This window comes from Bradyrhizobium sp. Bra64, from assembly GCF_024519875.1.
GTDB lineage: Bacteria > Pseudomonadota > Alphaproteobacteria > Rhizobiales > Xanthobacteraceae > Bradyrhizobium > Bradyrhizobium japonicum_G.
In genome coordinates this window covers 206,321-316,523 of record NZ_JALJRD010000006.1, presented here as the reverse complement: position 1 = coordinate 316,523, position 110,203 = coordinate 206,321, and the positions used below count along the sequence as shown (strand labels likewise).

The following is a 110,203-nucleotide window of genomic DNA, read 5'->3' as shown; positions in this document are numbered from 1 at the left end:
CCGCGTCGACCATGGTCTTGAAGAAGTTCGGCGACGACACGATGTCCGACGGCAGTCCGCGGCTCTTCAGGAACGCAGCCAGCGCGCCTTGCGTCTTCGGTCCGTCGACGCCGTCGATCGGCGCGGCGTCGTAGCCCGCGATCACCAGCAGCCGCTGGATGCCGGCGAGGCGCGCCTGCTCGTCGTCATATTCGGAATCCTCAGCGAGATAGGCGACGAGATTGCCGTCGGCGCCCTGCGTCGGCGTGATCTGGGTGAAGGCAGCCTGGGTCTGGCCGCTGCGGCACTGCCGCGCGGCCGCGATGACGAAATTGTCCTGCGCGACGCACAGCGTGTCGCTGCCGTTCTGCGGGATCGGCGAAGCGCCGTAGACCCCGAGCGCGCGGGCGTTGAGCAGGATGCGGTCGGCGGAGAGCGTGCCCTGCACCACCACGCGGCAGGTGGCTGGATCGATCCTGAACCAGCCGCGCGTCGCGGTCGCCGCCTTGTCGTCGATGCCGATCGCGGCCTCGACGACATAGGACATGCGGTTGCAAATCTTGAGGTCGGCGAAGGCCGGCGCGGAGGAGAAGACGAACGAGACGGCTGCGGCAGGCAGCGTCATCAAAAAGCGCGCCAGGGCCGGGCGGCGGTGCCGCTGAGCTCTGCGCCCCGCCATGACGTCTTTCGTTGTCCGCTCCTGCTTTAGCTCTTGCCTCACTTGTGGATCAGCGTTCCCGTGCCCTGGTTGGTGAAGAGCTCGAGCAGCACCGCGTGCTGCATCTTGCCGTCGATGATGACGACGCCCTCGACGCCCTGCTCGAGCGCGTAGATGCAGGTCTCGACCTTCGGGATCATGCCGCCGGAAATGGTGCCGTCGGCGATCAGCTTTCGCGCGTCCTTGACCGAGAGCTGCGGGATCAGCTTCTTCGACTTGTCGAGCACGCCCGGCACGTCGGTGAGCAGCAGCAGGCGCTTTGCCTTCAGTGCGCCGGCAACCGCGCCGGCAAAAGTGTCGGCGTTGACGTTCAGCGTCTGGCCCTCTTTCGAGGTCGCAAGCGGCGCCAGCACCGGGATCAGCTCATAGCCGATCAACTGGTTGAGCAGCGTGAGGTCGACCTTCTCGGGGTCGCCGACGAAGCCGAGATCGATTGCTTTCTCGATGTTCGAACCCGGATCGATGATGGTGCGCGTCGTCTTCGACGCCTTCACCATGTTGGCGTCCTTGCCCGACAGCCCCACTGCCTTGCCGCCGGCCTCGTTGATGTAGCCGACGATCTGCTTGTTGACGGAACCGGCCAGCACCATCTCGACGATCTCGATGGTCGCGGCGTCGGTGATGCGCAGGCCGGCCGCGAATTCCGAGACGATGCCGAGGCGCTTGAGCATGGTCGCGATCTGCGGCCCGCCGCCATGCACGACCACCGGGTTGATTGCGGTCTGCTCCAGCAGCACGATGTCGCGGGCAAAGTTCTTCGCGGTCTCCTCGTCGCCCATGGCATGGCCGCCATATTTGATGACGATGGTCTCTTCGTCATACTGCTGCATGTGCGGCAGCGCTTCGGACAGGATGCGGGCCTGGTCGAGCGGGGAGATTTCGGTCATGAGGCGGATCTCGCTGGCGGGACTGACGGGCGGCGTTCTATCCGATTGGCGGCCTCGGCGCAAAGTGCTCTTCTGCGGAGGGTCACCATAGCGCGTCGAAGACGCGCGTAATCGCGCTTTGGGTGCCGCACCGCGTCCGGGACACGAACGCTACTTATTCGCCGTCACCGCCGCCAGTGTCACCGCCAGCCAGCTCCCAATCATCACCGTTCCGCCGGTCGGCGCCGCATAGGGAAACAGCGAGTGCCCCGCATATTGCCGCAAGGTGAGGTCGCCTGCGAACAGCGCGGCGCCGATCACGAAGCCGAACGCGGCGATGAGGCCAATTCCGTCGTGCAGAAGGCCGCGCGCGAGCAGGGCTATGGCGGCGAGTATGGCGGTTGCATGAAACAGCAGCATGGCGCTGGCGGAGGCAAGCCGGCTGGCGTCGCCGCCATGGGCGGAGGCCGCGGCCAGCGCCACGCCGGCACTGCCCATCAAACCGGCAAGCCCGATCAGCAGGCGAGGTGTCGCCGTCACTTGGTTCGCTCCTCCAGCAGCTTCGCCATCGCGGCGCGCAAGCTCTCCATGCCGGTCGAGCTCCGCGACGAGGTCGCGAGCACGTTCGGGAATGCGGCCGGATGCTTGGCGAGCGCAGCTTCGGTCTCGGCGATGCGCGACGGAAGCTCGGTGGCCTTCACCTGGTCGGTCTTGGTCAGCACGATCTGGTAGCTGACCGCGGAGCGATCGAGCGTCTTCAGGACCTCGAGATCGACGTCCTTGAGGCCGTGCCGCGCGTCGACCAGCACATAGACGCGCGCGAGAGAGGCGCGTCCCAGCAGGAATTTGTGGATCAGCTCGGTCCAGGATGCGACCTGGCTCTTCGGCGCCTTGGCGTAACCGTAGCCGGGCATGTCGACAAGGCGCAAATCGGTCTTGCCGGGGACCTCGAAGAAGATCAGCTCCTGGGTGCGGCCCGGCGTATGCGAGGTGCGCGCGAGCGCGTTGCGCCCCGTGAGCGCGTTGATCAGGCTGGACTTGCCGACGTTGGAGCGCCCGGCAAAGGCAATCTCCAGCCCTGCCATCGGCGGCAGCGTTTCGATCGAGGGCGAGGCCCAGATGAACTGCCAGTCGCGCGTGAACAGCTTTCGCCCGGCCTCGATCAGCTTCGCATCTTCGTCGTCGGTCATGCGAAGGCTTTCTGTTTCCTCACGTCATTGCGAGCGAAGCGAAGCAAGCCAGACTTTCCTGTGGAAACAGTCTGGATTGCTTCGGAGCTTCGCTCCTCGCAATGACGGGCGCTACGTCGCCTTCTTCGCGAACGTCGCCTTGAGATTGTCGAACAGCTCCACCTTCACGCCGTTGCGGCGCATGATGAAGCTCTGCTGCAGCACCGAGAGCGTGTTGTTCCAGGCCCAGTAGATCACGAGGCCCGCCGGGAAGCCCGCCAGCATGAAGGTGAAGATCAGCGGCATCCAGTTGAAGATCAGCTGCTGGGTCGGATCCGGCGGCGTCGGGTTCAGCTTCATCTGGAACCACATCGTGATGCCCATGATGATCGGCCAGATGCCGAGCGCGAGGTAGTGGCCGAACAGCGGCAGCGTGGTCGGATCGAACGGGATCAGCCCGAACAGGGTGAACAGGTTGGTCGGATCGGGCGCGGAGAGGTCCTTGATCCAGCCGAAGAACGGTGCGTGCCGCATCTCGATGGTGACGAACAGCACCTTGTAGAGCGAGAAGAACACCGGGATCTGGATTACCACGGGAAGACAGCCGGCGACCGGATTGATCTTCTCCTTGCGGTAGATCTCCATCATCTCCTGCTGCTGCTTCACCTTGTCGTCGGGATAGCGCTCCTTGAGCGCCTGAAGCTGCGGCTGGACCGACTTCATCTTCGCCATCGAGGCGTAGGACTTGTTCGCCAGCGGGAAGAACAACAGCTTCACGATCACGGTCACGAGCAGGATCGAGATGCCGAAATTGCCGAAGAAGCGGTAGAAGAAGTCGAGGCCGAGGAACATCGGCTTGGTGATGAAGTAGAACCAGCCCCAGTCGATCAGCAGATCGAAATGGTTGAGGCCGAGCTCCTTGTTGTAGCCGCCGAGGCCGGCGAACGGGAACACACCGACGACGCCGGCTTCCTTGGCACCGGCGAACAGCCGCGCGCTCGCGGTCGCGGAGCCGCCGATCGCGACGGTGACGGGATCGAGCAGATAGTCGGTCTGGTAGGTGTGGACGTTGCCGACCGGGTTCGACGAGAAGCGCGCCTGAAGCTGCGCACTGGTGTCCGGCAGCAGCGCCGAGGCCCAGTACTTGTCGGTCATGCCGAGCCAGCCGTTGGTGGCCTTGAAGTTCACCGTCTTGGATTCGTCGATCTTCTTGTAGGCGTATTCCTGCAGGCCATCGAGATAGCCGATCAGGCCTTCATGCAGGATGTAGTAGCCGGAGACATGCGGCGTGCCGTGACGCGAGATCAGCGCGAACGGATAGAGCGTGACCGGCGCGTTGCCGACATTGCTCACCTCGTCCTTGACGGTGAAGAGATAGTGGTCGTCGACCGCGATGGTGCGGCGGAAGCTGAGGCCCTCGCCATTGTCCCATTTCAGCACCACCGGCGTCGTCGGCGTCAGGCTGCCGCTGCCGTCCTGCTGCCAGACGGTCTGCGCGTCCGGCAGTTTCGCCGTCACGCCCGTCGCCGGCACCCAGCCGAACTCGGCGTAATAAGGCTCCGCCGTGCCCGAGGGCGAATAGAGGATGATCGGCGGCGATTTCGGGTCGACCGTTTCGCGGTACTGCACCAGCGCCAGGTCGTCGATGCGGCCGCCCTTCAGCGAGACGCTGCCGGCGAGCCGCGGCGTGTCGATCTTCACGCGGGGGCTGGCTGCAATCGCGCTGTCGCGCGCAACCACCGGCTGGGCCTGCTGGTTCGCGCTCGGCGTCGACGGCTGGGCCGTGCTGCCGGCCTGCGGGGTTGTGCCCGGCGTCGCGGAGGCCGTCGGCTGCGGCGTGGTCTTCTGCAGCTCGGCCTGCGTCTGCTGCAGGGCGCGCTGCTTCTCCATCGCCGGCACGTTGTAGAAATATTGCCAGGCGATCAGCACCAGGCCGGACAGAATGACGGCGAGGATGGTGTTGCGATTGTCGGTCATCATTCTCTCGTCATCAATCCGGTTTGCGGCCTGTCGCGGGGCCCGGCCTCTGGCCGCGCCCCTTGGCCGTATGACGCAGGGGCCGTGTGAACGCCATGCGCAGATCGTCGAGCATGGTGGCGAAGTCGCGCGAGAGCGCGTCCCTTCGGCCGACCAGCACATAATCATGATGGGGCTGTATCGATACCGGATCGAGCCGCTTCACGAGTTCGCGAAGCCGGCGCCGGATGCGGTTGCGCTCGGGGGCGTTGCCGTTCTTTTTGGTAACGGTGAAGCCGATCCGGATCGGGCCGTCGTCATCGCGGCGGCGGCTTTGCAGGACGAACGCGGCGCTATTCACCCGCGCGCCATTGGCAACGGCGAGGAAATCCGCTCGCTGCCTCAGCCGATCCATGATGAAATCCCAAAAGGGTCAGGCTCAGGCGCTCAGACGCTTGCGGCCGCGGGCGCGGCGGGCGGCGAGAACCTTGCGGCCACCGGCCGTGGCGAGACGGGCACGGAAGCCGTGGCGGCGCTTGCGCACCAGTTTGCTGGGTTGATAAGTCCGCTTCACGGGTTTTTCTCCGCTGACCGGGCAATTTGCCTGTAGAATTAAGGGTAAAGTCCGGAAGATGCGGCCCAAACGGGCCTTTTTCGGCCCCAAGAGAGCCGCTCCCGGCGTCACACCGGGTCATCGCGGACAATTTGGCCGGCTTATAAGCGAGCGCCTTCTTTTCGTCAACGCCGCACTAAGCGCGCGATTCCGGTGAATATCGCTGTTTGTGCGGGGTTTTTAACCCTTGAGGTGGCGACTCGCGATATCCGGGCTTACATCCCACCTTGGCAGATGAGCGATCTGTAATTTGACCGGGCCGGGGGTGGGCCGCATCCTCATGTCCGCCAAATCCTTGACCGGGCCAAACCCTATAAACCGGCAAAAGGCAGCGAGGGCGAATTTCGTGGCAGCGACAGACTTCCAGCCGGTCCAAGATCAGGATCAGCGGGACCCGCCCGCGGCGCGGCCGCGCGGGCCTGCCGGGCTGGGGCTGTCCGGCAAGCTGCTGCTGCTCACCGTCCCCCTGGTGATGATCGCAGCGGTCCTGCTCTACGTGCCCGCCATCGCCAATTTCTGGGTCAACCGGCTCAACGACCGGGTCGCTGCGGCCAACACTGCGGCGCTGGTGCTCGATGCCGCGCCGCTCGGCATGGTTCCCGATTCGCTGTCGCGCCAGATCCTGAAAAGCATCAATGCCCGCGCCGTCGCCATCAAGATGGGCCAGCAGCGCCGGCTGCTCGCCAGCGACAATCTTCCTGCAGCCATCGAGCATGACATCGACCTGCGCGACATGACGGCATGGGAGGCGATCACCGGATCGTTCCGGATGATGCTGGAGACCGGCAACCAGGCCATCCGCATCGTCGGCCCCGGCGTCGGCAACGCCCAGTTCATCGAGATCGTCACCGACGAGCTGCCGCTGCGGCAGTCGATGTACCGCTTCTCCCGCAACGTCGTGGTGGTCGCGCTGATCATCGCGGTGCTGACCGCGGGCCTCGTCTATCTCGCCCTGCATTATCTCTTCGTGCGCCCGATGCGGCGGCTGACCGCGAGCCTGGTCGGCTTCCACGAAAACCCCGAGAGTTCGGTGGGGATCATCGTGCCGAGCCAGCGCAGCGACGAGATCGGGGTCGCCGAGCGCGAATTGTCGGACATGCAGCGCGACCTGATGTCGATGCTGCATCAGAAGAGCCGGCTTGCGGCCCTCGGCCTCGCCGTCTCCAAGATCAACCACGATCTGCGCAATCTGCTGGCCTCGGCGCAGCTCTTGTCGGACCAGCTCGCCAGCGTGCCGGATCCGCGGGTGCAGCGCTTCGCGCCGAAGCTCGTCCGTTCGCTCGAGCGCGCCATCGCCTTCTGCCAGTCGACATTGTCTTACGGCCGCGCCCAGGAAGCCGCGCCCGACCGCCGCATGATCCTGATCGAGCCTGTCGTGCTGGAGGTCCGCGAGACCGCCGGCCTTGCCTCCGATGCGGCGATCGTCTGGGTCGCCGCGATCGAGCGCGGGCTCGCCGTCGATGCCGATCCCGACCAGCTGTTCCGTGTGCTGCTCAACCTCGTCCGCAACGCCGCCCAGGCGCTGGAGAGCCATGCGTCGGCCGAGGGCGGCGCGCAGCAAATCCGGATCACGGGAAAACGCGAGGGTGCCGTCGCCATCCTGGAGGTCTCCGACACCGGCCCCGGCGTCCCCCAGAAGACCCGGGAACATCTGTTCGAGGCGTTCCAGACCTCGGGGCGCCCCGGCGGCAGCGGGCTTGGTCTGGCCATCGCCGCCGAGCTGGTCCGCGCCCATGGCGGCGACATCCATCTGGTCGAAGGCACCATCGGCGCCACCTTCCGGATCGTCATCCCCGACCGCCCCGTGGAACTCCTCTCCATCCGCAACGAGCGGCAGAGGGCGTAGAGCATGATCCGGAAAAGTGCGAAGCGGTTTTCCGAAAAGATCATGCTCAAACAATAACCTAAAGCGCGATGACTTTTCATCCCGACCCTTCGTCGCGCTTTTGTCGGCCAGCGGCCGAGCGCGCAAACTGTCATTTCCCTGCAAAATCTCCCTCACCCGGACCTTGCCAATCGGGGCAAGAGCGGTTAGTCAGAGCGCTCTTTCGCACCCCCTCCGGCGTCGCCGGGGGCTGCCTGCGGGCCAAGCCCGCGCTGTTTGCGAAAAACGCGCCCGTAGCTCAGCTGGATAGAGCATCAGACTACGAATCTGAGGGTCGGACGTTCGAATCGTTCCGGGCGCGCCACTTCGGTACAAAACTGGGCACTCCAAAACCTGCCGTTTTTACGCTTGAGGCAGCGACGAGCGTACCCAGAAGCACGCTTTTCGATCCCATGATGCGAACTTCTTTCGCGTCCACTTCCACGCGCTGGGCCAGAGCACGGAGGTGATCGCGGCGGTAGCCGCCCGACTCGGTCCGCACGCGCCTGCGGGCCTGGCGGGCGAAGGTTTTAAGCGCCTGGGGTGTGATGCTTGGCCCGGCTCGATCAAGCGCTCCCTCGGCCCGCTCTGCGTCAGCGCGGGCCTGGTCGCGGACGGACTTCAGCTCGGCCACGCGCTCCTTGAGCATCGGGTCGGAGACGTCAGCGACTCCGTTTTCAATCGCGTCGTACAATCGCTTGAGTTTGGCTTCTGCTTCGGCTGCGCGCTTGCGCAATTCGGCGATATGCGTCGTTCGGCGCTCGGCGCGCTCTTTCCGGCGATGGAGGACGATCGAGAGGATTTGCTCGAGACGTTTGGGCTGCAACAGGCGCTGCTCGATGTGCTCGACCACTACATCGTCGAGCTTTTCCATCGGAACGGTGCGACCCTTGCAGCCGGTCTCTCCCTGCCGGGCCTTGGTTGAGCAGGTGTAATACCTGTATCTCCCACTCTTCCCGGTCCTCAGCGTCATTGCTCCGCCGCAGGCAGCGCAAAAGCAGATGCCGGTAAGGAGGGTCGGCCCGCTGACGACGCGCGGCGCACTCATTGCGGGGCTGCGCGTTTTGAGCAACGCCTGGACGGCCTCGAACTCGGCGGCCTCGATGATCGGCGGGACCGTCATCTCGACCACCTCGGCCTCTGGCTTTCGCTCGCGTGTTTTCCAATATTTGGCGTTGAAGCGATGGCGGCCGATGTACGTCGTGCGCGTGAGCACCTTGTGCACGGCATCGACGCCCCAGCGTCCGCCGTCGCGGGTTCGGATGCCGGCTTCGTTCAGATGTATGGCAATCGATTTGACGCCCATTGCGCCCGAAGAGCCGTTGCCTTCGCGCGCCAGGCGATAGATCAGCCGCACGGTCTCCGCCTGGATCGGGTCGATCTCCAGCGTCTTCTTGGTGCGATGGCCGCGCTGCTCACTGGCTTCCACGATACGGTAGCCGATCGGCGGCAGTGCGCCATTCCAGAAGCCCTGGCGCGCGTTCTCCTTCATCGCTCGCAGCGTGTGCTTGGCATTCTCCTTGGACTGGTATTCGTCGAAGAGTGCCATGATCTGGCGGATCATGTTGCTCATCGGATCATCGCCGAGATCCTGCGTGATCGACGCCAGGCGCACGCCGTTCTTGGCAAGCCGGCGGACATAGAACTCAAGCTGGAACTGGTCGCGGAAGAAGCGGCTGAAGCTGTGGACCAGGATCACATCGAACGCCGGTGGCTTGGCCGTGGCCGCGTCGATCATGCGTAAGAATTCGGGCCGCCGATCGTCCGTCGCCGATGCGCCGGGCTCGACGTACTCGGCGATGATCTCCCACCCGCGCGACGCGCAATAGCCCTTCGCCTGGCGGCGCTGGTCCGGGATGGAGAGATCACTGTCGGCTTGCCGCCCCGTCGAGACCCGCAGGTAGAGAGCCGCCCGAACCGCCGCTGCCATGGTGATGTCCCCCTTCAGCCGTCTCCAAATAGCTCGTCGAACAGGTCGCCGAACCAAGCCTCAAAGACGGCGATCTCGGCTTCAGCAACCGGCACGTCTTCCGGCCAGTCATCCGTCACCGTCCATGTCACCGAAGTGCGCTTCGCTCGTCGCCGGCCAGGACGCGCGGGCGTCACTGCATAGTCGTAGAGATCGTCGCATTGCGCGTTGGTCGACACGCGCCGCTGCGATTCTTGAGAGCGAGCCATGGCGCCATTGTGGCAAGCCTGGCCGATCCACTGAACAGCCGAAGTGCGCGCCACATCACGCTGCGGTGCTCCGACCTCGCGCTTCGTCTGCCGCGTGAGCGCAATCGCGCAGAGCAAGCCATGATCGCATGGCAGCAAAGAGCCGGGCCATCGGAGCGCAGTCAAGGCCGCAAGCCGGCGGAGCCGGTCGCGCGCAGCGCGAGCCTTGACGGCGTTCCGTTGGTCCGGCAGCGGCCTCCCATGCGATCATGGCGGGCATCCATGCCGAGCCTGCGCAAAACGACGCTACGCTGCGAACGATGGCGCTCGGAACGTTGATTTTGAATGCCTTCTCGGTTCGAACGGCACCAGGCCGCCTAACACGGTGCCGCTGCAGTGCCATCCAAAACAATGTGCAGACAAACACTTACGACCCCCGACGGCCCGGAGCGACACCGTCGCTTTTATCTAGCCGTCCTATTCGGACGAGATTTGCGCCCTAGCTCTCGGTCGGTTGATGTCGGGTATTGTCGATAGCGGACGAGAAGGCGGACTCGGCAATATCGACGCGAATGATCCGAAACGGGCATTAGCAGCGAGAGGTCAAGTGGCATTTGCAACGACTACGGCCTCACCGATGATCTTGCCTTCCCACAAATAGAAGGCACCGACAGCCCGAAACAAAGGCGCGGAGTCGGGTGAGAGGAAAACAACTCCGAGGCGGCGCGACTCGCCGGGCGACATCGACAAACCACCCAAGAGCAATCGACAATCCCTCGCGTCAAAATCATCGGGGCGAAGCTTGCAAGGGCAACCAAACCAATCACCTACTATCGGAGAACTGCGACCACCGGCAGAGGTCGCATAGAGCTTAACGTCAGCGATCAATTCAGGATGCATATATCGATCCAGTGAGGCCACTCAATTGGCTGCCTCTTCCATATCACAGCCATGTCGCTTTGTGGCCCGACTGCGAAGTTCACCTCTCCTCTGGAGGCCGGTTTGTGGGGTAGTCCGGGAGTCGCTGACCTTTGGCCCGGCCGACGCGATTGACCCGGGGCAGACTCGCGCGCTCCAGAAAGGACGACGCACTCCACGCTGGCGGTTAGCTCCACGTCTAGCCTCGCAAAGGCTGGCTAGGGGAATTGATGTAAGTTGCCCCACCCAGCCCAAACCCGGGGCTTCAGTTGTAAAGCGAAGTTATCGAGGCGCAGTGGCGGCGCGAAAGTCGCTACCAAAGCCTCTTGTTGCGCGCTTGTGATAATCCGGATTGATTCCGCGTCGCGAAGTTCGAACTTCGCCAATTCGTGGCCGTTCACTATAAATAGCGTCGTGATCTTTCCATATGACGGGACGAGGCGACAACGGATCGTGATCTCCGCTCGAACTGTCGTAAACTCAAGCGTATTGTAGACCCAAGGATCGCCGGGAGTGAGTACGGTCGGTTCACTCTCAAAAAAGGCGAGGAGTTCATGGTCTGGCGGAAATTCACGGATCACACGGGAAGCCCTTGGCGGTCTAATTGTTCTAGCCCGATCAAGTAGCACAAGGCGACCTCGTCAACCAGCAGATCGGCGTCACCGAAATGTCGCTATATGGCCCATCGCGCCGTTCCCGCGATTTGATCGAAATGGCGGCAGCCGAAGGGTGACCGGACCACCGGCGAAATCGGGCGGACAGCCGCTCATGAGGCGTAGCGCAGGATCGTGAGCCATCGCAGATTTGGCGATTGCGGCGTATCGCTGGCTCTGGAATCATAGCGCCACGGCGAAGCAGTAGTGCCCATCTTCATCGGCCGTGGCGCGCCATTTCTCCACTTTGTGCCCCTTCTTGGCTGCATCTACTGCGCTGGCCGCAATGTCGCCGAGCCGATCGAGCACATTCTCCGATCCAAATCTTTGACGGAAGGCAGAGGCCAAAGGGGCTCGCGCTGCTTTTCGACGGCCGCCGCGTATTCGCGCTTGATCCCTTGACCCGTACGTTTCGCAACGGGCGTTTTCGCCCGAAAGCTATTGTGGCTCGGTTGGCTTATCCCGCTCATGGCTTTCGGCTTCAACGGCCGCGCACGCGTCCATGCCATGGCATTTGCTTGAGTAATACCGAGCGCTCGCGACGATCGAGCAAACGATCACCACGGAAAGCAGCAGGAAGATCATCCACCGTCGATTCGACATTTCATGACCTTCTGCAGTGAGAGCCTTCTACGCCAGCGCGGCCGCTTGTCCGGCCAACCGAGGCGAAAGGAGTGGGGTGCCGAATCAAATCAGGCCTTTGGCTTCGCCTTCGGTCTAGCCTCGCGCTCAAGCCGCTCGGCTTTGAGGCGTTTGAGGTTCTCCCGAAACTCAGGAGTGGCTTGGCTGTCCGCTATGGTCTGCCTCGCCCCCGTCGGATTGAGGCTCCGTCGATCGACTTCGTCCGCAATCTGTTGCTCGGCCGACCGCGTAGGCTTGATCATTTGCTTTTTGCTTTCAGATCGATATCCACCAACGAACGTGGCGTCCATCAGTTCATTTCGATTTGGACGGGCGCGTCGGACGTTCTGGAATTCCCCGGATCCTTTGACGAGCCGCTTACGGCTGACTTGGCCGCTTGAGGTAGCTGTGGAGTCCGTCAGATCGTCTGCCTGCGAGCTCTTAACCTGCGACACTGCCGTGGGCTGAATGATTGGATGATGGGAGGCGTCGCCGGGCCCGCTTCGCCAGCTCGGCGGCAAGCTAATCGATCTCCGCCTTGGTCTTCAGTCCGGGCAGCACGGTGCGAACGTGCTCGGCCAGCGTTGTCGCCAACAAGGACGGCTTGGCCTCCGAGAATTCCAGCGCGATGCCGATCGTCGGAAGCAGAGGCAATCCGGCCGACACGACGTGAAGATCGAACGGAACGGCGGTTCGCGTCAGGACGCTGATCGCGTGACCGGACCGCGCGATCGCGATCAAGCCGGCGAGACTGTTGCTTGCGTAAGCGACCCTGTAACGTCGGTTGACCGCGTTCATCGCGGCGCAGGCTGCGCGGTAGTCCAGGCTCATCGGCGCCGCCAGGGCCAGAGGCAGGACGTCTTGCGTCAGTATTTTCGGTTCGGCCTCGTTCGCCACCCAGACGAAGCGCTCCTGGCGGATCACATCGCTCGCGCCGGCATCAGACAGCGAGACCAGCGCCATGTCGATCTGGCGCCGCGCCAGCATGGGGCGCAGCTCGGACGTCGGGGCGCAGACCATGCGCAGCTCGACATTGGGATGGAGCGCGCAGAACCCCTTCAGCAGCGCCGGCAGGAAGGCGATCGAGTAGTCCTCCGGGCAGCCCAGGCTCAACGCTCCCTTGAGGCCCTCACCGCTCATGTCGGCCAGAATCTCATCGTGCTGCGCCAGCAGCGTCTCGGCGTGTGCGAGCAGTTTCTCGCCGGCCGCGGTCAACCTCATTCCTGACCCGCTGCGGTGAAACAGCGGTTGCGTGATCGTCTCTTCCAGCCGTTGCATTTGCATGCTGAGCGCGGATTGCGTCCGGCCGATCTGCAAGGCGGCCAGACTGATGGAGCCGACACGGGCCACGACGACGAAATTTCGCAGGAGTGTGAGATCCAGCATCGGTATCAGTCTGATTGATATCCAGCTTGAATAATATCAATTAGCCTGAAGTCAAATGATTGACTAGAGGTCTGACATTCCAAGCGGAGGTGGCCTGTCATGACCTTGAACGCCGATCCCGATTTCTGGGCTTCCGCCAACACGCATCTGACCCGCTACGGCCCGAGCTTCGAACCCGTCATTATCGAGCGGGCGGCCGGCAGTTTCGTGTACGACGCCGACGGACGCGCCATCCTCGATTTCACGTCGGGTCAGATGAGCGCCGTGCTGGGGCACACGCACCCCGATATCGTCGCCACCGTCGCGCGGCAAATGGGTGCGGTCGCTCATCTCTTCAGCGGCATGCTCTCGCGCCCGGTGGTGATGTTGGCCGAGCGTCTCGCCGCGCTTGCTCCCGGCCTCGACCGCGTGCAGTTGCTGACGACAGGTGCGGAAGCCAACGAAGCGGCGATCCGAATGGCGAAGCTGGTCACCGGCAGGCACGAGATCGTTGCCTTCGCGCAAAGCTGGCACGGCATGACCGGCGCTGCGGCATCGGCGACCTACAGCGCGGGCCGGCGCGGGTACGGGCCGGCTGCGGTTGGATCGTTCGTCATTCCCGCGCCGAACGCTTATCGGCCACGTTTCAAGACCGCCGATGGCAGCAACGACTGGCAGACCGAGTTGGACGATGCGTTCGCGTTGATCGACAGCCAGTCGACCGGCAATCTGGCGGCCTTCATCGCCGAGCCGATCCTGTCCAGCGGCGGCATTCTGGAACTGCCGCTCGGCTATCTCGCCGCACTGAAGCGAAAATGCGAACAGCGCGGGATGCTGCTGATCCTCGACGAGGCCCAGACCGGAATTGGCCGCACCGGGCACATGTTCGCCTTCGAGCGCGACGGCGTGGTGCCGGACATTCTCACGCTGTCGAAGACGCTCGGTGCCGGCCTGCCGCTCGCCGCCGTCATGACGACCCAGGCCATCGAGCAGGCCGCATTTGAGCGCGGCTTTCTGTTCTACACCACGCATGTCTCCGATCCGCTGCCCGCCGCGGTCGGCGTGACGGTCCTCGACGTCGTCGAGCGCGACGGGCTGGTCGCGCAGGCGACCGCCAGGGGCGACAGGCTCCGACAGGGATTGCTGTCGCTGCAACAAAGGTTCGAATGCGTCGGCGACGTCAGGGGCCGCGGGCTTCTGCTCGGTCTTGAAATCGTCGTCGACCGGCAGTCGAAGGCGCCGGGCTTCGAACTCGGCGCGCGGATCATGGAGGAAGCCATGCGTCGTGGTCTCAGCATGAATATCGTCAAGCTGCCCAGCATGGGCGGCGTCTTCCGCATCGCGCCGCCGCTCACGGTGTCCGAGGCCGAAATCGATCGCGGTCTTGAGATCATGTCGGAGGCGATCCAGGCCGCAGCGAACGGGCACTGATCGCCGGGAAGCCTGAACAGATGCAACTCGCCAGGACATATGGCCGTCCGACGCTGTTCTCGCGGCACGGCATGGTCGCTGCCGCGCATCCGCTTGCGGCGCAGGCTGGTGCACGGCTCCTGATCCAGGGCGGCAATGCTTTCGATGCGGCCGTTGCCACCGCGGCCGCCCTCAATGTGGTCGAACCGTTCATGTCCGGACTTGCCGGGTTTGGATTGGCAACGATCTGGGCGTCAGACGAGAAGCGCGTTCGCGTGCTCGACTTCACGCCGCCGATGCCCGCGAGCTTTCCGGTTGGAAGATACACCAGCCGCCTCGATCTCGAGCGCGGCCCGCAGGCGGCCTCAACGCCTGGAAATCTCGCGGGCTGGTGTGAACTGCTCTCGCGCTATGGCCGCAAATCGCTTCCCGACGTCCTGGCCCCGGCGATCACGCTGGCGCACGACGGCTTTGCTCTTTCGGATTTCGGTCGCGATGAGATCAACGAGCAAGTGCCGCTGCTCGAGCCTTGGCCGGAACTATACGGTGCGTTGGTCAAAAACTACCTGCCGTACGGCATGCCGGTGAAGCTCGGCACCATCATCCCTCAGCCTGAACTCGCGCGAACGCTTGCCGAGATCTCCGAACTGGGGCCGGAGCATCTGTATGGCGGCAAGCTCGGCCGACGGATCATAGATCATCTCGGCACGCTCGGCGGCAGCCTGACGCTGGCCGATTTCGTTTCCGTCAAGCCGCATTGGCTCGATCCCCTGACCGTGTCGTATCGAGGGCTTGAGCTTCACGTCCCGGCGTCGCAATGCGGCGGCTTCCAATTGGCCCTGACCCTCAAGATTCTTGAAGGTTACGACCTTGGGCGCCTGCCGAAGGACGGCGCGGATCATCTCGACACGGTCTATCGTGCGATCCGTCTTGCAGCCGGCGAGCGCATCACACACGGTCATATGGGGCTGGATCAATCTGACGTCTTGTCCGACGCGGTGATCGCGCGGCTCCGGCAGCGCGTCAGCGACGGCCGGCCGATCACCGGTCCGACCGAGCAGTGGATGCCGCAGGATCGTGCCGACCCCGGGCACACCACCTCGTTCTCGATCGCAGACGCCGAGGGCAATCTGATCTGCATCACGCAAAGTCTAGGCAGCCCGTTCGGCAGCGGCGTCGTGGTGCCGGGGACCGGCGTTTGCCTCAACAACCACCTCCATTGGGCCGATGTGCAGCCGGGAAGCCCCAACCTGGCCAAGCCAGGCGACGCATTGCCGGTGACCCTGGCGCCATCGCTTGCGACGCGGAGCAACCGTCCGGTGCTCGCGCTTGGTACGCCCGGCAGCTACGGCATCCCGCAAACCCAGGCTCAGGCTTTCGTGCAGTATGTCGAGTTCGGCCTTCCGCTGCAGCAGGCTATCGAGGCGCCGCGTGCGCGGCTTTGGGATGGCCGCTTGATTCAAGCAGAGAACCGCATCGCGCCGGAAACGATCGCCGACCTGAAACGCCGCGGCCACGAGATCGAGATCCTGGACACCGGGTGGACCATGCTCTGCGGCGGCATGCAGGCCATCGCGCTCGATCCGGAAACCGGAGTGATGACGGGTGCCGCCGATCCGAGGCGGGACGGGTACGTCGTCGCCCTGTGAACGGGCCGCCGACCCGCGACAACTCGGGTGGCCCCCGTCACGCGCCGCGCCGCCTCCCGGCGAGGTGGGTCGACACTCCGCCGCGCGATCCTGGTGGTTGATTTGAAACAATGATGATCGCGAGCACAAAGTGCTAGGCTCAGCACGTGTTCGAATCCGAGGACCCCATGGGACGACTGCTCAATATCGTGACGCCGCTGCATACTGCGACCAAGCGCGACTACATGGCCCGCATGAACGACGACAAGATCGCCTGCTCGCTGAAGGCGCGGGAATACGAGGCCGATTATTGGGATGGCGACCGCCGCTTCGGCTATGGCGGCTACCGCTTCATCGAAGGGCGCTGGGCGCCGGTCGCCAAGGCGCTGATCGAGACCTATGGTCTGAAGGACGGCTCCAGCGTGCTCGACGTCGGCTGCGGCAAGGGCTTCCTGCTGTACGAGATGCAGAAGATCCTGCCGGGCCTGAAGGTCGCCGGCTTCGACATCTCGAAGCACGGTCTCGAAAATGCGCACGAGCAGGTGAAGCCGTACCTCTTCAGCCATCGCGCCCAGGACGTCTATCCCTATGGCGACGACAGTTTCGACCTCGTTATCTCGCTCGGCACCCTGCACAATCTCCGGCTCTATGAGCTCGATGTGGCGGTCAAGGAGATCGAGCGGGTCGGCAAGAACAAATACATCATGGTCGAGGCCTACCGGAACGTCGCCGAATTGCACAACCTCGAATGCTGGGCGCTGACGGCGGAGTCCATCCTGCACACATCGGAATGGGTCTGGTTGTACGAAAAGCTCGGCTACACCGGCGATTACGAATTCATCTATTTCGAGTGACCGGGCGCTCTGATGGACATCAAGACTGCCAAGGCTGCGATTCTGGTCGAATCGGGCAAGCCGCTGATCGTCGACGAGTTCACCTTGCCTGATACGCTCGAGCACGGCCAGGTGCTTGCGCACGTGCACACCTCGAGCATCTGCGGGGCACAGATCAACGAGATCGACGCCGTCAAGGGCGCAGACAGGTTCCTGCCGCACCTGCTGGGGCACGAAGCGCTGGCGACCATCGTCGAAACCGGGCCCGGCGTCGTCTCCTGCAAGCAGGGCGACACCGTCGTCATGCATTGGCGGCCGGGCAAGGGCGTCCAGTCCAATACGCCGGTCTATTCCTGGCGCGGCAGACGCCTCAACGCGGGCTGGATCACCACCTTCAACGAATATGCCGTGGTGTCGGAGAATCGCGTCACGCCCGTTCCCGCCTCGATCGATCGCAGCAGCGCGCCGCTGCTCGGCTGCGCGGTGACGACCGCACTCGGTGTCGTCAACAACGACGCGCAGATCGCCATCGGCGAAGCCGTCGTCGTGTTCGGCGTCGGCGGCGTCGGGTTGAACATCGTGCAGTTTGCAGCGATGGTCGGCGCCTGTCCTGTGGTCGCGATCGACCGCCTCGACAACAAGCTCGAGATGGCGAGGCAGTTCGGCGCCACCCACACCATCAACTCCGACGCGGCAACGGATCTGGCCGCCGAGATACGCGCCATCACCGGAGCCGACGGACCCGACAAGGTGATCGAGACCACCGGCGTCAGGAATTTGATCGAGCGCGCCTACGAGGTCACCGCGAAGAAGGGCCGCTGCATCCTTGTCGGGGTTCCCCGCGAGAAGGTCGAAATCTACACGCTGCCGCTGCACTTCGAGAAAGTGCTGAAGGGCTCGGAAGGCGGGCAATGCCAGCCGGCGCGCGATATCCCGCGTCTCGTTCGCCTCGACGAGGCCGGCAAGGTCAGTTACCGCGGGATCGTGACCGACGCGTTCGCGCTCGATGACATCAATGACGCGCTGGATTTGATGCGCAGCGGCAAATCGGGGCGGATCCTTCTGAACATCAGCTGACCGCTCACGGCTGGCGGCGCCGCACGCAAGTTCAGCTGTAATCTGCTTCACACGCAAAACGCGCCCGATAAGGCTAGATGAAACAGGCCGTGCCTCCGCGCGGCCCGTTCGGAGCTGGCGATGATGGCTGCACTGGCAAAGGCAATATCCCGCGCGACGAGAACCAGCGTTGATGTCGAAACCCTGAAAGTCCTCGTGATCTTCTCGGGCGCGGGCTTGCTGCTCTCTCTCGTGGCCGCAATGATCTACGGACAGGCTGTCAACGCCGCCTTGTTTTGAGCGCGCGGTAGACCGCGTCGGCGCCGGGCGGGCCGGGAATCATCGAAGATGAACCCGCGCGCGGCGGGTGCTCCCCCGTCCTCCGCCTGCCCTCGCTCGCTTCCAGCGTTCGGGGGAACTCTCACCCCCCATTGGGCGCATGGCGAGGCTGCGAGCCATGACGGTTCTCGGCGGCCGTAACCGGCGGTTAACCATGGATATTTACGGTGTAGCAAGCCTCTGAGCTTGTGGCGGTCAGTTGATTTCGAGTCCAACCCTATGGCGTTCGGTAGAAGCGCATCTCCGCGAAGCATCGCCCCGACGGAGCCTGCGGCTTCGTGGGAAGCTCCGCGGGCTGCGACGGGCAAGCCCGACAGCGATGGTCCTGCGCTGATCAGGGGATCGCTGACCGTCTCCGGGGCGCTCTCCTTCCTGCGCGAGAATGTCCGCCGCATCCTGACGCTGGCGCTGGCGCTGTTCGCCCTGGGCGTGCTCGTTCTGATGGTTGTTCCGGTTCGATATGCCGCGACGGCGCTGGTCGTGGTCGATCCCCGCGAGCTGCGCGTGACCTCGGATCAGGACGTGCTGCCGGGTATCGGCCAGGATGCGGCGGCGCTTCAGAGCCAGATCGAGATCGCCAAATCGGACGGCTTTCTCCGGCCCCTGATCGAGAAGCTCAAGATCGCGGACGACGAGGACATCGCGGGCGGTCATACCGACATGACCCGTCTGCTCGAAAAATTCCGCAGCCGCCTCGAGATATCCCGCCGCGGGCTCACTTATGTCATCGCCATCTCCTTCACCTCGAACAGTGCGGATCGGGCGGCGTATTACGCCAATGCCATCGCCGATGCGTTCGCCGCGAGCCAGGGTCGCGTCCGCACCGATGCCACGGACGAGGCGGCCGACTGGCTCAAGGACCGGCTGAAGGCGCTGAACGAGCGCCTGCGCGCATCGGAAGACGCGGTCGCGGCCTTCCGCCTCGAGCACAAGATCCTCAATGCCGGCAAGGATTCCACCACCCAGCAATTGCGGGTGACGGATATCAATCAGCAGGTCTCCGCCGCCCGCGCGCGCACCGAGGAAGCCAAGGCGCGTTACGAGCAGGTGCAGCGCGATCTCAAGGCCAATGTCGAAGGTCCCGTGAAGCAGGACCTTCTGAGCATGCTGCGCGCGCAGCGCTCGACCCTGAACGACCAGATTGCGCAGAAGAAAGCGGTCTACGGCGACCGCCACCCCGATCTTGCGATCTCCTACAGCCAGCTTGCCGACATCAACCGGCAGATCGAGGTCGAGCGGAAGAAGAACATCGACACGGCGAAGTCCGAATACGAGTCGCAGCTCGAGCAGCAGAACGCGCTGGAAAAGCAGCTCAAGGCGGTCGAGACCCAGATGCTGGTCGACGGCCAGGCGCTGGTGAAGCTGCAGGAGTTGCAGCGCGACGCCGATGCCAACAAGAACATCTACGAGCAGTTCCTGTCGCGGTTCAAGACCACCAACGAGCAGCGTCAGCTGCAGAGCTCGCAGACCAAGGTCGCGTCGCCCGCGATTCCGCCGCTGCGCTCGACGCGTCCACCGCTCGCTTTGCTGCTCGCCGCCCTCGCGATCGGCTCGCTCCTGACCTCGACCGCCGCCGTTGCGGCGATGGGAAGCATGCCTGACCGGGCCGCGCCTGCGGAGGCTCCTGTTCAAAGGCCTGTGGGCGCGGAAGCGATCAACGTGCCCCATCGGCAAGCTCCGCCTGCGGCACCGGTCACGCGCCAGCCCGAGGCGATGCCGAATCTCCCGGTCTGGGCGCGCATTCCCGATCTGGCGTCTGGCGCCGCTCCCAATACCGTCTGGCAAAGACCCGTCGCGGCCACGGCCGAGCTCGATCTCGGCGCTTATCTGCGTCCGCTTCTTGAGAGAATCGATCGCACGCCGGTGCGCGGCTGCAAGGTCGCCCTCGTGCTGTCGGTCGGCAAGAGCGCCGGCGGCAACACCGTTGCGCGCTCGCTGAACCGCGCGGCCGTCAATCGCGGCATGATGAGCGTGCTGATCCGGCTGCAGCCGGAATTCGCCGGCGCCCAGCCTCCCGTCACCGAATGGCAGGATGGATCCACCACCGCGGGACTTCAGTCGATCGACGAGCTCTTGAGTGCCGGCCGCAAGGCCGATGCGAGGCCGGAGGACGACATTCGCTCGGAATTCGATCTCATCATCGTCCATGCGGGCAATCTCGCCTTGCAGCCGGACGCCATCGCGCTGGCCGCGCATGCCGATCTGATCATCCCGGTGGTTCGCGCCGGCGAGCTCGGTTCGGCGGCGATGCGGCGGGTGACCGCGGCGCTGTCGAGATACAACAATGTGCCGACCGGTCTCGTCGTCAATCATGCGCCCGCGGGCACGGCGGCGCCTTATCCCGAGGGCGGCGCATTGAGCCGGGCGGTGTGACGGTGACGCCGCCGCGCCGTCGCCTGTTCGTCGCCGCGATCTTGCTGTCGATCTCGCCAGGCCCACCGGCGCTGGCTGACAATTGTGTGCCTGTGCCGCAGACGGTCGCGCCGGACAGGCTTGCCGCACTGTCGCGCGGTTTCAATGCCGACGGCTGGATCAACGGGCCGGGATCCGCAGCCCCCAGCCGCGAGTTGCTGCTGCAGCTTCGCAAGGCGGGAATGAGCCATGTCCGGCTGCCGGTGTCCGCCGAGCGCGTGATGCTTCGCTTCGCATCGAAGGCGGAACGCGACGAGACGCTGCGGGCGCTCGACGGCGCATTGAAGCAGCTCATGGCGCTCGGCTATTCCACCTCCGTCGATCTCCATCCCGGCGACCGCTTCAATCGCCTGCACAAGGACGATCCGGACGCGGCGTTGCGCGAGATGGAGGAGGCATGGAGCGGTCTGGCCGAGATCATTCGCGCCTATCCGGCCGATCGCGTCTTCGCCGAGTTGCTCAATGAGCCCGATGTCGAAGCCGACCGGTGGCAAAAGGAGGTCGAAGCGCTCGCCGCCTTCGTGCGCCGATTGCTCCCTGCCACCACACTGGTTGTCGGTCCGGTCAACTGGCAGCGCGCGGACTCGCTTCCGCAATTCCGCCCGTTGCCGGATCCGAACGTCGTCTACGCCATCCACTTCTATGATCCCATGGTGTTCACCCATCAGGGTCACTGGGATGCACAGGATCCACTGCACGACATCATCGATCTGCCTTATCCGATCAACGCCGGTGATCCCAAAGTCCAGGCACTCCGCCGGGATTTGCAGGACAGGGGCGCGACCAAGGCGCTCGGCATGCTCGACACCGCGATTGCGGTTGCCAGGGACAAGCCTGATGTCGATCGCTGGCTCGCGCCTGCCGTCGCGTGGCAGCAGCAGTTTTCGCGGCCGATCATCGTCAACGAGTTCGGCGTGCTGAAAGCAGGCGCCCCGCGGGACAGCCGGGTGCGCTGGCTGGCGGCGGTGACCGCCTATGCCAGGGAGCACTGCTGGGGCTGGACGCATTGGGAGCTGCAACAGGGATTCGGCCTCGTCGACAACAGCACGGGCAGGCCCGATCCCGGCGTGATGCGCGCGTTGCTGGGCGCGACCAGACCGGCCAGGCGCTGACCCTTATCGTTAACGAATCCTTACACATCCCGCCGCTATCGTGGCCCCGCGCTACGCCAAAGGACGACGCCATGGTTGGCGGGACCTCACCGCAATATCAGACCGTGCAGGCTGGCTCTGCCGAGCCTTCGCCGCTGCGCGAGTTGATCCCGACGTTCTGCATCGCCGTGGCGGCGATCGGCTTTGTTCCGATACTGCACGTCGCGAGCCCTGTGCTGTCCCTGACCGTCGAAATCCTCGTCGCGATCGCCATCGTCCTTGCGGTTCCGACCTACGCGCCGGCCGTCGCGATCTTCGTCCTGTTCTTCCAGAACCTGTTCGTCTCGATCCTGTCGCCGCTGGTGTCGATCCCGTCCGAGCTCGACTTCATCAAGGGCTATAATTTCCTCGTCTGTTCCGTGATGTGGCTGACGACGTTCGGCCTCTATGTGTTCGGCCGGAGGAACCAGTCGGTCGAGACCAACCGGATCATGCTCTGGGGTGTCGTCACCCTCGCGGTGGTGGCGCTGTATTTCGCGATCGGCTTCGTCCAAGACGGGCAACCGGCGTCGGTCTATTTGCGCAACATCGTGCTGCCGCTGTTCCTGTTTCAGCTCTCATTGCTGACGGCGTCGACCTTCGAGGTCCGCGCCACGCCGTTCCTTGTGACGCTCGCGGTCATTCTCATCATCTGTGGCTATGTCGAGTTTGCGTTCCGCGATTTCTGGCTGGTCGTCACCAATGGCTACACGTTCTGGGGCTTCGACGAGCTCAAGGCGACCCATTCGGGCGTCTGGGAAGCGCAGATGCGCGCCACCGGAAACGTGCCCGTCGACCTCAAGGATCGCTTCAGCTTCGATTTCCTGAACACGCCGCTGCTCGAAGGCTTCGGCCTGTCCAAGATCCTGCGCATCCACGGGCCGAACATGAGCGCGATCAGCTTCGGCTACGGCATCGCCTTTTTCGCGCTGTTCCTGTTCTCGGTGGGGCGTCCGTTCCTGGCCCTCGCTGCGTTGCCTCTCCTGATCGTCTGCAGCGTCAAGGGCGCGCTCATCACGCTGGTGTTCGTGATCGCGGCCTGGATCTCGACCCGTCTGCTCGGTGCGGTGGTGACGCTGGTGCTCGGCTTGCTCGGCCTGATGGTGTTCGCGCTCGTCGCGATCCGTGTCGGCTTGCAGATCGGCGACTACCACGTCATCGGCCTCATGGGCGGCCTCAACGGATTTCTCGCGAAGCCGTTTGGCCGCGGTCTCGGCATCGGCGGCAACCTGTCGGACAGCTATTTCTCGATCGACTGGAGCGCCGCGCAGGCTGCCGGGACGATCGACGGCGCGGTCGAGAGCGCGATCGGCGTGCTGATCTACCAGATGGGCATTGCCGCGCTGGTGCCGCTCGGCTTCTATTTCGCCATGGCGCTCAAGGCGTGGCGCCTCTACGCCTCCTCAGGATATCTGACGCAGGGCCTCGCCGGCTTCGGCGTCATGGTCGTGCTGCTCAACGGCCTGTTCCAGGAAGAGGCCCTGTTCGCGCCGCCGGCGCTGGGCCTCATGCTCTCGCTCACCGGACTCGTGATCGGAAGCCAGATCAGGATGCGGGCGGCCGCCGGACAGGATGCCGAGTCTTCGTCGGATCGCTCCATTCCGCGTCCCGTCACCGCCACCCCAGCGCGGGCGCGACATGCGTGAGGATCGCCTCGATCGCATGCGCGCAGTAGTCCACGCCTAGCTGGTTCGGGATCGTCAGCAGCAGCGTATCGGCCTCGGCGATTGCCTCGTCCTGCCGCAACTGCTCGATCAGCGCATCCGGCTCCGCGGCATAGGAGCGGCCGAAGATCGCGCGCGTGCGCGGGTCGATGAAGCCGATCTGGTCCTCGCCGCCGCGCTCCCCGCCGAAATAGGCGCGGTCGCGATCGTTCATCAGCGCGAAGATGCTGCGGCTGACGGATACGCGCGGCTCGCGGCTATGGCCGGCCTCCTTCCACGCGGCGCGATAGGCGCGGATCTGGGCGGCCTGCTGCAGGTGAAATGCCTCGCCGGTCTCGTCGTTCTTCAGCGTCGAGCTCTGCAAATTCATGCCGTGCTGCGCGGCCCACACCGCTGTCGCGTTCGAGCCGGCGCCCCACCAGATTCGGTCGCGCAGGCCTTGCGCATGCGGCTCGAGGCGCAGCAGCCCCGGCGGGTTCGGAAACATCGGCTGCGGATTGGGTTTTGCAAAACCCTCGCCGCGCAGGATGTCGAGAAAGACCTCGGCGTGGCGCCGGCCCATGTCGGCGTCGCTCTCGCCCTCGGCCGGCTGGTAACCGAAATAGCGCCAGCCATCGATCACCTGCTCGGGCGAGCCGCGGCTGATGCCGAGCTGCAGCCGCCCGCCGGCGATGAGATCGGCGGAGCCTGCATCCTCCGCCATGTAGAGCGGGTTCTCGTAGCGCATGTCGATCACGGCGGTGCCGATCTCGATCGTGCTGGTTTTCGCGCCGACGGCCGCGAGCAGAGGAAAGGGCGAGGCCAGCTGGCGCGCGAAATGATGCACGCGGAAATAGGCGCCGTCGGCGCCGAGCTGTTCGGCTGCGACGGCAAGCTCGATCGATTGCAGCAGCGTGTCCCCGGCCGAGCGGGTCTGCGACTGCGGCGAGGGCGTCCAGTGTCCGAAGGACAGGAATCCGATCTTCTTCATGGAGGTAATCTATGAATGATGAGGAGGCGGGCGTCTTCTGACATTCGGTTGAAACCGAAGGTGTGGTCAGGAAAATCCACAGGCGCCCGATGATGCCATCCTGCCCCTGTTTTGCCCGACGGGTCAACCGCTCCACAACAGCGCCTAAGCTATTGATCCCGCTCATGCCGGCTACTGTGCATGGGGTTGTTTTCGATGTTTTTATTGTGCGGGCCGCGAACGCCAGGGGCGCCATGATGATTTGTCACGGTGACGACGCAGCCCGCGAGGGCAACAATCGGCCGGGGCGGCCGTTTGGGCATTTCGCCCGAGACCTTGAGCGGCGCTCGCTTATTCCCAGCCCATTTTCAGGAGGCGCACATGCAGGTTTATAATGTGGTCAGGTTCAAGGTGAAGCTTGGCGAGGAAACCGCCTTCCTCGACGCGCATCGGAACGGCAAGGCCAAATGGCCAGGCCTCGAGCACGGAATCATCATCAAGACCGGCGAGCAGACCTTCTGCCTCATCGGCACATGGTCCAGTCAGGACGCGCTGGTCGAGGCGCGGTCCGCGATGATCAAGACCCTCGACAGTTTCAGGTCCGTGCTCGAGGACCAGGGCAACGGACGCGGTGTAACGGATGCCGTGTCGGGGCCGGTCGTGCTCGATCTCTAGAAGGTGATGCGGCGCGCGGTCACTTCATCACCCGCAGGCCCTTGGTCGTGAACCGCTGCGTCTTGCCGCCGGGGCGGACGGGCCGCCTCGTGCCGGCGGCCTTGCCGGTGCCGGGCGGCTGGTGCGCGGGAACGAGCTGGTCGGGGCGGGAGCCGATCAGATCGGCGCGGCCCATCTCCTTCAGCGCCTCGCGCAGCACCGGCCAATTGTCGGGGTCGTGATAGCGCAGGAAGGCCTTGTGCAGGCGGCGCTGGCGCAGGCCCTTGATCGCCTCGACCTTGTCGCTGCCGCCGCGCCGCACGCCGCGCAGCGGATTGACGCCGGTGTGGTACATCGCGGTTGCGGTCGCCATCGGCGAGGGCAGGAAGGTCTGCACCTGATCGGCGCGATAGCGGTTCTTCTTGAGCCACAGCGCGAGGTTCATCATGTCCTCGTCGGTCGTGCCCGGATGCGCCGCGATGAAATAGGGGATCAGGTAGTATTTCTTGCCGGCCTGCTCGGCGGCGGCATCGAACATCCGCTTGAACTGGTTGTAGGCGCCGATGCCCGGCTTCATCATCTTGTCGAGCGGGCCGCGCTCGGTATGCTCCGGCGCGATCTTCAGATAACCGCCGACGTGATGGGTGACGAGCTCCTTGATGTATTCGGGGCTCTCGACCGCGAGGTCGTAGCGCACGCCGGAGGCGACCATCACCTTCTTGATGCCCTTGGTCTCGCGCACCTTGCGATAGAGCCGGATCAGATCGTCATGCGAGGTGTTGAGGTTCGGACAGATCTCCGGGAAGACGCAGGACGGCCGCCGGCACGCCGCCTCGACCCTCGGATCCTTGCACGCCATCCGGTACATGTTGGCGGTGGGACCGCCGATGTCGGAGATCACGCCGGTGAAGCCCGGCGTCTTGTCGCGGATCAGTTCGATCTCGCGCAGGATCGAGCCTTCCGAGCGGTTCTGGATGATGCGGCCCTCATGCTCGGTGATCGAGCAGAAGGTGCAGCCGCCAAAGCAGCCGCGCATGATCGTCACCGAGAACTTGATCATGTCCCAGGCGGGGATTTTTGCCTCGCCATAGGACGGATGCGGCGCGCGCGCATAGGGGAGGTCGTAGACCGCGTCCATCTCGTCGCTGGTGAGCGGGATCGGCGGCGGGTTCAGCCAGAGATCGCGGTCGCCGTGACGCTGCACCAGCGGCCGCGCATTGCCGGGATTGCTCTCCCGGTGCAGCACGCGCGAGGCGCGCGCATAGGCTTCCTTGTCCTGCTCGACCTGCTCCAGCGCCGGCAGCCGGATCACGGTCAAGCCTTTCGTCCGCGATGCGCCCTCGTCGGCGGAATCGAGATCGTCGGCGTGCAGCTCCGCATAATCCTCGGGCACGCGGCGGAACAGCGCGACGCCCCTGATGTCGTCGAGCGCGCGCGGCGCTTCGCCGGCGGCAAGCCGCTGCGCCACCTCGACCACGGCACGCTCGGCATTGCCGTAGAGCAGGAGGTCGGCCTTGGCGTCGGCCAGCACCGAGCGGCGCACCTTGTCCGACCAGTAGTCGTAATGCGCGATCCGGCGCAGCGAGGCCTCGATGCCGCCGAGCACGATCGGCACGTCCTTGAACGCCTCGCGGCAGCGCTGGGCGTAGACAACGGTGCAGCGGTCCGGCCGCTTGCCGCCTTCGCCGCCGGCCGTATAGGCATCATCGCTGCGTATGCGGCGGTCCGCGGTGTAGCGGTTCACCATGGAATCCATGTTGCCGCCGGTGACGCCGAAGAACACCTTTGGCTTGCCGAGCACCTTGAACGGTTCGGCCGAATGCCAGTCGGGCTGGGAGATGATGCCGACCCGAAAGCCCTGTGCCTCCAGCAGACGGCCGATGATGGCCATGCCGAAGCTCGGATGGTCGACGTAGGCGTCCCCGGTCACCAGCACGATGTCGCAGGCATCCCAGCCGAGCGCATCCATCTCGGCGCGGCTCATCGGCAGGAACGGCGCCGGCTTGCGCGGGCGCGCCTGCGCCATCAGGGGCTTTTCGGCGGTCATGATCTGGGTGTCCATGCGCTTACGCATAGGACTCCGGCGCCGCGAATACAACCGATCGATGGGCTGTCTTCGCCGATTCCGGTTCCCGCGTGGCGCGCAATTCGGCAACGCCAACCGCGCGCGGGAGCGGCGTTGCCGGACTGTGACACGGTCCACATACGGCCGATACGCGTCGCGTCATCCTCCCCTCAGTTTCGAGGGAGAGATCCATGCTTTTTCTGGTCGACGCACTGCTGATCCTGGCGATGATGTTTTTCCTGCTACTGCCGATCACCGATCGCAGGACGGTGCGGATGAGGCTCTGCATGGTCTGCGCGCTGCTGGCGGTGTTCTCGGTCTCCGTCACCCGCACGCCAATTGTGCCGGCGTTGCTCGCGAGCATTGTCTCGCCGCCCGGAGCACTGCGAGCGCCGCATATGCAGCCCTCATGGGATATGCGCGTGCTCCATGGGCAGGGGAACAGCTGAAGGCGGTCATGAGCCCCGCTGCTGGTTCCGCCGGAAGCATCGTGGTTCAATCGCAGGAACCAACCGTCTCCGCGAACATTCTGATGGAGGGTTTGCGCCGGGCCGGCCTGCGCGCGCTCGCGTCCGGGCCGGGATTCCTCGATGTTCGCCCTCTGGCGATGGGGGAGCTGTGAGCACAGTCATAGAGAACTTGCTGTTGCGAAAGCAGAAACTCGTGGAGCAGCTCGCGAAGGCGCCGTCGGTCGAGGATCGCGACAAGATCGAGCACCAGCTCGAACAGATCAACACCGCGCTGGATTTTCTGGACAGGCCGGGCTCGAAGGAGCCGCGCTAGAGCACGATCCGGAAAGGTGCGAAGCGGTTTTCCGAAAAGATCATGCTCAAACAAGAACCTAGAGCGCGTTGACGATTCATCCAATCTCATCGTGCTTTAGAAGCGTTCAATCGACCTGCAGCGCCTTTGCATAGACCACGCCCGAATTGGTGATGTGCGTGGTCATCAGCGCTGCGAAGGCGCCGAACTCGCCGCGCGCGAACAGATCGAGCAGCCTTCGATGCTCGTCGAAGGACGTGCGCGTGCGCACGTCGATCGGCGAAGTCAGGTTGGTGCGAAGCGCGGCGACACGGCTGGAGGCAAGCTGATAGGATTCGGCGAGATAGCGGTTGCCGCAATGGGCGAACAGTGCCTCGTGAAAGGCGGCATCGGCGCGGCCGTAGGCGATGTTGTCCCTGGCCGCAATCGCCGGCTCCATCGATGCGATCGCCTCGCTCATCGTCGTGATCGCGCCGTCACGGTCGTGGCGGAAGGCGAGCTCGGCGGCCTTGGGCTCCAGCGCGATGCGGAAGGTGCAGAGCGCGGTGATGTCCTCGGCGCTCGGCGTGAACACGAAGCTGCCGACCTGCGGCCGGATCACGACGAGGCCCTGCGCCTGCAGCTGGCCCATCGCCTCGCGCACCGGGGTGCGGCTGACCCCGAAGGAATTTGCCACCATCTCCTCGGAGATCGCGGCGCCGAGCGCGAGCTCGCCGTCGATGATGGCCTGGCGCAGCCGCTGCATCACCCGCTGCGACAGCGATTTCGGCACATCGAGCTTCAGCGATCGCATCGGCTTTCTCAGATCACCTTGCCGGGATTGAGCAGATGATCCGGATCGAGCGCGGCCTTCAGCGTCCGCATCAGCGCGATCTCGGCATCGCTGCGGGCATGACCCAGCCACTTCTTCTTCAGCGTGCCGATGCCGTGCTCGGCGGAAACGCTGCCGCCAAGCTCGCGCACGAGATCGTAGATGATCGCGTCCATCTCCTCCTTCGGCTGCTGCTCGACGGCAAGGCCGGTCACCCAGGAGACGAGATGCAGATTGCCGTCGCCGATATGGCCGTAATAGACGCTCTCGCAGCCCTTGATGCCTTTCGCGAGCGCGGCCTTGCAACGCGTCACGAACTCGTCCATCCGCGCCACCGCAAGGCCGATGTCGTAGGAGATGTGCGGGCCCAGCACCTGGCCGAATTCGGCGCAGATGTCGCGCACGCGCCAGAAGCTTTGCGTCTGCGCCAGCGATTGGGCCACGGCGGCATCGGCGAGCAGCCCGCGCTCCATCAGCTCTTCGAGCCAGGCCTGGAAACGCGGCGCATCCAGGCTTTCGTCGGTGCCCTGCGCTTCGACCAGCACGTAGAGGCCATGCCCTGCGGCGACCGGCGGCTTGACGCCGGCGCGATTCGTGATCACGTCCCAGTAATCCGGCCACATCACCTCGAACGCCGACAGCAGCGGGCCGAGCCCGCTTCGCGCGGCGCCGAGCAGCGCGATCACCGCGGCATAGTCCTTCAGCGCGCACAGCGCGGCCATGGTCGAGCGCGGTTTCGGGAACAGCCGCAGCACCACGCGGGTGATGATGCCGAGTGTGCCTTCCGAGCCGATGAACAGATGCTTCAAATCGTAGCCGGCATTGTTCTTCATCAGCTTGTTGAGGCTGGTGATGATGGTGCCGTCAGGCAGCACCACTTCGAGTCCGAGCACCAGCTCACGCGTCATGCCGTATCGGATCACGCGATTGCCGCCGGCATTGGTCGAGAGATTGCCGCCGATCGCGCAGGAGCCGCGCGAACCGAGGTCGAGCGGAAAGAAGAAGCCGGCCTCGTCGGCCGCCTGCTGAATCGTCTGAAGCGGCGTGCCGGCTTTCACCGTCATCGTCGCCGACGCCTGATCGATCTCCTCGATGCCGCTCATGCGCTCCAGCGAGATCGCGACCCAGCCTGCTTCCGGCGAGGCACCGCGGCACAGCCCGGTCAATCCGCCCTGCGGCACGAACGGCAGCTGCGCCTTCCGGCAGGTCGCAATCGCGTCGGCAACGCCTTGGGCGTCGACCGGGCGGATCACCGCGAGCGGGGTTTGCGGCAGGCTCGCGCTCCAGTCGTTGCAATTGCGCGCGGGCACGTCGGCGCCGACAAGCACGGCAGCCGCGCCGAGCCTGTCGCGCAAGGCGCCAAGCAATTGGTCGGGACGCTCGATCGGGGTCACCATGTTCATGTGAGACCTCCCCTTGGAATTGGTCGCGTCCAGGGCGCGCCGCGACAGCGGAAAAGGATTTGCGTCTTCCTTGTATGTAAGGTACAAGATGGAAAGTAAAGCAAAATCAAGACTCGGGAAGCTTCCGAAGATCGTTGGCGATCAGAGGCTTGGTCCGGGGCGCAGCAAAAGGCAGTGAGATGGCGGCGGAGGCAATTCGCGGGTTCTGGGTGGCGTCGGCGACGCCGCTGGCGACGGACGGCAGCGTGGACTCCGCCAAGCTCGCGGCCCACGCCAAGCAACTCTTCGGCAAGGGCGTCGACGGTGTCGTGCTGTTCGGCACGACCGGCGAGGGCACCTCGTTCAATGTCGCCGAGCGCGTCGCGACCATCGAAGCCGTGCTCAAGGCCGGCGTCGCGCCTGACCGCATCGGCATCGGCGGCGGATTTCCCGCCATCACCGACAGCATCGCGCTGACGCGTGCCGTGCTCGGCCTCGGCCTGCGTCACGTGCTGTATCTGCCGCCTTATTTCGACCGCAGCGTCACGCCCGAGGGCATCGAGGATGCCTTTGCAGCGATCCTCGACGGCGTCGCCGACGATCGCCTGCGCGCCTTGCTCTATCATATCCCGCAGGTCTCGGGCGTTGCGATCCCGACCAGCGTGGCTGCCAGTCTGCGCAGGCGCTACGGCAAGGTCGTTGCGGGTCTGAAGGACTCAAGCGGCGACTTCAAGCAATTCCAGGCGTTCCGCGCCGCCGCGCCGGAGCTCGCCATTACCGTCGGCAACGAAGCCGACATTGCCCGCGCGATCGCTGCCGGCGGCGCCGGCACCATCTGCGGCATGGCCAATGTCGCGCCGGAGCTGGTCAAGGGCATGGTCGACGGCAAGGATGTCGAAGCGCGGATGCAGGCTGCGGTCGACGTCGTGCTGAAGACGCCGTCGTTCCTCGTGACGCTGAAGGCCATCCTGGCGGCACAGACCGGTGATGCTGCGTGGTTGCGCGTGCGCCCGCCGCTCCGTGCCTTGTCCGACGGAACCGCGTTCAAGCGGCAGCTCGACGAGCTGATCACTCCCGCCATCGTGTGAGATCGCGCAACACCGCAACACCGCAACACCGTGACACGTTGCCACGAATTCGCGTGCAGCGTGTCGCGGTCGCGACAGCGTCAATCAGTGAGTGACGTTCGGCGCTGCTCTACGCTTAGAACGATTCAACACTAGAGCTATTCAAGCCCGACTACGGTTCTCTTTGATCGCCGCGACTGTTAGACGCGCCAGCTTCTGCGTCTGACTTGGAAGTGAATCGAAAGTGCGTGTCTCTGTGGATGGCCAGCGCGTCAGCGGCCGTCGTCATCGTGCCGGCGAGAGCCGCGCGGGTCTTCTCATCGGCGCAGCCGTGCTGCTCGCCGAATTTCCCTCCGGCACGGCGACCGCGCAGGCGCAATCGGCACTGCCGCCGGTGACGGTGGAAGCGCCGGCGCCGCGGCCGAAAGCGGCGCGCCCATCGGACCAGTCTCCGCGCCGCGCTCAAAGCGTCGCGCGCCAGCGGAGCCGGAACGCCGCTACACCCGCAGCGCCGACGCTCTCGGAGCGCGCCGCCGCCGAGGCCGCCACGCAACAGGCCGCCAAGGTTGGTTATCGCGCGATGCCGAGTTCGACGACGCTGCGCAGCGGCGCCTCGCCGCTCGACACCTCGCAGACCGTCAACGTCGTGCCTGCGCAAGTGCTGAAGGACCAGTTGCCGCGCAACATCGACGATGCGCTGGTCAATATCAGCGGCATCGCCCAGACCAATACGCTCGCCGGCACCCAGGACGCGGTGATCCGCCGTGGCTTCGGCGACAATCGCGACGGCTCGATCATGCGCAACGGCATGCCGCTGGTGCAGGGGCGCAGCCTCAATGCCGCGGTCGAGAGCGTGGAAGTGCTGAAGGGACCGGCTTCGCTGCTCTACGGCATCATGGATCCCGGCGGTATCGTCAACACCATCAGCAAGCGTCCGGAGCTCTACCAGCACGGCTCGGTCACATTGCTCGGCTCGACCTTCGCGAACAACCGCAGCGGCGCCGACGGCACGCTCGACATTACCGGTCCGATCGGCGACGGCGGTCTCGCCTATCGCTTCATCGGCTACGGCGTCAGCGAAGACTATTGGCGCAACTTCGGCCGCCACAGGGAAATGCTGGTGAACCCGTCGCTGGCCTGGTACGGCGACACCACGACGGTCCAGCTCACCTATGAGCACCGCGAATTCATCTATCCATTCGATCGCGGCACTGCCTTCGTCAAGGGCGCTCCGCTGGCGATCCCGAAGACGCGCCGGCTCGACGAACCCTTCAACAACATGTGGGGCACTTCCGACCTGGTGCAGGCCTCGGTCGAGCAGAAGCTGGACGACAATTGGAAGGTCACGGCGGCCTACAGCTACAACACCGAGACCTTCAGCGCCAACCAGCTTCGTATCACCGGCGTCAACGCCACCACCGGCGTCGAGACCCGCAGCAATGACGGTACGCGCAATTCGCTGAGCAACGCCAGCTACGGCACCTCCTATCTTCAGGGCGACGTCTGGATGGGCGGCTTCCGCAACGAGATCCTGTTCGGGGGCGAGGCGCTGTATCGCACGATCGATCGCCACGATTTGATCCGGCAAGCGACCCCGAGCTTCAATTTCTACAACCCGGTCTACGGGCTGATCGTGCCGGGCACGACCGTTTCGGCAACCGATAGCGAACAGACCGACAAGCTCGGCACCCGCGGCTTCTTCGCCCAGGACACGTTCCATCTGACCAACTGGCTCTCCGTGGTCGGAGGTGTGCGCTGGATGGAATACGAGCAGCTCGCAGGGAAAGGCCGGCCTCTCTTCGTCACGAACACTAATCTGGCGGGCGACAAGGTACTGCCGCTCGGCGGCGTCGTCTTCAAGCTGAACGATCAGCTTTCGTATTACGTGAGTTATACGCAGTCGTTGAAGCCGACATCGGTCATCGCGGCGTTCACCACCGGCTTTGTCGTCGATTCCACCATCGCGCCAGAAGAGGGCACGCAGTGGGAGACTGGTTTGAAGTTCGACGTCAGCAAGCGGCTGTCTGGCACATTGGCGTTCTACGATATCCAGAAGAAGAACGTGCTGGTGCTGGACGATATCGGCAACGGCAAATCGGCGGCGCGCACATCCGGCGCAGCCAGGTCGCGCGGCATCGAACTGGACGTGACCGGCAAGTTGAGCGATCAATGGAGTCTGATCGGAAGCTACGGCTATACCGACGCACGCTTGATCAACGATCCCGTCGTCGGCAATGCGAAGCTGTTCAACGCCGCAATGAACACGGCTTCGCTCTATCTCGTCTACGATTTCGGCGACGCGCTCCCCGGCCGTCTGCGGCTCGGCGGCGGTGCGCATTATGTCGGCGACAGGCCGGGCGATTCCGCCAACACGTTCGTCATGCCGGCCTATACCGTCGCGGACGTCTTTGCGACCTACGACACCAAGATCGACAAGCTGCCGGTGACCTATCAGTTCAACGTCAAGAACCTGTTCGACAAGCTCTATTATACGTCCAGCACCGGGAACGCCCTGAACGTTGCAGTCGGCGATGCCCGCCGCTTCTCGCTGTCGGCGACGGTGAAGTTTTAGGGATGGTCGCGCGGTGCGCCCATGCCGATTTGTGGATCGTGCCGATCATGGAGATCGGGAGCGATGCGTAGGATGGGGCGCGCGATCAAGGCCGGTCTGCTCCAGGTCCATTCCATCGCGGGTCTCGTGCTCGCGCTGCTGCTGGCCGTGATCGCGCTGACCGGCGCGATCATGAGTTTTGAGGACGAGATCGGCGACTATCTGAACGGCGGCATCATGCAGGTCGCGCCGCGTCAGGCGCCGCCGCTGATGCCCGACGAACTGGTGGCGCGGCTTAAGGCCGGGCAGGATGCCGGCAAGGTGGCAGCCGTCACGCTGTCGAGCGATCCGTCGGCCGCGGTGCATGTTCGCTTCGGCCGCGACGTGCAGGGCGTGCGGCCGGCCTCACTGTATGTCGATCCGTATGACGCTCGCGTGCTGGGATCGCCGCGCGGTGAGGAGTTTTTCGCGACCGTCCGCCGGCTGCATCGCTGGCTCCTGATTCCCGGCGATGCCAAGGGGTGGGGGCGTCAGACCACCGGCATCGCCGCGCTCGGCCTGATCGTCATGCTCATCTCTGGTCTCGTGCTGCGCTGGCCGCGTCACGTCGGCAGCGTGAAGACGTGGTTGAAGCCGAATCTCGGGCTCAGCGGGCGCGGACTGCACCGGTCGCTGCATGCGGTGATCGGCACCTGGGGTTTGCCGATCTATCTCGTGATGACGCTTACCGGCCTGTGGTACTCGTTCGACTGGTACAAGGATGGCGTCGTCCGGCTGCTGTCGCGTCCGCAAGTCGCTGCGGCGAAGATGCAGCCGAAGCAGCCGCGCGCACCCGGCCATCCCGAGCCGGCTCAGGCGGTGGGCTTCGATCGTGCGTGGACGACGTTCCAGCGCGAAGAGGGCGACCATTTCTCCAGGGCGTTGCTGACGCTTCCCGCCGGTCCGGGCACGGCGATACGGATCCGCTCCTGGGGTAAGGACTCCACCCTCGACACCACCCGTGACGAATTCCGCGTCGATGCAGCCACCGGCCAATTCGTTTCCGCGGAGCGTTACGCCGACAAGACCCTCGGCGAGAAGACCATCGCAAATCTGCTCGACATCCACCGCGGCGCAATTCTGGGTTGGCCCGGCAAGCTGGCGTTCATGATCGCGGCAGCGCTGATGCCGCTGTTCGCGGTCACCGGCGTGCTGCTTTATCTGTCGCGCCGCAGGCTGCGGCGCCCGGCGCAGCCCCCGCTCGGGCGGCTGGTTTCGGGCGAGTGAACCGGCGCGAAGGCTAGCCAAGCGCGCGACGATCGTTCAAAACCCGTGGCCTGTCCTCGCCAAGGTCTTTGCCATGAAGCTCACCAACGTCACTCCCGCCGACATCCGCCGCGCGTTGCTGCTCCGCGAGGAGATCGCGTTGCTCGATCTCAGATACGAGGCCGCCTTTGCGACCGGTCATCCGCTGTTTGCCGCCAACATGGCTGCGGACAGGATCGCGGTCGAAGCCGAGGTGAGGCTGCCGCGCAAAGATGTGCCGATCGTGCTCTATGACGACGGCGAGAGACTGGTCGCGCCCGGCGCTGAACGGCTTGCCGCACTCGGTTATACCAACCTCAGCGCGCTCGACGGCGGGCTGAAGGCCTGGCGCGCGGCCGGCTATCAAATGTTCGAGGACGTCAATTCCTATTCCAAGGCCTTTGGCGAGCTGGTCGAGTCGCGCAGGCACACCCCCTCGTTCAGTGCCGACGAGGTGGCAAAACTGATTGCGGACAAGGCCAATATCGCCATCCTCGACGTCCGCCGCTTCGACGAATATGCGACGATGAACATTCCGGGCTCGGTCAGCGTACCCGGCGCGGAGCTGGTGTTGCGGGCAGGCCAGGCGGCGCCCGATCCCGACACCACCATCATCGTCAATTGCGCCGGCCGCACCCGCTCGATCATCGGCACCCAGTCGCTGATCAATGCCGGCGTGCCCAACAAGGTGCGGGCGCTGCGCAACGGCACCATCGGCTGGACGCTGGCGCGGCATACGCTCAACCATGGCGCCGACCGGCGCGGGGCGATCGGACCCTTCGAGGGCGGTCCGGCCAATGCGCGCGACGTCGCCTATCGCGCCGGTGTTCGCCATGTCGGCGCGGGCGAGGCGGGGGCGCTCGCGGCGCAGACGGAGCGCACGCTCTATCGCTTCGACGTGCGCGACGCGGAAGAATATGCGGCCGGCCATCTCCCCGGCTTCCGCCATTATCCTGGCGGGCAGCTGGTCCAGGAGACCGACATGGCCGCGCCTGTGCGCGGCGCGCGTATCCTGCTGAGCGACGACAAGGGCGTCCGGGCCGACATGACGGCATCCTGGCTGGCGCAGATGGGCTGGGAGGTTTACGTGCTCGAGGGCGGCTATGACGGCGCGCTCGAGGTCGGTCCGCCGCGGGTGTTGCCGAAGCCCGACCCGGCCCACCGCTACCGCCGCCCCTATGAGGGCACCGATGTCGCCGAGCGCGCGATGCAGGCCTATCTCGACTGGGAGTACGGTTTGGTCGAACAGCTCCGCCGCGACGGCACGCATGGATTCTACGTCATCTGACTACCGTCCGGTCATCTTGTTCCCATCTCCAAACCCTATTGTGCTGAGTCTGCCCTGCGGTCTATGAGCTGCGGCAAAGTCTACCCATGGAGATTCTATGCCAGCCCCAGGCCAAAGCCCTGAGCGGAACGCGAAGGCGCTGCTGCTCGAAGGCGTCAACGACAGCGCCGTGGACCTGTTCAGAAGCGCGGGCTTCGCCAATGTCGAGCGGCTGACCAAGGCACTGGACGGCGAGGATCTGCGGCGGGCGCTCAAGGGCGTGTCGCTGCTCGGCATCCGCTCGCGCACCCAGATCACCGACGACGTGCTCGCGGCGGCCGACCAGCTTCTCGCAGTCGGCTGCTTCAGCGTCGGCACCAACCAGGTCGATCTCATGGCGGCGCGCAAGCGCGGCATTCCGGTGTTCAACGCGCCGTTCTCCAACACGCGCAGCGTCGCCGAGCTCGTGATCGGCGAGATCGTGATGCTGCTGCGGCGCATCTTCCCTCGCTCGGTGTCGGCTCATGACGGCGGCTGGGACAAATCGGCGACCGGCAGCCGCGAGGTGCGCGGCCGCACGCTCGGCATCGTCGGCTACGGCAATATCGGCTCGCAGCTATCGACGCTGGCCGAGGCCATCGGTATGCGGGTGATCTACTATGATCGCACCGATAAGCTCCGCCACGGCAACACCGAGCCGGTCGAGAAACTGGAAGAGCTGCTGGCGCAGAGCGACGTGGTCAGCCTGCACGTGCCGGAGACGCCCGAGACCGCCGGCATGATCGGCGAGAAGGAGCTGCGCACGATGAAGCCCGGCTCGTTCCTGATCAACAACAGCCGCGGCACCGTGGTCGATCTCGATGCGCTCGCTGCAGCATTGCGCGACGGCCATCTCGCCGGCGCCGCCATCGACGTGTTTCCGGTCGAGCCCTCGTCGAATTCCGATCGCTTCAAGAGCCCGATGCAGGGGCTCGAGAACGTCATCCTCACGCCGCATATCGGCGGCTCGACCGAGGAGGCGCAGGAGCGCATCGGCGGCGAGGTCGCGCGCAAGCTCGTCGACTATTTCATCACCGGCTCGACCATGGGGGCGGTGAATTTCCCGGAGGTGCAGCTGCATCTGCGCCCCGCCGGCGCGCGCTTCAGCCACGTCCATCGCAACGTGCCCGGCATGCTGCGCCGTCTGAACGAGGTCTTCCTCCAGCGCGACATCAACATCGTCGCACAATATCTGGAGACCGCCGGCGACCTCGGCTACGTCGTGCTCGACGCCGACCTCGGCGGCGAGGATTCAGCCGCGCTGCTTGCGCAGATCCGCAGCCTCGAAGGCACGGTCGGCGCGCGGCTGGTGTTCGAGCACTAGCACTGCATTGACGACCGGCCGGAGGTGGCCTTGAATGAGGCCTCCTGATGGAACGAACGAAAACAACAAAGCAGGGGGAAATGATGGCGCGGATGCGTGTGAAGGTCTGTGCGTTGCTTGTGGGGACGGCGGCCGCGCTGGGCGCCGGCGCCGCGTCGGCGGCGACGCTCGCCGAGGATGCGGACACGGTCTGCAAGGGCCTCGCCGGCAGCGCGGACGCCGTGACGATTGATTCCGCGACCTTCCTGGCGCCGTCGCAGATCGCCGTCGCCGAACGCGGGCCGACGCCATCGGGGCGCATCATTCCGGCCAATCCCGGCTTCTGCAAGGTGCTCGGCCATATCGATCCCACCGACCCCAAGGCGCCGCCGATCAGGTTTCAGGTCAATCTTCCCGTCGAATGGAACGGTCGCTCGCTGCAATATGGCGGCGGCGGCTTCAACGGCGTGCTCATCACCGGCCTTGCGCTGCCGCCGGCCTATCCGTTCGACAAGCCGTCGCCGCTCGCGCGCGGCTTCGTCACCTACGGGACCGATTCCGGCCATGAGTCAAAGCCGGGTGAGCCGCCGCAGCTGTTCGCGCTCAACGACGAAGCGTTCGAGAATTTCGCCCATCGCGCCTACAAGAAGGTGCGCGATGCCGCCGTCGGGCTGATGCAGCGCGCCTACGGCAAGAGGCCGGAGAAAATGTACTTCATGGGCTCGTCCGAAGGCGGCCGCGAAGGCCTCACCATGGCGCAGCGCTACCCTGACGATTTCGACGGCATCTTCGCCCGCGTGCCTGTCATCAACTGGGTCGGCCTGCAGCATGCCGGCACGCGCTCGGGTCTCGTGACGATGGGTGACGGCTGGATCAATCCGGCGCAGGTGAAGCTCGTGGGCGATGCTGTGCGCACAGCTTGCGACAAGGCCGACGGCTCCGACGACGCGCTGGTGCAGGATCCCGTGGCGTGCAAGGCCGCGTTCAAGGTCGAGGCGCTGCGCTGCGCGCCTGGTCAGAGTGGCGACCAGTGCCTCACCGATGCGCAGATCGACGCGGTGAACACGCTGCACGCGACCTACAAATTCCCGTTCGCACTTGCCAATGGTCTCGACGACTATCCGGGCTGGGGCGTCTCGGGTGAGGACACGCCGGCCGTCGGCCCAACCGGCGGCTGGATCGCGTGGTGGCTCGGCACCGCGCCGCCCGCGCAGCCGCCCGCGCCCAAGAATGGCATCGCCTGGATCTACGGCGCCGGCGGCATCCAATACGTGTTCGCACGCGACCCCAAGCTTGACGTCACCACCTACAAGGTCGAGGACCACAAGGCGCGGCTGCTCGAGGTATCGAGCCTGATGGATTCGACCGATCCCGATCTCAGCCGTTTTCGCGCCCGTGGCGGCCGGCTGATCATGCTCGAGCACATGGCGGACTACGCGCAGAGCCCCTATGCCGGCATCCGCTATTTCGAGAGCGTCGAGCGCAAGCTGGGCAAGGCGGAGACGGCGGAGTTCGCGCGGCTCTACACCGCGCCCGGTGTCGATCACGTCGGCTCCGGCGCACCGGCCAATGTCGACATGCTGAGCGTGCTGGTCGACTGGGTCGAGAAGGGCAAGGCGCCCGGCGACCTGGAGGTTGCCGAGCAGAAGGTCGAGGCGCCGTCGTTTGCGACGTTGCGCGCGATGCCGCTATGCCGCTGGCCGGGCTGGCCGCACTACAAGTCGGGTGCGGTGACGGAGGCGTCGAGTTTCACCTGCGCGCCGTGAGACGAATCTGAGCGAACCGCCATGGTGGCGGGTGTCATCCCGCCGCCATCGCCTGCGCGCCACCGAGCAGTTGCGCATTCAGCCGTCCGCCGGAGAACAGCATGTCGTCGAGCGCCTCGTCGATCTCGGCGGAAACGACGGAGTTGCCGCCGTCACGCGCGAGGCTGGCCTGCGCCAAGCGCCGCATCAGCTCCTTGATGAAGGCACAACTCGTGCCCTCGCTACGCCGGGCGGCCTCGGCGACGACGGCCTCATCGAGCGGCAGCCCTTTGCCGTAGAGTCGGACCAGCTTGCTGCGGCCGGTCTCGTCAGGAAGAGGCACCTCGATGGCCTGATCGATACGGCCGGGGCGGCCGGCGAGCGCGCTCTCAAGCTGCTGGGGACGGTTGGTGGTCAGCACGAACAAGATGTCAGCGTCCTGCTTCAAGCCGTCCATTTCGTTGAGGAGCCGGTTGAGCAGCGGTTCCTCGCAGCCGCGAAATTTCAATCGATGGGTGAGGTCCTAATGTGCCGGTCCGCCCGCCGCCTTCACGCGCCGCGTCAGCAGGACCGCGATGGCGGCGATCACGAGCACGATTCCGATCACGGCAAAGGCGTCCGAATAGCCCATCACCAGGGCCTGGCGCTTCACGGTCTTGCCGAGCGCGATGATGGCCTGCTCGCGTGCGGCGTTGGGGTCGGGCACGCCGTGGGCCATGAAGTAGTTCGTCATCTGTGCGATGCGGGCGCGGACCTCCTCGCGGCCGAGCGTGACCGACTGGCCGATGATGTTGGAGTGGAATTGTTCGCGCTTGGTGATGATGGTCGCGAGCGTCGCCGTGCCGATCGCGCCGCCGAGGTTGCGGAACATGTTGCTGATGCCGGAGGCCGCGGCCGCGTCCTGCGGAGCGATGCCGCCCGTCAGCACCGAGGTCAGCGGCGTCAGCACCATGGCCTGCCCCACCGCGCGCACGATGTTCGGGATCCAGAGCTGGTCTCCGGCATAGTCCGGCGACATCGCGGTGTTCATGAAGCAGCTATAGGCGAAGATCAGCAAGCCGGTGATGGCGATGTAGCGCGTGTCGAAGCGCTGCATCAGCTTCGGGATCAGCGGAATCAGCACGAGCTGCGGCAGGCCGGTCCAGGCCAGCACATTGCCGATCTGCTCGGCATTGTAGCCCTGGGCCTGGCCGAGATAGGCAGGCAGGATGTAGACCGAGCCGAACAGCGCGAATCCGACCATGGTCATCGCGACGGTGCCGAAGCCGAAATTGCGTTGCGTGAGCAGGCGCAGCCGGATCAGCGGCTTCTCGATCGTGAGCTCGATCGCGACGAACAGGGTCAGGCTGACGGCTGCGATCACAGCCAGCTTGACGATGAAGGGCGAGGAGAACCAGTCGTCCTTGTTGCCCTCTTCGAGCACGGCCTGCAGCGCCGACAGTCCGATCGCCATGGTGACGATGCCGGCCCAGTCACCTTCTTTCAGCAGGCCAAGCTGCATCTTCTGCCGCTCCAGCGTCAGATAGAGCGCGGCCACCATCACCGCCGTCGGGATCACGTTGACGAAGAAGATGGTGCGCCAGCCGTAGTTCTCGGTGAGATAACCGCCGATGGTCGGGCCGATCGCGGGAGCAAAGGTGACTGACAGCGCGAAGATCGCGAGGCCGACCGGCTGTTGCGGCTTGGGCAGCTTGGTCAGCACCAGCGTGAATGCCATCGGGATCAGCACGCCGCCGGCAAAGCCCTGCAGGCCGCGCATCGCGATCATCGACGGCAAATCATGGGTGAAGGCGCAGGCGACGGAGAAGGCGGCGAACAGCGTCGCGCTCGCCAGCATGTAGCGGCGGAACGAGAACACGCGGCTCATATAATCGGTCAGCGGGATCACGATGATCTCGCCGATCAGATACGACGTCGAGATCCATGAGCCGTTCTCGGCGCCGGTGCCGATGCCGCCTTCGATGTTGAGCAGCGAGGCGTTGGTGATCTGGATGTTCAGGATCGCCATGAACGAGCCGATCATGGCGGCGAGCACGGCGATCCAGGTCGCGGCGCTCGCGCGGTTGGGGTCGCTCGCCGTGCGATCAGGCGTCGCGGCCGGTGTGGCTTGCGTCGAAATTGAGAGGCTGTTTGACATGGCACGACCCTCCAGAAACGAGCTTGGCTTTGGGCGTCTTTGCCGCATTTGCGGTCGGCGCGGCCGAACGTGTTGCAATGGTCGGTATCACCGACATGCCGGGACGGAGCGCAATTGCGGGTCCACGCCCGGCATCGAGCGCGATCCTGACCGGGATGCGCTGCACGACCTTGGTGAAATTGCCGGTCGCGTTGTCCGGCGGCAGCAGCGCGAATTCCTGGCCGCTGGCCGGCGCGATCGAATCGACGTGGCCGTGCATGACCTGGCCCGGGAACGTGTCGACTTCGATATCGACGCTCTGGCCCGGCTGCACATGCGTGAGCTGCGTCTCCTTGAAATTGGCGACGACGTAGGCGCCTTCGGCCGGCACGATCGCCATCAACTGCGTGCCCGCCTGCACGAACTGGCCGACGCGCAAGGAGCGGTTGCCGACCACGCCGTCGATCGGGGAGACGATCGTGGTGTAGCCGAGATTGAGCTCGGCCTGACGCTGGAGCGCGGCTGCGCGGGCGGCCGCGGCCCTGGCCTGCAGGATCTCGGCTTTCAGGAGGTCGACCTGCTTGAGTGCGGAGGTGAGATTGGCGATATCGCGCTGGATCGCCGCGTCGGCGCCGGCATCGCGCGCCTGCGCCTGCTGCGCGTTCTGCACGCTGCCAAAGCCCGTTGCGGCAAGATCGGTGTAGCGCTTGTTCTCCTGCCTGGCGAAAAGCTTCGCGGCATTGTCGACATCGATGGTCGCTCTCGCCGCTGCGATCACGGCTTCCTGAACGTCGAGCTGCGCTTCCTTGCTCGTCACCGTCGCGTTCGCGGCGGCGACGTCGGCCTTGGCCTGGTCGAGTGCGACCCGGAAGTCGCGGTCGTCGATTCTGGCCAGCACCTGGCCGGCTTTCACATGCTCGTTATCGCCGACCAGGACACGGTCGAGATAGCCGCTGACCTTCGGCGCGATGGTGGTGTTGTCGGCCTTCACATAGGCGTCATCGGTGGAGACGAGGCACTGACCGACGGTCCAGTAGTCGTAGCCGTACCAGCTCGCGCCGGTCACCGCGACGATCGCCGCACCCATCAGCAACAGTTTGCGAATGTTGGGCGTTTGCCGGCGGACGACACTCGGCGCGGCGGGCAGGACGCCTTCCGGCGCGGTCGCGGGAATGGCGGTTTGGGCGGCAGCAGAGGGGGTGGTGTGGACGGTCATGGCCGGCTCCCCGGAATTAGGAAACTTGATAATTTCCAAAATGAGACTAGCTTCGGAATTGTCAATGGAATGACAGGCATCATTTAAAGACATGGCTCAGGCAAAATCGGAAAGCGCAAGATCTTCGGGCGAAAGCCGCCCGCGCGGACGGCCGCCGGTGCGCTGCGACGAGGAGACGAAGCGGATCGTCCTCGAGGCCGCGCGGCACGCGTTCGCCGTTGAAGGCTATGCGGCGACCAGCACCGAGGAACTGGCGCGCCACGCCGGCATCTCGACCAGGACGCTGTATCGTCTGTTTCCCAGCAAGGCCGCGCTGTTCGAGGCGATGTGCGCCGACCGGCTCGAGCGGCTGCTCTCCGCCGTCGATCTGCAGGCCAGCGACGAGGTCGATATCGAAACCGGCTTGCGCGCCGCGTTGCTCGCCTGCGCCGATCTCGCGCTCGATCCGGAGGTCGTGGCGTTGCAGCGCATGGTGCTGCAGGAATCCGCCGCATTCCCCGAGCTTGCCCTGAATTTCTACAAAAACGGCATTTCCCGCACCGTCAGGGCGCTGGCCGGCTGGCTGCGCGTCCAGGTCAAGCGCAAGCGTATCGCCATCGACGATGCGGAGGAGGTGGCCGGCATGCTGATCGGCATGGTCGCATCGGCGCCGCAGCGCGCTGCGATTTACGGCAGCATGCCTCTGCCGTCGCGCCAGCAGATCGAGCGGCGCGTGCGACGCTGCGCGGCGCTGTTCCTGGATGGCTGTCGCGCCGCGCGGGGCCTAGCAATGCGCTTTTGACAATCCGATCCGCCTGGGCTATGTATTTCGCATGCGAAATAATGAGGCCGGCGCGAAGCATCATCGGCTGATCTACCTGTTGAGCGTTGCGCAGCGGCGCTTGCAGCGCTGGATGGCGGCGCAGCCCGAGACTGATGTGACACCCGCGCAGGCGGGGCTGTTGTTCATCCTCGGCAAGCAGGACGGCGTCCTGATGGGCGAGGCGGGCGCGGCGCTCGATCTGGGGCCGGCCGGGATTTCCGGCCTCGTCGATCGCACGGCGGCCGCCAGACTGGTCGAGCGGCGCGCGGACCACGAGGACGGACGCGCCTGGCGCATCTGGCTGACGCCGAAAGGCCGCACGGCTCTGGCGCAGGCGAAAGCCGGCGCTGCCGAAGTCAATGCGGCGTTGACGGAAGGATTTACCAGCGCGGAGATCGACATCGTCGCGCGCTGGCTGACGAGCATCCAGGATAAATTCCCAAGAGGAGCAAACGAATGACTGACCAGGTCCGGATCGAGAACAACGGTGGAATCCTCACGCTCACGCTGGCGCGTCCCGACAAGAAGAACGCGCTGACCGATGCGATGTACGGCAAGCTCGCCGACACCATCGAGTCCGCCGAGTCCGCCGAGTCCGACCCGGCGACCCGCGTGATCCTGATCCGCGGCGAGGGCGACATGTTCACCGCCGGCAACGACGTCGGAGAATTCGCCGCCGTCGCCGCGGGCAAGTCCGAAGGTAGCCGCAACGTCGTGCGCTTCATCCAGTCGCTGGCGCGCTGCACCCGGCCGATGGTCGCCGCCGTGCAAGGCCGCGCCGTCGGCGTCGGCACCACGATGCTCCTGCATTGCGATCTCGTCGTGCTCGCCGACAATGCGCAATTGTCGACGCCCTTCGTCAGCCTGGCGCTGGTGCCGGAGGCCGCTTCCAGCCTGCTGATGCCGGCGCGCATCGGCTACGCGCGCGCCTACGAGATGTTCGCGCTCGGCGAGACGGTGCCGGCCAGATCCGCGCTGGAATGGGGGCTCGCCAACCGCGTGGTGCCGCTGGGCCAGCTCGACGCCGAGGCGCTCGCGCTGGCGCAGCGCCTAGCCCGTCAGCCGGCCGGCGCGCTCATCGCCACAAAGAAGCTGATGCGCAACGGCGAGGCGCTCGTCGCGCAGATGAACGCCGAGGGCGAGCAGTTCGGACAGCGTCTGCGCACCGCCGAGGCGCGCGAGGCCTTCACCGCTTTCGCCGAGCGGCGCCCGCCGGATTTCACCAAACTCGCGTGACATCGGGCGCTGCGTGGAGGGTCTGTCAGGGCTGAAATTCACGGCAATTCGATTAAAAGCTTAACGAAACATTGGCATGTCCCGGGGCAAGGTGGCGCTCGAAAAAGTAGGCCCCCGGCTCATGACAATGTTTAAGAAATCGGTAAGTTCGCTCCTCCTGACCTTGATGGCCCTGCTCGCCGCCGGTGCGCTGATCTCTACGGCGCTCCAGATGGTCGGGGCGTTCGGCCGCTACAGCGACAGTCTCGAAACCGCGCGGCTCGCCGCCGCCGACAAGGCGATCTTCCACGGCGTTCTGTCGCTGCGAAACAATCGCGGCGATGCCCAGAGCGCAATCCTCGGCGACGACGATCCGCGCACCAAACTCGAAGCAGCGGAGAAGGCCGAGCAGGGCGGCTATGACGCCATTGGCGCTGCGCTCGCAACGATCGAGTTCGCCCGCCGTGACGAGCTCGCCGGCACGCTGAAGCAGCGTTGGGGCGAAGCCGCTCCGCAATTCCAGCTGTTCTACGACGAAGCCAAGCGTCCGCGCGCCGAACGCAAGATCGAGCGGACCAACTCCTGGTACGATGCCGTCACCAAGGTGATCGACACGGCCAACCTCGCCTCCACCGCGGTGTCGAACCGTGCCTGGATGAACGACCCCTTCATCGCCCGCATGATCCAGGTCCGGCGCTTTGCCTGGCAGGTGCGCGACCGTTATGGAATCCATTGTTCGTCCCTTCGCTCGAACGTCAACAGCAGCAAGCCGCTCGACGACAACCAGAAACGGTCGCTGGCGCAATGGGACGGCACCATCGCCTCCGGCTGGGCGGGCATGGCCGAATTGCTGGCTGCGCCCGACGTGGCGGCGGAGCTCGTCACCGCAGCGACGGACGCCAAGGCCAAGACCGATGGTGTCATGAAGCAGATCGGCGAGATCACCAAGAATTTCGACGGCAGCGGCAAGCCCGCGCTTCCCGCCTCGGAGTGGAACACGCTGTGCCAGTCGCCATTCCCGCTCATCGTCGGGGTCGCGAACAAAGCGCTGGATCAGTCGATCGCGCGCGCCGAGACCGTTCAGGCCAAGGCGCTCTCCAATCTCGTCGTGCAGTCGCTCGCGTTCCTGCTCGCATTGGCCGTTACCCTGGCCGGCGTGTTCGTGGTGCGCAATCGCCTCATGCGCCCGGTGCGCGCCATCCTCGACGCCATCGCCAAGATCAGCGCCCGCGACTACGCAACGCCCGTTCCGCAATCCAGATATCCCGACGAGTTCGGCACCATGGCGGCCGCGCTCGAAAGCCTGCGCGAGAGTGCGGCGACCGCGGAACGGCTGGGCCAGGAACGCGAATCGCAGCAGGCGCTCCAGCTCGCCCGCTCCGGCACAGTCGATGCAGCGTGTCGCAGCTTCGACGACACCGTGCAGGCCGTCATCCAGAGCGTCGCTGCGTCGGCCAGGGAACTCGATGCGACCGCGACCGACGTGCGCTCGCTGGTCTCGGAATCGAGCAGCCAGACCGCGGCGGTCTCCTCCTCCGCCGAGCAGGCCACGAACAATCTCGAGACCATCGCGGCCGCGACCGAGGAACTCTCCGCATCCGTCGGCGAGATTTCCGCCCAGGTGCAGGCCAGCGCGCGTGAGGCGCGCGAGGCCGTGGCGCAGGCCGAGCAGACCAACGCGACGGTCGAGATCCTCGACCAGACGGCAAGCCGCATCGGTGAGGTCGTGAAGATGATCAACGCCATCGCCGGTCAGACCAATCTCCTGGCGCTGAACGCGACCATCGAAGCCGCGCGGGCCGGCGAAGCGGGCCGCGGCTTTGCCGTGGTTGCCGGCGAGGTCAAGAACCTCGCCGCCCAGACCGCAACGGCCACGGAAGAGATCTCGCGCCAGGTCGAGGAGATTCAGGGCGCCACGGGCCAGGCCGTCGCTGCCATCCGGTCGATCGGCGGCGCCATCGGCGGGATCGACGAGAAGATGACGGCGATTGCGGCCGCCGTCGAGGAGCAGCGCGCGGCCACCACCGAGATCTCGCGCAACTTCCAGCAGGCCGCGCAGGGAACCCGCGAGGTCACCGACACCATCGGCAGCGTCGCCAGGCTCAACGAGGAGACCGGCAACGCCGGCACGGTGCTGTTCGAGTCCGTGAAGAAGATGTCGGCCGATTCCGATCGTCTCCGCGTCGCGGTCGAAGGCTTCCTCGGCGCCGTGAAGACGGCATAATTTCGATATCTCTGCATCCCAACGACGTGCGGATCGGCATTGCCGCCGATCGGCGCGCCGGGTACATCTGTCGTGCTGCACGAGCGCAGCAACTGACGTAATAGCCGATCAGGGATGGAGAGTTCGATGCCGGTTACGCCACACCACAAGGCCCAGCGCCCCTATCGCGGCGTGTTCCCGGTCGCGCCCACCATCTTCGACGAGCGCGGCGAGCTCGACCTCGAGGGCCAGCGCCGCTGCATCGATTTCATGATCGATGCCGGCTCAAACGGTCTCTGCATCCTCGCCAATTTCTCCGAGCAGTTCGTGCTCACCGATGCCGAGCGCGAGACCGTGATGCATGCGGTGCTGGAGCATGTCGCAGGCCGGGTTCCCGTGATCGTCACCACCACCCATTTCAGCTCGGCCGTCTGCGCCGCGCGCAGCCAGCAGGCCGAGGCCGCCGGTGCCGCGATGGTGATGGTCATGCCGCCTTATCACGGCGCGACCTTCCGCGTGCCGGAGAAAGGCGTGGTCGAATTCTTCAAGGTGCTCTCGGGCGCGATCAACATTCCGATCATGATCCAGGACGCGCCGGTGGCGGGCACGCCGCTCTCGGTCGAGCTGCTCGCCTGGCTCGCGCGCGACTTCTCCAACATCCGCTATTTCAAGATCGAGGTGCCGGGCGCGGCCGCAAAGCTGCGCAGCCTGATCGAGGCTGGCGGCAAGGACATCGAGGGTCCCTGGGACGGCGAGGAGGCGATCACGCTCATGGCCGATCTCGATGCCGGCGCCACCGGCGCCATGACCGGCGGCGGCTATCCCGACGGCATCCGGCAGATCATCGATCCCTATTTCGCGGGCAGGCGCGAAGAGGCGAAAGCCGCCTATGAGCGCTGGCTGCCGCTGATCAACTACGAAAACCGCCAATGCGGCCTGATCGCCTGCAAGGCGATGATGCAGGCGGGCGGCGTGATCAAGTCGGATGCGGTGCGCCATCCGCTCCAGCCGCTGCACCCGGCGACGCGGGCAGGGTTGCTGGAACTCGCGAAGGAGCGCGATGCGCTGGCGCTGCGGTGGGGGAAGTAGTGTTGCACCCATTCGGTTGTCGCTAGGTCTCTCGGCAACACCGCCTTTGCGCGGGCGAAGCCGAGTGTGAGGTGCGCGCTTGGCCTGTTCCCACCGGCTTCCATGTGATTGAAAGCGTCGAATCAGCGCGGTTCGGGCTGTTTCCCGCAGGCCGACGATGACGTATTATACGCCCGCCAACCAGGTCCGCGGAGCTTCTCAAGACGCCGCCTAGCGGCTCTCCAATATGCCGCTATTCCGGGCCAGGTTGGAGCAAGCCGACGAAACAGGGAGGCAGTGCCATGACGATGAGGCCGGATCCCACCTTTCACGCATCGCCCAAGCTGGCGATGGAAGCGCCTGCGGAGAACTTTGCCTACACGTTGCTGCTCAGTCCGGACTTCTCAAAACCCGATGCTCTCGCGGTCATCGACGTCAAGCCGGGATCGCAGACCTACAGCCAAATCGTCCACACGGTGACGATGCCCAACAAGGGCGATGAGTTTCATCACTTTGGCTGGAATGCCTGCTCGTCCGCCTTGTCGCCGCTCGCCGGACATGCCTTCATCGAGCGACGCTATCTCATCATCCCCGGGATACGCTCGTCCCGGATCTACATCATCGATACCAAGCCCGATCCGACCAAAGCCAAAATCCACAAGATCATCGAGCCCGAAGAAGTCTTCAAAAAGACCGGCTATTCGCGGCCGCATACCATCCATTGCGGGCCGGACGGCATCTATGTGAGCACGCTGGGCGGCGGCGGCAAGGACGGCACCAACGGGCCTCCAGGCGTCTTCATCATGGATTGCGAGACGTTCGAGATCCTTGGACGATGGGAGATCGACCGCGGTCCACAGACGCTGCACTATGATTTCTGGTGGAACCTGCCGCGCGACTACATGGTGACGAGCGAATGGGCGTTGCCGCCGCAGTTTGAGAACGGGATCGTCCCGGAAGACCTGCTGGCGAACAAGTATGGCCATCGTCTCCACTTCTGGGATCTCCGCGCCCGTCGCAACGTGCAGACCATCGACCTTGGCGCCAATCATCAGATGGCGCTGGAAGTACGGCCGGCGCACGATCCGGTTCGCGAATACGGCTTCGTAGGCGTTGTGGTCGACACCACGAATCTCGAAGCATCGATCTGGACCTGGTGGCGCGAAGGCGGAAGTTTCCATGCGGAGAAGACAGCGACGATCCCGCCCGAGCCCGCGCCAAAGGAGAAGCTCCCGCCGCTGCTCCAGGGCTTTGGTGCCGTGCCACCGCTGGTGACCGATATCGACCTGTCGATGGATGACCGGTTTCTCTATGTCTCGTGCTGGGGCACGGGTGAAATGCGCCAGTACGACGTGAGTGATCCGCGAAAGCCGAAGCTTGCGGGCTCGGTTCACATCGGCGGCATCGCGCGCCGCACCCCCCATCCGAACGGCAAGGCATTTGCGGCCGGTCCGCAGATGGTGGAGATTAGCCGCGACGGCAGGCGCGTGTACTGGACCAATTCGCTCTATTCCACCTGGGATGACCAGTTCTATCCCGACGGCGTTCCGGGTGTGGAGGTCATGGCCAATGTCGGTCGCAATGGCGGCCTCGAGCTCGACAAGAACTACTTCGTGAGCTTCCCCGACGGATATCGTGCGCACCAGATCAGGCTGGAAGGCGGCGATTGTTCGACGGACTCCTTTTGCTACCCGTCGGCCTAGATTGGGCACACGCGAGCCTCGGCTGGCTGTGGCTCGCCCTCGTTGCGAGCGGCCTCTATCACGGGGTCAATCCGGGAATGGGCTGGCCGCTCGCCGTTTCGGCCGGGCTCATGGACAGGAGCCCGCGCGCGCTCTTTCGTGCGTTGTGGGCTCTGGCGGCCGGACATCTCCTGGCAACACTTCTCGTGCTGCTGCCATTCGCGTTCCTGCTCGTGCTGGCCAAGTGGCAGCATTCGATCCAGCTCGGCGCGAGCCTTCTCGTCATCGGCTTCGGCGTCTATCGGCTGGTCGAGCGGCGCCATCCGCGCACGCTGGCACGAATTCCGCCAACGCAATTGGCGCTCTGGTCATTTGCCGTTGCCATTGCTCACGGCGCCGCCTTGATGCTCGTGCCGATCTATCTCGGGCTGTGCCAGGCCTTCGAACTTGATGCCGGCCATGAGGCTGCCGGCGCGCTGATGAAGGCAAGTCTCGGGATGGCGGTGCTGGTGTCTTTGGTGCACGTGGCCGCCATGGTCAGCGCCGGCGGATGTCTGGCGTGGCTGGTCTATCGTCATCTGGGATTAAGGTTCGTCTCGCGAAGCTGGTTCAATCTGGATGTCATCTGGGCGACCAGCCTCGTTCTGGTTGGCGTTGTGGCGCTCGTCTTCAATCTCGCGAGCTGGCACTGACGCCTATCGCGTCAAAGCCCACTCGCCGATGATGCGAAACCTCGCCTTGGCATCGTCCTGCCTGAACAGTGCGATGCGATCGATCGCCAGCGTGTCGAGACCGAGCGTCGCAAACCTCGCCCGCAGCATGTCCAGAATCGGCCCGCGCCGCTCCGCGTCCAGCCGCCCCGTCAGCGTCATGTGGAAGCGGAATTCCTCCATCACGTAAGGGTAGCCCCAGCGATCGAGATTGTCGCGCTGCCGTTCGCTGAGCTTCTCGGGCTTGCGCCGCGCGCGGTCCTCACTGGTGAGAGCGACGCGGAAGGAATCGAAATCGCGAACGCAGTCTGCGGCGAGCTCTTGAAGCGCGTCGACCGGAACGGCCGGGATGACGGCGATGAAGCCGCTGATGGAATCGACGACCGGGCGGATCACGGGAATAGGCCGCGCCTTGCCTGCGAACGCGGCACAGGCCGCCATGAGATCGGCCTCGCTCTTGTCGGGCGCGAGCGCCATCGGCGCCTTCAGCGTGCCGTGAAAGCCGTATTTGCGCGGATCGGCGGTGATGTCGCGCCAGTCCGGCGCGAGATGCGATGCGTCGGCGGGAAAAGGCAGCTCGTCGCCGGTGGTGGCGTCATAACCGAGCAGCTCGGCGCCGAAGCGGGAGAGGGCGCTGTCGGCGTCTGCGGCAAAATAGATCGCGTAGCGGGGAAAACCTGTCATTGCCTCAGCATAACGAATTTAGGCCGCGACGACAGCCTCGCGCGGCGTTGCCACTGCTGCGAGCAGCCGCGTCGCATCGGTAAGATGGACGAGCTTGCCGCCTGATATCACCGCGATCAGACGCGGCCGCAGCAGCACGCTGTCGTCGACCAGCAGAATGTCCGCGCGCCGTCCTTCCGCGAGCACACCGCGATCGGCAAGGCCGATCGCGCGCGCGGGCGCGGCGGAAACCAGGTCCCAGGCTTGCGTCAGCGGCAGCACGCCGTCGGCGGCTAGACGGAACGCGGCGAGCAGCTGCGCGGGATAGTAATAGTCCGACGCCAGCACCGAGCAGAGGCCCTTGCCGATCATGTCGGATGCCTTGGTCCAGCCGGTGTGGCTGCCGCCGCGCACGACGTTCGGCGCCCCGTAGACGATGGCGTCGCCGTGGCTTGCGGCCTCCCGCGCCGTCTCCTCGTTGATCGGAAACTCCGCGATACCCACCCCCATGGCGCGAAATTCCTGCCGCATCGCCGGCGTCGCATCGTCGTGCGAGAGCATGCGCACCTCCGCTGCCCGGGCCGCGGCGGCGAGCCGGGTGATCGAAGCGGGAACGTCGGCGGCGCGCGAAACGATGTGCGCGACCAGGGTGTCGAAATCCTCGCTCGACAATCCCGTGCGCTCCACCATGCGGTTGCGCTTGCGCGGGTTGGAGATGTCGGCAACGACCCCGTCCATGTGGTCGTTGAAGGCGAACAGGTCGACGCGGCCCTCGGCGAGCCACTGGCTGATCTCGGCTTCGGCCTCGAGATTGTAGGTCTCGTGCCGCAGGTGGAAGCGGGTGTCGGCAGCGAACTGCGGGCGCTGCCGCTCGATCGCCTCCATCAAGCCACGCGCATTTCCGGCGCTGCGCAGGCCCGGCTCCCACGAACAGGTCGTGGCGTGAAACACCGTGGTGATGCCGTTGCTGATCGCCTGGCGGTCGCTGTCGGCGAGCGCCACGTCGATCGGGAAGTCGACGCCGGCGCGCGGCATCATCTGGCGCTCGAAGGCATCGCCATGCAGATCGACGATGCCCGGCAGCACCAGCAGGTTGCCCGCATCGAGCGCCAGCCGTGCACGGTCGCGCGAGGCATCGACCTGCGCAATGTCCGTTCCGGACACGAGAATCGAAGTCTCGACGAGTTCGGAGCCGATCAGGGCGCGGCCGCCTTCGAGAAAGATGTCTGTCACGCGACCGCGCTTCGCTTGCTGCTGCGGGAGGAGCTTGCCCGTGCTTCGTATGTCGAAAGAAAATCTTCAATCCCGAGCTTGCGGAAATCGGGCAGTGCTTCACGCAATTTGTCGTGATCCAAATCCCACCAGGAGAGCCTGGCAAGCCGCCCTGCGACCTCTTCCGAAAATCGACGCCGCATGATGCGGGCCGGATTGCCGGCGACGATGGCGTAGGCCGGCACGTCCTTGGTGACGATGGCGCCGGCGGCGATCACCGCGCCGGTGCCGATGTTGCGGCCCGGCAGCACGATGGCGCCGTGGCCGATCCAGACGTCATGGCCGATATGGACGTGGTGCTGCCGCCGCCAGCCGAAGAACTCGGTGTCGTCACTCTCGCCGGGGAAGTAGGCGCTGGAGCGATAGGTGAAATGCGCCTGGGTCGCGCGATGCATCGGATGATTGCCGGGGTTGATGCGCGTCATCGCCGCGATCGAGCAGAATTTTCCGATGGTGGCGTAGGTGATCTGCGCGTCGTTCACAACATAGGAGTAGTTGCCCATCGTGACTTCATTCAGGATCGTGCGCGCGCCGACTTCGGTATAGGTGCCGAGCCTGGTCTCATGGAGCTTCGCCGTGGAATCGATGGTCGGTTCGACCGAGAGCGCTTTACCGGCCATGCGGCATCCATAAGATCGAGGGCGGGCGTACCTCTTCGAGCGGCTTGATGACAACGTCATGACGATGTGATGACAGGGGAAGGTGTGCATGATCGTCGCACCGCAGCGCGCGTGTCACACAAGTGTCAAGCACCAGCGATAGCGGTTGGTCCCAGCATACTCTGGAGCCCTGCATGCTGGTGGTGGAAGGTCTGACGTGTCGCTTCGGCGTGAAAGCCGCGGTGGACGACGCTTCATTTCAAGTTTCCCCCGGCGGCTTCGTCGGTGTGATCGGGCGCTCCGGCGCTGGCAAGTCGACCATGCTGCGCATGATCAATCGCCTCGCGACGCCGACGCAGGGCCGCATCCTGTTCGACGGCCTCGACGTCACCGCGCTGCGCGGCAAGGAGTTGCGGCAGTGGCGGGCGCGCTCGGCGATGATCTTCCAGCAGTTCAACCTGGTCGGGCGGCTCGATGTTCTCACCAACGTCCTGATGGGGCGCCTCGCGACGATGCCGGCCTGGCGCTCGCTGACGCAGACCTGGCCCGAGACTGACAAGGCGCTGGCGATGTCGGCGCTCGAACAGTTCGACATCGCCTCGCTCGCCGCCCAGCGCGCCGACCAGCTTTCCGGTGGCCAGCAGCAGCGCGTCGCGATCGCCCGCGCGCTGGTGCAGCAACCCGACATCATCCTCGCCGACGAGCCGATCGCCTCGCTCGACCCGCGCAACACCAAGATCGTCATGGATGCGCTGCTGCGCATCAACAAGCACTTCGGCATCACCGTGCTCTGCAACCTGCATTCGCTCGACCTGGCGCGCAGCTATTGCGACCGCCTGATCGGCATGGCGCAGGGCCGCGTGGTGTTCGACGGCGCGCCGGCCGAGCTGACCGACCATGTCGCGCGCGAGCTTTACGATCTCGAAGCCACGGACGTCATGGGCGGCACGCCTGTACCGGCGCCCGAGGGCATTCCAGCGCTTGGAACGGCGGCCGCCGCCTGAGCGGCGCCTCATCTGCTTAGTTGCCAGTTTTGCGTCAACCGACCCCAACCGATGGAGAGGGTACCATGATCACTCGCAGACTAGTTCTTGCCGGCACTGCCGCGCTCGCCTTTGCCGGATCTGCTTCCGCCGAAGACTGGAAGACGAAATATCCGGAGATCACCTTCGCCGTGATCCCGGCCGAGAACGGCTCCGGCGTCACCGAGCGCTACGGGCCTTTCGTCAACTATCTGTCGAAGGAGCTCGGCATCAAAGTGACCCTGCGTGTCGCCAACGACTACGCGGCCGTCATCGAAGGCCAGCGTGCCGGCAACATCCATATCGGCTATTACGGCCCTGCCTCGTTCGCGCGCGCCCGCCTGACCGGCGTCAAGACCGACGCCTTCGTGATCGACGTCAACGCCGACGGCTCGAAGGGCTACTACTCGGTGTTCTACGTGCTGGCGAAGTCGCCGTACCAGAAGGTCGAAGAGCTCAAGGGCAAGAATCTCGGCCTGGTCGATCCGAACTCGACCTCAGGCAACAACATGCCGCGTTTCAAGCTGAACCAGATGGGCATCGATCCCGACGCCTATTTCTCCAAGGTCATCTTCACCGGCAGCCATGAGAACGCCGTGCTGGCCCTGGCTCAGGGCACGGTCGACGTCGCCGCCAACTGGTGGAATGCCGACGACGATTCCAACCTGACCCGCATGCTCAACAAAGGCATGGTGAAGTCGGCTGACGGCACCGTGATGAAGAAGGAAGACTTCCGCATCATCGTGAAGTCCGACCTCATCATCAACTCGCCCTACGCCTATCTCAGCGACCTCCCGGACGACATGAAGGCGGCGATCAAGAAGGCCTTCCTTGAGGCGGCGCAGAAGGATCCCGAGGCGTTCAAGAAGCTCTCCGACGGCAAGAACAAGCCGTGGGAGCCGACCGTCAATGACGATTACAACAAGACCATCGAGCTGATCAAGTTCGTCGACAATCTGCGCAAGAAGGCGTCCTGATCACGTCAGGACGATGCACTGGAGCCGGGTCGATGGACCCGGCTCTTTTTCTTGATGGACCGCCCGACACATGACGCTCGCCGTTTCGATTCTCCCCGAACAGCAGCTCGCGGTGCTGAATGTGGCCTACCGCAAGGCGGTTGCCCGCAAGCGCCTGCGGCTTATGGCAGGTGCAGGGCTGTTTGTTGCTGCGCTGATCGTGGCCTCGATCGGCGCCGAAGTTAACCTGCGCACCTTCTTCACCTATTTCGGCAATTTCATCAGCTATTTCGACCGTATTCTCACGCTCGACAACGGCCAGCGGGTCTGGACCAATTTTGGCGAGTGGTTCTGGGGGTGGCGCAATTGGCTGAAGCTGCTCGCCGAGACCCTGCTGATCAGCTATGTCGGCACGCTGATCGGAGCGGTGTTCGCGTTCGCGCTCAATTTCTTCGCGGCCGAGAATACTTCGCCGGGACCCTGGCTGCGCTTCGTGGTGCGGCGGCTGCTCGAGTTCGCCCGTACCGTGCCGGGCATCGTATTCGCGCTGATCTTCGTGATCGCCTTTGGTCTCGGCCCGATGGCTGGCGTGCTCGCGATTGCGATCCACTCCACAGGCGCGCTCGGAAAGCTGTTTTCCGAGATCGTCGAGAATGCCGACATGAAGCCGGTCGAAGGCATCCGATCGACTGGCGCGAGCTGGCTGTCCTGCATGCGCTTTGCGATCCTGCCCCAGGTCTCGGCCGGCTACGCGAGCTACGCGCTGCTGCGTTTCGAGATCAATGTGCGCGAGGCCTCGGTGATGGGTTTCGTCGGTGCCGGCGGCATCGGACAGGAGCTCATCGTCGCGATCCGCAAGTTCTACTACTCCGATGCCAGTGCCATTCTCGTGACGATCATCGTCACGGTCTTCCTGATCGACATCACGACCGGCTGGGTGCGCGGCCGACTGTTCGGCAAGGAGGCGCGGACGTGAGCAAGCGGCCCGAAGTCGATGCCGCGCAGATGCGCGCGCGCTATCCCGATGTGTTCGGGCGGCCGGCCGCGGCGCGGCTCGCGACGCCGACGATGATCGTCGCGGCGTTCGCGATTTTCGTCTATGGCCTCGTCGACCTCGATTTCTCTCCGTCGCGGCTCTTCAACGGCCTCAGCCAGCTCGGCTGGATCAGCATGATGATGATCCCGCCCGATCCCGGCTCGTCGCTGCCGCTATATCTGAAGGCGATGGGCGAGACGCTCTCGATTGCGCTGCTCGGCACCACGCTGGCTGCGCTGTTCGCGCTTCCGGTCAGCCTGTTTGCCGCGCGCAACGTGGTTCCGTCGAAAATCCTGCGCTTTCCGATCCGCCGTTTCCTCGATTCGATCCGCGGCGTCGACACGCTGATCTGGGCGCTGGTGTGGATCAACGTCGTCGGGCTCGGCCCGTTCGCCGGCGTGCTCGCCATCGCCGTGTCGGATTTCGGCGCCTTCGGCAAGCTGTTCTCCGAGGCGATCGAGGGCGCCGACCAGAAGCAGGTCGAAGGCATCCGCGCCTCCGGCGGCAGCGCGCTGCACGAGATCCGCTTCGGGCTGCTGCCGCAGGTCCTGCCCGTGATCGCCGGCCAGGTGCTCTATTTCATCGAATCCAACACGCGCTCGGCCACCATCATCGGCATCGTCGGCGCCGGCGGCATCGGCCTCCAACTCGCCGAACAGATTCGCGTGCTGGAGTGGCAGAAGGTGTCGTTCCTGATCCTGATGATCCTTGTCGCAGTCGCCGCGATCGATTTCATCTCGAGCAAGCTGCGTTTTGCCATCATCGGGCGGCGGGCGGTGGCCTGATCATCAATGCGCCTTTGCCCGCCCTACGATTCCGGTTTCGCGGAGAGAGGGGAAGAGCCTACGACTCCACCAGAAACTCCACCCGCTCCGCCGCAAACCGCGAATGCTTCGTAACCAGCGGCTTGTCGTCGAGATCGTGGTCGGTCGCGTCGACCACCAGGATCGGCCGTCCGAGCGGCAGATCAAGCCGTGCGGCGTCCGTCGCGTCGACGATGCCGGCGGTGATGCGGGTCGCGCCGCGGCGGTAGTCGCGGACGCCGTAATGCTCGAGCAGCTTGGTCATGGAGCGCGTCGCCGCGAATACGACTCCCGCATTCGGGAACAGCTCGGCCGACAGCCAGGTCGTGGAGACACAGATCGGCGTCCGGTCGGCGAGGCGGATCGCCTCGATCCGCACCAGCGGCGCACCGACTTTCAAGCCAAGCTCACGCGCGACCTCGCGGGTTGCGACATCATCGGACGCTTCGATCAGGCGGCCGTGCGGTTCGCGGCCCTCGGCGCCGACGATCTCGGAGAAGCGGGTCCGCGAGCGCAGCGGATAGGCGAGCTTCTGCGCCTCGACATAGGTTCCGCTGCCGCGCTCGGCGCGCACGATGCCGCGTTCGGCAAGCGCCGCCAGCGCCCGCCGCACGGTGTGGCGGTTCACGCGATAGGTTTCGGCAATCTCCATCTCGCCCGGCAGCTTGTCGCCGGTCGCAAAGCGGCCGTCGGCGATGCCGCGCTCGATGCCGTCGGCAACGAGGCGCCACAGCGCGACGCCCGAAGAGGCTGTGTCCTGCATGCTCATATTGCCGGCAAGCTACTCCAGAAATCACATCTTTGTCACGAAACAGTCATGGCGCTCTCGTATCAAGTTGTCTAGTATCATAGACAACTTGGATTCGGCAAGTTCGGCAGAAACATTCGGTGGATTTGGTGACTCAGCACAACAATCAGCAAGCCCAGCGCAAGGCCGCGATGGCCGTGCTGGCGCACGCGGAGGCGGGCGAGATCGCCGCCCGCCTCCGCGCTCTCGCCCTGCCGGCCCATCAGGATCTGCGCGCACCGGAAAACGGCCTCGTCATGCTGCGCGGCCGGGTCGGCGGCGACGGCGCGCCGTTCAATCTCGGCGAAGCCACGGTCTCGCGCGCCGCGGTGCGGCTCGCGAGCGGCGAGGTCGGCTTCGGTTACACGCTCGGGCGCGACGGCGATAAGGCGCGGCTGATCGCGCTGTGCGATGCGCTGGTGCAGTCCAGCGATTTCGGCGCAGCGGTGGAGCGCGAAATTATCGCGCCGTTGCGTGAGCAGCTTATGGTCAGGCGCAAACAGGCGGCGGCCGAGACCGCTGCGACGAAGGTTGATTTCTACACCATGGTGCGCGGTGAGGGGTGAGATCATGACCACGATTGCGGAACTGCCCCCGGGTTTCGCCGACAAGGTGCTGTCGGCGCAATCGACCTTTCGTTCGGTCATGGACGCGATGGCGCGGCCGGGCTCGGTCCAGCGCATCGTGCCGACGGCCGGAACGGCTCATACGATGATGCGTGGTACGGCCGCGATCGCACTGACGCTGTTCGACCATGACACGCCGCTCTGGCTCGACGCGCGGATGACGGAAGCTTCCGACGTCGTGAAATGGTTGAAGTTTCATACCGGCGCGCCGGTGGTGCAGGACTCCTCGATCGCCGCATTCGCGCTGATCAGTGACGGCGGGGCGCTGCCGGCGCTGGAGTGCTTCGCGCTCGGCACGAACGAATATCCCGACCGCTCGACCACGCTGATCCTCCAGGTCGATAGCCTCGACGCGGGCCGCGGTTTCGAGCTGCGCGGCCCGGGCATCGATGGTGTCGCCACGCTTCAGGCGTCGATCAAGCCTTTCGACCTGTTCGAGCGCTTGCGTGTGAACGAGGCACTGTTTCCGCGCGGCATCGATCTGGTGCTGGTCGCCGATGATGCCGTGGTCGCGATCCCGCGCACCACGCGCGTCGTGAACAAGGGAAGCTAGTCGCATGTATGTCGCAGTCAAAGGCGGCGAACGCGCCATCGAGAATGCCCATCGCCTGCTCGCCAACGCGCGTCGAGGCGACCAGGGCGTTCCGGAACTCACGCTCGACCAGATCTCGGAACAGCTCGGCCTCGCCGTGGATCGCGTCATGAGCGAAGGCTCGCTCTATGATCGCGAGCTCGCGGCGCTGGCGATCAAGCAGGCGCGCGGCGACCTGATCGAGGCGATCTTCCTGGTCCGTGCCTTCCGCGCCACGCTGCCGCGTTTCGGCGCGAGCGAGCCGGTCGATAGCGGCGCGATGCGGGTGCAGCGGCGGGTGTCCTCGACCTTCAAGGACATTCCCGGCGGCCAGATCCTCGGGCCGACCTTCGACTACACCCATCGCCTGCTCGATCCGTCTCTTGCCGAGGGCTTTGTGCCGGAAACACCGGCAACGGCCGAAGCATCCGCGGCGCCGACGCCGCGCGTGACCGACATTCTGGGCCGCGACGGGCTGATCGAATCCTCGCCGCAAGCCGAGGACGGTGCGGGCGTCGGCGATCTCACCCGCGAGCCGCTGAACTTTCCGGCGGATCGCGACCTGCGTTTGCAAAATCTCGCGCGCGGCGACGAAGGCTTTCTGCTGGCGATGGGCTATTCCACCCAGCGCGGCTATGGCCGCAACCATCCTTTCGCCGGCGAGATCCGCTTTGGCGAGGTCGAGGTCGAATTCGCAGCCGAGGACGTCGGCTTCGCCGTGCCGCTCGGCTCCATCGAGCTCACCGAGTGCCAGATGGTCAACCAGTTCAAGGGCTCCGCGACGGAAGCCCCGTGCTTCACCCGCGGCTATGGCCTCGCCTTCGGCCAGAGCGAGCGCAAGACGATGTCGATGGCGCTGGTCGACCGCGCGCTGCGTGCCCGCGAACTGGGCGAGGAGGCATTGGCCCCGGCGCAAGATGAAGAATTCGTGATGTCGCATTCGGACAACGTCCAGGCGACCGGCTTCGTCGAGCATCTGAAGCTGCCGCACTACGTCGACTTCCAGTCCGAGCTCGGCCTGCTCCGCAAGCTGCGCCAAGAATTTTCTGAAGCGTTTGCGAAGGCCAATGCGCCCGATGCCATGAAGGAGGCCGCGGAATGAACGCGCCCGCCTACAATTTCGCCTATCTCGACGAACAGACCAAGCGGATGATCCGTCGCGCGATCCTCAAGGCGATCGCGATCCCGGGCTATCAGGTGCCGTTCGCCAGCCGCGAAATGCCGATGCCCTATGGCTGGGGCACCGGCGGCGTGCAGGTCACCGCGGCGATCCTCGGGCCCCAGGACGTGCTGAAGGTGATCGACCAGGGCTCCGACGACACCACCAACGCGATCTCGATCCGAAAATTCTTCGCCAAGACGGCCGGCGTCGCGACGACGACGGCAACGATTGATGCGACCGTGATCCAGACTCGTCACCGCATCCCGGAGACGGCGCTGCACGAGAATCAGGTGCTGGTCTACCAGGTGCCGATCCCCGAGCCCTTGCGCTTCCTCGAGCCGCGCGAGACCGAGACGCGGCGCATGCACGCGCTGGCCGAATACGGCCTGATGCACGTCAAGCTCTACGAGGACATCGCCCGCTTCGGCCACATCGCGACGGCCTACGCCTATCCGGTGAAGGTGAACGCGCGCTACGTGATGGATCCGTCGCCGACGCCGAAATTCGACAATCCCAAGATGGACAATTGCCCGGCGCTGCAATTGTTCGGCGCCGGCCGCGAGAAGCGCATCTACGCCATTCCGCCCTATACGCAGGTCGTGTCGCTCGATTTCGAGGATCACCCGTTCGAGCCGTATCGCTTCAACGCGCCCTGCGCGCTGTGCGGCACCGAGAATTCCTATCTCGATGAGATCGTGACCGACGACCAGGGCAGCCGCATGTTCGTCTGCTCGGACACTGATTATTGCGAGGGCCGCCAGGCCGTCGGCCATCACGGCAGCCTCAGCGCCGCGCCGTACAAGGACAAGGCTGGCCCACATGGCTGATCTCGACGTGCTCGAAAACGACCAGCCGCTGCTGGTCGCCGAATCCCTCAGCAAGTCCTATGGCCGCATCGCCGCGTGCCGCGACGTCTCGTTCGCGCTCTATCCCGGCGAGGTGCTGGCGATCGTCGGCGAGTCCGGCTCGGGCAAGTCGACCTTGCTGCAGATGTTGTCAGGACAGCTCACGCCGAGCGCCGGCCAGGTCTCGTACCGGATGCGCGACGGCGTCACCCGCGATCTCACGAGCCTCGGCGAAGCCGAGCGGCGCTTTCTGTTCCGCACCGACTGGGGCTTTGTCCACCAGGATCCGGCGCAGGGCCTGCGCATGGCGGTTTCGGCCGGCGCCAATGTCGGCGAGCGGCTGATGGCGGTCGGCTGGAATCACTACGGCCGCATCCGTGATACCGCCTCCGACTGGCTGAGCCGCGTCGAGATCGACATCACCCGCATCGACGATGCGCCGCGCACCTATTCCGGTGGCATGCGCCAGCGTCTCCAGATCGCGCGCAACCTCGTCACCGAGCCCCGGCTGGTGTTCATGGACGAGCCGACCGGCGGCCTCGACGTCTCGGTGCAGGCCCGCCTGCTCGACCTCGTGCGCAGCCTCGTTGCCGAGTTGCACCTCGCCGTCATCATCGTCACCCACGATCTTGCGGTCGCGCGCCTGCTGTCGCACCGCGTGATGGTGATGAAGGGCGGCCGCGTCATCGAGACCGGTCTCACCGACCAGGTGCTCGACGATCCCCGCGAGCCCTATACCCAACTCCTCGTCTCCTCGATTCTGCCGCCATGAGCCTTCCAGTATGAGCCTCCCAATATGAGCCCTGCAATGACCGCCATGATCGACGTCGCCGACGCCAACAAGACGTTCACGATGCACCTGCAGGGCGGCATCGAATTGCCCGTCGTCAGCGGCGTGACGTTTCGCGTCGACCCTGGCGAGTGCGTCGTGCTGTCGGGCCCGTCCGGCGCCGGCAAATCGTCGATCCTGAAGATGATCTTCGGCAACTATCGCTGCGACTCCGGGCGGATCGGCATCCGCCATCGCGGCGCGCTGATCGATCTTGCCACCGCCGAGCCGCGACAGATCCTCAACGTCCGCCGCGCCACCATCGGCTATGTCAGCCAGTTCCTGCGCGCGGTGCCGCGGGTCGCGACCATCGACGTCGTCGCCGAGCCGCTGATCGCAGGCGGCCTTGCACGTGCGGAGGCGCAAGTCCGCGCCGGCGAATTGCTGCATCGTCTCAACATCCCCGAGCGGCTCTGGCAGCTCCCGCCCGCGACCTTCTCCGGCGGCGAGCAGCAGCGCGTCAACATCGCGCGCGGCTTCATCTCGGAGCTGCCGATCCTTCTACTGGACGAGCCCACCGCTTCGCTGGATGCCGCCAACCGTGCCGTCGTCGTCGAACTGATCGCCGGAAAGAAGCGCCAGGGCGTCGCCATGGTCGCCATTGTCCACGACGACGAAATCCGTCATCTGATTGCCGACCGCATCGTCGACGTCACCAGCTTCGCCGCTGCGGCCTGAAGGGAATGGACATGAACGCCAAGCCGAAGGACACATTGATCGCCAACGCCAGGATCGTGCTGGCCGACCGGGTGATCGAGCAGGGCTGGCTCGCTCTGGCCGACGGACGCATCGCCGAGATCGGCGAGGGCAGGGCGCCTTCGGGCGCTGATGATGCCGGCGGCGACCTGATCATGCCCGGCCTGATCGAGCTCCACACCGACCATCTCGAAGCGCACTACGTGCCGCGGCCAAAAGTGTTCTGGAATCCGGTCGCCGCCGTCGTCTCCTATGACGGCCAGCTCGCCACCTCGGGCATTACCACCGTGTTCGACTCGCTGCGGGTCTGGCGCGAGGACGGCGCCGAGGAAGTCGACGGCCGGGCCGGCACGCTCGCCGCCGCGATCACGACCGCGCGCGACGCTGATTTGTTGCGCGCCGATCACTTCTTGCACCTGCGCTGCGAAATCCCGATGCCGAGCGTGGTCGAGGAGGCCAGGGAGCTGATCGACCGCCCCGACGTCCGCTTGATGTCGCTGATGGACCACACCCCCGGCCAGCGCCAGTTCCGCGACGAAGGCAAGCTGCGCGACTATTACCGCGGCAAGAACGGCGGCAAGACCGATGCCCAGCTCGACGAGCTGTTCGCGCGGCGCTTCGAGTACCAGAAGGCCTATGCCGCCACCAACATGCGCCAGATCGTGGCGCTGGCGCATGAGTACAGGATTCCCCTCGCCAGCCACGACGACACCACGGAGGAGAACGTCGCGGACGCCGTACGCGATCGCGTCTCCGTGGCGGAATTCCCGACCACGCTGGAGGCTGCGCGCGGCCTGCACCAGGCCGGCATCGACATCCTGATGGGCGCGCCGAACGTGGTGCGCGGCGGCTCGCACTCCGGCAACATCGCCGCGGTCGATCTCGCCCGCGAAGGCCTGCTCGACATCCTGTCGTCGGACTACATTCCCTCGAGCCTGCTCATGGCCGCGCTGCAATTGCCCGAGCATGTGCCCGCCATCGGCCTTCCGGCGGCGATCCGCACCGTGACGAAGGCACCCGCGGAGGCGGTCGGCCTGTCCGACCGCGGTGAAATCGCCGTCGGCAAGCGCGCCGATCTGATCCGCGTGCATGTCGCAGGTCACGTCCCCGCGGTCCGCAGCGTCTGGCGCGAAGGGAGCCGTGTCGCATGAGCGAGACCGTGACCGCGGCGGACGAGAGGATCGGCGCGATCGGGCCCGGGCGGCTCGTGCTCGTGGTCGGTCCCAGCGGCGCGGGCAAGGATACGCTGATGCGCCTTGCGCAGGCGGCCTGCGTCGACGATCACGATATCGTCTTTCCGCGCCGCGTCGTGACGCGCGAGCCATCCGCCGACGAGGACAATATTGCGCTGAGCCAGGAGGAATTCGGCCGCGCGCGTGAGCATGGCGATTTCGCCGTCAATTGGCAGGCGCACGGGCATTCCTATGCCCTGCCGCTCGAAATCAACGACGATATCCGGGCGGGCCGCGCCGTCGTCGCCAATGTTTCACGCACGGTGATCGGCGCGTTGCGCCAAGCTTACGCCCATGTCGTGGTGGTCGCGATCACGGCGCCGCCGGACGTGCTGGCGCAGCGGCTTGCCGCCCGGGCGCGGCACAGCGACGGCAACATCGCGGACCGTCTCGGCCGCAGCGTTGACGACGCATCGGCCGGTGCCGATGTCACCATCCTCAATGCGGGTAGTGCGGAGCATCACGGCCGCCAGCTCGTGCGCGTGATCAGGAACGAAGGCTGGCACGAATAGCCAACAAGGAGAACGGAATGTCGGTGATTGAAACGGTCGAGCAGCTAGAGGCCATCTACGGCGCCACCAACGACGCCTCGACCGTGAAAGTCGCCGACCACGTCACGCCGCTCTACCGGGTCTTCATCGAGAAGGCGCCGTTTGCCGCGCTCGCCACCATCGGGCCCGAAGGCATCGATTGCTCGCCGCGCGGAGATGTGCCCGGCTTCGTCCGCATTCATGACCCCAAGACGCTGATGCTGCCGGATCGGCGCGGCAACAATCGTGTCGACTCCCTGCGCAACATCGTGCGCGATCCCAGGGTGTCGCTGATGTTCCTGATCCCCGGCTCGGGCAATGCGGTCCGTGCCAACGGCCGGGCTCATCTGTCGGTCGATCCGGAGCTGCTGGCGTCGTTCAAGGTCGAGGGCAAGGCGCCGCGCAGCGTGATGGTGATGAATGTGGACGAGATCTACTTCCAGTGCGCCCGCGCCATCGTCCGCTCCGACCTCTGGAATCCCGACAAGCGCGTCGATCCCAAGACGCTGCCGACGCCGGGGCAGATTCTCGCCGAGATGAGCGAGAACCGGGTCGGCGGCGCCGAATACGACCGCATCTGGCCCGAGCGTGCGGCCGCGACGATGTGGTGATCTCTTCTTCCCCTCTCCCACAAGAGGAGAAGGGAGGGCCACGGTCACCCTCCTAGTTGAACGCCATCCCGCCGCTCAGCGCGATGGTCTGTCCGGTCATGTAGGCATTGTCGACCAGCAGCATCACGGCCTTCGCCACTTCATCCGCTGTGCCGAAACGGCCGAGCGGGATGCGGCTGACGAGTTGCGGCTGCCCGCTCATCATGTCGGTCTCGATCAGCGACGGCGCCACCGCGTTGACGGTGATGCCTTCCTTGACCAGCCGCGCCGCGTAGCCGCGCGTCAGCCCCTCCATGCCCGCCTTGGACGCGTTGTAATGCGGCCCGATCGAGCCGGCGCCGCGCGCAGCGCCGGAGGAGATGTTGACGATGCGGCCCCACTTTTTCGCGCGCATCCCGGGCAGCACCGCCTGCGTGCACAGAAAGACGGATTTCAAATTGACCAGGATCGTCCGGTCGAAATCCTCTTCGGTGAGATCGTCGATGCCGCGGGTGATCGCGATGCCGGCATTGTTGACAAGGATGTCGATGGGCCCAAGTTCGGCCGCGATGCGCTCGACCATCGCGGCCACGGCGTCGCGCTGCGAGACATCGGCTGTAATTGCAACGGCGCGACCACCGCTTTTGCTGATCTCGTCCGCAAGCTGCTCGGCCTGTCCGATCTGCTCGCGGCAATTGATCGCCACGGCAGCGCCTGATGCGGCGAGTGCACGACAGATGGCTGCACCAATCCCGCGCGAGCCGCCGGTGACGAGCGCCGTGCGCCCCTTCAGATCATCCCTCATCTCCGGACCTCCCGAATTGCCTGCTTTGTGGCTGCTGGAAGCGTACCATGCCGGCCGCATGCCCGTGTTGAACTCATCGCGAGATGAATCCGTCTGTCGGTGCTTGCAGCAGGAGAAGCGCCCCGGCGCGCAGGTGCCAAATATGGAGTGCCATTTCATTGACCAATCGCGACAATCGCTCGACATTTGCAGCATCGAAACTGCTCATCGAGCTTGATAACGCGATATTGGAACCGATCACCAGCGTAACCTTGACGACATGCATGCGGGCATGACGCGGCGCTGTTTCTCGGCGGCAACGGGCGCCTGTTGTTGTTGCTGATCGCCTTCCAGTAGCAACTCACTCCACTAAAAATCCGACAGGAACGCCCTCATCGGGCGAACGAGCAGTGATGTCCCAAACCCAATACAAATCCCCGTCGAACGCCTACATCATCGAAATCCACGACCGCGCCGCCGGCATCATCACCCGCGATGAGCGCGGCTACCGCTTCTTCTCCTCGGAGCGACTGTTCGACAGCCTCGAAGGACGGAAATTCCGCTCGGTGCGCGAGGCTGAGCGCGCCGTCCGGGCGGTGCTTTCAGAGCGCCGCCATCGCGCGAATTCCCAACTCTTCGCCATCTGATCGCGAAGGCTCAGCCCCTCAGCGCCGCCAGCAATTCATCCGGGCGTTCGGCCATGATCATGTGGCCGGCGCCCGGCACCACGACGGTCTTCGCATGCGGCATCGCCGCTGCGAGCGCCTTGCCCGCCTTCGCGGGCGTCATCATGTCCCGTTCGCCGAGGATGAGGGTCGCAGGCACCTTCACGCCAGCAGCCGCGGTGAGAGCGTTCGCGTAAGCATTGCAGGCCGACAAATCCCTGAACAGCACGCCCGGCTCGCAGTGCTTCAACACGGCCTGCGCGCCGCCATGCATCCACAGGCCCGGTGCTAGGCTGCCGCCGAGTTCGGCGTTGAAGCCGAGCCCCCAGATCGACACCATGTCGTTCGCATCCTGCGAGTTGGCATCGGCGGCCTTCAGCAGATCCGGCCCAACCGTCATGGTCGCGGCGGTGCCGATCAGGCTCAATGCAGAGACCTTGTCGGGATGCCTCGCCGCCGTCTCGAGCGAGATCAGCGATCCCATGGAGTGGCCGATCAGATGCGCCTTCGCAGCTCCGGCGGCATCGATCAGCGCGGCGGTCCAGTCGGCCATGTCGGCGATGCTTGCGAGTGACGGTCCGGGCGAGCGGCCATGGCCGGGCATATCGGGCGCCAGCACGCCAAAGCCGTGATGGGCGAACCAGCGCGTATGCAGGGCCCAGGTCGAATGATCGAAGCCGGCGCCATGAATGAAGACGACCGTGGGCAGGGATTTGTCGAAGTCGCGGCCGCCGGTTGCGACAAACACCTCGGCGCCGTTGACGGAGAGCTTCATGGCCTAGACCTTTTGCGAGACGCGCAGCGCTTGCGCGAGATCGTCGATGATGTCGGAGGCGGTCTCGATGCCGACCGACAGCCGCACCAGTTCCTCGCCGATGCCGGCGGCCTTGAGCTGTTCGGCGTCCATCTGCTGATGTGTGGTCGAGGCGGGATGGATCACCAGCGTCTTGGCGTCGCCGACATTGGCGAGATGGCTGATCAGGCGCAGCGATTCAATGAACTTGCGACCCGCGGGCCGGCCGCCCCTGATGCCGAAGGAGACGATCGAGCCCGCGCCGCGCGGCAGCAATTGTTTTGCGAGCTGGTAGTCGGTGTGGTCCTCAAGCGAGGGATGCAGCACCCAGTCGACGGCCTTGTTGGCCTTCAGCGCTTCCAGCACGAGGTGCGTGTTCTGCATGTGGCGGTCCATCCGCACGCCCAGCGTCTCCACGCCCTGGAGAAGCTGGAACGCATTGGTCGGCGACAGGCAGGCACCGAAATCGCGCAGGCCTTCGGTGCGCGCGCGCATGATGAAGGCGGCCGTGCCGAACTGCTCGTCGAAGACGATGCCGTGATAGCCGCCATAGGGCTCGGTCAGCACGCCGAATTTTCCGGATGAACGCCAATCGAAGCGGCCGCCGTCGACGATCGCGCCGCCGATCGCGATACCGTGGCCGCCGATCCATTTGGTCGCCGAATGCATGACGATGTCGGCACCCAGCTCGATGGGGCGGCTGAGATAGGGCGTGGCGAAGGTGTTGTCGATCAGCAGCGGTATCTTCGCGTCATGCGCGATCGCCGCGACCTTGGGAATGTCCAGCACCTCGAGCCCAGGATTGCCGATGGTCTCGCCGATCACGAGTTTCGTGTTCGGCTTGATCGCGGTGCGGAACGCGTCGAGATCGCGCGGCTTGACGAAAGTCGTGGTGATGCCGAAGCGCGGCAGCGTATGCGCCAGCAGGTTGATGGTGCCGCCATAGAGCGAGCTCGATGCCACGATGTGGTCGCCGGCGCTCAGCAGCGTCGCGATGGCCAGATGCAGCGCGGCCATGCCGCTCGCGGTGCAGATCGCGCCGACACCGCCTTCGAGCGCTGCAAGCCGCTCTTCCAATACGCCCGTGGTCGGATTGGAGATGCGCGTATAGATGTGGCCGGCGCGCTCGAGATTGAACAGCGCGGCGGCGTGGTCGGAATCCTGGAACACGTAGGACGTGGTCTGGTAGATCGGCACCGCGCGGGCGCCGGTCGCAGGATCCGGATGCTGGCCGGCATGCAGGCTCAGGGTCTCGAAGGCAGGCGGCTTTGGCGCGGGCATGCGTGGCCTCGTTGGTCGTTCGGCGATGGCGGCTCTTGTGCCACAAAAACGCGGGGCACGTCAGCCCATTGACAGCGCCCCCTAACCGCGGATCGCCTGCTCGATCGTGCGCGCCTCCCGCAACAGGATCTCCGCGACCTCCTGCTCGCGGCGGGGGCCGAGCCTCGTCCGAACGGCGGAGACGGTCATCGCGGCGGCGGGGCGGCCGTCCGGGGTCTTGATCCAGGTGGAAATCGACTTCGTGCCCTGCACGAGACCGATCTCCCTCATGCCGTATCCCAGCCGTCTTGCCGCGGTGACCTCGCCGAGCACCGTTGCGACGTCGGTCCGGTAGGCCTCGAACCTCTTTTCATTGGCCGCGACGATTTTTCGCGCGTCCTGCGCCGGCATCGCGGCGAGGATCGCGACGCCTGCGCTGGAGACGCCGAGCGGCCGGCGCGCGCCGACTTCGATCGACAGCACCTGGAGCGGATAGATTCCGATCCTGCGATCGACGCACAGCGTGTCGTTGCCGGTCCGGACCGTCAGGAACAGCGTGTCGCCGATCTCGGTGGAGGCGCGCCGCAGCGACGGATTGGCGGCGAGCAGCAGCCGGGAGGGCCGCGGCCGCGCCAGCGCCAGCTCCGGCACCTGGTTGCCGATCGCATAGCGGCCGGTTCGCTCGTGCCGCTCGACGATGCCTTCCTCGATCAGCACGTGAACGATGCGATGCACGGTCGGACGGGTGAGGCCGGTCGCCTGCACGACCTCGGCCAGCGGCACGCCGGCTTCGCGCCCTGCGGCAAGAATGCGCAGCACCGCGAGCGCGCGCCGGATCGCCTGCGCGCCCTGTCGCGGTTCTGTCACGCGGGTGGATTTCGATGAGGCCGTCTTGTCCATAATATGGACAAGAACGCCACAATTCACTCGACAGGTAAAGCGCGCATCTGAAGATTGCGCCCCGATCGAGATGCCTTTCGAGCTGCCATCCGCTACGTCTGGGCATTCGACGTTGAATTAAAAGCGCCGCCGGGAGGTTGACATGAGATTAATCTGGATTGCCATAGCTGCCGCAGCGGCGATGTTGGCGGGACCGGCGGCAGGCCAGCAATGGCCGGCGCGCAACGTCAAGCTGATCGTCCCCTATCCCGCCGGCGGCAACGTCGACAGCGCGGCCCGCATCATCGCCGACAAGCTCCAGGAAAAGCTGGGCCAGCCCTTCATCATCGAGAACAAGGCCGGCGCCGGCGGCATGATCGCGGGCGAGGCGTTCGCGAAGTCGGCGCCCGACGGCTACACGCTGTTCGTCGGCGCCAACGGCCCGGTGCTGTTCGCGACCGAGATCAACAAGCGCGACGCCTATAACTGGAAGAAGGATTTTATGCCGATCTCGACCATCTCGATGACGCCGCTGGTGCTCGAGGTGCATCCCTCCGTGCAGGTCAATACCTTCAAGGAGTTCATCGACCTTGCCAAGCGCGAGCCCGGCAAGCTGACGATGGCCTCGCCCGGTCCGGGCACCACCAACCATCTGCTCAGCGAGCTGATGCAGTCCAACCTCGGCCTGCAATGGGTCACGGCGCACTATCGCGGCAATGCGCCTGCCGTCAACGACCTGCTCGGCGGGCAGGTGCAGTTCGCGTTCGACCAGCTCACGGTCAGCCTGCAGCACATCAAGGCCGGCCTGTTCCGCGCGCTCGCCGTCACCAGCCCGCATCGCCTGAAATCGCTGCCCGACGTGCCGACCTTCACCGAGCTCGGCTACAAGGATTTCGACGGCCAGACTTTCACCGGCCTGTTCGCGCCGGCAGGCACGCCGGCGCCTGTGGTCGAGAAGCTGCATGAGGCGCTGAACGCGATCCTGAAAGATCCCGCCGTCGTCGACCGGTTCGAGAAGCTTGGCGGCGAAGCCGTGGCGATGACGCCGGACGAGTTCAGGGCCTATCTCGAGCGCGAGGACGCCAAGTGGATTCCGGTCGTGCGCAAGGCCAACATCAAGGCGGACTGATCGATGCGGATCGACCCCGGCGAGCTCGGCGCGGAGCGCATCTACCGGCTGATGACGGGTATCGTCGTGCCGCGCCCGATCGCCTGGGTGACCAGCCTGTCGCGGAGCGGCGTGCTCAACCTCGCGCCGTTCAGCGCCTTCACCTTCGTCTCGCAGAAGCCGCCGATGCTGGCCATCAGCGTCGGCCGCAAGGGCGCCGACTACAAGGACACCGCCCACAACATCCTCGATACCGAGGAATACGTCATCCATATCGCCGATACCCCGCTGATGTCTGCGGTGCACGACAGCTCGATCGAGCATCCGCCCGAAGTCAGCGAGGTCGCGGAGCTCGGCCTCGAAACGCTGAGCTGCGAGCGCATCAAGGTGCCGCGCCTTGCCGCAGCACCGGTCGCGATGGAATGCCGCTTCCGGCAGTGCCTGGAATTCGGCGACGCGCGCAGCCGGCTCATCGTTGGCGAGGTCGTGATGTTTCACTTCCGCGACGGCCTCGTGACTGACGGCAAGGTCGAGACCAGGGCGCTCGATCCGATCGCGCGCATCGGCGGCCCGCGCTACGCCCGCCTCGGCGAGATCGTGACGCTGAACGCCGTCTTCCAGACCCCCAAATCGAAAGACTGAGCGCGGTCACCTCGCCTGCACCGCGTCAAGATCATTGGAGAGAACGACCATGCGACTCGTGAGCTATCTGTTGGACGGAGAGCCGCGCTATGGTGCTGCCGCTGATGGCGGGGTCGTCGATCTGACGAAGCGCATCGGGCACGACTTCTCCGACGTCAAGGCGCTGATCGCGGCCAACGCGCTGGCCGATGCGCAAGAGGCGGTGGCCGGGCAGCAGCCCGACTACGTGCTTGCGGATCTCGTCCTGCTTCCGCCGGTGCTGGCGCCCGAAAAGCTCTGGTGCATCGGCGTCAACTACGCCGAGCGCAATGCCGAGTACAAGGACAGTTCGGACCTGCCCAAATATCCGAGCCTGTTCGTGCGCAGCATGTCCTCGATGACGGGCTCCGGCCAGCCGATCGAGAAGCCGAAGGTTTCGGATCAGCTCGACTATGAAGGCGAGCTCGTCATCGTGATCGGGCAGGGCGGCCGCCACATCCCGCGCGAAAAGGCCTTCGCCCACATCTTCGGCATGACGCTGTGCAACGAGGGCACGATCCGCGACTGGCTGCGCCACGGCAAGTTCAACGTCACGCAAGGCAAGAACTTCGATCGCTCCGGCAGCATCGGCCCCTGGATCGTCACGGCCGACGAGCTCGACCCGCGCGGACCCCATGACATCGTCACGCGCGTCAACGGCGAGGTGCGGCAGCAGGACACCACCGAGCGGCTGATGTTCCCGTTCGATTTCCTGATCTCCTATCTCTCCACCTTTGCCACGCTGAAGCCCGGCGACATGATCGTGACCGGCACGCCGACCGGGGCCGGCGCCCGCTTCGACCCGCCGCGCTGGCTGAAGGTCGGCGACGTCGTCGAGGTCGAATCCACGCATATCGGCGTGCTGCGCAACAAAGTCGCCGCGGAGAGTTAAGCATGCTGGACGCCGCCACGATCGAACGCCTCGCTGCGCGCCTCGATGAAGCCGAGCGCACCAAGGCGCTGATCCCGATGTTCACCAAGGAATATCCCGATTTCAGCATCGAGGACGCCTATGCCGTCCAACGCGCCTGGACGAAACTCCAGATCAGCCGCGGTCGCATCATCAAGGGCCACAAGATCGGGTTGACCTCGAAGGCGATGCAGAATGCGGTTGGCATCTCCGAGCCGGATTACGGCGTGCTGTTCGCCGACATGTTCTATGCCGACGCCACGCCGATCCCGTTCGACCGCTTCCACGCGCCGCGGATCGAGGTCGAGCTCGCCTTCGTGCTGAAGGCGCCGCTGCGCGGGCCCGACTGCACCATCTTCGACGTGCTCAACGCCACCGACTACGTGACGCCCGCGCTGGAGATTCTGGAGACGCGCATGCACCGCATCGATCCCGAGACCGGCAAGACGCGAAAAGTCATGGACACGATCTCGGACAACGCGGCCAACGCCGCGCTGGTGCTGGGCGGCCGGCCGTTCCGCCCGATGGATGCGGACATGCGCTGGATCGGTGCGCTGCTGTTCCGCAACGGCGAGGTCGAGGAGACCGGGCTTGCCGCCGGCGTGCTCAATCATCCGGCGAACGGCATCGCCTGGCTCGCCAACCGCCTCGCGCCGCATGACGAGCATCTTGCGGCCGGCGAGGTGGTGCTGGCGGGCTCGTTCACGCGTCCCGTCGATATCCGCCGCGGCGACACGTTTCATGCCGACTATGGCGCCTTCGGCTCGGTGTCGTGCCAGTTCGTCTGAACCAACAAAAGAGAGGGAGCGCACCATGACGAGTCAGAAGCGGCGCAAGAGCATCCACATCGGCGGCTTCAAGCACGCCAACCCGATCCCGAACGCCTGCCGCATCGGCAATCTCGTGATGTCGGGCGTCATCCTGGGCCGGGATGCGGCCGGCGCGATGCCGGAGAGTCTCGACGCCCAATGCGCCAACATGTTCGCGCACATGAAGGCGATGGTGGAGGCCGCCGGCGGCACCACCGACGACATCATCAAGATGACGGTGTGGCTGAAGGACCGCTCGCAGCGCGGGCCGGTCAATGTCGAGTGGCTGAAGATGTTTCCGGACGAGCATTCGCGGCCGGCGCGCCACGCGCTGCCGATGGACAACATGGACGGCGGCGCGCTGGTGCAGTGCGACTTCACCGCTGTGATCGACTGAGGGAGTTTTGCGCATGCCGACCTATCTGCCGTTCGATCCCAATCCACGCCGCCCGGTCAAGGCGCCGCCGCCAAAGACCGTGGACAGCCAGTTCCACGTGCTGGGCCCCATCGACAAATATCCGGAGCGTCCCGGTGCGGCCTACCGGATGCCGACCGCCACCTGGGAAGCGGCGCTGCGCGTGCACAAGACGCTCGGCATCGAGCGCGGCATCATCGTGCAGACCACCACCTATGGCGCCGACCATTCCGTCGTGCTCGAAGGCCTCGCCGCGATGGGCCCGAACTATCGCGGCTGCGCCAACGCTCTGGTGTTCGCGGAAGCGAACGATTCCTATCTTGCCAGGCTGCACGATGCCGGCGTGCGCGGCGCCCGCTTCAGCTTCCGCCAGGAACTCGGCGCCGTGCTGTCGGACGCCGATTTCGCCCGCGCCATCGCCCGCATCCGCGAGCTCGGCTGGTACGTCAAGATCCAGCCGGAGAAGGACGGCATCGTCTCCAGCGTTGCCAAGTACGAGAATCTCGACGTGCCCGTGCTGATCGACCACATGGCGCGGCCCGATCCGGAAGCCGGCAGCAACGATCCGAATTTGCGCAAGATGCTGGAGCTGCTCGCCAAGGGCAATTTCTGGGTCATGCTGTCGCTTGGCGAGAAGACCTCGAAGCTCGGTGCTCCTTACGACGACGTGATCCCGATCGCGCGCGCCTATATTGAGGCCGCCGTCGACCGCTGCGTCTGGGCCAGCGACTGGCCGCATCCGGTCTCGGTGAAGCAGCCGCCCAACGACGCCGATCTGCTCGAGCTGATGTACCGCTACGCGCCGGACCAGGCCACGCTGGAGAAGATCCTGGTGCACAATCCGGCAAGGCTGTTCGGGTTTCCTGATTAGTCTAGAGGGCTCGAGGCTCGCCACGAGCGCGGTGCGCTCCCTCTCCCGCTTGCGGGAGAGGCGGGGTGAGGGCTCTTACCTCTCGGGGATTCTTCGTTGTTGTGACACCCTCTCCCCAACCCTCCCCCGCAAGCGGGGAGGAAGCGCACCTTCCTGGTCGCTGCCACAATCGAGCCCGATCTCATTCTGCTTCAGGAGGCGCCGCGCTCACCCAGCCAGCCGATCCCGCACGCCGGCTGCGATCTCGAACGAGTGCAGCCGCGCGGCGTGGTCGTAGATCTGGCCAGTGGTCATCAGCTCGTCCGCGCCGGTCTCGGAGATCAGCGTCTTCAGTTTCTGTTCGACCACTTCAGGCGTGCCGACCGCGGAGCAAGACAGCGACTGGCCGACCATGGCCTTCTCCGCGGGCGACCACAGTGCGTCCATGTCGTCCGTGGGCGGCGGCAGCGGGCCCGGCGTGCCGCGGCGCAAATTGATGAACTGCTGCTGCAGCGATGAGAACATGCGCTGCGCCTCCGCGTCGCTGTCGGCCGCGAACACATTGACGCCGACCACCGCGTAGGGCTTGTCGAGCTGCGCCGAGGGCTCGAAGCGCGCACGATACTCGCGCAGCGCCGGCATCATCATCTGGGGCGCGAAATGCGAGGCGAAGGCGAACGGCAGGCCGAGCATGCCTGCAAGCTGCGCGCCGAAGGTGCTAGATCCCAGGATCCACAGCGGCACCTTGGTCCCCATGCCGGGCACGGCGCGGATCGCCTGGTTCGGCTGCACGTCGCCGAGCAGCGCCTGCAATTCCAGCACGTCCTGCGGAAAATTCTCGGACGTGGTGGCAAGGTCGCGCCGCAGCGCCCGTGCCGTGAACTGGTCGGTGCCCGGCGCGCGGCCGAGCCCGAGATCGATCCGCCCGGGATAGAGCGATTCCAGCGTGCCGAACTGCTCGGCGATGACCAGCGGCGAATGGTTCGGCAGCATGATCCCGCCGGAGCCGACGCGGATCGTCTTGGTGCCGCCCGCGATATGTCCGATCACCACAGACGTCGCCGCGCTCGCGATGCCCGTCATGTTGTGGTGCTCGGCCAGCCAGAACCGCTTGTAGCCCCAGGCCTCGGCATGCCGGGCCAGATCGAGCGAATTGGCAAACGCCTGCGCCGCATCGCCACCCCTGCGGATGGGAGCGAGGTCGAGCACTGAGAAGGGGATCATGGCGGGTCCGGATGAGGGCGCGCGGGGATGCGCGCCGGGCTCTCACATGTAGTGCCGTCCGGGTCCCGATGTTAGCGCGGCACGGCCACGCAAATGCAGGCGCAAAGATGCCATTCAAAATCGCCGTGTCCGACCGGATGCGGGCCGGCGGCCAAAAGAAGCCGGGCATGTGGCGCCAGCGTTACAGCGAAGGCCGCGAAACTCAGCTAGGTTCATGAGGATTGCTTGACTTTTGATATCGAGCTGGAGAGCGGTTATGAAGCGCATCCTCAGTGGTATCGTGTGTTTGGCGTCATTGATCGCGGCCGACGCACACGCGGCTCCGCCTGCCGTCTACAATTGGAACGGCTTCTACGCCGGCCTCAATCTCGGCTATAGCTGGGGCAACTCCTCCACCACCCAATCGTTTTCTGACTCGGCAAGCGGAGCGTTGCTGAGTTCAGGCACCAGCGGTTTCGACATGACCGGTGTGATTGGCGGCGGCCAGGCCGGCTACAATTGGCAGCGGATGAACTGGGTGTTTGGCGTCGAGGCCGACTTCCAGGGATCGGGACAAAAGGGCAATAATACTGCCGTTTGCGCCGGCGGAACGCTGGCCGCGGCTCCGTTCAACGGCGCCTGCACGCCGGGCCATATCGGCGACACCGCGCCGTTCAACACCCCGGGCGTGCCGGTCGTTTTCGGTCTCAACCAGAGCCTGGAATGGTTCGGCACCATCCGCGGCCGTGTCGGCACGACTTTCACGCCTGTCATTCTGGGTTATGTGACAGGCGGTCTCGCCTATGGCGAGGTCCGCACCAGCGGCGCCGTCAGCGGCACCAATATCACCGGTCCGCAGGGCACGAACGTTGTCGTTCTGACGTCGGCCGCGACGTCGTTCGGCGATCGCAGCACGCGGGCGGGCTGGACCTTGGGCTGCGGCCTCGAAGGTCTCATCGGCGCGAATTGGTCCGCCAGGGCCGAATATCTCTACATCGACCTCGGCACGGTCTCGGGAACGGCCATCACGCCGGTCACCTCTCCCAGCGGCGCACCGGTGGCAGTGCGGTATTCGTCTCACGTCACCGACAACATCTTCCGCGTCGGCTTCAATTATCGGTTCGGCGGGCTGTGACCGCGATCTGCGGCATGAAGCTGCAGGATAGACAAGGCTCAGCGAAACCCATCCGGTCTTAGCCGTTCACAACGCTGTTATTGCAGCCTGTCGCACCCTTGGTCCCAACTGGGCGTCTTGCGCTTGTTGTTGTACGCTTGGCGGAGCAACTGCGCGCTCGCCGGGAGGAAGCATATGACCATGGTCGTACTCAGCCGCCGCAGCCTCCTAGCCGCCAGTGGCTCCGCTCTCGCAACCGGGGTCCTGGCAACCAGCGTCTCCGGCCTGCTGTTGCCTGCCCGCGCGGACGGGCTCGCACCGACCGACTCGATGTCGGGCGGGGCGAACAACTACCGCAAGGGCGCGCCGGTCGTGGAGCGGATCGGCAAGGGCGGCTTCTGGATGAGCGGCACCGTCCGCCGCGCCGGCGACGGCGCTCCGCTCGCCGGCCAACGCATCCAGATCTGGGCGCACACGGTCGAAGGGCAGGAGCACGAGCCGCAGAGTCACGGCGCCACGCTCACCGACAAGGACGGCAAGTTCCGGCTCGAGATGCCGCAGATCATTCCCATCTTCGGCCAGCCGCATGGCCACCTCGCCTATGACAGCGGCGACTTCAAAACGGTCTTCCTGCGGCCGGTGATGCGGAGCGCAAAGGAAACCAGCCTGGAAGCGCACTTCGTCCTTCAGTCGGCCTGATCGAATTGCGAACCACGCGGTGGAGACTGGCCAAGGTGATCCTGATCTGGGTCGCCCTTGCTTTGGCCGTCTGCGTTCCGATCGCCGCCGCCGCGGGGAGCGAGCAACTCGCATGGCGCGGCCCGGTCTACATCCTGGCCGGCTTCGCGGGGATCATTGCGCTCGGTCTCGTGCTCATTCAGCCCCTGCTGATCGGCGGATACTTACCGGGATTCTCGGCCTATCGCGGCCGGCGCGCCCATCACTGGATCGGCGGCGCGCTTGCTCTGGCGATCGTGATCCATGTCGCCGGCCTCTGGATCACCAGCCCTCCCGACATGATCGACGCCCTGACCTTCTCATCGCCGACGCCCTTCTCCCCCTTCGGCGTGATCGCGATGTGGGCCATCTTCACCGTCGCGCTTCTGGCGCTGCTGCGCCGGCGATTGGGACTTCGACCGCGAACCTGGCGCTTCGTTCACATACCGCTGGCGATCGTCATCGTCGCAGGCAGCGTGGTCCATTGCCTGCTGATCGAGGGGACAATGGAGACGATCTCGAAGGCGGCGCTCTGTGCGCTCATCCTTGGGGTAACCGTAAAAGCCATGGTCGACCTGCAGGTGTGGCGAAAGCGAAGGACGCTCCGTGGGGAGAGTGTTGCGCGGCAGTGAGCCGAGGCGACCAAGTCCCATCCGAGACTTCCCGATCCCATCCTTTATGTGCAGAATGGTAGGAGCCAAGGATCGTCGTCGAGCCGGGAGGATCTGGAAATGGCAGAGCAGACAATTCACTTCGACGACGGTGCCGCCTACGAACAGATGATGGGAATTTGGAGCCGGTTCGCTGGCGAGATATTCCTTGATTGGCTGGCGCCTCCCCGGGGTTTGCGGTGGATCGACATCGGTTGCGGCAACGGGGCCTTTACTGAACTGCTGGTCGAGCGATGCAGCCCCGTCGAGGTCCAGGGCATTGATCCCTCGGCAGAGCAGCTCGCTTATGCGCGTACACGGCCCGCGGCGCGCGTGGCCAGGTTTCGCCAGGGTGATGCCATGGCGCTCCCTTTCGCCGACGGCAGCTTCGATGCGGCGGTGATGGCATTGGTTCTCGTGTTCGTTCCGGATCCCGCCAAGGGCGTCAGCGAGATGGTGCGAGTCGTTGTCCCCGGCGGTGCGGTCGTGACGTACATGTGGGACATGTTGGGTGGCGGCTTTCCGCTTGATCCGATCTACGACGAGATGAAGGCAATGGGCATTGCGGCAACCCGCCCGCCGCGGATGGACGCGTCACGAACGGAAGCGCTGCGAGACCTGTGGACCGGAGCAGGTCTCGAGGATGTGCAAACGCGAGAGATTACAGTGCACCGGACGTTCTCCAGTTTCGATGATTTCTGGGCAACAAATCTGAAATCTCCTGCGGTTCGGCCTGCGGTCGCAGCGATGAAGGCGGGAGACGTTGAGATGCTCATCTCGCGGGTCCGTGCGCGCCTGCCGGCGGATGCCGATGGTCGCATCACCTACAATGCGCGCGCACACGCGATAAAGGGGCGCCGGCCCAAATAGCTTGCAGCGCGGAGGATCGCCATGGCTGTCAGTGCCCCCGATCTGAAAGCATTCCTGCTCGCGACGCCGTTCTTCGGCGGCCTCACGGACGCGAGCCTCGACCTGCTGATGTCGATGCTGGTCGAACGCAGCTTCGATGTCGGCGCGACTGTCGTGGCGGAAGGCGAGCCGGGACGCTCGCTGTTCATCGTCAAATCCGGCCGGCTGGCGGTGAGCAAGCGGACGAATTCGGGCAACGTCATCCCGATTTCCGTTTTGGAGCCCGGCGACTTCTTCGGCGAGATGACGCTGATCGAAATGCAAAATCGATCCGCCACGGTGATCGCGCTGAGTCCGACGGTGCTCTACGAACTGACCGCCCAGAAGCTCTACGCCTGCTACAAGGCCGATATCCACGCCTATGTGATCGTCCTGCAGAACATCAATCGCGAGCTATGCCGCCGGCTGCGCCGGGCGGACGATCGCTTCACCGGGCATCAGGTGGGTGAAGATGAGGCTCCTGCGAGATGAGTGCGCTGTAACTCCCGGCCAAAGCTGACCTTAGCTATTGCTCGCGCGAGGTCGCAGGTGATCCATAGCGGACCTCAGACCATCGAGCTGCCCTGATGTGGTCGACAGGCTCGTTGACATGTCGGCAAGCTCCGCCATATCGCCGTCAATGGCGCGTGATAGCATTCCGCTGAAGTCGGGCTACCGCCGGAAGGCGGTGTACACAACCGACCACGTAGCCTTTAAATCCGGGATCGCCTCTCACAACCCGTAAGCCCATTGCGCGCGCCTCATCCTTGCAGCGCTCGACTTGGGCGCCGAACGCGGGATACTTTGCTACCGCGCAGGCCAATCGCATTCGGCCGGAAAGTGCCGCGCAACCCTGTGCATCGGCCGGCTTGGCGGCCGCGGTCATGCAAAGCAACAAAAGGACTCGGAAAGAGCGATGCATCTCAATTCCCAGAACTTGATTGAGACGGCATGAACTCTAGCTAAACCTTGAGCAGCAAGCGAGTCTCGATGCGCCGACGGCAAAAAACCAGGTTCAGCGCGATCCCACCCCCAGCCGGAAAATTGCCGCTTGAGATGTCCTCCGCAATCATGAAGGGATTGGACTTTGCTGGTCCGCTTGCGCGGTGCAGCTTGAGCCGGCGGCTGCTCATTCCGCAGTCCCGCATCTGGCCCCATAGCGGAAGTCTGCTCGATGTCAGTTTGTGTCCCTTTCCTGTGGTGGGGCGATATACGAGCTTAAGCCCACGATGTGCGCCAATCTGACCCGTCGGGCAAAACACCCGCGCCACCCAAAACCCCGTCAACCCTCCCTCACAAAAATATTCCACTTTACCGAAATTCGGTTTTGCGGCATATAACCGCCATCCCGATCCAGGGAGAGGGGCGATCGTCCGTCGTAACGAAACGTGGATCGGGGTGCGGTGGACGCGGCAGTGCCGGGCACGCGAAGGCGGGACAAGGGCGAGATGAACCTCGTGAGGTCTTGGCTAGCGTGCGGACGAACGGCGCCCAAGTCCTGCGAAGCCCTTCGGGCGAAGCAGGATGAGCTGCGTACGGCAAAATCGTGTGGTCCTGGCCGTCGTTGCTACGGTCAAGCCTTGCGGAGATGGATCGGGGCTCAACCGGGTCTTTGGCCATCGCCAATTCGCAAGGCGACGGTGACAAGAAGGAACTCGTCGCCGGGGAGAGCACGGCATAAGCCGTCAACCCACTGCGCAGGGAAGGCCGAGTGTTCGGCTACACCTGTATGCTGCTGTGCGGTCTCTTTGCGCTACGTTTTCGCGCAGCGGACCGCGGGTGCCAGCCGACACCCGGTCTTCCCTGCGCCCTCTTCACTTAAGGGGGCAACGGAAACCAGCAAAACTCGGGCCTCCAATGCCGCGAGAAGGCTGCTTCATGCGTGATTCAGCTGAAGAATGGTGCTGCCAGACAGGATTGAACTGTCGACCTCTCCATTACCAATGGAGTGCTCTACCACTGAGCTACGGCAGCATGTGCTGGGATGAGAATCGGCCGCCACAGGGGCCTACCAAGCGGGCCGATATCTGCCACAAGCCCCCCTCCTGTGCAAGCTTGCCGGCCCCGCGAAATCGATAAAATCGGGCCGGTTGCGCGCCGGAATCGGCCATTTCGTCCCGAAATGACCGGTTTTCGGCGATCCGGTTCCGCAAATTCCCAACCAACTGGCCAGTTGGCCGCGGTGCCGGAATCGGCCCATTTTGAGTTTCGCACGATCGGATCGCGCTTGCCTCTTGAGCTGCCGTATTCGCTGGGCATGTTATCGCCGATCGCTGTAATGGACCGGTGATGGCTGACGAGAACGACAACAGCGCGAGGCAGGACGCAAAGCAGGACTCGCGACAGGCGCGAGCGTCCCGGGACGACCGTCTGAAATCGGCGCTGCGCGAAAACCTGAAGCGGCGGAAGCTGCAGGCGCGCGAACGCGCCGCAATCGCCGAGCCCTCGCAAAATGACGATGGTTCCCTAAATGAGGACGTCGCCGGCAAGACCGGTGGCTGAAGACTGGCAGCTAGAATCCGGCGGCTGGAATTTTTTGGAGTGCATGGAAGTGGCAATGGGGCAGGACGAATCGCAACGAACCGACGGTGACGCGCAGATGTCGCGGTTCACCCGCCCTGAGCAGACGTTTCCGGCACTGACATCGGCCGAGATCGAGCGCATGCGGCATTTCGGCGAGGTTCGCACCTACGCAGATGGAGAGCTGCTGTTCGAGACCGGCAAGCCCGGGCCGGGCATGTTCGTCGTGCTCAAGGGCCATGTCGCCATCACCCAGCGTGACGGCCTCGGCAACGTGACGCCGCTGATCGACCAGGGGCCGGGACAATTTTTGGCCGAGCTCAGCCAGTTGTCCGGCCGCCCGGCGCTGGTCGACGGCCGCGCCGAGGGCGATGTCGAGACGCTGCTGCTGCCGCCGGAGCGCCTGCGGGCGCTGCTGGTCGCCGAGGCCGACCTCGGCGAGCGCATCATGCGCGCGCTGATCCTGCGCCGGGTCAATCTGCTCCAGGCCGGCGTCGGCGGCGTGGTGCTGATCGGTCCGTCGCATTCGGCCGGCGTGGTGCGGTTGCAGGGTTTCCTCACCCGCAACGGCCAGCCGCATCATCTGCTCGATCCCGAGCGTGATCGCGACGCCGCGGAAGTGATCGCGCGCTATTCGCCCAAGCCGGAAGACTGGCCGCTGGTCGTCGCCGCCAGCGGCGAGGTGCTGCGCAACCCCGGCGAAACCGAGCTTGCCCGCGCCATCGGCATGATCGGCGGAGCAAAGGACGATCGCATCTACGACGTCGCGGTCGTCGGCTCCGGACCGGCCGGGCTCGCCACCGCGGTCTATGCCGCATCCGAAGGGCTGTCGGTCGCGGTGCTCGACACCCGCGCCTTCGGTGGCCAGGCCGGCGCCAGCGCGCGCATCGAAAACTACCTCGGCTTTCCGACCGGCATTTCCGGCCAGGCATTGACCGCGCGCGCATTCACCCAGGCCCAGAAATTCGGTGCCGAGATCATGATTCCCGTCACGGTGAAGTCGCTCGACTGCACGCGCAGGGATGGCGCATTCTCGGTGGCGCTCGACGGCTGCGACCCCCTGCGCGCGCGCGCGATCGTGGTCGCCAGCGGCGCGCGCTATCGCCGGCCGGAGATCGAGAATCTCGACAGGTTCGAGGGACGCGGTGTCTGGTACTGGGCCTCCCCGGTCGAGGCGAAGTTGTGCGCCGGCGAGGAGGTGGCTTTGGTCGGCGCCGGCAATTCGGCGGGGCAGGCCGCCGTGTTCCTGTCGGGGCACGCCAGAAAGGTGCTGATGATCATCCGCGGCGGCGGGCTGGGCGCCAGCATGTCGCGCTATCTCATCGAGCGCATCGAAGCGACCCCCAACATCGAATTGATGTTCAACACCGAGATCTCCGCGCTCGAGGGCGACGAAGCCTCGCTGCTGCGGCGCATCCGCCTGAAGAGCCGGCTGTCGAACGACGAGGAATCCGCCGACATCCGCAATCTCTTTCTGTTCGTCGGCGCCGATCCCGCCACCGGCTGGCTCGACGGTTGCGGCATCACGCTCGATCGCGGCGGCTTCGTCGTGACAGGCGCCCAGTCCGAGCAGAACCAGGGCCGCCTTGTCGCGCCGCTGGAGACCTCGGTGCCCGGTGTCTACGCCGTCGGCGACGTCCGCTCCGGCTCGGTCAAGCGCGTCGGCGGCGCCATCGGCGAGGGCGCGCAGGTTGTGGCCTCCCTGCACGGCTATCTCGGCGACGCCGCAAAACCGGCGCTTTAGAGCATGATCCGGAAAAGTGTGCAGCGGTTTTCCGAAAAGATCATGCTCAAACAATAAACCTAAGGCGCGATCACGACTGGAACCAACCACGATCGCGCCTTAGTCAAGGACAAGACGAGGGAATGGCAAGTCGATTGAGGCTTGCCATCTTGCCGTGTCATGCGGGACTATCTCCTCATCCTGAGGAGCCGCGACAGCGGCGTCTCGAAGGATGAAAGGCCCAGCCGCCAAAGCCGGGCCTTCATGGTTCAAGACGCGTGCTTCGCACGCTCCTCACCATGAGGATCTACAAACAAAACGCTTAAAGGGAGGACTCAATGGCCGAACTCGTCGTGCTCTACAAGACGCCCAAGGATGCTGCCGCCTTCGACAAGCATTATGCCGAGACCCACATTCCGCTCGCCAAGAAACTTCCCGGCCTGAAGAAATACGCAGTCAGCACGGGCCCGGTCGGCTCCCCCGCCGGACCTTCCGGAGTCCACCTCGTCGCCATTCTCAGCTTCGACAACGTAGCCGCCATCCAGGCGGCATTCGGCAGCGAAGCAGGCAAGGCGGCCGCGGGTGACGTGCCGAAATTCGCCAGTGGCGGCGCCGACCTCTTGATCTTCGACACCAAGGACGTGTGAGGCTTCGTCGTGTCGGCCCGCCGACCGCGGGCCGGCGCTGCGGCGATCGATTCAACTTTCGTCGAAAGCCTGCCGTCGTTTGCGACAACGATGCAAAAAATTCAGCCATGCGTTTTTCGATTCGCACGATGACGCATGGCTGCGCACGCATGTGTGACGCCAGCGCATGTGGCAATCTGATGAGGGCCGTAATATCAATCCCCGATCTCAATGCGGAGAGTAGGAGAGATGTCATGGTTCTTGGGTTGAGCTTGCCCGCCTTCACACTGGTCCATGTCATCATCAGCCTGATCGGCATCGCCGCCGGCCTCGTCGCGATGTTCGGCCTGCTCGGCTCCAAGCCGATGCCGGGCCTGACCGCGATCTTCCTGCTGTTCACGATTCTGACCAGCGCCACCGGCTTCCTGTTTCCGTTCAAGGAGCTGCTGCCGTCGCATATCATCGGCATCATCTCGCTGGTCCTGCTCGCGGTCGCCTGCATCGCGCTCTACGGCATGAAGCTCGCCGGCATCTGGCGTCCGGTCTACATCGTGACCGCGATGATCTCGCTCTATTTCAACGTCTTCGTGCTGGTGATCCAGTCGTTCCTGAAAGTGCCGGCGCTCGCCGCGCTCGCACCGGCCGTACCGCCAGCGCCGCCGTCGGGCCCGGTGTTCGCCGTGGTGCAGGGCATCGTGCTGGTGTTCTTCGTGCTGCTCACTATCGGTGCCTGGCGCCGCTTCAGGCCGATGGCGTTTGCCTGATCGCCCGATCTTCGCCACCGCAGGGCGGTGCGCGGCATCGACCTCGAACGCTTGCACAACCATCTCCCGCTTGCCGGCTCGCGCCTCGCGCGCGCCGCACTGAGTCTCACTGAAGGAGCCATTCATGCCCACGATCACCACCAAGGACGGCGTCGAGATCTTCTACAAGGACTGGGGTGCGGGCCAGCCGATCGTGTTCAGCCATGGCTGGCCGCTGTCGGCCGACGACTGGGACGCGCAGATGATTTTCTTCGCTAACCAAGGCTACCGCGTCATCGCCCATGACCGTCGCGGCCATGGCCGCTCCTCGCAGGTCTCCGACGGCCACGACATGGATCACTACGCCGATGATCTTGCGACTGTCACGGCGCATCTCGACTTGAAGAACGCCATCCACGTCGGCCACTCCACCGGTGGCGGCGAGGTCGTGCACTACATCGCGCGCCATGGCGAGAGCCGGGTGGCGAAGGCCGCGATCCTCTCCGCCGTCCCGCCGCTGATGGTGCAGACCGCGGCCAATCCCGGCGGCCTGCCGAAGAGCGTGTTCGACGGTCTCCAGGCTCAGCTCGCCGCCAGCCGCACCGGCTTCTACCGCGACCTCGCCGCCGGTCCATTCTATGGCTACAACCGCCCCGGCGCACAACCGTCGGAAGCGGTGATCCAGAACTGGTGGCGCCAGGGCATGATGGGCGGTGCGAAGGCGCATTACGACGGCATCGTCGCGTTCTCCCAGACAGACTTCACCGAGGATCTGAAGAAGATCACCGTGCCGGTGCTGGTGATGCACGGCGACGACGACCAGATCGTGCCTTACGCCGATTCCGCGCCGCTGTCGGCCAAGTTGCTCAGGAACGGCACGCTGAAGACCTACAAGGGTTTTCCGCACGGCATGCCGACGACGCACGCCGAGACCATCAACGTGGACCTGCTGGCGTTCTTCAAGGGGTGAGGGCGCTCACTTCAATATCGCCCTGATCGCATCGAAGGTGCGCTTCACGAAAGCTTCCGGCTTCTCCCGCGCGCCTTCGCCGATCCAGCTCTCGCCGCCGACGCGCATCGCGCCGGTGGCGATCATCGCGACGAGCCGCGCGTTCAGCTTGTCCGATTTGCTTCGGGCGCGCTGCGCGAGCCCGTCCGCCAGCGCCCGCTCGATCGTCTCGTATTTGAGCTGGTCGCGGGCCTGAAGCGCGGGATTGTCGCGCTTGAGCCGCGACATCGCCGCAGCCTCCGCCGGATCGATCCGCTTGACCGCCGCCGCGATCGCATTCTCCGCCGCGGTCAGCATGGATTCGTCCGCGGGCCGCGCCACGACCTCCGCGACCAGCGCGGCCGCGGCGCCCTCCTGCCAGGCAGTGACCACGTCCTCTTTCGAGGCGAAATAATGGAAGAAGCTGCGGCGCGACACGTCCGCCGCGGCCGCGATATCGTCGATGGTCGTGGCCTCGAAGCCGCGCTCCAGGAACAGCGCCATCGCCGCGCGGGCCAGCCGCTCGCGGGTGGCCTGCAGCTTGCGTTGGCGCAGGCCGGTACTATCAGGGGATTTGACCCGTGCCGGCAATGGCTTGGCGCGTGTCCTGACCGATTTTCTGGCGGGCTTCGAAGCCTTCAAATGATTTCACCTCTTGCAAAGTTGCACCAAGTGCACATTTAGACCGGTCGCGGGCCTCATTCCAGCCCCGAACGGAGACCGGCATGACCGACTGGACCACGGCAGACATCCCCTCTCTGGGCGGCAAGACCGCCGTCGTGACCGGAGCGACGGGCGGCCTCGGCTACGAGACGGCGATGGCGCTGGCGGGCGCCGGTGCCATTGTCATACTCACCGGGCGCAACGACGCAAAGGGCCTGCGAGCGATCGAGGGCATTTGCGAGCGCTTTCCCAACGCATTGATCGCCTACGAGCATCTCGACCTCGCCAGCCTCGCATCCGTCGCCGATTTCACGAGGCGCTTTGCCGCCAGCAACGAGCAGCTCGACCTCCTCGTCAACAATGCCGGCGTGATGGCGCTGCCGAAGCGGCAGCAGACGGAGGATGGTTTCGAGATGCAGCTCGGTACCAATTATTTCGGCCACTACGCGCTGACGGCGCGGCTGTTGCCGCAGCTTCGCCGTGCGAAGGCGTCGCGCGTCGTCAATCTGTCGAGCCTTGCGCACCGCTCCGGCGCGATCAATTTCGAGGATCTGCAAGCCAAGCATTCCTATCGTCCCTGGCGGGCCTATTGCCAGTCCAAGCTTGCGATGCTGATGTTTTCGCTGGAGTTGCAGCGCCGCAGCCTTGCGGCCGGCTGGGGCCTGACGAGCCTTGCCGCCCATCCCGGCTACGCGCGGACCGATCTCATCGCGAATGGCCCGGGCGCCAACACCCTCCAGTCGCGGGTGAGCCGCTGGCTGCAGCCTTTCATCAGCCAGTCTGCCGCAGACGGCGCGCTGCCAACCCTGTTCGCGGCGACCTCGCCGGACGCGGAGCCCGGCGGATATTACGGTCCGGACTGGTTCTACGAATTGAAGGGGCCACCCAGGCCGGCGAAGGTCATGCCGCAGGCGAAGGATCTTGCTGCCGCAGCCATGCTGTGGGATGTCTCGGCAACGTTGACCGGTGTATCCTTCGACGAAATCGCGGCCGCCGCATGAGCCGCGACCTTGGTGGAAGCGTCCCGATGCAAGTCATCGTCTTCGGCGCGACCGGCATGGTCGGGCAGGGCGTCTTGCGCGAATGCCTGATCGATCCCGGCATCGCGCGCGTGTTTGTTGTGGGACGCAGCCCGACCGGCGTGCGCAACCCCAAGCTCACCGAAATCATACACGGCGATTTCACCGACTACGCGGCGATCGAAGCGCAGCTCACGGGCTTCGACGCCTGCTTCTTCTGCCTCGGCGTCTCCTCGATCGGCATGACCGAGGAACGCTACCGCCATCTCACCTACGACCTCACGCTCGCGGCGGCGACGACGCTGGCGAGGCTCAATCCGCGAATGACGTTCGTCTATGTCACCGGCGCCGGCACCGATTCCACCGAGCAGGGATCGCGGATGTGGGCGCGGATCAAGGGCAAGACCGAGAACGATCTGCTCAAGCTGCCGTTCAGGGCCGCCTACATGTTCCGGCCCGGCGCGATCCAACCCCTGCACGGTGCCCGTTCCAAGACCGCCTGGGTGCAGGCCGTATATGCCGCGACCTGGCCACTCTGGTCGGTGCTGCGCCGGCTCTCGCCGCGGCTCGTCACCTCGACCGAGCAGGTCGGCCGCGCCATGATCCGCGTCGCCCGAGAGGGGTATCCGCGGAAGCTGCTGGAGATGGAGGATATCAATAGCCTCTAGTCCGCCGGCCCGCTAGTTTGCGCGGAAATTTCGCGGTCCGCGCGCGTTGAGCCCGGTCCGCCCTGAAGGAGAAGCACCGGCGATGTCTCCCCAGCTCAAATTGATCGCGCTCGATGCCGACGACCTCGCCGTGATCTCGGCCCATGTCCAGGACGCCCGCGTTGAGACCGGCGACATCATCTGGCGGCAAAGCGAAAAGCGGCTTGTGGTCGGGATGAGCCGGCTGGACTGGGAGCAGACGCTGGACGGCGACGCCGCGCCGCGCCGTCTGGTCGCCGCACTTCGCTTCGACCGCGTGCTCGCGTGCAAATCGCGCAACATCGACCTTGCCGCGCCGGACAACGTCCTGGACCTCGTCGGCATCGAGTTTCACCCCCAGGACGGCCGCGACGAGGAGCCAAGCGGCAGCGCCCTGCTGTTGTTCGCCCAAGGCGGCGCCATCCGTCTCGACGTCGAATGCCTGGAATGCGAGCTGACCGACCTCGGGGGCGACGAACTGGGGGCGGGGTTGGAGATCGAGGGGGAGGGGTAAGCTGGCCGGTATACCAGCCAAATTTGCTCGGGCATGGTCCGCTCCTTCGCCGGGACGACACGTCTCAAGGGTTGACGGCGGGGGGCCGCCGCGCCATTGCAGGGGGCCTTGTGACGCCAATCTGCCCCCCAAAGACCAGCCAAAAGACTGTCGCAAAATGCCCGTTCGCCTCGACCGCAGCAGCGCCGATTTTGACCAGCGATTTGCGGCCTTCCTTGCCGCCAAGCGCGAGGTGTCGGCCGACGTCGAGGCTGCCGCGCGCGCGATCGTCGACGACGTGGCGAGGCGCGGCGATGCCGCCCTGCTCGAGGCCACGGCGAAGTTCGACCGGCTGACGCTGGACGCATCCGGGCTTCGGATCACTGCCGCCGAGATCGAGGCTGCGGTCAAGGCCTGCGATGCCGCGACACTGGACGCGCTCAAGCTCGCGCGCGACCGCATCGAGACCTATCACCGCCGCCAATTGCCGAAGGACGAGCGCTTCACCGACCCGCTCGGCGTCGAGCTCGGCTGGCGCTACACCGCGATCGAATCCGCCGGGCTCTACGTGCCTGGCGGCACCGCAGCCTATCCCTCCTCGGTGCTGATGAACGCGGTGCCGGCAAAGGTCGCCGGCGTGGCGCGTCTCGTCATGGTGGTGCCATCCCCCGACGGTAAGCTCAACCCGCTGGTGCTGGCGGCGGCCTCGCTTGGCGGCGTCACCGAAATCTACCGCGTCGGCGGTGCGCAGGCCGTGGCCGCGCTCGCACACGGCACCGCGACGATCGCGCCGGTGGCCAAGATCGTCGGACCCGGCAATGCCTATGTTGCCGCCGCAAAGCGGCTGGTGTTCGGCAAGGTCGGCATCGACATGATCGCCGGTCCCTCCGAGGTGCTGGTCATCGCCGACGATACCGGCAATGCCGACTGGATCGCTGCCGATCTGTTGGCGCAGGCCGAGCACGATGCCAGCGCGCAATCGATCCTGATCACCGACTCGCCGCGCCTTGCCGCCGATGTCGAAAAGGCGTTCGAGGCGCAGTTGAAGACGCTGCCGCGGGCCGCGATCGCCGGCGCCTCGTGGGCCGATTTCGGCGCCATCATCATGGTGAAGAACCTCGACGACGCCATTCCCCTTGCCGACGCCATTGCCGCCGAGCATCTCGAGATCATGACGACGGATCCCGACGCGCTCTCCGCCAGGATACGCAATGCCGGCGCCGTGTTCCTCGGGCCGCATACGCCGGAAGCGATCGGCGACTATGTCGGCGGCTCCAATCACGTGCTGCCGACGGCGCGCTCGGCACGGTTCTCGTCGGGTCTATCGGTGCACGATTTCCTCAAGCGCACCTCTATCCTGAAATGCGGCCCGGATCAGCTTCGTGCGCTGGGCCCGGCCGCGATGACGCTCGGTAAGGCGGAGGGGCTCGACGCCCATTCGCGCTCGATTGGATTGCGCCTCAATCTGTCATGACCCAGCCGCCCGAACATGACGACTCGACCAATCGCATCGTCGCGGTCACGCTCGATGAGGAGTCGATCGGCCGTTCCGGTCCCGACATCGAGCACGAGCGCGCGATCGCGATCTACGATTTGATCGAGCAGAATTTGTTCGCGCCTGATGGTGCCGACGGGAAGGGCCCGTTCACGCTGCATATCGGCATTACCGGCAGCCGCCTGATGTTCGACATCCGCCGCGAGGACGGCACGCCCGTGGTCGCGCATCTGTTGTCGCTGACGCCGTTCCGTCGGATCGTGAAGGACTATTTCATGATCTGCGACAGCTACTACCAGGCGATCCGCACCGCGACGCCAGACAAGATCGAGGCCATCGACATGGGCCGCCGCGGCATCCATGACGAGGGATCGCGCACGCTGCAGGAGCGGTTGAAGGGCAAGGTGCGGGTCGATTTCGAGACCTCGCGCCGGCTGTTCACCCTCATTACTGTTCTGCACTGGAAGGGCTAAGCGCGATGGCGGGTCCGCCACGCGCACGCGATCCACAATCGGTGCTGTTCGCCTGCGCCATGAACAGCGTGCGCTCGCCGATGGCCGAGAGCCTGCTGCGGCACATGTTTCCTCAAGGACTCTACGTGAAGTCGGCCGGCGCGCGGCGCGGCGAGCTCGATCCGTTCGCGGTCAGCGTGATGGCCGAGCTCGGCCAGGACATCTCCAGCCACAAGCCGCAGACCTTCGAGGAGCTGGAGGATTGGGAGGGGTTGAATTTCGACCTCATCATCACGCTCTCGCCGGAGGCGCACCACAAGGCGCTGGAGCTGACCCGCACGCTCGCCGCCGACGTCGAATACTGGCCGACGCACGATCCCACCACCACCGAAGGCAGCCGCGACCAGAAGCTCGCTGCCTATCGCGAGGTCTGCGACCAGCTCCTGATGCGCATCCGCAGGCGGTTTACGAAGGTCGGCGCGGCGAGCGGCTAGCCGTAACACCCGCGTCACAGACTGAGGGCACACGCATGTCGGAAGCCACGAATCAGTAAAGTCCGGGTTCCGGGTTGTGAAATCAGCCCCCTTCCGATAGGTTCCGCGCGCAATTCACCCCCTGCTTCATCCCCCAAATCACCTGATGCTCGGCCGCCCCAAATTCGTTCTTGCCTCCGGTTCGCCGCGGCGCCTGTCGCTGCTCAACCAGGCCGGCATCGAGCCGGACGCGCTCCGGCCGGCCGACGTCGACGAGACGCCGAAGCGGGGCGAGCTGCCGCGTGCTTGCGCCAACCGCCTCGCGCGGGCCAAGGCCGATGCGGCGCTCAAATCGGTGCAGCTGGACGACGAGCTGCGCGGCGCCTTCATCCTCTCCGCCGATACGGTTGTGGCGGTCGGCCGCCGCATCCTGCCCAAGGCCAACCTCGTCGACGAGGCCGCGCAGTGCCTGCGGCTGCTGTCGGGTCGCAACCACCGGGTCTACACCGCAATCTGCCTCGTCACGCCGCGCGAGGCCTTCCGCCAGCGCCTGGTCGAGACCCGGGTCCGCTTCAAGCGCCTGTCGGAGGATGACATCCAGGCCTATATCGGCTCCGGCGAATGGCGCGGCAAAGCCGGTGGCTACGCCGTGCAGGGCATTGCCGGCTCGTTCGTGGTGAAGATGGTGGGCTCCTACACCAACGTGGTCGGCCTTCCGCTCTACGAGACCACCACGCTGCTTGGCGGCGAGGGTTTTCCGATCCGCTTCGGCTGGCTCAACGCCACCGCGGTGTGAGCGCACTGACAAAAATCTCGAAAACAACCCCATGCAAAGTAGAATGGCCCGACCGGACTCCGGCGGGGAAGCAGGCGCCGCCGCCCGTGGAACCCGTTTGCCGACAGGCTCTTAAACTTCCTCACTCCGTACAAGCTGCCGACATGATCGACGACCACGCCAAAAAGCCCGCCGCGCCCCTCAAAACCTGCCCGATCTGCGGCAAGCCGCAGTCCGAGGCAACCCGCCCGTTCTGTTCGCCGCGCTGCCGCGACGTCGACCTGAACCGCTGGCTGAAAGGCTCCTACGTCATTCCCGGCCGGGATGATGAGGCGGATGGCGAAGAATAATTGAATAATATCAATAATTTATAGTAGTCTCCGGTTTGCCGCGCGCCAGCCGCGGCAACGCCGCCGGATCTTGTGCACAGCCAGGCCGCGCCCGGCGAAGCCTTCAGGCGAAGCCGGGTGGACAGGCAGCTTCCAGCCCACTATAAACCGCCCGCTCGATGGGCCTTGACCATCTCTTTGGCCCTCATGTCGAGCATGCCCAGGTAGCTCAGTTGGTAGAGCATGCGACTGAAAATCGCAGTGTCGGTGGTTCGATTCCGCCCCTGGGCACCATTTCCTCGCTTCCCAAGCCGATGATCGGCCTCCTCCCGGCAGAGGCAGCCGCGGTTCGATGGTCGCATCAGCTTCGGCGCGCGAATACCAGCTGCCGGACATCGATCTTTCCGGCCCTGAACCCTGCCTCGCAGTAGCACAGATAATATTCCCACAGCCGCCGGAAGGGCTCGTCAAACCCGAGCGAGGTCAGGTCCGTCCATGCCTGGCCGAAGCTCGTTCGCCAGACCGCGATCGTCTTTGCATAGTCTTGCCCAAAGACCTGCTCGCGTACCAAAGGCATTTGCACGCGTTCGCCGAGCGAGCGCAGGACATTCGGCGAAGGCAGCATGCCGCCCGGAAAAATGTATCTCTGGATGAAGTCCACGCGCCGACGGTAGCTGTCGAAGAGCTCGTCCCGGACGGTGATCGCCTGGATACCGGCAAGACCACCCGGCTTGAGCCGTTGATGCAATTGATTGAAGTACGTCGGCCAGAATGGCTCGCCGACGGCCTCGATCATCTCGATCGAGGCGATACGGTCGAACTGCCCGTCCTGATCGCGATAATCCTGCAACCGGACCTCGACGTTTTCGCCGAGCCCGGCTTCGTGGATTCGTCGGCTCGCGAATGCGTGCTGCTCCTTGCTGATGGTGAGCGCCAATACCTTTGCGCCGCAAGTCCTGGCGGCATACTCGGCAAAGCCGCCCCAGCCGCAGCCGATCTCGAGTAGGGTATGGCCGGGCCGCAGCTCGATCGCCTTCGCCAGTTGGGCGTATTTGTGCCGTTGAGCGGCGAGCAGGTCGGTCGTCTCGGGCGAGAACAATGCCGACGAGTAGGTCATGCTGGGATCGAGCCAGGCCGCAAAGAACTCGTTCCCGAGATCGTAATGCGCGTGGATGTTCAGCCGCGATCCCTGCCTCGTGTTTCGGCGCAATCGATGAAGCGCCCGCCGGCAAAGCCGGACGAGCGCACTGCCGGCAAAGGCGTTGTCGACCAGGTCGTCGTTGAGACAGAACACGTAAAGAAGCTGGGATAGATCCGGCGTGCTCCAATCGCCGCGAACGTAAGCCTCGGCCATGCCGATATCGCCGCCAAGGACCAGACTTCGCGCGAAGGCGTAGCTGTTGATCTCGACGGTCGCCGACGGACCCGGATGCGTTCCTCGCAACGCGACGGTCCTGCCGTCGGGTAGGCGAACGTCCACGGTGCCAAGCTTGAGCCGCGAAGCAAGCCGCAGGGCGAGCCGCGCGAGGAAGGGAACGTCATCGAAGCGAGCAGTCTGGTGTGTGGCTGCGAGATCCATGGCTTCACATCTGGCGTTGGTTCGGACGGGGAACGTAAGGAACATTCTTCAGCCAAAGCCGGATCGCTTCCCAATGAATGGCCGCGATGACCTTGAAGGTGACAAAGGGCAGGGTGACGAGCGTCGCCAACAGCGAGCGGCTGGTCAGCGGGCGACGTTGCCCGGAGAATGCAGCCGCAAATATTGCGCCATGCTCATCGGTCTGCACGATCCTGACCTTCAATTGCCGGTCGGGCGGGGAAATGCTGAAGCGATAACGCGTTTGCATGTCCATGAATGGCGAGACGTAGAACTCCTTCGCCTGGCATTGTCGTATGGTACGGCCGGCAGCAGCGTCCTCTACCGGGAGGACGTAGGAATGGATTTCGCCAAAGGTGTTGCGCACCTCGTAGATCAGCAGCGCAAGATTACCGCAACTTCCATAGCAGAAGTAGATCGAAAGCGGATTGAACACGTAGCCGAAGACCCGCGGATAACATAAAAGGAGGATGCGCCCTCCCGACAGATCGATATCGCGTTGTTCGGCCAGGCTTCGCACATGGTCGCTCAAGGATGCGCCGTTGCGCTTCCCGTGATCGGACTCGTGAAAGCTGAAGGCTGAGGCGCGATTGACGCCGAACAGGCGAGACTGGCGATCCGCCTCATCGAGCCGGTCGAGGTCGATCAGCAGGTTCATGACGCGGTAGGTGAACCTGTGGTGCGCAGGCCGCATTCGCGCGTGCATCACCCTGCCCAGGTAGAGCGCGGCTGCAGATGACGTCGCCGTTCGTTCTGGAGCGCTCGTTTGCAACATCTTTCTACTCAGCAGCCTGCGCCAACGTGCCGGATCGTCGCCACGGCACGGCACTGCCGAGTGCCTCGGCGACGGCGATGCCGGAGCGCAAGCCGTCCTCGTGGAATCCATAGCCGGTCCAGGCGCCGCAGAACCAGGTGCGGCGGTGCCCCTGAATTTCGGGAAGACGCCTCTGCGCGGCGAACGCGCCCGCGTCAAATTGTGGATGCGCGAATGTGAACTTGCCGAAAGTGAGATGAGGCGCCGGCTCGCAAGGGGGATTGAGGCTGACGAATAGCGGCTTGCGGTCGTCGATGCCCTGCAGCCGGTTCATCCAATAGGTGACGGCGACGTCGTTCTGGGCAGGCGCTTCGCGTCGCCAGCGCAGGAAGTTCCAGGATGCCCATGCATTGCGGCGTTTCGGCATGAGGTTGAGGTCGCGGTGCAGATAGGCCGTGTTTGGCGCGTACCGGATCGCGCCGAGAATGGATCGCTCGCGCGGGTCGGCGTCCGACAGCATCGCCAGGGTCTGATCGCTGTGACAAGCCATCACGACGGCATCGTAGGCGTCCTCATTGCCGTGACTGTCGCGGATCGTCACACCGTGCTCGGTTCGATGGACCGACGTCACGGCACGGCCGAGCCGGATGCAGCCCTTGAAGCTGGCCGTGAGCTTCTCGACATAGCGCCGGCTGCCGCCCTGGACGGTACGCCAGCGCGGCCGATCCAGATGCAACAGCCGGTGATTGTCGAAAAAGGCGGTGAAGTTTTCCGCGGGAAAGGAGAGGATGTCGGCCGAGGGCGACGACCAGATGGCGGCTCCCATCGGTCCCAGATAATCGCTGAACAAGCGCGGGCTGAATGCTCCCTTGCGCAGATATTCGCCGAGGGTGAGGTTCTGGAGCCGGCCAGCTCGCAAGTCGGAAACGCTTTCCCTGTTGAAGCGGAGGACCTCGGCCAGCATGCGAAAATACGACGGGGAGAAGAGATTACGCGGCTGAGCGAACAGGCCGGAGGCGACCTGCAGGAAGGTCTCGCCGCCGCCCCGCCATTCGAATCGGCCATGGTCAGCCGACATCGCGAAGCTCATGCATGTCTCCTCGGTCTTCACGCCCAGATGCGCGAACAGAGACGTCAGTTCCGGGTAGTTTGGCTCGTTGAACACGATGAAGCCGATGTCGACGTCGATCTGTTCGCCATCGTAGTCAACGCGCACAGTATGACTGTGTCCACCCGGTCGCAATTCGCGTTCGTAGACCGTCACGGCATGACGTTCGGACAGGAGCCATGCGGCGGCGTTGCCGGCAATTCCCGTCCCGATCACCGCCAAACGCATGCTCTGTCGCCCCCACTGTAATACCACCAGCGACGGCCGGAACATCCGGTTTCGGGCCAATGTCGTCCGTCGCCCGGCTCGGGACAGCTCCGATAGCTGACCGGCCACACGCGCACTCAGGAAACGTCGGCACGGACGGCCTGGATCACCCCCTTTCGTCCGGCGCATGGCGGGATATGAAACCGGGGCCTGGGGCGGACGTAATGATCAGAGTTTCCTTGCGGTGAGGACATGGGTTTCCTGCAAATATTGACCATCGCTGGCATCGCCCTGGCCCTTTCGGTGTTGATGGGGCTGGCCTGGATCGTTCAGCAGCGAACGGGCAACTCCGGGTGGGTCGATACGATCTGGACTTACTCCGTCGGCCTCGTTGGAGCGGTTGCGGCCCTTTTGCCGCTCGCCGGGGCGCTGCCAGCGCGCCAGATGCTCGTGGGTACACTCGTGCTGCTGTGGTCGGCGAGGCTCGGGACGCACATCGCGCGCCGCGCCGCGGCGGGTATCGACGATCCGCGATATGCGAGCTATGCGCAGGAATGGGGCCCACGGGCGCCGCTTCGAATGTTCGCATTCCTGCAGTCGCAGGCGTTCGCTTCGGTGCCGCTGCCATTCGCGGTCTTCCTGGCTGCACACGCTCCACGGGCCGACCTGGGAGTTCAGGATTATGCCGGCGCGGCCATCATGCTGGCGGCGATCGCAGGCGAGGCGGTCGCCGACGAGCAATTGCGGCGCTTCAAGCGCAACAAGGCCAACGCGGGCCTCGTCTGCGATGCCGGGCTTTGGCGCTGGTCGCGTCACCCGAACTATTTCTTCGAATGGCTCGGATGGCTCGCCTATCCGATCATCGCGCTGTCGCCGGGCTACCCATGGGGCTGGGCGAGCCTGATCGCGCCGGCGATCATGTACTGGATCCTCGTGCACGTGACCGGAATACCTCCGCTCGAGGTCCAGATGCTTCGATCCCGTGGCCACCGGTATCGGGACTATCAGGCACGAACCAGTGCTTTCTTTCCACGACCGCCAGGACCAGCGCCGGAATGATCGGACTTCGCGCCATGCGATCCGGCTCGCTGGGCCCGACAGGCCGCGCGAGCCGCGCGGAACCAGTGTGCAGCGTGATCCGGCGAGGGACTTGCGTCGTTTAAGCAGGCGTTGCCTTTGTAAAACCGGTTGCGAAGCAACCGGAGGGGAGACCGGACATGAGCTTGCTTTTCACATATCTGTCGGTGGCTGTGACCTTCGTTGCGCTCGACATGATCTGGCTCAAGACCATGGTCGAGAGACTTTACCGGCCGGTGCTGGGCGACATGTTGCGGTCTGAGCCCGACCTCGCCGCCGCTGCAGTGTTTTATCTGGCCTATCCCGTCGGTTTGATCTGGTTCGCGGTGCTGCCGGCTCAGCAAGACGGCAGCGCTCTGCGCGCTTTCACGTCCGGCGTGCTGCTGGGTTGCTTTACCTATGCGACTTACGATCTGACCAACCAGGCAACGCTGCGGAATTGGTCGACGGGGCTAACTCTTGCGGACGTGTGCTGGGGATCGTTCCTCGCCGGTGTCAGTGCCTGGATCGGATTTCTTGTCGCTCAAAGGATGGCGCATTGACCATGCATGGGGCGCACAACGGGGCGCTGGGGCAAGATGGCGAGCGGAAGCGCGGCAGATGGTCCAGATGCGCCGCTTTCCTCTGTCTCGTTCCTGCCGCGGGGCTTCTGATCGGTGTGCTCAACCGTCCGGGAGCGTGGTACGCGGCACTCAACAAGCCGTCCTTCAATCCGCCCGATGCGGTGTTCGCACCCGTCTGGACGATCCTGTTCCTGCTGATCGCCGTGGCGGGATTCCGCACCTTCGAGGCGGAGCCGCGCGGAAAGTCGATGAGATTGTGGGGCCTGCAGATGATCCTGAATTTTGCATGGTCTCCCATCTTCTTTTCGCTTCATCGCATGGACGTGGCGCTCGGCGTCATTGTTGCGTTGCTGGCCGTGATCCTCGCGTTTGTCTGGCGCCGGTGGCAGACCGACCGGTTGGCAGCGATGCTTTTCATTCCCTATGCCGGCTGGGTCGGTTTTGCGACCCTGCTGAACATGTCGCTGCTCCGCCTCAATTAGGGTCGACAGCGCAGAGCTGACTTCATCGGCGTCGAGCAGGCGAGCGTGGTGCCGAATTCAAGGATCCCTCGGTGCATCGCACCCGTCAAAGGCGTCCCTGGTCTCCGCGATCTTGTCGGACAGCGACGCGAATGCGATCTGGACTCTCCGCTTTCCATCTTCGTCGAGCACGAGATGCGCGAGGTCGACCAGTCGATCGCCGAGGTGCTCCATGACGCCGAGCAAATGATCGAGGCCTTCCGCGGGCTGATCGGCTGCCAGACGGTCCACCTCTCTCACCATCTGCTCGAGCCTCGCAAGAGAGGACACAAGCGGGTCCACATGTCCACGGTTGGGGAATTCGATGATCTCTGCGGCCACGCGCGGGTTCCTCGCCTGCTTCAGGCTGCGGCCGATGCAGCAAGGCAGTCCTTGCGAACCGCCAGGAGAGTTCGGTGCAGCCAGGTCTTGATGGTGCCGACCGGCACCCCGAAGCGCCTTGACAAGCTCGCGCGGCTTTCGCCCTCGAGGTAGGCCAGAGCCACCAGCCGGCGGCGATCTTCCGGCAGACGAGCCAGCACGCCGCGCGCGATCGGTTCGGCGCGGGCGTAGTCGAAATCGTCAATCCGGGACGGATCAGCGGTGGCCGGAACCAGAAGTGCCTCGTCCAGCGCGTAAGTCGGTAGTCTCCTGGTCCGCAGATGGTCGATGGCGGTATTCCGGACGATGGCGGACATCCAGGTCATCGCTGAAGCACGGCTGCTGTCGAACCGACCCGCGTTGCGCCAGATCTTCAGATAGGTTTCCTGAAGAATGTCCTCGATGTCGTGGGGCGGAGTTCCGACGGCGAGCGCAGTCCTGCGCAGCTTGCTCCGCGTCAGCATATGCAGCTCTGCGAAGGCCCGTGCGTCGCCCGCAGAAACGCATGCCAGCAATTCGAGCAATGTTTCGCTCTGCGCCTGTCGTTCCAGGCTTAGGCCGGCCATGTCCTGTCTCCCTCGCGTTCCTTTCGAAACGCTCCGGGCTCGCCTTCGGATCACCCGGCGGAAAAGGACGCAAGCGGATCAAAGCCGCACGAATGGCCCGATCAGTCTGCCGAGCAGGCCGTTCATGCGCAGGTCGCCCGTCATTGCGACGAGGCAAACACAGGGGCCCTCGTCGCCCACGATCGGTCGATGGTCGGTCTCGTCGTCGCCATAGTCGAAATCACCCGGACCAAACCGGCCGCCTTCGTGGCTGAAGCTGCCCTCGAGCACGAGGGTCAGCTCGGTGCCGGTGTGAGTATGTTCGAGCATGCGCGTCCCCGGCGCGGACCGAAGCAGAAACGCTCGCGCCTTGCCCGAACCGGACAGCTCGATCGATCGCATGCTCAGACCCGGAGCGACGCGCCTGCGCTTGCCGATACGGTAGTTCCGCAGCGCCGCCGGAACATCCTGGTCCCTGCCACGAGCGAGATCGGCAGTCCGCGCCGCTCGTTGTTCAGGAGCGTCGTGAATTCGCGACATCACCTGCTCGAACGCATCCGATGCGACCGGCACCGGCTCGACGTCTTCGAGCGCCAAGCCGCCAAGTTGCTCGATGGCCTGCACGAACCGGCCGCACCGTGCACAACCTGCAACATGCACCCCCACCACCAATTGATGGGCCTCTTCCAACCTGCCGGCCGCAAAGTCGGCCAGAAGATCTTCCGGCGGATGATGGCTGATCGTCATGCTTCTTCGTCCAATATGTCTCTCAGGCGGTTCATCGCCAGTCTGATCCGCGATTTCACCGTTCCGAGCGGAATGCCGAGCAGGCTCGCGATTTCCGGGTGCGGCCTCTCCTCGATGAACGACAGCCGCACCACCATGGATTGCTCCGTCGAGAGCCGCTTGACGGCCGAATTGATCCGCGCGGCATCCTGCACGCGGGACATGACGGCATCCGCGGACTCGGCGGGATCCGGCGCATCGGGAAGCTCCGAAGTGCCCCGCAGTCGGTCCGCCCGCGCTCTGCTGCGGAACAAGTCGATGCGCAAGTTGCGCGCGATGGTGAATATCCATGCCGCGGCCCCTGCCGTCGCAGGATCGAACTGGCTCGCCTTCCGCCAGACGGCGATCATGGCGTTTTGAGCAATCTCCTCTGCCTCGTCGGAACTGCACCCGCCCTTCAGCATCAACCCCTTGATGCGGGGCGCGAAATGCTCGAATAGGCGCTTGAAGGCCTCCCGGTCTCCGGTCGAGGCGACGCGTCCGATCAGATCAGCCCAGTCCACCTTTGTCTTCGGCCCTTTGCTCGCGCCAGTCGACAGCCGCGCTTCAATCCTCCAGGGAAAACCAGCTTTCGCCCGGATTGGCGCATCTAAAGCTCGGATAGCAGCGATCATAGCGCCTCGACAAGCGACCTCTGGGTCTGGGAACGAACGAGGGCAGGCGCTGGATCACCGCGGAATGCTCATCGTGACATTTTCCTGAGCCTGTCGCCGGGCGGGTCCGGCCGACCGCGCCGTCATCCCCGCGCCTCACACCGGGAACGTCAGCGATTTCGCGAGCCTGACCAGGTCGACCTGGCGCCTGCAACCCGTTTTTTCGAAGACGTGAACGAGGTGGCTCTTCACGGTGCTGACGGACACGCCGAGCAATGCCGAGATCGCGTCGCGGGTGTGCCCATCGCAGATTAGCTCGAAGATGCGAATCTCGGCCGGCGTCAGGTCATAGAGTTGGTTGAGCGCATCGTGAGGCAGTCGCGGCGGGCCCGCGGCTGACGTCACGAACAGGGCGGCGGCGGCGCGCTGGACCAGACCGGATCGCATCTGGCTGCGCCGCAGCGGCAGAACGTGGACGACGAGAGGGTCGGCGCCCTGGCGAGGGATCGGAATGCCGATGCCTTTCTGGCCGAGCGTCGCCTCGTCTTTTGCGGCCTGGGCGACGGCCGACTGCAATGTGGCGGTGGTCGCCGCCGATTGAACGGCGATGCGGCCATGCCTTGCCACGATCGGATCGCCGGCCGCGAGCATCGCGGTGGCCGCGGCGTTGGCGTGAACGATGTTCGAATCCTCGTCGGCCAGGACGACGCCGACCGTCAGCGCCTCCACCGTGGCGGCGAATGTGGTGGCTTCGACCGCCTTCATGTCGAACAGGTTGCTGATCGTCACGGCACGGCGGATGTGAGGTGCGAGCAGGCGCAATCCATTGAGCTGCGCTTCGTCGATGGTGCCGGCCGATTCGTGCTGGCTGAAGATCGCATTTCCGACCATCGTCCTGTCGCGAACGAGGCCGACGGCCACGGCGTCGAACAAGCCCTTGGGCATGGCCCATTCGCGATAATAGCGGTTGCCGGCAATGATGTCCTGCCGAACGGCCTGGGATTGAACGATGGGTTCTCCGAGCGGATATTGTTGAATGCGCTCGGCGCCGCCCCAGAGCTCGATGATGTCGGCCCCATAGCCGATGCCGTTCTGTGCCATCTCGGCCAGATCGGACCCGGAGACCGCATTGACGACGGCCTTCATGTTGGTGAGGCTGGCGACCGAGAGCGCGCCGGTGGCAAAGCCGAACTCTGCGCAAATCCCGTCCAGAACTCCGGTCCAGCGTTCAGGCGCGATCACGCAATCATAGATACCGCCGATGAGGTCCGAGAACTTCTCGACCGAAGCCTGCTGCATTCCAAATTGCTCACTTCAAAGTCACTGCCGTCGCTCGACGTCCGCTCGGGCATCATCAGCGCAAGGAGGTCGTCACAATCCCATCAGCCAATGGTCTTAGCATTGCGATTCCGCGGCGCAACGGGAACGCCGAACACAAAAACTTGGGAAGCATCGGCGCCTGATTAAAACTGAGGCAGTTGTGGGCGAGGCGGCAGCGCGTAAGCTGCGATCGGGTTTGTCGGTATCAACTCGAGAAGCCCGGATGAGCGAAGCCACATCCGGGTTCTGATTCAAGGGATGCTCGCGCATGCGGCATTGCTCGTGCCGGCCGCTCGCTGATCACTTGTTCTGGATCTTGACGCCGTTGGGTCCGAGATTGATCTGGAGCCCTTCCGGCTGCTTCTTGTCCTGATAGAGGTTGTAGCCGAGGACGCCGACCACGACGACCAGCGCGCCGATAATGAGAAACAGGATGTTGCGATTGACAGGCATGATGTTTCCGTTGGGCATGGGTTATCGGCGTGCGTGCCGCGCAAGGCCTCGAACCGATGATTCCGAGTCGGCGACCGGTTTCATACGTTGTCCTGGCGGTATTCGCCAGCCGAACACCTGCCCAAAATGCCCGGTTCAGGCCAAGGGGCGTCGCCGTTGATGCCGAAGCTCTGAGATCGTGAATCAAGGACCATCTGTGCATGGCTGCAACGCCAGCCGCCGCTTGCGTGGGTCATAGGTGAAGCCATGCCGCCCATCCCCGTGATATGGCTGTTCCCGCAACTTTCCGCGAGGACCCCATGCTTCCCCTTCCCGCCGATATCTTCACCGAGCCGGAGGACGTCTCGCCCGATGGCCTGGCCAATCTCGGCCCGCTTCGCCGCCTCGCCGGCGTCTGGCAGGCCGACAAGGGCGTCGACGTCAATCCGAAGGCGGAGGGGCCGGAGCGGCGGACCTTCATCGAGCATATCCGGATGGACCCGATCGATCCGCAGGCCAACGGGCCGCAGCTGCTTTACGGGCTGCGCTATCACATCCACATCAACACGCCGGAGGAAGACATCACCTTCCACGACCAGGTCGGGTACTGGCTGTGGGAACCGGCGACCGGGCTGATCATGCAGACGCTGGCGATCCCGCGCGGGCAGGTGCTGCTGGCCTCGGGCAAGGCCGGGCCCGACGACAGGAATATCTCCGTCACGGCGAAGCGTGGCGACACCGCTTACGGAATCTGCTCGACCGACTTTCTGGAACAAGCCTTCCGCACCGATGCCTACCGCTGCGACATCACCTTCAACGACGACGGCAGCTGGACCTATCTGATCCAGACCGAGTTGTTCGTGCGCGGCGCGCCGTTCAACCATCGCGACACCAACACGCTGCAGCTCATCGCGCCGCCGAAGCTCAATCCGCTTGCGGTGATCGTGAACGATCGCTCCAAGGGCGGCGGAACGGCGGCCTGACGCGCGGCGCGGAGATTTGCATGAAGCCCTACGTCATCTGTCTGATGCACTCCAGCCTGGACGGACGCACGCATCCGAGCCGCTGGCGCCCGAAGGGCGCGGGCACGGACTGGTTCGAGAAGGTCCACGATGAGCTCGGCGGCGATGCCTGGGTGATCGGCCGCGTCACCGGTTCGGAGTTCGCCAAGGGCAAGCCCTATCTCGAGACGTCGAACGAAAAGCTCCCGCGCCAAAACTGGTTCGCGCGGCGCGATGCCGAGACCTATGGCGTCGTGCTCGACGCGCAGGGCAAGATCGGCTGGGGCCGCTCCGATATCGGCGGCGATCCGATCGTCGTGGTGCTGACCGAGAGCGTGCCGGATTCTCATCTCGTGGGCCTGCGCGGTGAGGGTGTCTCCTACATCTTCGCGGGCAAGTCCGAGATCGACCTGGCACTGGCGCTCGACATTCTCGCCCGCGAGCTCGGGGTGAAGCGTCTGCTGGTGGAAGGCGGCGGCGTCGCCAATGGCGCGTTCCTGCGCGCCGGCCTGATCGACGAGTTCAACCTGATCCTCAGTCCCGCGATCGATGGCGCCAGGGGCGCGCCCTTCGTGTTCGACTCCTCCGACTCCGACAGCGACCATCGTGCGCCGCTGACTGCGATGACGCTGGAGAGCGTGCGGGAGCTCGGCGGCGGTGTCCTGCTGCTGCGGTATCTGATCGACAACGACGCGCAAGCTGCGAGCCGGTAAGAGCGCGGCATGTTAGATACGTCAGAGCACATCGTCATCGTCGGCGCCGGCGCGGCCGGCCTGATGGCGGCGCGCGAGCTGGCGCGTGCCGGCCGCAAGGTGACGATCCTGGAGGCGCGCGAGCGTTGCGGCGGACGCATCCATCCGCTGCCGGCGTCGGAGTTCGGCTATCCCGCCGACGGCGGCGCCGAATTCGTCCATGGCGAGGCGCCGGTCACGCGCGCTTTGCTGCGCGAGGCCGGGCTGTCCCTGCAGAGGATCGACGGCGAGCAGTGGAGTTTCGACGGTGCGAACATCTTGCGCGAGGATCGCCACGATCCGCACGTGGCGGAGCTGCAAGCCGCGCTTCGGGACCTCAAGGACGACCTCACCGTCGCCGATTTCCTGCGCCGGCATTTTGCCGGAGATGATTACGCGCCGATGCGCCATTCGATCGAGCGCATGGTCGAGGGCTACGATGCGGCCGACCCCGAGCGCGCCTCGACGCTGGCGCTGCGCGAGGAATGGATGGATGGCGGGCACTCTGCGCAGGCGCGCATCGATGGCGGCTATGGTGCGCTGATCGGCTTCCTGGCGGCCGAGTGCCGCAGGCGCGGGGTTGCGATCCGGCTTGGTCGTGCGGTGTCGGCGATCGAGGAGGCGAGCGGCGCGATTGCCGTGCGCTGCGCCGGCGGCGATGTGCTTACCTGCGATCGCGTGATCCTCACCGTGCCGCTGCCGCTGCTGCGCGAGATCGCGCTGCCGGGCGGCGCGCGCGCGAAGGCGGCGGCTGCCGCCGATATCGGCTTCGGCAATGTCGTCAAGATCCTGCTGCGCTTCGGACGGCCGTGGTGGCGCGAACGCAGGCAGGAGCTCGCGGGCATGACCTTCCTGCTGTCGGACCAGACGATCCCGGTGTGGTGGACGCAATATCCGAACCAGCATCACGTGCTCACCGGCTGGTCCGGCGGCCCGGGCACGGCGACGCTGTCGCAACTCGATCCGCAAGGGCTGATCGATGCCGGGATCGATTCGCTCGCGGCCGTCTTCAAGCGGCCACGCGAGGACATCGCGGGCGATCTCGTGGCGGCCGCCGCGACCAATTGGGCGCACGATCCATTCGCCGGCGGCGCCTATTCCTGGGCAACGCCGCGGACGCGCGAGGCGCAAACGATCCTCGCGCGTGCCGACGGCGCGGTGCTGTTCTCCGGGGAGGCGCTCTATCGCGGAGCCGACATGGGCACGGTCGAGGCGGCGCTGGCGAGCGGTCTGGGGACCGCGGGGACGATCTTGCGAGGATAGTGCCTCGTGAGCGAGTATCGGAAAAAAGGCCCGCATTGCGCGGGCCTTTCATCTTACCAGCGGCTGCCGCCGAAGCCGAAACTCACGCTGGGACCGCCGCCGTAATATCCGTACGGTCCCCCGCCGTAATAGCCGTGGTGGCGCGGGTAATAGCCGTAGCTCCGGTAGTGCGGACGGTAATAGCCGTGATGATGGCGAGGACGCCAGTGATGGCGATAGCCGTGATGGTGGTGCCTGTGCTGCGCACTGATGTCGGTCGATTGGCTGGCCTGCGCGTTCTGCCTCGCGCTCGAATTATTGGCCGCGTTCGCCGCCGAACCGCCGGCAAGCGCCGCCGCACCGATGGCCATCGCGACTATGAGATACTTCATGTCATCACTCCAGTTGAATGTCGTGTGACAACACATGGGCATCCGGCGCGTTCCGGCGAGTGCGGGCGTCGAAACGACGCAGATGTCAGTTCCGATTCGCGCGTGAAGGGTGGAACGTCGCGCGATCTATCGTCGCATGGCCCGCGGTCGCCATGTAATCGCCTTGCAATCGCCTTGCTGTTACGCCGCTCCGAGCGCAGCGATGACCTCGCCCGCGGTGACGATGCGGGCGAACTCTCCGTCGAGGTTCGACAGCGTCATCGCATGGATCGCCTCGGCCGAATGCGCATCGCCATCGGGGCCGACGCGATCGAACGTCCAGGTCGCGTCGCGCACGAGCCTGGTGTCGAAGCCGAGATTGCCGGCCATGCGTGTCGTCGTCTCGACGCAATGATTGGTGGTGGCGCCGCAGATGACGACCGTCGCGATGTTGCCTGCGCGCAGGCGCTGTTCGAGGTCGGTGCCGATGAAGGCGCTGTTGACGCGCTTGACGATCACGGCTTCGCCGGGCTGTTCGCGCGCCTCGTCCTTGACGACGTAGCCGGGGTCCGTCGGCAGGAATGACGAGGACGGCTTGGTACCCTCATGGCGGATGTGGAAGACGGGCGCGCCGCTCGCCCTGAACGCCTTCAGGAGATCGGCGATGCGCGCGGCCGCGTCCGGATTGTTGCGACGCTTGCCCGCCGCCTCCCACTGGTCGAACGCGCACTGGACGTCGACGACGATGAGGGCAGGGAGGGAGCTGGTCATGGAGAGCGGATTCCGATTTGTCGCGCCGAGTATGCGAGGCGCCGGCTGGCGCAGGCAACGCCGAATTTCCCTCGTTTCGTGACGGCGCGAAACCGCTCACGGATGCGGGTGGGGGAAGCCGTGGCGCTCGGACAGCGCGGTGAGGATCGCGTCCTTGTCGGCGATGAGGGGCGCGGCCGTGATGGCTGCCGGTCTGGTTCGGCGAGGTCGCCCCCCTCGATCAGCGCGCAATGCCTGCGAGCGGCAGGCTGATATGAAAGACGGCGCCTCCTGTCGGCGCGTTCTCGGCCCAGATGCGCCCGCCATGTGCCTCGATGATCGTGCGCGTGATCGAGAGGCCGATGCCCATGCCCTGCGTCTTGGTCGTGAAAAACGGCTTGAAGATTTCGGCCACCTTTTCCGTAGAGATGCCGTCGCCGGCATCCGCGATGGAGACCATGGCCTGATTGTCGCTTGCGAGGCTGGTTCGACCGACGATGCGTCGCCGATCCTCCGGCAGGTCGGTCACCGCATCGATGGCATTCATGACCAGGTTCAGAATGGCCTGCTGCAGCTGCACCTTGTCGGCATTGACGCGGATATCCGAGGACGATGGGTCGGTCGCGAGCGCGACGTCGTAGGTCAGGGCCTGGATCGATAGGAACCGAAACACCTCGCCGACCGTCGCGTTGAGGTCGAGCTCGCGGCGTTCTGTGGGGACTCTCTTCAGAAACGAGCGCAGCCGAACCACGATCTCGCTTGCGCGCCGATCGTCGCGGCGAATATCACCCAGTATATCCCTGACGACGCCGAGGTCAGGAGCCGGCGCCTGCAACACCTGCTCGGCGGTCTCAGCATTGATCAGAATGGCGGCGAGCGGCTGGCTCAGCTCGTGCGCGATCGAGGCAGACATCTCGCCTGCGGTCGCACGGCGGTTCATGTGGGCAAGCTCCGACATGCGCTGACGTGCCTCGACCTCCGCCAGAAATCTCAGCCTGCGCTCGCGCAGGAGGATGGCGATCATCATCGTCTGCGCCAGCACCACGCCTGCGCTGATCATGACGCGCCAGTAATACTGCTCCCAGAAGCTCGGTTCCCGGAAACGCACCTGGCTACCCGGGGGCAGATGGGCTTCGTCCACATTCCAGAGCTTGAGCTGTCGCCAGTCGAAGATCGGCTTCACGTTGTCTCCGGCAACGGGCGGGATGCTCGACGGCGCTTCGCCGCCGAGAATCCGCATGGCCACTTGGCCGGCTTCCCGTCCAATGGTTTCGGGCAGCAGCAGGAAGCCGCCAACTCCCGTCCGCCCAAGAAATGTATCGGAGGTGATGATGATCGGGCGGTTCGCGTGCTCGGCGACGCGCGCAAGCGCCGCGGCCGGCAGATAGTAGGTGCCTTCGCCGTCGGAATACATCGCCGAGGTCAGGATTGCAGAGCGCGGGGGCAGGGAGCGGACCCGTTCGCGCACCTCCCGCATCACCCTGTCGGACAGATCGATAACCTCGAGATCCGGCATCGCGGCCGCGAATTCCTGCTTCCAGTGGCCGTATGTCAGCGGATTTTTCCATGCCTCGCCCACGAGGACGACGCTAGTCAGGTCGGGGACGACAGCGCGTGCCGCAGTCAGCAACTGCGTCGGTAGCACCTTGGCGAAGATCGCGGTCGTGCCGGGCAGAAACAGCGCGCGCACCTCGGGCAGATCGGGCACGAAGCCGTAAACCACGGGTGCGGCGGGCCAGATGTCGTGCTTGCGTCCCTGAAGGAATTTCGCCGATGCGACGCCGATCGAGACGATGACGTCGATCGACCGGTGCGCGTATTTGGTCTTGAGATGACCGACCAGGCTCTCCTCGTAGTCCGGTCCCGGGAAACGGGCGAGATCGAGGCTTTCGCCGTAGATCACGGTATGGATATGTCCATTGTCCTTCGCGGCGGTGCGGATACCGGCAAAAATCTCCGAATAGAACGGCGAACGAAAGTCGGCGTCTTCCAGCACCAGGATCGAGCGCTGCCCCGGACCGTCGGCTGCAGCGCATTCATGCGCCAGGCTTGCGAACAGGCAGACGATCAGGATCCGCTTGATCGCGATGATCGTTCGCATTGCTGGGTTGGCCTGTGGTTTGCTGCCGGCGCCTCCTCGAGGAGGACGCATCCGAGCATACCTGCCGGTCCCATAGTTTCAACGAAAGGATGTGATCCGGCGGTGCCGCGCAGGCGGCAGTTCGCCTCGCCCGCATGCAGAGCGGTAAGGAAGGACCGTTACTTGAACGGATCCTGGATCGACGGCGCCGATTGCCTGATACGGCGCACGCTCACCGGCGTACCGTCGGAGACGAACAGCAGTTCGTAGCGGCGGCCCTCGCTGTCGGTGGCAGAGCAGGTGACATCAGTCACCTTCCTGGCGGCAAAATTGCCGGTCTGGCGGCAGATGCCGGTGGAGGTCTGCTCCGCCGGCACCGGCAGGCCGTCGACCTTGGGGCGGTCCTTGGAATTGAGCAGCATGCGGTCGATCGGCAGCTCGTAGGAATTGTCGTCGGCGCGCTTGCCGTTCTCGCCGGAGAACGACACGACGTGATTCTCGTCTGTGGGGTCGTCGACCGCGACCGCGAAATTGACCCGCCCCCCGTCACCATGGGCGTAGGCGACCGTCTTGCAGGCGAACGTGCGCCCGGCCACCTTCAGCGTCTTGCAGTGGCCGGACATCAGCGCCAGCAGGTCGACGAAAGCGTTTGGGGCCGGAGGGTTGTTGACGGGAATCGGCAAGGAAGACTCGCCAAAACAAGGGCTTGCGAGAGCGATGAGTGTTGCAGCCAGGACCGGTCGGCGGAGGCGCATCGTCAGGCTCGTATGCCAGGGGCCACGGAAAAGGTCCGTCCAACAACCATTGAACCGCAAATTGGTTGCGATCCCGTTCGTCCGGCCATGCCTCTCTGGAATACCACCGTGCCACCCATCGGCGATCAGACCGATCGCGCCAACCCCGTCCCTAGCAGGCACTTGCCGCCAGGCCGATGTTTTTTTCGTGGCAAACTAGCCCATCGCCGCCTGCCAGCGCGTATCCCGGAGCGAGGGCCGGCGGTGCAGGCGGGCATCGAGCAGCGCGCGGGCGCGGGGCAACTCGCCGCTGCGCATGAGGGCGACGACAAAAGTGTCCTCGATCAGCTCGCGCTGGGCGTGGCTGCCGCCGATGCGCACGACGTCAGCGAGAACCGGCGTGAGCATTTGCACGCATGCCGCGTAATCCTCGTCGGCAAAGGCCGCCAGCGCGCGGCAGATCGCCGGCACCACGGGGCCGGCCGGCAGCTTGCCGTCAGCGAGCCGTTGCTCGATCACGGTGAGCCGCGCGGCGAGCGCCTCGCGGTTTTGCGTTGCCGCGGCGAACAGCGCCATCGGTGATGACGTTGAGCGGCGGCGCCTGCGTGGCGGAAGGCTGGAGCACGTCGGCATAGATCGCAAGCGCGCGGGCCGCGTCGCCATGCTCGAGCGCGCCGAGCGCCTGATGCCAGCGGATGTGGCCGTGCAGGATTCCGGCGCGGTCGTAGGAGGGGATCCATTCGTCGACGAGCCGGTCGGCCGCCTCGATCGAGCCGTCCTCGAACATCGCATGCAACACCGCGTGCGCAGCATGGGCGTTCTGACGTCGCAGGTCGAAGCCGCGCTCGGTGACGCCGCGGCCGCGGGCGACGTCGCCATTCTCGGTCATGGCCCAGCCGGACATGGTGAGGAACCACCAGTCCTCGCCGTAATGATGTGCGACGCGCTCGCACAGCTCATGCCGCGCGCGGTCGTGATCGGCCATGCCGGAGAAGGCGAACAGGCCGAACGCGCCGAGCGGCAGCGACAGCACCACGGCATCGCGCGGCCATGCCTCGACGTGTTTCAGCGTCGCCGCGATCGCCTCGGGCAGCCGGCCCTCGATCGCCAGCGCCAGGGTCTCGACATGCGAACGCTCACGCTCCGTGCCGCGCTTTGCGACCAACTCGCGCGCGCGGGCCGCCTTCTGCCGCGCGAGGTCGCCCTGCTGATAGAAGGCATGCACGCGGGCGCGGGCGATATGGGGAAGCGCAAAGTCCGGATCGGCGGCGATGGCGCGCTCCAGCGTCTCCGCCGTGCCGGTCCAGCCAGCGAGCATGTGGTCGACACCTTCGCGATAGGCGTTTGCTGCCTCATCCGAAGAGGTGGAGAGCGGCAGGCCGTAGCGGTCTTCAAGCGCCATCGTCGTCTCCGCGATTCAAGCCGTCCGTGCGCGGCGGCCCTCGATCGGATAGGCCGGGTCGTTATAGCCAGGCGTCGAGGGATGACCCGGAACGACCAGCCTGTCGATCAGCGCTTCGTCGTCCGCCGTGAAGCGATAGTCGAGCGCGCCCGTGTAGCCGTTCCATTGCTCCTCCGTGCGCGGGCCGGCGACGATCGAGGAGACAAAGGCGGAGTTCAGCACCCAGGCGACCGCGAACTGACCGGCGGTGATGCCCTTCTTCTCGGCGTGGGTCTTGATCTCCTGCGCGAGCTGGAGCGATTCCGGCCGCCATTCGGTCTGCATCATGCGGGTGTCGTTACGGCCCGCGCGCGTCTCCTTGTCCGGGACTGCATCCGGCTTGTATTTGCCGGTGAGCACGCCGCGCGCCAGCGGGCTGTAGGGCACGATGCCGAGGCCGTAATAGGAACAGGCCGGAAAGTGCTCGACCTCCGGCATGCGGTTCATCGCGTTGTAATAGGGCTGGCTCACCGCGGGTCTGTCGATGCCGAGCCGGTCACAGATGTTGCAGATCTCGGCGACGCGCCAGGCGCGGTAGTTCGAGACGCCGAAATAGCGCACCTTGCCGGCGCGGATCAAATCGCCCATCGCGCGCACCGTCTCTTCCAGCGGCGTCGCATGATCTTCCTTGTGCAGATAATAGACGTCGATGTGATCGGTGCCGAGCCGCTTCAGGCTTTCGTCGGCGGCCTGCAGCACCCAGCGCCGCGACAGGCCGGCGCGGTTGGGATCGTTGCCCGCACCATTGTTCATGGGATTGGCGAGCTTGGTGGCGAGCACCCAGGCGTGACGGTTGCCGGCGATGGCGCGTCCCACCACCTCCTCGGATCCACCTTTCG

At 65.0% G+C, this 110,203-nt stretch carries 114 protein-coding genes, 3 tRNA genes and 1 pseudogene (2 of these 118 cut by a window edge); 72 read left to right on the top strand and 46 right to left on the bottom strand.

Features of this window, described 5'->3' with window-relative positions; genetic code table 11:
• From NR187_RS20385 to rpmH, 7 genes are all read right to left on the bottom strand, one after another.
• Positions 1 to 604, bottom strand: the 5' portion of a protein-coding gene (locus NR187_RS20385) for a DUF1036 domain-containing protein (protein WP_211382369.1). Its footprint begins 383 nt before the window's first position; only the first 604 of its 987 coding nucleotides appear in the window; its start codon is at positions 602 to 604; its stop codon lies beyond the left edge, outside the window.
• Positions 605 to 696: 92 nt separating this feature from the next.
• Entirely contained in the window at positions 697 to 1,584 is an 888-nt protein-coding gene (gene argB, locus NR187_RS20380; RefSeq protein ID WP_211381056.1) for an acetylglutamate kinase, read from the bottom strand.
• A 150-nt stretch (positions 1,585 to 1,734) separates the two neighbouring features.
• Positions 1,735 to 2,061: a DUF423 domain-containing protein gene (locus tag NR187_RS20375; protein ID WP_211382370.1), complete on the bottom strand. Its 327-nt coding sequence runs from the start codon at positions 2,059 to 2,061 to the stop codon at positions 1,735 to 1,737.
• 38 nt (positions 2,062 to 2,099) lie between these two features.
• Entirely contained in the window at positions 2,100 to 2,753 is a 654-nt protein-coding gene (yihA, locus tag NR187_RS20370) for a ribosome biogenesis GTP-binding protein YihA/YsxC (RefSeq protein ID WP_211381057.1), read from the bottom strand.
• A gap of 111 nt (positions 2,754 to 2,864) precedes the next feature.
• Positions 2,865 to 4,709 carry a membrane protein insertase YidC gene (yidC, locus tag NR187_RS20365; protein ID WP_211381058.1) on the bottom strand — a complete coding sequence of 615 codons (1,845 nt, stop codon included), beginning with the start codon at positions 4,707 to 4,709 and terminating at the stop codon, positions 2,865 to 2,867.
• A 13-nt stretch (positions 4,710 to 4,722) separates the two neighbouring features.
• On the bottom strand, positions 4,723 to 5,103 hold the full coding sequence (gene rnpA / locus NR187_RS20360) for a ribonuclease P protein component (protein ID WP_211381059.1): 381 nt from the start codon (positions 5,101 to 5,103) through the stop codon (positions 4,723 to 4,725).
• 24 nt (positions 5,104 to 5,127) lie between these two features.
• On the bottom strand, positions 5,128 to 5,262 hold the full coding sequence (gene rpmH, locus NR187_RS20355) for a 50S ribosomal protein L34 (protein ID WP_008542748.1): 135 nt from the start codon (positions 5,260 to 5,262) through the stop codon (positions 5,128 to 5,130).
• A 385-nt stretch (positions 5,263 to 5,647) separates the two neighbouring features.
• Between rpmH and NR187_RS20350 the strand changes: the two genes are divergently transcribed.
• Positions 5,648 to 7,147 (top strand): HAMP domain-containing sensor histidine kinase, encoded by a 1,500-nt coding sequence (locus tag NR187_RS20350; RefSeq protein WP_211381060.1) that lies wholly within the window; start codon positions 5,648 to 5,650, stop codon positions 7,145 to 7,147.
• A gap of 266 nt (positions 7,148 to 7,413) precedes the next feature.
• Positions 7,414 to 7,490: transfer RNA gene (locus tag NR187_RS20345), tRNA-Arg, on the top strand.
• On the opposite strand, the gene NR187_RS20340 is transcribed toward NR187_RS20345, so the two are convergent.
• The 4 genes from NR187_RS20340 to NR187_RS20325 form a co-directional block, all read right to left on the bottom strand.
• Positions 7,446 to 9,095, bottom strand: a complete 1,650-nt coding sequence (locus tag NR187_RS20340) for a recombinase family protein (protein WP_256807393.1) — start codon at positions 9,093 to 9,095, stop codon at positions 7,446 to 7,448. The two genes, NR187_RS20345 and NR187_RS20340, sit on opposite strands and share 45 nt — an antisense overlap.
• 14 nt (positions 9,096 to 9,109) lie before the next feature.
• Positions 9,110 to 9,460, bottom strand: a complete 351-nt coding sequence (locus tag NR187_RS20335; protein ID WP_256807369.1) for a hypothetical protein — start codon at positions 9,458 to 9,460, stop codon at positions 9,110 to 9,112.
• A 2,125-nt stretch (positions 9,461 to 11,585) separates the two neighbouring features.
• Positions 11,586 to 11,825 (bottom strand): hypothetical protein, encoded by a 240-nt coding sequence (locus tag NR187_RS20330; protein WP_256807368.1) that lies wholly within the window; start codon positions 11,823 to 11,825, stop codon positions 11,586 to 11,588.
• Between the two features lie 211 nt (positions 11,826 to 12,036).
• Entirely contained in the window at positions 12,037 to 12,900 is an 864-nt protein-coding gene (locus NR187_RS20325) for a LysR family transcriptional regulator (protein ID WP_256807367.1), read from the bottom strand.
• A gap of 99 nt (positions 12,901 to 12,999) precedes the next feature.
• On the opposite strand from NR187_RS20325, the gene NR187_RS20320 reads away from it, so the two are divergent.
• The 8 genes from NR187_RS20320 to NR187_RS20285 all read left to right on the top strand — a co-directional run bounded on the left by NR187_RS20320 (position 13,000) and on the right by NR187_RS20285 (position 23,333).
• Positions 13,000 to 14,310, top strand: a complete 1,311-nt coding sequence (locus NR187_RS20320; RefSeq protein WP_256807366.1) for an aspartate aminotransferase family protein — start codon at positions 13,000 to 13,002, stop codon at positions 14,308 to 14,310.
• A 71-nt stretch (positions 14,311 to 14,381) separates the two neighbouring features.
• Entirely contained in the window at positions 14,382 to 15,938 is a 1,557-nt protein-coding gene (locus NR187_RS20315; RefSeq protein WP_256807365.1) for a gamma-glutamyltransferase family protein, read from the top strand.
• A gap of 167 nt (positions 15,939 to 16,105) precedes the next feature.
• Complete coding sequence (locus tag NR187_RS20310) at positions 16,106 to 16,771, top strand: class I SAM-dependent methyltransferase (protein WP_249128785.1); 666 nt, start codon at positions 16,106 to 16,108, stop codon at positions 16,769 to 16,771.
• Positions 16,772 to 16,783: 12 nt separating this feature from the next.
• Positions 16,784 to 17,827 carry a zinc-binding dehydrogenase gene (locus NR187_RS20305; RefSeq protein ID WP_256807364.1) on the top strand — a complete coding sequence of 348 codons (1,044 nt, stop codon included), beginning with the start codon at positions 16,784 to 16,786 and terminating at the stop codon, positions 17,825 to 17,827.
• Between the two features lie 120 nt (positions 17,828 to 17,947).
• Positions 17,948 to 18,106, top strand: coding sequence for a hypothetical protein (locus NR187_RS20300; RefSeq protein ID WP_211381066.1), 159 nt, complete (start codon positions 17,948 to 17,950; stop codon positions 18,104 to 18,106).
• Between the two features lie 258 nt (positions 18,107 to 18,364).
• Entirely contained in the window at positions 18,365 to 20,518 is a 2,154-nt protein-coding gene (locus tag NR187_RS20295; RefSeq protein ID WP_256807363.1) for a GumC family protein, read from the top strand.
• The gene (locus tag NR187_RS20290) at positions 20,515 to 21,669 is read left to right on the top strand and encodes a cellulase family glycosylhydrolase (protein WP_256807362.1); all 1,155 of its coding nucleotides are present in this window, start codon (positions 20,515 to 20,517) and stop codon (positions 21,667 to 21,669) included. The genes NR187_RS20295 and NR187_RS20290 overlap by 4 nt, the downstream gene beginning before the upstream one ends.
• A 71-nt stretch (positions 21,670 to 21,740) precedes the next feature.
• The gene (locus NR187_RS20285; protein WP_256807361.1) at positions 21,741 to 23,333 is read left to right on the top strand and encodes a hypothetical protein; all 1,593 of its coding nucleotides are present in this window, start codon (positions 21,741 to 21,743) and stop codon (positions 23,331 to 23,333) included.
• On the opposite strand, the gene NR187_RS20280 is transcribed toward NR187_RS20285, so the two are convergent.
• Positions 23,299 to 24,321 (bottom strand): LLM class flavin-dependent oxidoreductase, encoded by a 1,023-nt coding sequence (locus NR187_RS20280; protein WP_256807360.1) that lies wholly within the window; start codon positions 24,319 to 24,321, stop codon positions 23,299 to 23,301. The genes NR187_RS20285 and NR187_RS20280 overlap by 35 nt on opposite strands.
• Positions 24,322 to 24,681: 360 nt before the next feature.
• On the opposite strand from NR187_RS20280, the gene NR187_RS20275 reads away from it, so the two are divergent.
• A complete protein-coding gene (locus tag NR187_RS20275; RefSeq protein WP_211381068.1) occupies positions 24,682 to 24,975 on the top strand; it encodes a DUF718 domain-containing protein in 294 nt (97 codons plus the stop codon).
• A 19-nt stretch (positions 24,976 to 24,994) separates the two neighbouring features.
• Here the strand turns inward: NR187_RS20275 and NR187_RS20270 are convergent, their stop codons facing one another.
• Positions 24,995 to 27,016: a YgiQ family radical SAM protein gene (locus NR187_RS20270; protein ID WP_256807391.1), complete on the bottom strand. Its 2,022-nt coding sequence runs from the start codon at positions 27,014 to 27,016 to the stop codon at positions 24,995 to 24,997.
• 194 nt (positions 27,017 to 27,210) lie between these two features.
• Between NR187_RS20270 and NR187_RS20265 the strand changes: the two genes are divergently transcribed.
• The 3 genes from NR187_RS20265 to NR187_RS20255 are packed head-to-tail and all read left to right on the top strand — an operon-like array spanning position 27,211 to position 27,802.
• Positions 27,211 to 27,468 carry a hypothetical protein gene (locus tag NR187_RS20265; protein ID WP_211381069.1) on the top strand — a complete coding sequence of 86 codons (258 nt, stop codon included), beginning with the start codon at positions 27,211 to 27,213 and terminating at the stop codon, positions 27,466 to 27,468.
• An 8-nt stretch (positions 27,469 to 27,476) separates the two neighbouring features.
• On the top strand, positions 27,477 to 27,641 hold the full coding sequence (locus tag NR187_RS20260; RefSeq protein ID WP_211381070.1) for a hypothetical protein: 165 nt from the start codon (positions 27,477 to 27,479) through the stop codon (positions 27,639 to 27,641).
• Positions 27,642 to 27,664: 23 nt separating this feature from the next.
• A complete protein-coding gene (locus NR187_RS20255; RefSeq protein WP_256807359.1) occupies positions 27,665 to 27,802 on the top strand; it encodes a hypothetical protein in 138 nt (45 codons plus the stop codon).
• 106 nt (positions 27,803 to 27,908) lie between these two features.
• On the opposite strand, the gene NR187_RS20250 is transcribed toward NR187_RS20255, so the two are convergent.
• Positions 27,909 to 28,574, bottom strand: coding sequence for a GntR family transcriptional regulator (locus tag NR187_RS20250; RefSeq protein ID WP_256807358.1), 666 nt, complete (start codon positions 28,572 to 28,574; stop codon positions 27,909 to 27,911).
• Positions 28,575 to 28,582: 8 nt separating this feature from the next.
• A complete protein-coding gene (locus tag NR187_RS20245; RefSeq protein ID WP_256807357.1) occupies positions 28,583 to 29,995 on the bottom strand; it encodes an FAD-binding oxidoreductase in 1,413 nt (470 codons plus the stop codon).
• A 179-nt stretch (positions 29,996 to 30,174) separates the two neighbouring features.
• Here NR187_RS20245 and NR187_RS20240 point away from each other — a divergent pair, with 179 nt between their 5' ends.
• From NR187_RS20240 to NR187_RS20215, 6 genes are all read left to right on the top strand, one after another.
• Positions 30,175 to 31,062 (top strand): dihydrodipicolinate synthase family protein, encoded by an 888-nt coding sequence (locus NR187_RS20240; RefSeq protein WP_256807356.1) that lies wholly within the window; start codon positions 30,175 to 30,177, stop codon positions 31,060 to 31,062.
• A gap of 223 nt (positions 31,063 to 31,285) precedes the next feature.
• A complete protein-coding gene (locus NR187_RS20235; RefSeq protein ID WP_256807355.1) occupies positions 31,286 to 33,613 on the top strand; it encodes a TonB-dependent siderophore receptor in 2,328 nt (775 codons plus the stop codon).
• 63 nt (positions 33,614 to 33,676) lie between these two features.
• The gene (locus NR187_RS20230) at positions 33,677 to 34,858 is read left to right on the top strand and encodes a PepSY domain-containing protein (RefSeq protein ID WP_211381075.1); all 1,182 of its coding nucleotides are present in this window, start codon (positions 33,677 to 33,679) and stop codon (positions 34,856 to 34,858) included.
• A gap of 73 nt (positions 34,859 to 34,931) precedes the next feature.
• Positions 34,932 to 36,164: a rhodanese-like domain-containing protein gene (locus tag NR187_RS20225; RefSeq protein WP_256807354.1), complete on the top strand. Its 1,233-nt coding sequence runs from the start codon at positions 34,932 to 34,934 to the stop codon at positions 36,162 to 36,164.
• Between the two features lie 97 nt (positions 36,165 to 36,261).
• On the top strand, positions 36,262 to 37,506 hold the full coding sequence (gene serA / locus NR187_RS20220) for a phosphoglycerate dehydrogenase (RefSeq protein ID WP_211381077.1): 1,245 nt from the start codon (positions 36,262 to 36,264) through the stop codon (positions 37,504 to 37,506).
• An 83-nt stretch (positions 37,507 to 37,589) separates the two neighbouring features.
• Positions 37,590 to 39,251, top strand: coding sequence for a tannase/feruloyl esterase family alpha/beta hydrolase (locus tag NR187_RS20215; protein WP_256807353.1), 1,662 nt, complete (start codon positions 37,590 to 37,592; stop codon positions 39,249 to 39,251).
• Positions 39,252 to 39,285: 34 nt separating this feature from the next.
• On the opposite strand, the gene NR187_RS20210 is transcribed toward NR187_RS20215, so the two are convergent.
• Genes NR187_RS20210 through NR187_RS20200 form a run of 3 tightly spaced genes read right to left on the bottom strand, consistent with a single transcriptional unit; the run spans position 39,286 to position 42,562 of the window.
• Entirely contained in the window at positions 39,286 to 39,738 is a 453-nt protein-coding gene (locus NR187_RS20210; RefSeq protein ID WP_372703205.1) for an AAA family ATPase, read from the bottom strand.
• Positions 39,739 to 39,753: 15 nt separating this feature from the next.
• Entirely contained in the window at positions 39,754 to 41,367 is a 1,614-nt protein-coding gene (locus tag NR187_RS20205) for an MDR family MFS transporter (RefSeq protein WP_256807352.1), read from the bottom strand.
• A complete protein-coding gene (locus NR187_RS20200; protein ID WP_256807351.1) occupies positions 41,315 to 42,562 on the bottom strand; it encodes an HlyD family secretion protein in 1,248 nt (415 codons plus the stop codon). The genes NR187_RS20205 and NR187_RS20200 overlap by 53 nt, the downstream gene beginning before the upstream one ends.
• 91 nt (positions 42,563 to 42,653) lie before the next feature.
• Here NR187_RS20200 and NR187_RS20195 point away from each other — a divergent pair, with 91 nt between their 5' ends.
• From NR187_RS20195 to NR187_RS20165, 7 genes are all read left to right on the top strand, one after another.
• Positions 42,654 to 43,343 carry a TetR/AcrR family transcriptional regulator gene (locus tag NR187_RS20195; protein ID WP_211381081.1) on the top strand — a complete coding sequence of 230 codons (690 nt, stop codon included), beginning with the start codon at positions 42,654 to 42,656 and terminating at the stop codon, positions 43,341 to 43,343.
• 31 nt (positions 43,344 to 43,374) lie between these two features.
• Complete coding sequence (locus NR187_RS20190; protein WP_211381082.1) at positions 43,375 to 43,824, top strand: MarR family winged helix-turn-helix transcriptional regulator; 450 nt, start codon at positions 43,375 to 43,377, stop codon at positions 43,822 to 43,824.
• On the top strand, positions 43,821 to 44,600 hold the full coding sequence (locus tag NR187_RS20185) for an enoyl-CoA hydratase (RefSeq protein WP_256807350.1): 780 nt from the start codon (positions 43,821 to 43,823) through the stop codon (positions 44,598 to 44,600). Before NR187_RS20190 ends, NR187_RS20185 begins: the two co-directional genes overlap by 4 nt.
• A gap of 121 nt (positions 44,601 to 44,721) precedes the next feature.
• Positions 44,722 to 46,803, top strand: coding sequence for a methyl-accepting chemotaxis protein (locus NR187_RS20180; RefSeq protein ID WP_256807349.1), 2,082 nt, complete (start codon positions 44,722 to 44,724; stop codon positions 46,801 to 46,803).
• A 126-nt stretch (positions 46,804 to 46,929) separates the two neighbouring features.
• Positions 46,930 to 47,871: a dihydrodipicolinate synthase family protein gene (locus NR187_RS20175; RefSeq protein WP_256807348.1), complete on the top strand. Its 942-nt coding sequence runs from the start codon at positions 46,930 to 46,932 to the stop codon at positions 47,869 to 47,871.
• A gap of 281 nt (positions 47,872 to 48,152) precedes the next feature.
• Positions 48,153 to 49,553, top strand: coding sequence for a selenium-binding family protein (locus NR187_RS20170; RefSeq protein WP_211381086.1), 1,401 nt, complete (start codon positions 48,153 to 48,155; stop codon positions 49,551 to 49,553).
• A gap of 77 nt (positions 49,554 to 49,630) precedes the next feature.
• The gene (locus NR187_RS20165) at positions 49,631 to 50,224 is read left to right on the top strand and encodes a hypothetical protein (protein ID WP_249128846.1); all 594 of its coding nucleotides are present in this window, start codon (positions 49,631 to 49,633) and stop codon (positions 50,222 to 50,224) included.
• Positions 50,225 to 50,227: 3 nt separating this feature from the next.
• Here the strand turns inward: NR187_RS20165 and NR187_RS20160 are convergent, their stop codons facing one another.
• From NR187_RS20160 to NR187_RS20150, 3 genes are read right to left on the bottom strand one after another with little or no spacing between them, the layout of a single operon-like run.
• A complete protein-coding gene (locus tag NR187_RS20160; protein ID WP_256807347.1) occupies positions 50,228 to 50,926 on the bottom strand; it encodes a DUF1045 domain-containing protein in 699 nt (232 codons plus the stop codon).
• Positions 50,927 to 50,944: 18 nt separating this feature from the next.
• Positions 50,945 to 52,138, bottom strand: a complete 1,194-nt coding sequence (locus tag NR187_RS20155; protein WP_256807346.1) for an alpha-D-ribose 1-methylphosphonate 5-triphosphate diphosphatase — start codon at positions 52,136 to 52,138, stop codon at positions 50,945 to 50,947.
• Positions 52,135 to 52,797 carry a chloramphenicol acetyltransferase gene (locus NR187_RS20150; RefSeq protein WP_256807345.1) on the bottom strand — a complete coding sequence of 221 codons (663 nt, stop codon included), beginning with the start codon at positions 52,795 to 52,797 and terminating at the stop codon, positions 52,135 to 52,137. Before NR187_RS20150 ends, NR187_RS20155 begins: the two co-directional genes overlap by 4 nt.
• Positions 52,798 to 52,970: 173 nt before the next feature.
• On the opposite strand from NR187_RS20150, the gene phnC reads away from it, so the two are divergent.
• From phnC to phnE (NR187_RS20130), 4 genes are all read left to right on the top strand, one after another.
• Positions 52,971 to 53,780 carry a phosphonate ABC transporter ATP-binding protein gene (gene phnC, locus NR187_RS20145; RefSeq protein ID WP_211381091.1) on the top strand — a complete coding sequence of 270 codons (810 nt, stop codon included), beginning with the start codon at positions 52,971 to 52,973 and terminating at the stop codon, positions 53,778 to 53,780.
• 65 nt (positions 53,781 to 53,845) lie between these two features.
• The gene (gene phnD / locus NR187_RS20140) at positions 53,846 to 54,775 is read left to right on the top strand and encodes a phosphonate ABC transporter substrate-binding protein (RefSeq protein ID WP_211381092.1); all 930 of its coding nucleotides are present in this window, start codon (positions 53,846 to 53,848) and stop codon (positions 54,773 to 54,775) included.
• 70 nt (positions 54,776 to 54,845) lie between these two features.
• Complete coding sequence (phnE, locus tag NR187_RS20135) at positions 54,846 to 55,730, top strand: phosphonate ABC transporter, permease protein PhnE (RefSeq protein ID WP_256807344.1); 885 nt, start codon at positions 54,846 to 54,848, stop codon at positions 55,728 to 55,730.
• Between the two features lie 29 nt (positions 55,731 to 55,759).
• Positions 55,760 to 56,575: a phosphonate ABC transporter, permease protein PhnE gene (phnE, locus tag NR187_RS20130; protein ID WP_306235671.1), complete on the top strand. Its 816-nt coding sequence runs from the start codon at positions 55,760 to 55,762 to the stop codon at positions 56,573 to 56,575.
• Between the two features lie 58 nt (positions 56,576 to 56,633).
• Here the strand turns inward: phnE (NR187_RS20130) and phnF are convergent, their stop codons facing one another.
• Complete coding sequence (gene phnF, locus NR187_RS20125) at positions 56,634 to 57,362, bottom strand: phosphonate metabolism transcriptional regulator PhnF (protein ID WP_211381095.1); 729 nt, start codon at positions 57,360 to 57,362, stop codon at positions 56,634 to 56,636.
• A 119-nt stretch (positions 57,363 to 57,481) separates the two neighbouring features.
• Here phnF and phnG point away from each other — a divergent pair, with 119 nt between their 5' ends.
• Genes phnG through NR187_RS20080 form a run of 9 tightly spaced genes read left to right on the top strand, consistent with a single transcriptional unit; the run spans position 57,482 to position 64,482 of the window.
• Positions 57,482 to 57,946 carry a phosphonate C-P lyase system protein PhnG gene (phnG, locus tag NR187_RS20120; RefSeq protein ID WP_211381096.1) on the top strand — a complete coding sequence of 155 codons (465 nt, stop codon included), beginning with the start codon at positions 57,482 to 57,484 and terminating at the stop codon, positions 57,944 to 57,946.
• Between the two features lie 4 nt (positions 57,947 to 57,950).
• Entirely contained in the window at positions 57,951 to 58,559 is a 609-nt protein-coding gene (phnH, locus tag NR187_RS20115; protein ID WP_256807342.1) for a phosphonate C-P lyase system protein PhnH, read from the top strand.
• A gap of 4 nt (positions 58,560 to 58,563) precedes the next feature.
• Positions 58,564 to 59,679 (top strand): carbon-phosphorus lyase complex subunit PhnI, encoded by a 1,116-nt coding sequence (locus tag NR187_RS20110; protein ID WP_256807341.1) that lies wholly within the window; start codon positions 58,564 to 58,566, stop codon positions 59,677 to 59,679.
• Entirely contained in the window at positions 59,676 to 60,566 is an 891-nt protein-coding gene (locus tag NR187_RS20105) for an alpha-D-ribose 1-methylphosphonate 5-phosphate C-P-lyase PhnJ (protein WP_211381099.1), read from the top strand. The genes NR187_RS20110 and NR187_RS20105 overlap by 4 nt, the downstream gene beginning before the upstream one ends.
• Positions 60,559 to 61,356 carry a phosphonate C-P lyase system protein PhnK gene (gene phnK, locus NR187_RS20100; RefSeq protein WP_211381100.1) on the top strand — a complete coding sequence of 266 codons (798 nt, stop codon included), beginning with the start codon at positions 60,559 to 60,561 and terminating at the stop codon, positions 61,354 to 61,356. Before NR187_RS20105 ends, phnK begins: the two co-directional genes overlap by 8 nt.
• A gap of 36 nt (positions 61,357 to 61,392) precedes the next feature.
• Positions 61,393 to 62,091, top strand: a complete 699-nt coding sequence (phnL, locus tag NR187_RS20095) for a phosphonate C-P lyase system protein PhnL (protein WP_256807340.1) — start codon at positions 61,393 to 61,395, stop codon at positions 62,089 to 62,091.
• A gap of 11 nt (positions 62,092 to 62,102) precedes the next feature.
• On the top strand, positions 62,103 to 63,260 hold the full coding sequence (locus tag NR187_RS20090; protein WP_211381102.1) for an alpha-D-ribose 1-methylphosphonate 5-triphosphate diphosphatase: 1,158 nt from the start codon (positions 62,103 to 62,105) through the stop codon (positions 63,258 to 63,260).
• Positions 63,257 to 63,853 (top strand): phosphonate metabolism protein/1,5-bisphosphokinase (PRPP-forming) PhnN, encoded by a 597-nt coding sequence (gene phnN, locus NR187_RS20085; protein WP_256807339.1) that lies wholly within the window; start codon positions 63,257 to 63,259, stop codon positions 63,851 to 63,853. Before NR187_RS20090 ends, phnN begins: the two co-directional genes overlap by 4 nt.
• 17 nt (positions 63,854 to 63,870) lie before the next feature.
• Positions 63,871 to 64,482 carry a pyridoxamine 5'-phosphate oxidase family protein gene (locus NR187_RS20080; RefSeq protein WP_256807338.1) on the top strand — a complete coding sequence of 204 codons (612 nt, stop codon included), beginning with the start codon at positions 63,871 to 63,873 and terminating at the stop codon, positions 64,480 to 64,482.
• A gap of 52 nt (positions 64,483 to 64,534) precedes the next feature.
• Here the strand turns inward: NR187_RS20080 and NR187_RS20075 are convergent, their stop codons facing one another.
• The gene (locus NR187_RS20075) at positions 64,535 to 65,266 is read right to left on the bottom strand and encodes an SDR family NAD(P)-dependent oxidoreductase (RefSeq protein WP_256807337.1); all 732 of its coding nucleotides are present in this window, start codon (positions 65,264 to 65,266) and stop codon (positions 64,535 to 64,537) included.
• A gap of 73 nt (positions 65,267 to 65,339) precedes the next feature.
• Complete coding sequence (locus NR187_RS20070) at positions 65,340 to 65,531, bottom strand: hypothetical protein (RefSeq protein ID WP_256807336.1); 192 nt, start codon at positions 65,529 to 65,531, stop codon at positions 65,340 to 65,342.
• Between the two features lie 127 nt (positions 65,532 to 65,658).
• Between NR187_RS20070 and NR187_RS20065 the strand changes: the two genes are divergently transcribed.
• A complete protein-coding gene (locus NR187_RS20065; protein ID WP_256807335.1) occupies positions 65,659 to 65,892 on the top strand; it encodes a hypothetical protein in 234 nt (77 codons plus the stop codon).
• Positions 65,893 to 65,902: 10 nt separating this feature from the next.
• On the opposite strand, the gene NR187_RS20060 is transcribed toward NR187_RS20065, so the two are convergent.
• The 3 genes from NR187_RS20060 to NR187_RS20050 form a co-directional block, all read right to left on the bottom strand.
• The gene (locus NR187_RS20060) at positions 65,903 to 66,685 is read right to left on the bottom strand and encodes an alpha/beta fold hydrolase (protein WP_256807334.1); all 783 of its coding nucleotides are present in this window, start codon (positions 66,683 to 66,685) and stop codon (positions 65,903 to 65,905) included.
• A 3-nt stretch (positions 66,686 to 66,688) separates the two neighbouring features.
• Positions 66,689 to 67,984 carry an O-acetylhomoserine aminocarboxypropyltransferase gene (locus tag NR187_RS20055; protein WP_256807333.1) on the bottom strand — a complete coding sequence of 432 codons (1,296 nt, stop codon included), beginning with the start codon at positions 67,982 to 67,984 and terminating at the stop codon, positions 66,689 to 66,691.
• Positions 67,985 to 68,065: 81 nt separating this feature from the next.
• Positions 68,066 to 68,863, bottom strand: a complete 798-nt coding sequence (locus NR187_RS20050; RefSeq protein ID WP_256807332.1) for an IclR family transcriptional regulator — start codon at positions 68,861 to 68,863, stop codon at positions 68,066 to 68,068.
• Positions 68,864 to 69,005: 142 nt separating this feature from the next.
• Between NR187_RS20050 and NR187_RS20045 the strand changes: the two genes are divergently transcribed.
• The 6 genes from NR187_RS20045 to NR187_RS20020 are packed head-to-tail and all read left to right on the top strand — an operon-like array spanning position 69,006 to position 73,615.
• Positions 69,006 to 69,971 (top strand): tripartite tricarboxylate transporter substrate binding protein, encoded by a 966-nt coding sequence (locus tag NR187_RS20045; protein ID WP_256807329.1) that lies wholly within the window; start codon positions 69,006 to 69,008, stop codon positions 69,969 to 69,971.
• A gap of 3 nt (positions 69,972 to 69,974) precedes the next feature.
• Entirely contained in the window at positions 69,975 to 70,592 is a 618-nt protein-coding gene (locus tag NR187_RS20040) for a flavin reductase family protein (protein WP_211381111.1), read from the top strand.
• Positions 70,593 to 70,641: 49 nt separating this feature from the next.
• Positions 70,642 to 71,502 (top strand): fumarylacetoacetate hydrolase family protein, encoded by an 861-nt coding sequence (locus NR187_RS20035; protein ID WP_211381112.1) that lies wholly within the window; start codon positions 70,642 to 70,644, stop codon positions 71,500 to 71,502.
• Positions 71,503 to 71,504: 2 nt separating this feature from the next.
• Positions 71,505 to 72,308 (top strand): 2-oxo-hept-4-ene-1,7-dioate hydratase, encoded by an 804-nt coding sequence (hpaH, locus tag NR187_RS20030; RefSeq protein WP_211381113.1) that lies wholly within the window; start codon positions 71,505 to 71,507, stop codon positions 72,306 to 72,308.
• A 25-nt stretch (positions 72,309 to 72,333) separates the two neighbouring features.
• Entirely contained in the window at positions 72,334 to 72,726 is a 393-nt protein-coding gene (locus NR187_RS20025) for a RidA family protein (RefSeq protein ID WP_211381114.1), read from the top strand.
• A 13-nt stretch (positions 72,727 to 72,739) separates the two neighbouring features.
• Entirely contained in the window at positions 72,740 to 73,615 is an 876-nt protein-coding gene (locus NR187_RS20020) for an amidohydrolase (protein WP_256807328.1), read from the top strand.
• Between the two features lie 207 nt (positions 73,616 to 73,822).
• On the opposite strand, the gene NR187_RS20015 is transcribed toward NR187_RS20020, so the two are convergent.
• Positions 73,823 to 74,818 carry an LLM class flavin-dependent oxidoreductase gene (locus NR187_RS20015; RefSeq protein ID WP_211381116.1) on the bottom strand — a complete coding sequence of 332 codons (996 nt, stop codon included), beginning with the start codon at positions 74,816 to 74,818 and terminating at the stop codon, positions 73,823 to 73,825.
• Between the two features lie 256 nt (positions 74,819 to 75,074).
• Here NR187_RS20015 and NR187_RS20010 point away from each other — a divergent pair, with 256 nt between their 5' ends.
• From NR187_RS20010 to NR187_RS19990, 5 genes are all read left to right on the top strand, one after another.
• Positions 75,075 to 75,932 carry an outer membrane protein gene (locus NR187_RS20010; RefSeq protein WP_256807327.1) on the top strand — a complete coding sequence of 286 codons (858 nt, stop codon included), beginning with the start codon at positions 75,075 to 75,077 and terminating at the stop codon, positions 75,930 to 75,932.
• A 174-nt stretch (positions 75,933 to 76,106) separates the two neighbouring features.
• Positions 76,107 to 76,610 carry a Twin-arginine translocation pathway signal gene (locus NR187_RS20005; RefSeq protein ID WP_211381118.1) on the top strand — a complete coding sequence of 168 codons (504 nt, stop codon included), beginning with the start codon at positions 76,107 to 76,109 and terminating at the stop codon, positions 76,608 to 76,610.
• 35 nt (positions 76,611 to 76,645) lie between these two features.
• Positions 76,646 to 77,260: a ferric reductase-like transmembrane domain-containing protein gene (locus NR187_RS20000; RefSeq protein ID WP_211381119.1), complete on the top strand. Its 615-nt coding sequence runs from the start codon at positions 76,646 to 76,648 to the stop codon at positions 77,258 to 77,260.
• Between the two features lie 99 nt (positions 77,261 to 77,359).
• Positions 77,360 to 78,148, top strand: a complete 789-nt coding sequence (locus tag NR187_RS19995) for a class I SAM-dependent methyltransferase (RefSeq protein ID WP_211381120.1) — start codon at positions 77,360 to 77,362, stop codon at positions 78,146 to 78,148.
• Between the two features lie 21 nt (positions 78,149 to 78,169).
• Positions 78,170 to 78,658 carry a Crp/Fnr family transcriptional regulator gene (locus NR187_RS19990; protein WP_256807326.1) on the top strand — a complete coding sequence of 163 codons (489 nt, stop codon included), beginning with the start codon at positions 78,170 to 78,172 and terminating at the stop codon, positions 78,656 to 78,658.
• 470 nt (positions 78,659 to 79,128) lie between these two features.
• Here the strand turns inward: NR187_RS19990 and NR187_RS19985 are convergent, their stop codons facing one another.
• On the bottom strand, positions 79,129 to 79,299 hold the full coding sequence (locus tag NR187_RS19985) for a hypothetical protein (protein ID WP_256807325.1): 171 nt from the start codon (positions 79,297 to 79,299) through the stop codon (positions 79,129 to 79,131).
• Positions 79,300 to 80,065: 766 nt separating this feature from the next.
• A tRNA-Thr gene (locus NR187_RS19980) sits at positions 80,066 to 80,140 on the bottom strand.
• Between the two features lie 315 nt (positions 80,141 to 80,455).
• On the opposite strand from NR187_RS19980, the gene NR187_RS19975 reads away from it, so the two are divergent.
• The 5 genes from NR187_RS19975 to NR187_RS19955 all read left to right on the top strand — a co-directional run bounded on the left by NR187_RS19975 (position 80,456) and on the right by NR187_RS19955 (position 84,748).
• A complete protein-coding gene (locus tag NR187_RS19975) occupies positions 80,456 to 80,668 on the top strand; it encodes a hypothetical protein (protein ID WP_256807324.1) in 213 nt (70 codons plus the stop codon).
• 55 nt (positions 80,669 to 80,723) lie between these two features.
• Positions 80,724 to 82,430 (top strand): FAD-dependent oxidoreductase, encoded by a 1,707-nt coding sequence (locus NR187_RS19970; protein ID WP_211381124.1) that lies wholly within the window; start codon positions 80,724 to 80,726, stop codon positions 82,428 to 82,430.
• 317 nt (positions 82,431 to 82,747) lie between these two features.
• Complete coding sequence (locus NR187_RS19965) at positions 82,748 to 83,056, top strand: EthD family reductase (protein WP_211381125.1); 309 nt, start codon at positions 82,748 to 82,750, stop codon at positions 83,054 to 83,056.
• Between the two features lie 233 nt (positions 83,057 to 83,289).
• Complete coding sequence (locus tag NR187_RS19960; RefSeq protein ID WP_211381126.1) at positions 83,290 to 83,799, top strand: hypothetical protein; 510 nt, start codon at positions 83,290 to 83,292, stop codon at positions 83,797 to 83,799.
• A 124-nt stretch (positions 83,800 to 83,923) separates the two neighbouring features.
• Positions 83,924 to 84,748 carry an alpha/beta fold hydrolase gene (locus NR187_RS19955; RefSeq protein WP_211381127.1) on the top strand — a complete coding sequence of 275 codons (825 nt, stop codon included), beginning with the start codon at positions 83,924 to 83,926 and terminating at the stop codon, positions 84,746 to 84,748.
• Between the two features lie 6 nt (positions 84,749 to 84,754).
• Here the strand turns inward: NR187_RS19955 and NR187_RS19950 are convergent, their stop codons facing one another.
• Positions 84,755 to 85,408: a TetR/AcrR family transcriptional regulator gene (locus NR187_RS19950; RefSeq protein WP_211381128.1), complete on the bottom strand. Its 654-nt coding sequence runs from the start codon at positions 85,406 to 85,408 to the stop codon at positions 84,755 to 84,757.
• An 83-nt stretch (positions 85,409 to 85,491) separates the two neighbouring features.
• Between NR187_RS19950 and NR187_RS19945 the strand changes: the two genes are divergently transcribed.
• From NR187_RS19945 to NR187_RS19905, 9 genes are all read left to right on the top strand, one after another.
• Positions 85,492 to 86,430 (top strand): SDR family oxidoreductase, encoded by a 939-nt coding sequence (locus NR187_RS19945; RefSeq protein ID WP_211381129.1) that lies wholly within the window; start codon positions 85,492 to 85,494, stop codon positions 86,428 to 86,430.
• Between the two features lie 26 nt (positions 86,431 to 86,456).
• Positions 86,457 to 87,116 carry an NAD(P)H-binding protein gene (locus tag NR187_RS19940; RefSeq protein ID WP_211381130.1) on the top strand — a complete coding sequence of 220 codons (660 nt, stop codon included), beginning with the start codon at positions 86,457 to 86,459 and terminating at the stop codon, positions 87,114 to 87,116.
• Between the two features lie 82 nt (positions 87,117 to 87,198).
• Positions 87,199 to 87,648 carry a DUF2948 family protein gene (locus NR187_RS19935; RefSeq protein ID WP_211381131.1) on the top strand — a complete coding sequence of 150 codons (450 nt, stop codon included), beginning with the start codon at positions 87,199 to 87,201 and terminating at the stop codon, positions 87,646 to 87,648.
• Between the two features lie 157 nt (positions 87,649 to 87,805).
• Positions 87,806 to 89,101, top strand: a complete 1,296-nt coding sequence (gene hisD / locus NR187_RS19930) for a histidinol dehydrogenase (RefSeq protein WP_211381132.1) — start codon at positions 87,806 to 87,808, stop codon at positions 89,099 to 89,101.
• Positions 89,098 to 89,595, top strand: coding sequence for a UPF0262 family protein (locus tag NR187_RS19925; protein WP_211381133.1), 498 nt, complete (start codon positions 89,098 to 89,100; stop codon positions 89,593 to 89,595). The genes hisD and NR187_RS19925 overlap by 4 nt, the downstream gene beginning before the upstream one ends.
• A gap of 5 nt (positions 89,596 to 89,600) precedes the next feature.
• Positions 89,601 to 90,068, top strand: a complete 468-nt coding sequence (locus NR187_RS19920) for a low molecular weight phosphatase family protein (RefSeq protein WP_256807323.1) — start codon at positions 89,601 to 89,603, stop codon at positions 90,066 to 90,068.
• Positions 90,069 to 90,213: 145 nt separating this feature from the next.
• Entirely contained in the window at positions 90,214 to 90,843 is a 630-nt protein-coding gene (locus NR187_RS19915) for a Maf-like protein (protein WP_211381135.1), read from the top strand.
• 146 nt (positions 90,844 to 90,989) lie between these two features.
• Entirely contained in the window at positions 90,990 to 91,172 is a 183-nt protein-coding gene (gene yacG / locus NR187_RS19910; RefSeq protein WP_211382376.1) for a DNA gyrase inhibitor YacG, read from the top strand.
• Between the two features lie 197 nt (positions 91,173 to 91,369).
• Positions 91,370 to 91,445 (top strand) — tRNA-Phe (locus tag NR187_RS19905).
• Between the two features lie 67 nt (positions 91,446 to 91,512).
• On the opposite strand, the gene NR187_RS19900 is transcribed toward NR187_RS19905, so the two are convergent.
• From NR187_RS19900 to NR187_RS19890, 3 genes are read right to left on the bottom strand one after another with little or no spacing between them, the layout of a single operon-like run.
• On the bottom strand, positions 91,513 to 92,730 hold the full coding sequence (locus tag NR187_RS19900; protein ID WP_211382377.1) for a cyclopropane-fatty-acyl-phospholipid synthase family protein: 1,218 nt from the start codon (positions 92,728 to 92,730) through the stop codon (positions 91,513 to 91,515).
• Positions 92,731 to 92,734: 4 nt separating this feature from the next.
• Positions 92,735 to 93,523: a DUF1365 domain-containing protein gene (locus NR187_RS19895; protein ID WP_211381136.1), complete on the bottom strand. Its 789-nt coding sequence runs from the start codon at positions 93,521 to 93,523 to the stop codon at positions 92,735 to 92,737.
• Between the two features lie 4 nt (positions 93,524 to 93,527).
• Positions 93,528 to 94,838: an NAD(P)/FAD-dependent oxidoreductase gene (locus NR187_RS19890; RefSeq protein WP_256807389.1), complete on the bottom strand. Its 1,311-nt coding sequence runs from the start codon at positions 94,836 to 94,838 to the stop codon at positions 93,528 to 93,530.
• A 231-nt stretch (positions 94,839 to 95,069) separates the two neighbouring features.
• Here NR187_RS19890 and NR187_RS19885 point away from each other — a divergent pair, with 231 nt between their 5' ends.
• From NR187_RS19885 to NR187_RS19875, 3 genes are all read left to right on the top strand, one after another.
• Positions 95,070 to 95,876 (top strand): DUF1295 domain-containing protein, encoded by an 807-nt coding sequence (locus NR187_RS19885; RefSeq protein WP_211381137.1) that lies wholly within the window; start codon positions 95,070 to 95,072, stop codon positions 95,874 to 95,876.
• Between the two features lie 158 nt (positions 95,877 to 96,034).
• On the top strand, positions 96,035 to 96,436 hold the full coding sequence (locus NR187_RS19880; RefSeq protein WP_211381138.1) for a DUF2177 family protein: 402 nt from the start codon (positions 96,035 to 96,037) through the stop codon (positions 96,434 to 96,436).
• A 2-nt stretch (positions 96,437 to 96,438) separates the two neighbouring features.
• Positions 96,439 to 96,939, top strand: a complete 501-nt coding sequence (locus NR187_RS19875) for a TspO/MBR family protein (RefSeq protein WP_211382379.1) — start codon at positions 96,439 to 96,441, stop codon at positions 96,937 to 96,939.
• A 57-nt stretch (positions 96,940 to 96,996) separates the two neighbouring features.
• Here the strand turns inward: NR187_RS19875 and NR187_RS19870 are convergent, their stop codons facing one another.
• The 6 genes from NR187_RS19870 to NR187_RS19845 form a co-directional block, all read right to left on the bottom strand.
• On the bottom strand, positions 96,997 to 97,299 hold the full coding sequence (locus NR187_RS19870) for a hypothetical protein (protein ID WP_211381139.1): 303 nt from the start codon (positions 97,297 to 97,299) through the stop codon (positions 96,997 to 96,999).
• A gap of 20 nt (positions 97,300 to 97,319) precedes the next feature.
• Positions 97,320 to 97,904, bottom strand: coding sequence for an RNA polymerase sigma factor (locus NR187_RS19865; RefSeq protein WP_211381140.1), 585 nt, complete (start codon positions 97,902 to 97,904; stop codon positions 97,320 to 97,322).
• 78 nt (positions 97,905 to 97,982) lie between these two features.
• Positions 97,983 to 98,630 (bottom strand): ChrR family anti-sigma-E factor, encoded by a 648-nt coding sequence (locus NR187_RS19860; protein WP_211381141.1) that lies wholly within the window; start codon positions 98,628 to 98,630, stop codon positions 97,983 to 97,985.
• Positions 98,627 to 99,172 (bottom strand): sigma-70 family RNA polymerase sigma factor, encoded by a 546-nt coding sequence (locus NR187_RS19855; protein ID WP_256807388.1) that lies wholly within the window; start codon positions 99,170 to 99,172, stop codon positions 98,627 to 98,629. Before NR187_RS19855 ends, NR187_RS19860 begins: the two co-directional genes overlap by 4 nt.
• Positions 99,173 to 99,418: 246 nt before the next feature.
• Positions 99,419 to 100,561, bottom strand: coding sequence for a helix-turn-helix transcriptional regulator (locus NR187_RS19850; RefSeq protein ID WP_256807322.1), 1,143 nt, complete (start codon positions 100,559 to 100,561; stop codon positions 99,419 to 99,421).
• 321 nt (positions 100,562 to 100,882) lie between these two features.
• Positions 100,883 to 101,035, bottom strand: a complete 153-nt coding sequence (locus tag NR187_RS19845) for a hypothetical protein (protein ID WP_211381143.1) — start codon at positions 101,033 to 101,035, stop codon at positions 100,883 to 100,885.
• Positions 101,036 to 101,334: 299 nt separating this feature from the next.
• Between NR187_RS19845 and NR187_RS19840 the strand changes: the two genes are divergently transcribed.
• The 3 genes from NR187_RS19840 to NR187_RS19830 are packed head-to-tail and all read left to right on the top strand — an operon-like array spanning position 101,335 to position 104,009.
• On the top strand, positions 101,335 to 101,997 hold the full coding sequence (locus NR187_RS19840; protein ID WP_211381144.1) for an FABP family protein: 663 nt from the start codon (positions 101,335 to 101,337) through the stop codon (positions 101,995 to 101,997).
• Between the two features lie 20 nt (positions 101,998 to 102,017).
• Entirely contained in the window at positions 102,018 to 102,728 is a 711-nt protein-coding gene (locus tag NR187_RS19835) for a RibD family protein (RefSeq protein WP_211381145.1), read from the top strand.
• A gap of 9 nt (positions 102,729 to 102,737) precedes the next feature.
• Positions 102,738 to 104,009 (top strand): NAD(P)/FAD-dependent oxidoreductase, encoded by a 1,272-nt coding sequence (locus NR187_RS19830; protein ID WP_211381146.1) that lies wholly within the window; start codon positions 102,738 to 102,740, stop codon positions 104,007 to 104,009.
• 53 nt (positions 104,010 to 104,062) lie between these two features.
• On the opposite strand, the gene NR187_RS19825 is transcribed toward NR187_RS19830, so the two are convergent.
• The 6 genes and pseudogenes from NR187_RS19825 to NR187_RS19800 all read right to left on the bottom strand — a co-directional run.
• Positions 104,063 to 104,380: a hypothetical protein gene (locus NR187_RS19825; protein WP_256807321.1), complete on the bottom strand. Its 318-nt coding sequence runs from the start codon at positions 104,378 to 104,380 to the stop codon at positions 104,063 to 104,065.
• Between the two features lie 180 nt (positions 104,381 to 104,560).
• Entirely contained in the window at positions 104,561 to 105,130 is a 570-nt protein-coding gene (locus NR187_RS19820; protein WP_256807320.1) for a cysteine hydrolase family protein, read from the bottom strand.
• A gap of 220 nt (positions 105,131 to 105,350) precedes the next feature.
• Positions 105,351 to 107,210, bottom strand: a complete 1,860-nt coding sequence (locus NR187_RS19815; RefSeq protein ID WP_256807319.1) for an ATP-binding protein — start codon at positions 107,208 to 107,210, stop codon at positions 105,351 to 105,353.
• A gap of 158 nt (positions 107,211 to 107,368) precedes the next feature.
• Positions 107,369 to 107,944, bottom strand: coding sequence for a hypothetical protein (locus NR187_RS19810; RefSeq protein ID WP_211381150.1), 576 nt, complete (start codon positions 107,942 to 107,944; stop codon positions 107,369 to 107,371).
• A gap of 195 nt (positions 107,945 to 108,139) precedes the next feature.
• Positions 108,140 to 109,325, bottom strand: a pseudogene (locus NR187_RS19805) (tetratricopeptide repeat protein).
• Between the two features lie 15 nt (positions 109,326 to 109,340).
• A protein-coding gene (locus NR187_RS19800; RefSeq protein ID WP_211381152.1) for an aldo/keto reductase crosses the window boundary here: on the bottom strand, positions 109,341 to 110,203 show its 3' portion. 160 nt of this gene lie beyond the right edge of the window; only the last 863 of its 1,023 coding nucleotides appear in the window; its start codon lies beyond the right edge, outside the window; its stop codon occupies positions 109,341 to 109,343.

What these genes read in the sequence shown, in the direction of transcription:
- NR187_RS19860 (WP_211381141.1), bottom strand. Translation starts at nt 98,630, where the DNA reads ATGACGATCAGCCATCATCCGCCGGAAGATCTTCTGGCCGACTTTGCG.
- yidC (WP_211381058.1), bottom strand. Translation starts at nt 4,709, where the DNA reads ATGACCGACAATCGCAACACCATCCTCGCCGTCATTCTGTCCGGCCTG.
- NR187_RS20190 (WP_211381082.1), top strand. Translation starts at nt 43,375, where the DNA reads ATGCGAAATAATGAGGCCGGCGCGAAGCATCATCGGCTGATCTACCTG.
- argB (WP_211381056.1), bottom strand. Translation starts at nt 1,584, where the DNA reads ATGACCGAAATCTCCCCGCTCGACCAGGCCCGCATCCTGTCCGAAGCG.
- NR187_RS20315 (WP_256807365.1), top strand. Translation starts at nt 14,382, where the DNA reads ATGGTCGCTGCCGCGCATCCGCTTGCGGCGCAGGCTGGTGCACGGCTC.
- NR187_RS20230 (WP_211381075.1), top strand. Translation starts at nt 33,677, where the DNA reads ATGCGTAGGATGGGGCGCGCGATCAAGGCCGGTCTGCTCCAGGTCCAT.
- NR187_RS20090 (WP_211381102.1), top strand. Translation starts at nt 62,103, where the DNA reads ATGAACGCCAAGCCGAAGGACACATTGATCGCCAACGCCAGGATCGTG.
- NR187_RS20200 (WP_256807351.1), bottom strand. Translation starts at nt 42,562, where the DNA reads ATGACCGTCCACACCACCCCCTCTGCTGCCGCCCAAACCGCCATTCCC.
- NR187_RS20045 (WP_256807329.1), top strand. Translation starts at nt 69,006, where the DNA reads ATGAGATTAATCTGGATTGCCATAGCTGCCGCAGCGGCGATGTTGGCG.
- NR187_RS19850 (WP_256807322.1), bottom strand. Translation starts at nt 100,561, where the DNA reads ATGCAGCAGGCTTCGGTCGAGAAGTTCTCGGACCTCATCGGCGGTATC.
- phnF (WP_211381095.1), bottom strand. Translation starts at nt 57,362, where the DNA reads ATGAGCATGCAGGACACAGCCTCTTCGGGCGTCGCGCTGTGGCGCCTC.
- NR187_RS20225 (WP_256807354.1), top strand. Translation starts at nt 34,932, where the DNA reads ATGAAGCTCACCAACGTCACTCCCGCCGACATCCGCCGCGCGTTGCTG.
- NR187_RS19915 (WP_211381135.1), top strand. Translation starts at nt 90,214, where the DNA reads ATGCTCGGCCGCCCCAAATTCGTTCTTGCCTCCGGTTCGCCGCGGCGC.
- NR187_RS20010 (WP_256807327.1), top strand. Translation starts at nt 75,075, where the DNA reads ATGAAGCGCATCCTCAGTGGTATCGTGTGTTTGGCGTCATTGATCGCG.
- NR187_RS19985 (WP_256807325.1), bottom strand. Translation starts at nt 79,299, where the DNA reads ATGAGCAGCCGCCGGCTCAAGCTGCACCGCGCAAGCGGACCAGCAAAG.
- NR187_RS19820 (WP_256807320.1), bottom strand. Translation starts at nt 105,130, where the DNA reads ATGACCAGCTCCCTCCCTGCCCTCATCGTCGTCGACGTCCAGTGCGCG.
- phnE (WP_306235671.1), top strand. Translation starts at nt 55,760, where the DNA reads ATGCGCGCGCGCTATCCCGATGTGTTCGGGCGGCCGGCCGCGGCGCGG.
- NR187_RS19895 (WP_211381136.1), bottom strand. Translation starts at nt 93,523, where the DNA reads ATGTTGCAAACGAGCGCTCCAGAACGAACGGCGACGTCATCTGCAGCC.
- NR187_RS20250 (WP_256807358.1), bottom strand. Translation starts at nt 28,574, where the DNA reads ATGCGATCGCTGAAGCTCGATGTGCCGAAATCGCTGTCGCAGCGGGTG.
- NR187_RS19835 (WP_211381145.1), top strand. Translation starts at nt 102,018, where the DNA reads ATGAAGCCCTACGTCATCTGTCTGATGCACTCCAGCCTGGACGGACGC.
- NR187_RS20310 (WP_249128785.1), top strand. Translation starts at nt 16,106, where the DNA reads ATGGGACGACTGCTCAATATCGTGACGCCGCTGCATACTGCGACCAAG.
- NR187_RS20215 (WP_256807353.1), top strand. Translation starts at nt 37,590, where the DNA reads ATGGCGCGGATGCGTGTGAAGGTCTGTGCGTTGCTTGTGGGGACGGCG.
- serA (WP_211381077.1), top strand. Translation starts at nt 36,262, where the DNA reads ATGCCAGCCCCAGGCCAAAGCCCTGAGCGGAACGCGAAGGCGCTGCTG.
- yihA (WP_211381057.1), bottom strand. Translation starts at nt 2,753, where the DNA reads ATGACCGACGACGAAGATGCGAAGCTGATCGAGGCCGGGCGAAAGCTG.
- NR187_RS19955 (WP_211381127.1), top strand. Translation starts at nt 83,924, where the DNA reads ATGCCCACGATCACCACCAAGGACGGCGTCGAGATCTTCTACAAGGAC.
- NR187_RS20040 (WP_211381111.1), top strand. Translation starts at nt 69,975, where the DNA reads ATGCGGATCGACCCCGGCGAGCTCGGCGCGGAGCGCATCTACCGGCTG.
- NR187_RS20325 (WP_256807367.1), bottom strand. Translation starts at nt 12,900, where the DNA reads ATGCTGGATCTCACACTCCTGCGAAATTTCGTCGTCGTGGCCCGTGTC.
- NR187_RS19840 (WP_211381144.1), top strand. Translation starts at nt 101,335, where the DNA reads ATGCTTCCCCTTCCCGCCGATATCTTCACCGAGCCGGAGGACGTCTCG.
- NR187_RS20055 (WP_256807333.1), bottom strand. Translation starts at nt 67,984, where the DNA reads ATGCCCGCGCCAAAGCCGCCTGCCTTCGAGACCCTGAGCCTGCATGCC.
- NR187_RS19970 (WP_211381124.1), top strand. Translation starts at nt 80,724, where the DNA reads ATGGGGCAGGACGAATCGCAACGAACCGACGGTGACGCGCAGATGTCG.
- NR187_RS20305 (WP_256807364.1), top strand. Translation starts at nt 16,784, where the DNA reads ATGGACATCAAGACTGCCAAGGCTGCGATTCTGGTCGAATCGGGCAAG.
- NR187_RS20270 (WP_256807391.1), bottom strand. Translation starts at nt 27,016, where the DNA reads ATGGACACCCAGATCATGACCGCCGAAAAGCCCCTGATGGCGCAGGCG.
- NR187_RS19975 (WP_256807324.1), top strand. Translation starts at nt 80,456, where the DNA reads ATGGCTGACGAGAACGACAACAGCGCGAGGCAGGACGCAAAGCAGGAC.
- NR187_RS19885 (WP_211381137.1), top strand. Translation starts at nt 95,070, where the DNA reads ATGGGTTTCCTGCAAATATTGACCATCGCTGGCATCGCCCTGGCCCTT.
- phnC (WP_211381091.1), top strand. Translation starts at nt 52,971, where the DNA reads ATGCTGGTGGTGGAAGGTCTGACGTGTCGCTTCGGCGTGAAAGCCGCG.
- NR187_RS20110 (WP_256807341.1), top strand. Translation starts at nt 58,564, where the DNA reads ATGTATGTCGCAGTCAAAGGCGGCGAACGCGCCATCGAGAATGCCCAT.
- NR187_RS20160 (WP_256807347.1), bottom strand. Translation starts at nt 50,926, where the DNA reads ATGACAGGTTTTCCCCGCTACGCGATCTATTTTGCCGCAGACGCCGAC.
- NR187_RS20065 (WP_256807335.1), top strand. Translation starts at nt 65,659, where the DNA reads ATGTCCCAAACCCAATACAAATCCCCGTCGAACGCCTACATCATCGAA.
- NR187_RS20195 (WP_211381081.1), top strand. Translation starts at nt 42,654, where the DNA reads ATGGCTCAGGCAAAATCGGAAAGCGCAAGATCTTCGGGCGAAAGCCGC.
- NR187_RS20175 (WP_256807348.1), top strand. Translation starts at nt 46,930, where the DNA reads ATGCCGGTTACGCCACACCACAAGGCCCAGCGCCCCTATCGCGGCGTG.
- NR187_RS19960 (WP_211381126.1), top strand. Translation starts at nt 83,290, where the DNA reads ATGGTTCTTGGGTTGAGCTTGCCCGCCTTCACACTGGTCCATGTCATC.
- NR187_RS20080 (WP_256807338.1), top strand. Translation starts at nt 63,871, where the DNA reads ATGTCGGTGATTGAAACGGTCGAGCAGCTAGAGGCCATCTACGGCGCC.
- NR187_RS20070 (WP_256807336.1), bottom strand. Translation starts at nt 65,531, where the DNA reads ATGCATGTCGTCAAGGTTACGCTGGTGATCGGTTCCAATATCGCGTTA.
- NR187_RS20275 (WP_211381068.1), top strand. Translation starts at nt 24,682, where the DNA reads ATGCAGGTTTATAATGTGGTCAGGTTCAAGGTGAAGCTTGGCGAGGAA.
- phnL (WP_256807340.1), top strand. Translation starts at nt 61,393, where the DNA reads ATGACCGCCATGATCGACGTCGCCGACGCCAACAAGACGTTCACGATG.
- rnpA (WP_211381059.1), bottom strand. Translation starts at nt 5,103, where the DNA reads ATGGATCGGCTGAGGCAGCGAGCGGATTTCCTCGCCGTTGCCAATGGC.
- NR187_RS20165 (WP_249128846.1), top strand. Translation starts at nt 49,631, where the DNA reads ATGGGCTGGCCGCTCGCCGTTTCGGCCGGGCTCATGGACAGGAGCCCG.
- NR187_RS19890 (WP_256807389.1), bottom strand. Translation starts at nt 94,838, where the DNA reads ATGCGTTTGGCGGTGATCGGGACGGGAATTGCCGGCAACGCCGCCGCA.
- NR187_RS19940 (WP_211381130.1), top strand. Translation starts at nt 86,457, where the DNA reads ATGCAAGTCATCGTCTTCGGCGCGACCGGCATGGTCGGGCAGGGCGTC.
- NR187_RS20265 (WP_211381069.1), top strand. Translation starts at nt 27,211, where the DNA reads ATGCTTTTTCTGGTCGACGCACTGCTGATCCTGGCGATGATGTTTTTC.
- NR187_RS19925 (WP_211381133.1), top strand. Translation starts at nt 89,098, where the DNA reads ATGACCCAGCCGCCCGAACATGACGACTCGACCAATCGCATCGTCGCG.
- NR187_RS20050 (WP_256807332.1), bottom strand. Translation starts at nt 68,863, where the DNA reads ATGGACAAGACGGCCTCATCGAAATCCACCCGCGTGACAGAACCGCGA.
- hpaH (WP_211381113.1), top strand. Translation starts at nt 71,505, where the DNA reads ATGCTGGACGCCGCCACGATCGAACGCCTCGCTGCGCGCCTCGATGAA.
- phnH (WP_256807342.1), top strand. Translation starts at nt 57,951, where the DNA reads ATGACCACGATTGCGGAACTGCCCCCGGGTTTCGCCGACAAGGTGCTG.
- phnN (WP_256807339.1), top strand. Translation starts at nt 63,257, where the DNA reads ATGAGCGAGACCGTGACCGCGGCGGACGAGAGGATCGGCGCGATCGGG.
- NR187_RS20060 (WP_256807334.1), bottom strand. Translation starts at nt 66,685, where the DNA reads ATGAAGCTCTCCGTCAACGGCGCCGAGGTGTTTGTCGCAACCGGCGGC.
- phnD (WP_211381092.1), top strand. Translation starts at nt 53,846, where the DNA reads ATGATCACTCGCAGACTAGTTCTTGCCGGCACTGCCGCGCTCGCCTTT.
- phnK (WP_211381100.1), top strand. Translation starts at nt 60,559, where the DNA reads ATGGCTGATCTCGACGTGCTCGAAAACGACCAGCCGCTGCTGGTCGCC.
- NR187_RS20330 (WP_256807368.1), bottom strand. Translation starts at nt 11,825, where the DNA reads ATGGACGCCACGTTCGTTGGTGGATATCGATCTGAAAGCAAAAAGCAA.
- NR187_RS19815 (WP_256807319.1), bottom strand. Translation starts at nt 107,210, where the DNA reads ATGCGAACGATCATCGCGATCAAGCGGATCCTGATCGTCTGCCTGTTC.
- NR187_RS20025 (WP_211381114.1), top strand. Translation starts at nt 72,334, where the DNA reads ATGACGAGTCAGAAGCGGCGCAAGAGCATCCACATCGGCGGCTTCAAG.
- NR187_RS19825 (WP_256807321.1), bottom strand. Translation starts at nt 104,380, where the DNA reads ATGAAGTATCTCATAGTCGCGATGGCCATCGGTGCGGCGGCGCTTGCC.
- NR187_RS20285 (WP_256807361.1), top strand. Translation starts at nt 21,741, where the DNA reads ATGGTTGGCGGGACCTCACCGCAATATCAGACCGTGCAGGCTGGCTCT.
- NR187_RS19875 (WP_211382379.1), top strand. Translation starts at nt 96,439, where the DNA reads ATGCATGGGGCGCACAACGGGGCGCTGGGGCAAGATGGCGAGCGGAAG.
- NR187_RS19935 (WP_211381131.1), top strand. Translation starts at nt 87,199, where the DNA reads ATGTCTCCCCAGCTCAAATTGATCGCGCTCGATGCCGACGACCTCGCC.
- NR187_RS20185 (WP_256807350.1), top strand. Translation starts at nt 43,821, where the DNA reads ATGACTGACCAGGTCCGGATCGAGAACAACGGTGGAATCCTCACGCTC.
- NR187_RS19830 (WP_211381146.1), top strand. Translation starts at nt 102,738, where the DNA reads ATGTTAGATACGTCAGAGCACATCGTCATCGTCGGCGCCGGCGCGGCC.
- NR187_RS19880 (WP_211381138.1), top strand. Translation starts at nt 96,035, where the DNA reads ATGAGCTTGCTTTTCACATATCTGTCGGTGGCTGTGACCTTCGTTGCG.
- NR187_RS20375 (WP_211382370.1), bottom strand. Translation starts at nt 2,061, where the DNA reads ATGGGCAGTGCCGGCGTGGCGCTGGCCGCGGCCTCCGCCCATGGCGGC.
- NR187_RS19945 (WP_211381129.1), top strand. Translation starts at nt 85,492, where the DNA reads ATGACCGACTGGACCACGGCAGACATCCCCTCTCTGGGCGGCAAGACC.
- NR187_RS19900 (WP_211382377.1), bottom strand. Translation starts at nt 92,730, where the DNA reads ATGGATCTCGCAGCCACACACCAGACTGCTCGCTTCGATGACGTTCCC.
- NR187_RS19810 (WP_211381150.1), bottom strand. Translation starts at nt 107,944, where the DNA reads ATGCGCCTCCGCCGACCGGTCCTGGCTGCAACACTCATCGCTCTCGCA.
- NR187_RS20300 (WP_211381066.1), top strand. Translation starts at nt 17,948, where the DNA reads ATGATGGCTGCACTGGCAAAGGCAATATCCCGCGCGACGAGAACCAGC.
- NR187_RS20340 (WP_256807393.1), bottom strand. Translation starts at nt 9,095, where the DNA reads ATGGCAGCGGCGGTTCGGGCGGCTCTCTACCTGCGGGTCTCGACGGGG.
- NR187_RS20180 (WP_256807349.1), top strand. Translation starts at nt 44,722, where the DNA reads ATGACAATGTTTAAGAAATCGGTAAGTTCGCTCCTCCTGACCTTGATG.
- phnE (WP_256807344.1), top strand. Translation starts at nt 54,846, where the DNA reads ATGACGCTCGCCGTTTCGATTCTCCCCGAACAGCAGCTCGCGGTGCTG.
- NR187_RS19845 (WP_211381143.1), bottom strand. Translation starts at nt 101,035, where the DNA reads ATGCCTGTCAATCGCAACATCCTGTTTCTCATTATCGGCGCGCTGGTC.
- NR187_RS19965 (WP_211381125.1), top strand. Translation starts at nt 82,748, where the DNA reads ATGGCCGAACTCGTCGTGCTCTACAAGACGCCCAAGGATGCTGCCGCC.
- NR187_RS20015 (WP_211381116.1), bottom strand. Translation starts at nt 74,818, where the DNA reads ATGATCCCCTTCTCAGTGCTCGACCTCGCTCCCATCCGCAGGGGTGGC.
- NR187_RS20035 (WP_211381112.1), top strand. Translation starts at nt 70,642, where the DNA reads ATGCGACTCGTGAGCTATCTGTTGGACGGAGAGCCGCGCTATGGTGCT.
- NR187_RS20320 (WP_256807366.1), top strand. Translation starts at nt 13,000, where the DNA reads ATGACCTTGAACGCCGATCCCGATTTCTGGGCTTCCGCCAACACGCAT.
- NR187_RS19990 (WP_256807326.1), top strand. Translation starts at nt 78,170, where the DNA reads ATGGCTGTCAGTGCCCCCGATCTGAAAGCATTCCTGCTCGCGACGCCG.
- NR187_RS20295 (WP_256807363.1), top strand. Translation starts at nt 18,365, where the DNA reads ATGGCGTTCGGTAGAAGCGCATCTCCGCGAAGCATCGCCCCGACGGAG.
- NR187_RS20170 (WP_211381086.1), top strand. Translation starts at nt 48,153, where the DNA reads ATGACGATGAGGCCGGATCCCACCTTTCACGCATCGCCCAAGCTGGCG.
- hisD (WP_211381132.1), top strand. Translation starts at nt 87,806, where the DNA reads ATGCCCGTTCGCCTCGACCGCAGCAGCGCCGATTTTGACCAGCGATTT.
- NR187_RS20280 (WP_256807360.1), bottom strand. Translation starts at nt 24,321, where the DNA reads ATGAAGAAGATCGGATTCCTGTCCTTCGGACACTGGACGCCCTCGCCG.
- NR187_RS20020 (WP_256807328.1), top strand. Translation starts at nt 72,740, where the DNA reads ATGCCGACCTATCTGCCGTTCGATCCCAATCCACGCCGCCCGGTCAAG.
- NR187_RS20105 (WP_211381099.1), top strand. Translation starts at nt 59,676, where the DNA reads ATGAACGCGCCCGCCTACAATTTCGCCTATCTCGACGAACAGACCAAG.
- NR187_RS20005 (WP_211381118.1), top strand. Translation starts at nt 76,107, where the DNA reads ATGACCATGGTCGTACTCAGCCGCCGCAGCCTCCTAGCCGCCAGTGGC.
- NR187_RS19920 (WP_256807323.1), top strand. Translation starts at nt 89,601, where the DNA reads ATGGCGGGTCCGCCACGCGCACGCGATCCACAATCGGTGCTGTTCGCC.
- NR187_RS20245 (WP_256807357.1), bottom strand. Translation starts at nt 29,995, where the DNA reads ATGAACATGGTGACCCCGATCGAGCGTCCCGACCAATTGCTTGGCGCC.
- NR187_RS20260 (WP_211381070.1), top strand. Translation starts at nt 27,477, where the DNA reads ATGAGCCCCGCTGCTGGTTCCGCCGGAAGCATCGTGGTTCAATCGCAG.
- NR187_RS20240 (WP_256807356.1), top strand. Translation starts at nt 30,175, where the DNA reads ATGGCGGCGGAGGCAATTCGCGGGTTCTGGGTGGCGTCGGCGACGCCG.
- NR187_RS19995 (WP_211381120.1), top strand. Translation starts at nt 77,360, where the DNA reads ATGGCAGAGCAGACAATTCACTTCGACGACGGTGCCGCCTACGAACAG.
- NR187_RS19865 (WP_211381140.1), bottom strand. Translation starts at nt 97,904, where the DNA reads ATGGCCGGCCTAAGCCTGGAACGACAGGCGCAGAGCGAAACATTGCTC.
- NR187_RS20150 (WP_256807345.1), bottom strand. Translation starts at nt 52,797, where the DNA reads ATGGCCGGTAAAGCGCTCTCGGTCGAACCGACCATCGATTCCACGGCG.
- NR187_RS20205 (WP_256807352.1), bottom strand. Translation starts at nt 41,367, where the DNA reads ATGTCAAACAGCCTCTCAATTTCGACGCAAGCCACACCGGCCGCGACG.
- NR187_RS20075 (WP_256807337.1), bottom strand. Translation starts at nt 65,266, where the DNA reads ATGAGGGATGATCTGAAGGGGCGCACGGCGCTCGTCACCGGCGGCTCG.